This is a genomic window from Alcaligenes sp. NLF5-7 (genome assembly GCF_024266725.1).
In the GTDB taxonomy this organism is placed as follows: domain Bacteria; phylum Pseudomonadota; class Gammaproteobacteria; order Burkholderiales; family Burkholderiaceae_B; genus Alcaligenes; species Alcaligenes phenolicus.
Map to the genome: position 1 here is coordinate 921,709 of NZ_CP100755.1, position 114,868 is coordinate 1,036,576.

Here is a 114,868-nt window from a genome sequence, read left to right on the forward strand (position 1 = left end):
GCTGCTGCCTGCGGGCAAGGCTTGGCGTGGCATGCCGGTATAACGGCTGATCCAGATTGCCAGACAAAAGACCAGCAAGCCTTGTATCAACCACCAGCCTGGTCCCTGAAACATCAGGAACACTGCCAGCGGAACAACCGTCAGCCATTGTGACGGCCGTCTCAGCACGAAACGAAAGACCAGCTCTTCCACAATGGGTGCCCAGATAATAGCTTGCACCCAGGGAATACGCGTCGGGTCCAGACGATGCTGCGCACCACCCACACCCGCTACCGAGACTGCGATCGGCCCCAGCACCAGCGCATTGATCAGCCAAAGCATGCCCGCCCATTGCAGCAGACGCTTCCAGGGCAAGGGAGCAAACCAGTCCAGATACCAGCCATCACCCTGGACTCTGCCAGGCAAACGCCGGGCGCTGCGAGGGTGACGCAGAAAATAGAAGAAATCTTTAAGCTCGTCCCGGAAACGCATCTGGCTGCTTGGCGCTGGCTTCATGTATCAAGCCTTCTGGGGCGCGTAAAGCTGGCGGATCGCCTGCTCAAAGTCGCCACGCAGCAAAGCAGGCATCATGACGCGGCAACGGTTCATACCGTCCTCGATCTCGCGCAGCTCTTCATTGCGAGGGGTATGCAGTACAAAGTTCACCACTTGCTGGGCCAGGCCCAAGGTGCGAGGGTGACCAATGCCCAGGCGCAAGCGCCAGAAATCCGGTGTCCCAAAGGCGGACTGGATGTCGCGCAGGCCGTTATGCCCGGCGTGCCCACCGCCTTTTTTCATCTTCACCTGACCGGGCAGCAAATCCAGTTCGTCATGCAGGACCAGCACCTGTTCGGGCTTGAGCTTGTAGAAACGCATCAAGGCACCGGCGGCTTGCCCGGACTTGTTCATGAAGGTAATGGGTTTGGCGATGATGACGTTTTCACCTTCAAAACGCGCTTTGGCCACCCAGGAGAAAAAGGATTTTTCCAGGTTGAACGTTGCATGCAGATCATCAGCCAACTGGTCTGCCAACCAAAAGCCCGCATTGTGACGGGTGGTTTCGTACTCAGGGCCAGGATTACCCAGGCCAACAATCAAACGGATAGGCTCAGACATGAATGTTTTCGCAGAAAGCGCCTGCTCCGGCAAAGGCGCAGGCACAAATAACAAACCCCCGCCAGCATACGCTGACAGGGGTTGATTCGCCAAGCTGCAAGCCGACCGAAGCCGGCTGGCAATCTTGATTACTCGGCGCTTTCTTCTGTTGCTTCCGAAGCAGCAGCACCACCGCCAACTGGCAAGGCAGCAGCCAGCAGAGGGTTGGCTTCGTTACCAGCGTAAGTAACACCACGTGGCAGCTTGATGCTGTCCAGGTGCACGTTGGCGTTGGCAGTCATGCCGCTCAGGTCCACAGTGATGGACGCTGGCAGGTTAGCTGGCAAGCAGGTGATTTCCAGCTCAGTCAGGATGTGGCTGATAACTTGGCTGCTCAGCTTGACGGCTGGGGACACATCGCCACCTTCAAAGTTCAGAGGAACTTTGGTGGTGATGGCTTGCGAAGCCAGAACGCGCTGGAAATCAACGTGCAGAACTTGCTGCTTGTAGGGGTGCCACTGAACCGAGCGCAACAGCACTTTTTCAGCTTTACCGTCCAGTTCCATCGTCAGGATGGAAGCGTGGAAGGCTTCTTTGCGCAGGTTGTGGTAGGTCTCGTTGTGATCCAGAGCGATCACGACGGGTTGTTCGTCGCCACCGTAAACGATAGCTGGAACCTGGCCAGCGCGACGCAGGCGGCGGCTCGCACCCGTACCCTGTACATCACGCGAAGTAGCGGTGAATTTCATGTAGAACTCCAATTGCAGAACGCTGAATACGTACTGCGGAAAGTGGTAGCGAACTACCAAGTTGACGTGCGCCGCGACCAGCGCACGCTAAAAAACTTAATCAGTGAACAAGGAGCTGACGGACTCGGCGTTGGAGATACGCAAGATGGTCTCGCCCAACAGTGCTGCACAGGACAGCTGGCGAATCTTGCTGCATTCACGTGCCTTGGCGGACAAAGGAATGGTGTCCGTTACAACCAGCTCGTTCAATTGGGACTGCGTAATACGTTCGATAGCTTCGCCCGAGAGCACAGGGTGCGTACAGTAGGCGTAAACCGCCTTGGCACCGCGCTCTTTCAGAGCTTCAGCCGCTTTGCACAGCGTACCGGCCGTATCCACCATATCGTCCATCAGGATGCAGGTGCGTCCGTTGACATCACCAATGATGTTCATGACTTCGGAGACGTTGGCACGTGGGCGACGCTTGTCGATAATGGCCAGGTCCACTTCCAGTTGCTTGGCCAGTGCACGTGCGCGCACCACACCACCGATGTCAGGCGAGACAACCACCATATCCTGGTAGTTACAGCGCCAGATATCGCCCAGCAAAATGGGGGAAGCGTAGATATTGTCGACAGGGATATCGAAGAAACCCTGGATTTGGTCAGCGTGCAGATCCATCATCATGACGCGATCGACACCGACCACTTGCAACATATTGGCCACGACTTTGGCAGAGATCGACACACGCGCCGAACGGGGGCGTCGATCCTGGCGGGCGTAACCAAAGTAAGGGATGGCGGCGGTGATGCGACCGGCCGAAGCACGGCGCAAGGCATCGACCATCACCATGATTTCCATCAGATTGTCGTTGGTGGGAGCACAGGTGGGCTGCAGAACGAAAACATCGCGACCGCGCACGTTCTCGTTGATTTCAACCATGGCTTCCCCATCAGAGAAGCGACCCACCGTCATTTTCCCCAGCGACATATCAAGGTGGTTGACGACATCGACAGCAAGGCGAGGATTAGCCGTGCCGGTGAAGATCATGAATCGGTCTTGTGCCATGATGGGAGATAGATTTTGATGCAGGAAAAGCAAAGCTGTTGATCGAAACCCCTACAAGGAAACGACTCAACAGCTTTACATTATCGCAGGCTAGGCCTGAAAGGTGGCTGGGGAAGAAGGATTCGAACCTTCGCATGCTGGAATCAAAATCCAGTGCCTTAACCAGCTTGGCGATTCCCCAAATACTTACTTAATCCAGTCGCGTAGCGGATGATCTTGCAAACCTGAACAAACCCAAGTTTGTTCGACCAGCAATTTACCACTATTTGATTCTTCGCTACTAGAAAAATCTATTTTACTGCTATTTTGGTCAATTTCAAACTGACCTGTCTTGGCGCTTTGTTCGTCTCTGCACTCAACAAACAAACAAGAACCTGAGCCCGTCATTCTAGCATTCAATTTTAATCTTTGCAAGCCTTGTTTTAAACTTTTTAAACCAGGATAAAGACTGAATGCTACTGACTCCAGATTGTTTCTGCCAAAATAAGGATTGTCGTCCTTGGCTTGCCAGAATTTTTCTTGCCAATCAGTAAAGAACGTCATTGTGATGGGTTTTTCATCACGTGTCAAGCATTCGGAAGTAAATATTTCCCCCGTGGATATAGATTGCGGCGGACGGATGATGATGTAGTGTCGTGGCGGCATCTGAATGGCCTGCAACTGCTCACCCACCCCTTGGGCAAATGCGGCCTGTCCGAATACAAAAACCGGTACATCGGCGCCCAGGGGCAAGCCAATATCCATCAAGGCCTGACGGCTCAGGCCCAGGTTCCATAAACGATTCAGGGCAATCAAGGTGGTGGCCGCATCGCTGGAGCCACCGCCCATCCCCGCTCCCGAAGGGATGTTCTTGATACAAGAGATGTCTACGCCTTGCCGAGTGCCCGTCGCTTGTTGCAGGGCACGAGCCGCTTTGATCACCAGATCCTGCTCAGGCTCCACATCGCTCAAGGTACTGTGTGCCCGATGGATCTGCCCATCGCTACGTGGTACGAAGCTCAGGTAATCATTCAGGTCGACAAAACGAAAAGCAGTTTGCAAGAAATGGTAGCCGTCCTCACGACGACCCGTGACGTGCAAAAACAGATTGATCTTGGCCGGAGCCGGGACGTTGTAGAGCGCCATTACACAAACCTGCTCGGGACTTTACTGATCCACGACCAAGCGCACGCTGATGGAGCGGTTGGCTTCATGACGATTCAATTGCAGCAGGCGCGGGCCTTGTTCGTCGTAACGCGAGAGCGTCACACGCCAGCCGGACTGCTCGAAACTGCTTAGCTTTTGCTGGTCATCCCGGCGTTCGCTTTGAACCGGGGCACTACCCGTGAGGCCATGCAGCCAGTCACGCAAGCCTGCAACAGGAACAGGACTGCCCAAGACCTGTTCAACCAGGGCATCGGGATGGGAGGCCATTTCCTGACTACCATCTGTGCGTTCCAGAATGGCGCGCCCCGGTAACACCCAGACTCGCGCCAAGGTATTACCCAAAGGATTGCTCAAATCCAGCATCAGCTTTTGGCCGTCGTCGCGCCAGGAAAAGCCCCCCTGCACGGCTTCGACCTGCGAGCTGGAATGAGTCACGCTCAGCGCAAAACGGCCTGAACGAGACAAGGCGCTTGCCTCTTGCGACGCATCCGTAACGCTGCCAAGGTCAGATTTGGGCGGTGTCGCACAAGCACTGAGCAAAGCAACCAGGGCCAAAGCCCCTGCTCGGGTCCAAGCCCGCTGTTTCAAGATACTCACGGCAGGGGTACTCCCAGACGCTTGATGGTTTCTGTCAGAGTTCGGTTTTCGGGGTCTTTGCTCAGGCCAGCCCGAAAGACCAGCATGGCATCATCACGACGGCCTTTGACCCACAGCACTTCACCCAGGTGGGCGGCAACGTCCGCTTCAGGCAGACGCTCGTAGGAACGCTGCAAGTATTCCAGCGCGGCTTGCAGATCGCCAACACGGAACAGATACCAGCCCACGCTGTCCAGAATATAAGGATTGTCCGGCTCCAGCTCCATGGCTCGTTCCAGCAAATCCTGGGCCTCGTCCAGACGGCGATTCTGATCCGCATAGGTGTAGCCCAAGGCGTTATACGCATTGGCATGGTCCGGGCGCAGCTCAATAACACGACGCATCAAGGTTTCAAACTTGTCGTGCTTGGCGCGCTGCTCGTACAACATGGCCAGGTTGTATTTGATCTCGGCGCTATCAGGCAACTCACGGTCCGCCCGCTCCAGCACTTCCAGAGCCTGGTCCGTACGACCGCTGTCTTGGTAGATAGAGGAATACGTCAAAGCCACAACGACCTGCTCGCTCATGTCGCGTGGGCGAGAGTTCTCCAGGGTACGACGTGCTTGCGGCAGATTGCCTTGGCGGGCTTGCAGGACGGCTTTATGAATCTGGGCCTGGAAACGCAGCGCAGGCTCTTCAATCAAGTCCAGCTGGCGAATGGCTTCGTTCATATCGCCCTGAGCTTCAGCAATTTGCACCAAGGACAAGCGGGCTTCAGAAATACTGGCCAAAGCCGTGTTGACGGCGTCGTTCAAGGACTGGCGGCGCTGCTGCTGGACCGCAATGTATTGCTCCAGCAATTTACGGGCCTGGTCAAACTCCTGGGCACGAATATGAATTTCGGCCTGGGTGTAGAGCAGATCAAAATCTTCAGGATTGGCGCGTTGCAAGGCGCTGACGATGGATTGGGCTTCGTCGAACTGCTGGCGCTCTACCAGACGGTTGGCCAGCAGCAGTTGCAACTTGCGGCTATCCGGATTGGCTCGCACAAAGATACGTGCACTTTGCAAGGCAGCCGAAGGATCAATCTTGATACCGTATTCCAGCACGCGCTGCGCGGCGGCTTCGGAATGCGGGTCCAGCTTCAGGGCTTCCCGTGCTTCGCGCTCGGCCCGGCTCATGTCCCCGGCACTCCAGGCGGTATCCGCCAAGGCCAGACGGGCTATGGGCAAGGAGCGCACGGGTTGCTGCAAGGCCTTGTCCAGCACTTCCAGCGCCAAACGGCGATCCACCATCTTGCTGACCATGCTCATGGCTTGGACCACGGCCTGCTCTTTATCCTGGGCGCGAGAGATACGCAGCCACAAGGCATCGGCCAAGCCTTCGGTCTGACCGCTGGAGGCTTCCAGGGCCAGAGCCGTTGCTTTAGCTTCGGGATCATTCGGGGCCAGCAAGGCCCATTCTTTAGCGGCACGCAGCGCACGACCCAAATCACGGTCGGCCATGGCGTATTGAAAGGCGTTTTGAGCCAGGCGAGGATCGCTGGTGTCACGCGCCAAAGACAGGAAAGTCTGGCTGGCAACGTCGTATTCACCACGCGAAGCAGCCACTTCGGCAACCAGAATGCGATACAGAATGTCCGAAGTCAGGCTGACCAAAGGCAATTGCCCGCTGCGCAAACGAATCTTGTCAGCAGGCGGCTCCGCCTTGAGTATGGGAAGTGAGGGTTGGGCTTGCACCGAAACCGCTGCAAGCAACGACATCAGGCCCAGCTTTAGTGCTAAGGTCAGAGCATTCATCCAGAAAAACCCGTGCCCTGATACGCGCGACAAAACGCCCGATGGCACAATAAAGGAATCAGATTTGTTGATGGTATCACCCCCCCATGCCTGAACTGCCAGAAGTTGAAACAACTCGTCGCGGAATTGCGACGGTTATCCAGGGAAAAAATGTCCGACAATTCCTGGTTCACGAGCCCCGTCTGCGCTGGCCCGTGCCTGCCTCTTTGCCGCAATGGATTGAAGGCCAGGTCGTCCGGAATTGCACGCGTCGAGGCAAATACTTGTTGTTGCATTTTGAACAAGGTGTCCAGATCGTCCATTTAGGAATGTCCGGCTCCTTGCGTCGTGTGGATCTGGATGAAGAACGCCGCAAGCATGATCATGCGGAATGGATCTTTGATGAGGCCCGCTTCCTGCTGCACGACCCACGACGATTTGGTGCGATATTATGGCATGCCCATAGGGACGGCCCTCTGGAAAACCACCTTTTGCTACGTACTTTAGGCGTAGAGCCTTTCGACCCCCTGTTCACCCCCGAGTATCTGCACCGACATCTGCAAGGGCGGCGCGTCGCCATCAAACAGGCCCTGCTGGGCGGCAAGATTGTGGTGGGAGTCGGCAATATCTACGCTTCCGAATCCTTGTTCCTGGCCGGTATTCACCCCGAACTGCCCGCCGGTGAAGTTTCCTTGCATCGTTGCGAAAAACTGCACTCGGCCATCTTGAGCACCTTGCAATCCGCCCTGGACTCCGGGGGCAGCACCTTGCGCGATTACGTCAATGCAAGTGGTGAACCGGGCGCTTACTTCGACATTCACGCCAATGTGTATGAGCGTGCCGGCAAACCCTGCCCACGCTGCCAACAGCCTATCAAACGGATAGTCCAAGGCCAACGCGCGACCTATTACTGCTCGCGCTGCCAGCGCCGCTAAACCCTCCCCCTTTTTTCTGACAGCGTCTGATGCCGGTTCCGGCAGGCAGGCGCTCGTCTGCTTTTTTTCCAACTAAGCCTACCCTATTCAGGTATTCACCTATATCTAACTGATTCACCATAAACTAATCTGACACCATCCCTATCGACTGTGGAGTCATTTTCATGAGCAAGTCCTTCGCCTCGCATAACGACCTGGAAGACAAAGTCGTTGCCTTTGAAAAACTGTCCGACAACGCCTACGCCTATACGGCTGAAGGTGATCCCAACACGGGCATCATCATTGGTGACGAGGCCATTATGGTGATCGACACCCAGGCCACGCCTGTCATGGCTGAAGACGTGATCCGCCGCATCCGCGAAGTCAGCGACAAACCCATCAAGTATGTCTTGCTGTCGCACTACCACGCCGTACGGGTGCTGGGTGCCTCGGCCTACAACGCCCAGGAAATCCTGGCCAGCCGCGACACCTACGACCTGATCGTGGAACGTGGCGAGCAGGACAAAGCCAGCGAAATCGGCCGTTTCCCCCGCCTGTTCCGCAACGCCGAATCCATTCCTCCCGGCCTGACCTGGCCCACCATGACCTTTGAAGGTCATATGACGGTGGACCTGGGCAATCTGGAAGTACACCTGATGCAAGTGGGTCGTGGCCACACCAAGGGCGACACCATCGCCTGGCTACCCAAGCAGAAAATACTGTTCGCCGGTGACCTGGTGGAATACCAATCCACCCCGTACGCAGGCGACTGCTACTTTCGCGAATGGCCCCGCACACTGGACCGTCTGGGAGACTTCAAAGCTGAACAAATGGTTCCTGGCCGTGGCCCGGCACTGAAAAACGCCACCGAAGTGCGTCAGGCCCTGGCCGGCACGCGCGCGTTTTTGACAGACCTGTACTCCAGCGTGCAGCAAGGCGCGGCAGCCGGTAAAGATCTGAAGACCATTTACCGCGAAACCTACGATTTCATGAAGCCTCGCTACGCAGACTGGGTCATTTTTGATCACTGCATGCCCTTTGACGTGTCCCGTGCCTACGACGAAGTCAACGGCCACGAAGACCCACGCATCTGGACCGCCGAACGCGATCTGGAGATGTGGAAACAACTCGAAGGTCAGTAAGACGCAAGGCCAGGGAGAAAGAAAATGGGAGACATTAATTACCAGACCCTGGAGCTGACGCAAGCGCCCCCACCGGCTACCCATGCCCGCCACCCCGTTGTGGTGGTGGGTGCCGGCCCGGTGGGGCTGACCATGGCCCTGGATCTGGCGGCCAAAGGCCACCGGGTCGTGATTCTGGACGACGACACCACGCTGTCCAAAGGGTCACGGGCCATTTGCTTTGCCAAACGCACCCTGGATATCTGGGATCGATTGGGCGTGGGCTCGCGCATGATGGACAAAGGTGTGTCCTGGAATGTGGGCAAGGTTTTTTTCCGCAATCAGGAAGTCTGGAGCTTCAATTTGCGGCCCGAAGAAGGCCACCAGCGCCCCGCCTTTATCAATTTGCAGCAGTATTACTGCGAAGGTTATCTCTACGAAGCAGTCTGCGCTCAGCCCCTGATCGAACTGCGTTCCGGCCATAAAGTGCTGAACGTGGTGAATCAGGCAGAAGGCGTGCATCTGGATATAGAAACCCAGCAAGGCAATTACACCCTGGAAGCAGAATGGCTGCTGGCCTGCGACGGCTCGCGCTCGGCCATTCGCCGTGCTTTGGGTGAAAGCAGCAGCGGACGCGTATTCAAGGACCGTTTCCTGATTGCAGACGTGCGCATGCAAGCCGACTTCCCCGCCGAGCGCTGGTTCTGGTTTGACCCGCCCTTCCACCCCAATCAATCTGTCTTGCTGCACAGCCAGCCGGACAACGTCTGGCGTATCGACTTCCAATTGGGCTGGGATGCCGACCCGGTTGAAGCCGTCAAACCAGAAAACGTGCTGCCCCGCATTCGTGCCCTCCTGGGTGCCGACGCCCCCTTTGAGCTGGAATGGGTCAGCATTTACACCTTTGCTTGCGAGCGCATGCAGCGCTTTCGCCATGGCCGTATTCTGTTTGCTGGAGACTCGGCCCACCGTGTCTCGCCTTTTGGCGCACGCGGCGCCAACAGCGGTATCCAGGACGCCGACAACCTGGCCTGGAAGCTGAATCTGGTTCTGAATGCCCAGGCTCCCGACAGCCTGCTGGACAGCTACAGCCATGAACGTGAATTGGCTGCAGACGAGAACATTCGCCATTCCAGCCGTTCAACAGATTTCATCACGCCTAAAAGCGAAGTCAGCCGCCTGTTCCGTGATGCGGCCCTGATTCTGGCGCGTCGCCACGCCTTTGCCCGTGTACTGGTCAATAGCGGCCGCCTGTCCTTGCCCAGCGCCTACCCAGACAGCCCCTTGAATACGGCTGACACACACGAGTTCTCCGCCACGGCCACACCGCTAGGAGCCTGCGTCCCCGATGCACCTATAGAACAAAACGGTCAGCAAGGCTGGTGGCTGGGTCAATTGGGCAGCGGCTTCACCCTGCTGGAGTTTGGCGAAGGCCAGGCCAGCCAGTCTGAAGTGGTAGACGAACTGGTCGCCCAAGGTCTCTTGACCCGCCTGCGTGTCTGGCCTGCTGGCACCAGCGCTACCCAGGCCCAGAAAGAGATCATCGACAGCCAGGATATGCTGCGCCAGCGTTACGACGCCCAACCCGGTTCCTGCTATCTGATTCGCCCCGATCAACACCTGTGCGCCCGCTGGCGTCATCTGGATGGGCAAGCTGTCCAGGCAGCCTTGCACAAAGCCTGTGGCCATTTCCTGGAGAGTGCTTCATGTCTACACTGAATACCGATACCCCCCTGGAACGGGCTGACGATTTCTACCAAATGTTGATCGATGCCCACCAAGGCCTGAGCACAGCACAAAGTCATGCCATGAATGCCGCTTTGGTGCTGTTGCTGTGCAATCATGTCGGCTCGCTGGATGTGATCAAGCAAGCCTTGGACGCCGCCCGCCAGACCTGCCTGGAGCAGGCTGCCTGAATCTGGAGACCCCTAATGAGCTCTTTGAATTATCAGATTGGTTTTGGTAACGCTTTTACCACCGAGGCTCTGCCCGGTGCGCTGCCACTGGGACGCAACTCGCCGCAGCGCTGCCCTTACGGGCTGTATGCCGAGCAGTTGTCCGGCACGGCCTTTACCGCGCCACGCGCCGATAACCGCCGCTCCTGGCTGTACCGCATTCGCCCCAGCGCCAAGCAAGGAGCATTTACGGCATTTGAAGGCGCTCCCCACTGGAATGAAGACTATGGTCAAGGCCCGGCCAACCCCAATCGCCTGCGCTGGAGCCCGCTGAATCTGCCCAGCAAGCCGACCGATTTTCTGGCTGGTGTCCATACCTGGGCAGGCAATGGCAGCAGCGATTCGCAAAGCGGCGTTGCCATCCATCTGTACGCCATCAACCAGTCCATGGGTCGGCGCGTGTTCTACAACGCCGACGCCGAAATGATGTTCGTGCCTGAACAGGGCCGCCTGCGTCTGGTCAGCGAATTGGGCATCATGGAAATCGAGCCTTGCGAGATTGCCGTCATGCCGCGTGGCGTCCGCTTCAAGGTAGAGTTGCTGGACGATGTGGCCCGTGGCTACTTGCTGGAAAACTTCGGCGCTCCTCTGCGTTTGCCCGAACTGGGTCCGATCGGCTCCAACGGCCTGGCCAATGCCCGCGACTTCAAAACACCGGTAGCCTGGTACGAAGATGTCAGCGAGCCGCATGAGCTGGTCACCAAATTCACAGGCGGCTTCTGGGTTGCGCAACTGACGCACTCGCCCTTGGACGTCGTGGCCTGGCATGGCACGCACGCCCCCTATAAATACGATTTACGTGACTTCAATGTGATCGGCTCGATCAGCTACGATCACCCCGATCCCTGCATTTTCAGCGTATTGACCTCGCCCTCCGACACACCCGGCACGGCCAACCTGGACTTTGCTATTTTCCCGCCACGCATTCTGGCCATGGAAAACACCTTCCGCCCCCCTTGGTTCCACCGTAACTTCGCCAGCGAATTCATGGGCCTGATCCAAGGTGTGTACGATGCCAAGGCCGATGGCTTTGCACCCGGCGGCTCCAGCCTGCACAATTGCATGAGCCCGCATGGCCCCGATGCCAACACCTTTGACAAGGCCAGCAGTGCGGACTTGAGCAAGGCAGACTATCTGCGCGGTACCATGGCCTTTATGTTCGAGACCCGCAAAGTCATCCGCCCCTCGCCACAGGCCTTGCAAAGCGGCAGCCTGCAAGCCAATTACGATGCCGTCTGGGACGGACTGGAAAAACACTTCTCTACGGAACAAAAGGCATGACCCGACCTTATCTGAATGACACTCACGACCCCAAGCTGCAAAGCTGGGTGCCCGGCGCCAACGAGGCCGATAACGGTTTCCCCATCCAGAACCTGCCCTTTGCCGTGGCCCGTCGCCGTGACAGTCAGGAAGACTTCCGCGTCATGGTGGCTATCGGCCCTTACGCGCTGGACCTGGGCCTGCTGGCCTGCGATACCCCCTGGCACGGCAAAGCCGCCGACGCCCTGGCCGCTTGCGTCAAACCTGCACTGAACGGCCTGATGGCCTTGGGCCAGGAATACTGGAGCGCGCTGCGTACCGCCTTGTCACATGACTTGCGCCAAGGCTCCTCAGCCGAGTCGCGCCTGCGCCCCATGCTGATCGAGCGCAGCAAGCTGGAATACGCCCTGCCCGCCCAAATTGGGGACTACACCGATTTCTATATTTCCGTGCACCACGCAACGGCGGTGGGCAAACAGTTCCGCCCTGATGCGCCCTTGCTGCCCAACTACAAGTGGGTACCCATTGGCTACCACGGCCGTGCCTCCAGCATCGGTGTGTCCGGCCAGCAATTCCCACGACCCGTCGGCCAGACCCGCCCACCCGAAGGGCAAGAGCAGCCCAATTTTGGTCCTTGCCAACGCCTGGACTTCGAACTGGAAATGGGCATTCTGATTGGCAAAGGCAACGAAGCCGGTCGCCGTATCCCTATCGCTCAGGCAGACGAGCACGTTTTTGGCCTGTGCCTGTTCAATGACTGGTCGGCGCGCGATCTGCAAGCCTGGGAATACCAGCCTCTGGGCCCCTTCCTGGCCAAGAACTTTGCCTCGACGATCTCCCCCTGGGTAGTGACACTGGAAGCCCTGGCTCCCTTCCGTCGCCCCTTCAGCCGCCCCGAGTCTGATCCCCAGCCTCTGCCTTATTTGCAGGATCAGACCAACCAGGAAAGTGGCGTTCTGGACGTGGAACTGGAGGTGTACCTGAGCACCGAACAGTCTCGCCAGCAAAAGAAAGACCCCGCTTTGCTCTCGCGCAGCAACTTCAAGGAAGCGTATTGGACTGTGGCCCAATTGGTCGCCCATCACAGCGTCAACGGCTGCAATCTGCAAACTGGAGACCTGCTGGGCACCGGCACCTTGTCCGGCCCGGCCAAGGGTCAGGAAGGCTCCTTGCTGGAAATGAACCAGGGCGGCAAAAACCCCATCGACCTGCCTTGGGGCGAACAGCGTAAATTCCTGGAAGATCAGGACGAGATCATTTTGAAAGGCCTGTGCCGTCAAGATGGCTACCCGACCCTGTCTTTTGGTGAATGTGCCGGTCGAGTATTGCCTGCCGTGCCTTAAGTTCAAGGCACCAAAACCTGCGAAGGTCTGATTGGCAAGAGACGCTTGCTTGTGAACAACACCCCGCAGCCGCTACCTGGCTTCGGGGTGTTGTTACGTAAAACCTATAGAAACAGGCTCGCAAAAACAAAAAAGGGACTTGAATTCCCCTTTTGCAGATTCATAGAGCCACTAGGCAGGCAATTGCTTATGTCTGGCCCAAGACCAGAGGATATAAAACAGAACGCAGCCATACAGCCCCAGCACAGCGCCTGAAGCCAGCACCTGGCTAAGAAAATGGTAGCCCTGCATGATGCGTAGAAAGCCGAACAGCAAACCGGCGCTAATACCCAGCACAAAGCCCCCGGCGGCCAATTTTCGGCAGCCTGTCATGACGCCCACAAAGAACAGGGACAGGAGCACAAAGCCGGATGCGGCATGAGCACTGGGCAAGGCATTGCCTGCCTCAGCCCAGGAATGCGCCCAGAAGTAGGTGGGCATGGATTCTATACCGCCAAACATGGCCAGATTAAAGGGTCTTGGCATGGCGGTCAGATGTTTCAGGACGCCTACCATTAACGGGCCACTACCCATGAAGAAAGCCGCCCCCGCCCAAGCCAGTTGGCGGCGGGAACCCTTGGGCTGCCGCCAGGCCACGATCGTCCATACCACTGCGCCGCCAAAAGGAACGAACCACACCAGCCTGCGCCCGAACAAATCGACAAAAGGCTGCAATCGCCAGGAAAAATCCTGGACTTGTGGGTCATAGAAATAGGCACTGAGTGACAGGTCCGTTGCTGAACCCATCGTCACTGCCGCAACGATTCCCAAAACAGTAAAAAAAACGGCACTGGCAACGATATAAGGACGAAAAAACATCTACACACCAAGTAGCTTCAATCAGTCGGGCAATACTTTACCGGGGTTCATGATCCCCAAAGGATCCAGCGCCGTCTTGATCTGCTTCATCAAGGCCAGGGAAACCGGGTCTTTATAACGGGGCAGCAGTTGGCGCTTGAGCTGGCCTACGCCATGTTCGGCACTGATGGAGCCATGGAAACGGTGCACGCTGTCATGGACCAGCGCATAGATCTCGTCCTGACGCTTCAGCAGCTCTTCCTCCGTGAAGGCCGTGCCGCGCGCGACGTTGTAGTGCAGGTTGCCATCACCCAAGTGCCCGAATGTCACGTTTTCCAGACCCGGGAAGGCTTCTTGCAAAGCCTTGTCCGTCTCGTGCACGAACTGGGACATCACAGACACAGGGATGGACACATCATGCTTGATGCTTTTCCCATAGGCTTTCTCTGCCAGTGGAATGCTTTCACGCAAATGCCAGAGCGCCTTGCTTTGTGCGATGGTCTCGGCGATAACGGCGTCTTGCACCAGATCTTGCTCCAGAGCCTGACCGATCACGCTTTCAAAACGCTCGCGGGCATGCTCCAGGCTTTCGCTATCAGACAGCTCCAGCAAGGCATACCAGGCTGCTTTTTCAGCCGGGCCCTGGAAAGGCATACGTTGATCGGGATAGCAATGCAGCACGGCTTGCAGACAATTGCCTGCAATCAGCTCAAAGCCGGTCAAGGACGCCGCCAGACCCTGACGGGCCAATGCCAGCACCTGAACGGCATCTTCAATCGTATTCAATGCCAGCAAAGCGGTGCACGCTGCTACAGGCTGGGGATACAGCTTGATGGTCGCGGCGGTGATGATACCCAGGGTGCCTTCGCTACCAATAAACAGGTTGCGCAGGTCGTAACCGGTATTATCTTTGCGCAGCCCAAGCAGCCCATGCAGAATTTCACCTTGGGCAGTCACCACTTCCAGTCCCAGGGTCAGGTCGCGAGCATTGCCGTAACGCAAAACCTGCGTACCGCCTGCATTGGTGGCCAGATTGCCGCCAATCGTGCAGCTGCCTTCTGCGGCCAGACTCAAGGGGAACAGACGCTGATGATCGCGGGCGGCCTGCTGCACATTTTGCAAAATGCAGCCTGCTTCCACCACCATGGTGTCGTTGTCGGTATCCACGCTGCGAATCTTGTTCAGGCGCTCCAAAGACAGCACCAGCGCAGTGGCGCTGTTGTCCGGCGTTGCGCCCCCGCACAAACCGGTATTGCCGCCTTGAGGGACGATGGGCACGCGGTGCTGCGCGCATAGACGCACAACCTGGGCCACTTCTTCCGTCGTTGCAGGCCGGGCCACCGCCAAGGCAGTACCGGTATAGCGTCCACGCCAATCCTCCAGGTACTGCTGCATGGATTGTCCTGTCAGCACATGTTGCTGACCAATACGCTGTTCAAGTTCGTTCAGAAAAGTCATGACCCAAGCCACTCAAGAAAAACAATCAGGCGCTCTTGCTGTCGCGCTACAGCTCTTAATGGTAACTCACGAAAGCCGGTGGCATTCGCGCTAAACTTCTTTCTTTGTGTATTCGTTCAGGACGCGACAGTGACCCACATTCCCGCTCTACCGACCGCTGTATTCAAAGCCTACGATATTCGGGGCACCGTTCCCGAGCAACTGAATCCCGACTTCGCCTACCAATTAGGACTGGCCCTGGCGGCCTTGGCCCGTGAACAAAGCGTGCAAACCCTGGTAGTGGGTTACGACGGCCGCCACAGCAGCCCTGCTTTGTCTCGTGCCCTGCAACAAGGGATCCAGGCAGGCGGAATCAACACAGTCGATCTGGGCATGGTTCCTACTCCCGTCGTCTATTTTGCGGCCAATGTACTGGAAACCGGCTCGGGCGTAGCCATCACAGGTAGCCATAATCCGTCCAACTACAACGGCTTCAAGATGATGATGGCCGGCAAGACCTTGCACGGCCAGGATATCCAGGGCCTGATGAAACGCATGCAAGCCGGTATTGAGCCTGCGGCTCAAGCAGGCACCGGCGAGAAAAAGGACTTGCTGGACCAGTACGTCAGCACCATCGCCGAACGTGTCAAACTGGCCCGTCCCATGAAAATCGCCCTGGACTGCGGCAACGGCGTGGGGGGCGTCGTGGCTGCTCGCCTGTTCAAGGCCCTGGGTTGCGAAGTGGACATGCTGTTTGAGGATGTAGACGGCAGCTTCCCCAATCACCACCCGGACCCGGCCGAGCCGCACAACCTGCAAGACCTGATCACCCATGTTCAAAACACGGACTGCGAAGTGGGTCTGGCCTTTGACGGCGATGCCGACCGCCTGGGTGTGGTGACTCGAACGGGTCAGATCATCTGGCCTGATCGTCAGTTGATTCTGTACGCCCGCGATATTTTGCAGCGCGAACCTGGCTCCACGATTATTTTTGACGTGAAATGCAGCCGCCACGTCGCTCTGGAAATTGCCAAGGCCGGGGGTGAGCCCTTGATGTGGCAAACCGGCCATTCGCTGATCAAGGCCAAACTGGCCGAAACGGGTGCCCCTTTAGCGGGCGAAATGAGCGGCCACGTGTTCTTCAAGGAAGGCTGGTACGGCTTTGATGATGGCTTGTACACAGGCGCACGTCTGCTGGCGATTCTCTCGCGCGGTGACAACCCGACGGCAGAGTTGGAAGCCTTGCCGCAAGACCTGTCCACACCGGAACTGAAACTGCCGCTGGCCGAAGGCGAGCCTCATGCCTTGATCGCCCGCCTGCAAAAAGAAGGCCGTTTCCCCAGTTCCAATCAGCTCAACACGATTGATGGTGTACGTGCCGAGTACCCGGACGGCTTCGGTCTGGCTCGCGCCTCCAATACCACTCCAGTGATTGTGCTGCGTTTTGAGGCCCAGTCCCAAGAGGCGCTGGATCGGATCCAGGGAGAATTCCGGGCGGCACTGCTGGCTTTGAAGCCGGATGCAGCATTGCCTTTCTAAAGCCGTGGAAGTGCACTCATACCCAGATCCCTGCTCGCTGGTCTCTAGTCTCTAGTCTCTAGTCTCTAGTCTCTAGTCTCTAGTCTCTAGTCTCCAGCGCAGTATAAAAATGCCTCCACGCGGCAACTTTGGCTTGCTGCCCCCCAAGGGGGCACTTTTTACCGGGACGACTAGCCTTGGGGCAGCACAGCGATAAAAAAAGAGCTGCACTGCCTCTGAAACCTTGGATTCAACCCCAAGTCACAGCAAGCAGTTCAGCCCGTTTTTTATGCCTTGGCCCAGGACCAAGGCAGCCAAAGCCTTAACGGCTCAAATACTGATACAGATCCAGATGAGCCTCGCTGATACGGCCTATATCAAAAGCCTCTTCAGCCAAACGGCGGCTTTCCGCCCCCATGGCTTGCCGCTTGGCCGTATCTTCACCCAAGTCCATCACAGCCGCCGCCAAAGCCTGTGCATTACGTACTGGCACCAGCACGCCCGTTACTCCAGGTTCGATGGCATCACGGCAACCGGGTACATCCGTTGTAACCACCGCGCGCCCGCAGGCTGCGGCTTCTACCAAGGACTTAGGCAGGCCCTCACGGTAGGACGGCAGCACGGCAATGTGTGATTGAGCGTAAAGCTGCGCAATATCGCTACGTTCGCCCAGACACTCCACCACGCCCTGCTTTTGCCAGCTCTGCCACTCCTGATCGCTGATACTGGCCGGATTACCGGGGTCGGGACTGCCAGCCAGTACCCATGTAACCGGGCTACCTTGAGCAGCGCTGATGCGTGCAGCTTCAACAAACTCACGCACACCTTTATCTACCAGCAGGCGCGATACCATCAGGGCAACGGGCGGGCCTTCGGGCTCCGGCAAAGCCTGAAACTGATTCAAGTCCACGCCTGAGCCACGAATCAGGACGCACTGATCGCGTTTGACAACACGGTCTTCCAGCAAGACATCACGGTCATTGCTGTTCTGGAAAATCACGCGGCTATTCGGATGTCCCAAGGCAATGCGGTAAAGCTGCAGGGCAATCCAGCGCACCGGATCAAAGGACTTGTCGCGCTTGGTAAATACATAGCCCAGCCCGGATACAGCGGCCAGAAAACCAGGCACGCCGGCCAGTCGCGCTGCAATCCCTCCATACAGAACCGGCTTGATGGTGACCGCATGCACCAGCTCCGGACGCTCACGGCGAAACAAGCGCCATAGAGCCCAAATGGTGTGCAGCTCTTGCAATGGGTTGGTCCCGCTGCGTGTCATGGGCAAAGCATGGTGATGCAGGCCGTGACGCTCGATCTCGGCAACCGCCGGGCCGTCCATGGTGGCGACATGCACGTCATAACCCTCACGTTGAGCGGCTTGCGCCAAAGGCAAACGATGTGACAGGAAAAAAGCGGGGTTATTGACCACGAACATCAGCATGCGCGTTTTCTTGCTGGTTTCGTCCGTCAAGGCACTCAAGGCCTGACGGCTGCGCTTGCGCTTGGGGGGATACTGCGCCGTCAAGGTCTTCCAGGCCTGCGTGTAATTCTTGACCATGCCTTCCAGGGAGAACAGGCGGGCAACCCGTTCACGCGCATGCTCATGACGAGCCTGCCAGGAAGGCGCACCCAGTTCATCCACCGCGCTATTGATCGCGCCTGCCAAAGCTTCAGCATTGCTGGGGGGAACAATCCAGCCCTCATTACCGACGATCAAGGCAGCATCACCCACATCGGTGACCACATTGGACACCCCCGCAGCCATTGCTTCGCAGACCACGTTGGGAAAGCCTTCTGCCGAGCTGGACAAGACATGCACGTCCAGCGCATTCATCAGGCGAGGGACATCGCTGCGTCGTCCCATCAGGATGACGCTCTCGCGCAACTGATGCTGATCCAGCAAGCGCATCAAGGTTTCGTTATTACTGTCCATGCCATCGCCAATCAAAAGACAACGCAAGCCTGGATGACGGTGCAGGCTGCGAGCTAAGGCGGCCAGCAGATTGGGATGATCTTTAAGCGGATTCCAGCGGGCCACACTGCCAATGACAGGCGTATTCAGTGACAGGCCCAATTCTTCGCGCACTTCTTCACGTGCCTGCGGGTCAGGATGCCAACGGCTTAGATCGTAGCCATTGGGAATCACTTTCATGATGTCCGCACGATAACCCCACTGCTTGTGACGTCGGGCGGCATTTTCTGCGCAGGACACAATCAAATTGGGAATAAAACGTGACAGGCGGGCGCACAGCCAGGCCACCATACGAGCTTTCGGGCTGCCTTGATACAGATTCGCGCCCGAGTTACGAATACCCCAGGACACAGCCGGAATGCCGACCAGTCGCGCTGCGGCACCACCGATCAGATCGGAGTGATACATCCAGGTCTGCACCACATCGGGCTGCAAATCGCGCAGCAAACGCGTCAGCGATCGCAGACCTTTCAAAAAGCCCAGCGGCGAGTGCATGTGCAGGCAGTACAAAGGAATGTCTGCAGCCCGTAGTTGCGGCCCGAAAACATCTTCCTCGCCCAGAGAAATCACAATATGTTCGGTATCTTGACCGGGTGCTGTCACCAAGCGGAACAAGACGGTTTCTGCCCCACCCTGCCCCAGTCCCGCAATAATATGCACGACTCGCAAGGGCGGCGTTACTTTCTCCAGCTTGTCATCCACGGCGTCTGTGTCCTGATTGAACGACCTTGGCTGCATTGCACTCATGCTTTGGCTCCCTCTTCGATACCGCCACGGGCGGCCTGAAAGACCTGGTCCCAGTTAAGCAAAACCTGCTCTAGTTCATAACGCTGACGCACCGCTGCAGCGGCACGACGGCCCAAGACGCCCCGAAAGACGCCATCCCCCATCAGCTCGGCCAGGGCGGCAGTCAAGGCACCTTCATCCCCTACCGGCACCAGCAGGGCATCCTTGCCATCGGAACTGATTTCGCGCGGGCCGCTGGGGCAATCAACCGTCACGGCGGGCAGGCCCATGGCCATGGCTTCCAGCAACACGTTCGGAAAACCCTCTACTTCCGAAGTCATGACAAAGGCATGGGAGCGCGCCATTTCCTGCCAGGGCTCAGCGGTTTTGCCGGCCAGTTCGATACGGTCGCCCGCGCCGGACATGGCAATCTGCTGCACCAATTGGGCTCGCTGCGGGCCATCGCCCCAGATTTTCAATTTCCACTCCGGATGCTCGGCGGCCAGGCCTGCAAATACGCGGATCAAGACATCAAAACGTTTGGAGGGCACCAGACGCCCCATGGCCATCAAGGTGCAGTGACGGTTCTCCTCCACCCGCACCTCGCGCTGCACGGCATTCAAGGCCTGCGGCAAGGGGTTGGGAACCACCATGACCTGCTTCATGCCCGGCACCATGGCCTGGAACGCCGCCACACTGGCTCGGGTTTGCACAGTCACTACCTGCGCCTTGGGGTACAGACGGCGGCGCAGGCTTTGCAACAGCTTGCCTGCGCTGCTGCTAAAGGCCGGGTTGGTGCGTTCACCCACCACAATAGGGACGCCCATGCCGCCCAGCCCCAGCAACACATTGATATTCACATTGGTCAGAAAAGACACGATGACATCAGGCTGTTTTTCATGCACCAGCTTGCGCATGGCGCGCAGCTTGGCCAAGGGTTTGGGCAACCAGCTACGGCGCATGCGATGGGCCAGCCACACCAGTTCCACCTTGGAGTCAATAGGGTAAAAGGCGCTGCCTCCTCCACTATAAGTAGGCACCAGGGTGACCTGATCGCCCCGCAAACCCCAGGCATTGGCCAGGGTGGAAGCGACGCGCTCGGCGCCGCCTGCGTTCAGGGAGCTGACGAAAAACAGAATATTCACTGGGCCTCCGTGGGCTCATCGACCGGGTAGCTTGGGCCTGCTGGCACTAGGCAAAGCGCCATTTTAAGGCCGACGCAAGCACTGTTCCAACACTTGCTGCCATAGCGCCAGAACTCGGGCCGAGGAAAAACGATCGCGCACATCCGTGGCGCGGCGCGCCAATCGCTGGCGCTTGTCGTCGTTGGACATCAGGTCGGATAAATGGGCTGCCAGGGCTTCCACGTCTTCAATCGGGCGTACCAAGACGCCGTCAATATTGGCGCGGATAATCTCGCGCGGGCCGGTATCGCAATCAAAGGCAACAGCGGTCAAACCGCTGGCCATGGCTTCCAGCAGGCTGTTGGACAAGCCTTCCATGCGGGAGCTGAGTACATACAGATCTGACTGCTCGTACCAGTCCGCCATATTGCCGACGCGGCCGGGAAGCTGAATCCGCTCTTGCAGCTCCAACTCTTCAATTCGTGCTTCCAGAGGAGCACGCTGCTCACCTTCGCCCAGAATCACCAAGTCCCAGTCCGGGAAATAGTTGGACAACATGGCAAAGGATTCGATCAGGGTGTCAAACCCTTTAACCGGGTGCAGTCGCCCCACAGCCAGCAAACGTTTGCGGCCTTCTGGCAGTTCGGGCACCGGCACGACAGGCTCGGCACTATCCATAGGCCAGCGTACGGCATTAGGAATTACCTGAACCTGGCTGCCGGGCACATGCTCGCGCAACCAGTCTGCAGTACCAGCAGTCAGCGCGATCACGGCATGAGCTTGCGGATAGGTACGCAAACGGGCTTTTTGCCAGAAAGAGGACAAGGACTGAGAGGGCGGATGCGTATGCTCGGTAGCAATCACCTTGCAGGGCAAGCCCTTGGCGGCAGAAATGGCCAGTACCGAGGAAGTGGTCATCATGCCCAGAACCACATCGGGTTTGGTCTTGCGTATCAGGGATCGCACCCGGCTCACGCGCCGCCAGTTCTTCCACAAGGCATCCAGGCGGCCACGACTGCTGCCTGCCGTTCCCAGCACGTGGCGCTCTACGCCCTCTGCTACGGTATACGCGTCTTTGTCACGGCCGGCCTGCGTCACCAGAGACACTCGATAGCCGCGCGCCACCCAGGCTGCGCTTAAATCGACGGCGACACGTTCTGCCCCGCCCCCACCCAAAGAGTGGATAAGCAGCATGATATGAGGGCGAACTCCCGAATGACTGTGCACGTTTTCCTATTCCTGCGAACCAGATGCGAAGGCACTGGCTGGCCTCAAGGCCAAGATGAAATAACAAGTGAAAGAAGCCGCATACATCAGGCTGGTCGCCAGCATGATGCCCGACGGGCCCATGCGCGCCGCCAGAATCGGGTTCAGGGCCGCTTTCACCAAAAAATTGATCACGGCAATAATTGCCATGGATTTATAACGGTTCTGACTGGCCAATAGCTGCACCAGAATCAGCACCCCAAAATAAAAAGGTAGTTGCACCAGTCCCCAGCTAAAAACCTGGGCGACGGTGGCCGTATCCTGCGCGGTAAACGCGCCACGCTCAAACAGCAGTGCCACGCCCCAAGGAGCCAGCAGGACGCCGATGGCCGCCGCTACTCCACCAGCCGCCAACATCATGACCGACCATTTCAAGGCCATGGAACGAGCACGGGCGTTATCGCCCCGGCTTTGAATATCAGCCAGCACAGGCAAGGCAGCACGGCCTACAGAGGCCGCCCCCACACCTAGAACCAGGGCCAGCAAGCGCGTGGCATAACCCAAGGTCGCGTTGGCATTCGCGCCCAGATTGGCCGCCGTATATTGGTCGATAGGGCCGACAAAGCTCATGGCAACCTGCCCCACCAGCATGATGGTGGCGGCCTTGAGCAAATCTGGCCACTGTTCGGCACGCAAGCTGATCGTGGGACGAGCCCAGATCTGATCAGCCCGAGAAGCCAGAATCATCAGCCACACGGCCTGGATAGTCATGCCCAGCAAGGTGCCCCACAACAAGGGGCCAATGCCAGCATTGGCGCCTGCGGCCAGCACCCAGATCAGGATGACAAAGGCAGGAACACTTTCCAGCAAGGTGTTGATATGACGCTCATGCGCCCGCAAACGGGCGGCACTCAGGCCAATCATCAGGGTCAGAACCGCCGCTGGCGCAAAGGCAAACAGCAGTTCCTGGCTCATTTCATGGACTGCAGGGCTTAAACCCTGTCCCGTCCATTGCAGCACCCAGGGCCAGCTAATCCAGATCAATGCACCCAGCACGCAGCCCAGCACAATGCACCAGGCCTTGAGTTCACCCAGAAAACGGCTGCGCGCTGCCGGTTCCAGACGATGCAAGCGCACCAGAACGGGAATCAGCACAACGGACATGGAGCCAACGATTGTCACTGGCAGCCAATTGGCCATGACCATCGTGAACTGATAGGCATCGACTACATCGCTCACACCGTAGCGATAAGCCACCGCCATTTCTTTGAAAGCGCCCGCTGCCTTGCCCAGCAACAGAAAAAACGCCACCCGCATCGCCCCCAGGGCGATGCGACGGTGGTCGTCATGCAAACTAGACAGACGTGCTTTCAGGCTGGCCCAAATCAACTCAGAAACGCCACGTACCAGGGCATAGCTGTATTCAGGCCCTGCAAAATCGTGTGAGTCGGCTCGTAACCCAATTGGGTGCGAGCCTTAGTGATATCGGCTTGAGAGTGCAGCACATCGCCCGCGCGGAAGTCCGCATAGATGGGCTGTTTGGTGTAGTTCACACCATTTGCACTCAAGGTCTGCTTCAAGTGCTCGAACAGCTCGTTCAAACTGGTGCGAGCATTGACGGCCACGTTATAGACTTCGGCCACAGCAGGTTTTTGCTGCACGGCGGCCAGGATATTCATCTGAATAACGTTGTCGATAAAGCAGAAATCGCGGCTGGTTTGGCCATCCCCATTGATTTGCACATCCTGGTTCTGGATCATGGCCGATACCCATTTGGGGATCACCGCAGCGTAAGCACCATTGGGGTCCTGACGTTTGCCAAATACATTGAAGTAACGCAGGCCCACGCTGGAAAAGCCATAGGCACGGGCAAACACGTCCGCATACAGCTCGTTCACGAACTTGGTGACGGCGTAGGGAGACAGTGGACGACCAATCGTATCCTCCACCTTGGGCAAACCGGGATGGTCGCCATAGGTGGAACTGGAAGCCGCATAAACAAAGGCTTTAACCTGTTCGTCACGCGCAGCCACCATCACGTTCAAGGCGCCGTTCACGTTGACCTCATTGGAAGTCAGCGGATCGTTCAAGGAACGAGGCACCGACCCCAAAGCGGCCTGGTGCAGCACATAGTCCACGCCTTTAACAGCTTCGCGACAGGTATCCAGATTGCGGATATCGCCTTCAATAAAGCGAAAACGAGCCCAGCGCTCGGCACCAACCTGATCGCGCACTTCGTCCAGATTGTATTGATGGCCGGTTGCAAAGTTATCCAGACCTACCACCTGCTGATCCATTTTCAGCAGGGCTTCCAGCAGGTTGGAACCGATAAAGCCGGCACAACCCGTAACCAGCCAGGTTTTAGGCTGATTACGCAGTTGCTGGCTCGCCTGTTCAAATGCAGCGCTCATAATGCTTTCCAAAATTAAAGACGCAGATCGGATTGTTCGCGATCAAACACATACTTCAAGTCGTAGAGCACATGCTCGGGCTTGCCCCATTGGCGCACACCTTCCACACCCAGTTCCTTGAACTGCTTGTGGGCTACAGCCACGATCACCCCGTCGTACTCACCCGCTTTAGGAGTCTCGACCGGAGTAATACCGTATTCATGTTGCGCTTCTTTAGGGTCAACCCATGGATCGTATACATCTACGTGAACATCGTATTGCTTGAGTTCATGCACGATATCGACAATACGGGTGTTACGCAGGTCCGGGCAGTTTTCTTTAAAGGCCAGACCCAGCAACAAGACGCGCGAACCTTGCACCTGAATGCGGCGCTTGGTCATGGCTTTAACCAGTTGGGAGGCCACATAGCCGCCCATGGAGTCGTTCAGACGGCGGCCAGCCAGAATGATCTCGGGGTGGTAGCCAATGGCTTGCGCCTTGTGGGTCAGGTAGTACGGGTCCACGCCAATGCAGTGACCACCCACCAGACCAGGACGGAAAGGCAGGAAGTTCCACTTGGTGCCCGCCGCTTCCAGCACGTCCAGGGTATCGATGCCCAGACGGTTGAAGATCAGAGCCAATTCGTTGATCAGGGCGATATTCACGTCGCGCTGGGTGTTCTCAATCACCTTGGCCGCTTCTGCCACACGAATGGAGCTAGCCTTGAAGGTACCCACCACAATGATCTCGCGGTACAAGGCGTCGACCAATTCAGCGACTTCAGGGGTCGAGCCGGAAGTGACTTTCTTGATTGTGGAGACGCGGTGTTCCTTGTCGCCTGGATTGATACGCTCCGGACTGTACCCCGCGTAGAAATCTTCGTTAAAGCGCAGTCCCGACACTTGCTCCAGCACAGGCACACACACTTCTTCGGTCGCACCGGGGTAAACCGTGGACTCGTAAACCACGATGTCACCACGCTTGAGCACTTTACCGATGGTCTCGGAAGCGCGGACCAGAGGAGTCAGATCAGGCTGCTTGAATTCATCGATAGGCGTGGGCACCGTCACAATGAACACATTGGCCTGGGCCAGTTCATCGGCCTCGCAGGAGTAGCTCAAGCCACTGGCCTGGGCCAGTTCTTCGCTCTCGACCTCCAACGTGCGGTCTACCCCTTCCTTGAGTTCGGCGACACGACGCGCGTTAATGTCAAAACCAATAACGGAACGCTTTTTGCCAAACTCTACAGCCAAAGGCAAACCGACATATCCCAAGCCGATGACGGCCAGTTTCACATTCTCAAGTTGCAACTTCATTCTCCAGTTAGCGCTATGCGCAAGGAATAATCTCGAACGCCTGACAGTATCAGTCCCGATCTATCCGCCGCCGTACCGAGGGTAGCAGCAGCCAGGAAGGGCGACGCCACGAAACCAGACGGGAATAGAGCCAGATATAAACCAGTGAGAAGGCCAGCATGCTGGCACACAAAGCCCAAGTATTGTCCCACCAGATCGTGGCTGGTACCAAACCGATCAGGGCCAGTACCCACAGGTAAGGCGAGGTCATGGCATTACAAAACGCGGGCAAGGCTCCGCCACTGTCACGACTGAACGTGGAACGCACCAGACGACGGAACACCAGTTGATGCAGGTGCAGCGCGTCCGGCTGATCCACAGGCACACCGCGTTTGAAACGGCGACGCCAGATCGAAAACATGGTTTCAAAAACAGGGTAAAACAGCACGGCCAAGGCGTAAAACGGCGACACACTGGGGTTGCGCACCACCAGTTGCACAGCCAGTTCAGCCAGCATGAAGCCCAGGAAATATGCGCCCCCATCCCCCAGAAAGACCCGTCCAAAAGGAAAGTTCCATACCAGAAAGCCCAAGGTGGCCGAGGCCAGCGAGGCGGCAATCAGGAAAATCGGAATGTCCTGCACCTGCAAGGCCACCAGAGCCAGGGACAGCGCCATCAAGGTGGCGATCATGCCGGCCAGGCCATTCATACCGTCAATAATATTCAGGGCATGGGTACAGCCGCCTACCGCAATCATGGTAAAGAGCAGCGAAATGGGCCAGAAACCCAGAACCCAATCAGCCCAGCTCACCCCAACACGCGACACACCACCCAGCAACCACCAGGCAATCGCGGCCGACAGGAAAGCGGCCAGCAAGCGTTTCAGGGAACCTACGTCCTTGGTGATGTCCTCGACCAGGCCCGCCACAAATACCGGCATGGCAGCCAGAAACAAGACCGGCCACAGCCAGGTCAGTGTCATATTGCTGGGTCCAAGGACCAGCAAGCCAGCCAAACTGCCTGCCACCACGGCCAGACCACCCACACGCGGGGTAGGACGAGAATGGGACGCTTGGGGTTTACTAAGGTCGCTGTCCCCGGTCAGACGGCCATGCCAACGTTCGGAGGCCACGATCAGCCCGCCGACCATAAAAGCCACGACACAGATATACAACCAGGTAAGAGACTCCCCCATCTGAGGTAAAGACACCGCAAAACACCTGCTAGGTTAGGAACTACACATTATCAACCTGCCTTCCGGCTTGTGTCCGTGACCAGTCGCATTAAATGCAACAATTTCCGTCAAGTCCCGTATCACTTTCGTGTAGGCAGGAGTAGCTCGCTAATTTGCCCGAGCGCGAGCCCGAAAGCAAGTATTTTGCGGGATTGGGGCTCAGGAATCGGGTTGCGGCAACGGTTCTGTCGAGGCCAGCTGATTACCGCACTCGGTCAGGAGTCGCCGTAACCAGCGATGGCTGGGCGAATGCCGGTTACGTTCATGCCAGAGCTGATAAAAGCGCATGGGCGGAAACTCCAGCGGGGCCTCCAGAATCGCCAGGGGCAATAGTCGACAATAAAACTCGGCGAAATGACGCGAAGTCGTAAAAATCAGGTCTGTATTCTGTAGCAAATACGGTGCTGCCGAAAAGGACTGCACCGCCACGCTTTCATCACGCTGAATACGCAGAGTCGCCAAGGTCGTATCGATGACACCGCGCTGGTTGATGGAATACGGCATGGGCACCACATGGCGCGCCCGCACGTAATCATCCATGGTCAACCCCTTGCGAGCCAAGGGGTGCGTTGCCGCTACCAGGCAGACAATCTGATCTTCCAGCAGCACGGACAGGTGCATGCGATCGGGCGGTTCGGGCCAGTTCCCAATAACCATATCCAGGTCGCCTTCCGCCAAAGAACGCTCAAAATCAAAGCTGGCATCCAGAGAATGCAGATTCAAGCGTGCCCCCGGTGCCTCGCGACGCATGCGCTCGACCACTCCGCCAATAAAGACAGGCGCCAGATAATCTGGCGCTCCGATATGAAACTCACTGCGACTTACCTGAGGGTCGAAACTGTCGGGCGCATTAACCATACAGTCGATCTCGGCCAGGGCTCCTTTAGCGTGGGCCAGCAGGCCAATGGCGCGCTCGGTAGGCACCATGCCCCCTTTTTCGCGGACCAGCAAAGGATCGCCAATAATGTCACGCAAGCGTCGTAAGGCCGCACTGATAGCAGGCTGCGACTGGTTCATTTTGAACGCGGTACGCGAGACGCTGCGCTCGGTAACGAGTAAGCAAAATACCCTCAAGAGATAGGTATCAAGCGGGTTATCCCCACGTCGGGCGGCCATCTTATTCTCTCCTTCTTACGCTTTTTTCCAGCATGATAATGACATACATGCACAATACGAGATGGCATATATCATTTATACGCCTAATTCTATTTTATTTATAAACAGAAAACTTAAACTGGTCCCATATAAGAAAATCATAGCCCACAGGCGGTGGTTTATAAGGGTTTGAATAAATCAAACATACCGTGTAAACGCCCACCCACTACCCTTGATAAAACGGCCTCCAGGCCTGGTCCTGGAGCCGCCTCGGCTCGCACTATTTACGCTTAGATAATCGGACTGACACATGACTACTCAAACCCTTACCACCACACAGGCGCTCACCGAACTCTCCAGCCTGGATCAGAGCCAATTCGTGGAAAAGCTCGAAGGTATTTTTGAACATTCCCCCTGGGTCCCTGAGCGTAGCTGGAACCAGCGTCCCTTTGAAAGCGTGGATCAGTTGCACGCCTGCATGGTGCAAGTGGTCCAAGAAGCATCGCACGAAGAACAGAAGAACCTGATCTGTGCTCACCCCGAGCTGGCTGGTAAAGAAGCCGAGCAAGGGACCCTGACCACCGCATCGACAGGCGAACAACGTGGCGCCGGCCTGGATCAGTGTTCGGCCGAAGAGCTGGCCCGTCTGCGTGGCCTGAACGCCCAATACCGTGAGCGCTTCGGTTTTCCCTTCGTGATTGCCGTCAAGGGTTTGAGCCGTTACCAAATCATGGATACAGTAGAAGCTCGTCTGAACAACAGTGCTGAAACCGAGTTTCAAGCTTGTCTGACTGAAATCGGCAAGATTGCCCGTTTCCGTCTGGATGCGCTGCTGGGCTGATTTTGCTGCCTGCCGGGTCTTGTTGACCCATCCAGTTCACGGGGTAGCGCCAGCCTGCGGGCACGCTGCCCTTTGTTTCCTCTGACCCTTCGTGGCGCGGCTGCTTTCAGCCCCACGCGGGTCTGCCCTACCAAGGACCTCTGCCATGACAATCACATTGAAGTTGGAAACCCTGACAGCCGAAGCCTTCGCCCCCTTTGGTGATGTCATCGAGGCCTCCGACACGGTTCAGCACTTCACCATCAATGAAGGCAATACCGAGCGCTACCACGACCTGGCCAAGATCGAGCCGGGTGCAGACGGTCAGGCGATTGTGTCCATTTTCCGTGGTCAGCCACGCACCTTGCCCTTTACCGTGGAAATGATGGAACGCCACCCCAAAGGTAGCCAGGCCTTCATTCCGCAGTCCGGCCAACCGTATCTGGTGATTGTGGCCCCTGCTGGCCCGACTCCCAAGGCAAGCGATCTACGCCTGTTCCTGGCCCGTGGCGACCAGGGCGTGAACTACGCAACTGGCGTTTGGCACCACCCCTTGATGGCACTGAATCAAGTGGCCGACTTCATCGTGATTGACCGCAAAGGTCCCGGCGACAACTGCGATGTGATTCAGCTGGAAGAAAAAGCCATCATTGCTGAACTGGAAACCACAGCAGCGTGAGCCAGTCCTGTCCCATCACGCCGGACATAGCGGCCATTTACGCCCATCGTCCGGCCGATATTGATCCTGAGCACTGGCGCGCCCGTGTCAATCTGGCCGCCGCCTACCGGCTGGCGGCCCGCCAGGGCTGGGACGATATCATCTACACCCATATCTCCCTGCGCCTGCCCGGCCACGACGACACTTTCCTGATCAATCCCTTCGGTTTGCGCTTTGATGAAATCTGCGCTTCCAATCTGCTCTTGATTGATACCCAGGGCCAGGTTGTGGACGGCACAGGCCGTCGTGCCAACCCCAGCGGTTTTGCCATTCACGGAGCCGTTCACCGCGCCCGAGCGGATGCACACTGTGTCATCCACTTACATACAGATGCCTCGATTGCCGTCTCGGCTCTGTCCTGTGGACTGCTGCCTCTATCGCAACACGCCATGCGGTTCTGGCAGGATATTGGCTATCACGACTATGCCGGTCTGGCCTTCCCGCCCCAGGAGCAAGAGGCCCTGCTCAAGCAATTAGGCTCCTATCCCGCCCTGCTCTTGCGCAATCACGGTGCCCTGACCTGTGGCCGCACTGTTGCCGAAGCTTATGTCCTGATGGATGCCTTGGAGCGCGCCTGTCGCATTCAGCTCTCGGCCATGGCTGCCAGCCCGCAACTGCACCTGCCCCCGACGGATGTGCTGGATTTGACACATCGCCAGCTTTTACCCGGGGATGAGCCAGAGGGCTTGTTAGAATGGCCAGCCTTGCTGCGCAAGCTCTATCAGAGCGAGCCGGATTTTTGCCGCTAAGACCCTTTCCACCCCTACGGAGCTTTTATGCCTTCTATTAACGTACAACTATTCGACGGCCGTCCCGTGGAAATCAAGCGTGAGCTCGCCCAGGCCCTGACTAAAGAAGCCTGTCGCGTGCTTGGCTGTACCCCGGAGGCCGTCGATGTGGTCTTTACCGATGTCAAACGCGAGGACTGGGCCACGGCCGGCGTCCTGTGGTCGGACAAGTAAATCAGACCCATGAAAAAGCGGCCACAGGGCCGCTTTTTTTATATCTTTCAGCACCTTAACGGCTCTTCAAACGTAAATCAAACAGTAGTTTGGAGGCTATTAACATAGATTTTCAGGATGGACTAGGTGGGCAATACCCCTAGCGCTGAAAAATGCATGAAAAAAGCAGGAATCTGCTAGGGCGTGGCCTGAACACAGGCCCCATCTACAGGGCATATATCCTTTCCCCCCTGTCAGCATCAGCCTGCCATACGCTTTTACGTATTCTACTTATCAAGCCGTACTGCCTTCCAGTGATAGGGCCCATCCGATAACTTTATGCTTACGCGGCCCAGGCATCGGCTGCGCATAACGTATTAATAAGGAGACCCGGATGTCCGCCAACCCAGAAGTGTCCACACCTGCTGCTTGTGACGGTGTAGACGAACGCCTACCAACGGGGCGCCTGGCAACCCTTGGTTTGCAACACGTCATGGTGATGTACGCGGGCGCAGTTGCTGTCCCCCTGATCATTGGTGCGGCCTTGGGCCTGTCCAAGGAACAGATCGCATTCCTGATTAATGCCGACCTGCTGTGCTGTGGCCTGATCACCATCATCCAGGCTCGTGGCCTGGGTATGTTCGGCATCAAACTGCCCGTCATGATGGGCGTATCCTTTGCAGCGGTCAGCCCCATGATCGCCATTGGCCTGGATCCACAACTGGGCCTGCCCGGTATTTTTGGCGCCACCATCCTGGCCGGTATCTTCAGTATTCTGATTGCTCCGGTATTTAGCCGTCTGATGGGCCTGTTCCCCCCGGTCGTGACCGGCATCATCATTACCGTGATTGGCGTGACGCTGATGCGCGTGGGTCTGAACTGGATCGGCGGCGGCTCCCCTACTATTACTGACGCCGCCACCGGCCTGTCCATCCCCAACCCCGAATACGGCTCGCTGGAAAACCTGGGCATTGCCTTGATGGTGCTGACTGTGATCCTGCTGATCACCAAGTTTGCACGCGGTTTCCTGGCAAACGTGGCAGTGCTGATTGGCCTGCTGGTCGGTTTCTTTGTCTCTTTGGCCATGGGTCGCATCACCTTTGAAGGTCTGGATCAGACCAGCTGGTTTGCGGTGGTGACTCCATTCCACTTTGGCGTGCCTACTTTTAGCTGGGCCCTGCTGGGCGCAGCGGCAGTCCTGTCCCTGATCATGGTGGTGATCATGGTTGAGTCTCTGGGCATGTTCCTGGCATTGGGCTCCATCTGCGGCCGTCCTACCGACCGAGAAGCGCTGGTGCGCGGTCTGCGTACCGACGGTCTGGGTACCCTGGTGGGCGGCATCATGAACACCTTCCCGCACAGCTCGTTCTCGCAAAACGTGGGCCTGGTCAGCGTGACCGGCGTGCGCAGCCGCTGGGTATGTGTCATGGGTGGTGCCTTCCTGATCATGCTGGGCCTGTTCCCCAAAATGGCTTTCATTGTGGCCTCCATCCCCAACTACGTTCTGGGCGGTGCTGGCATTGTGATGTTCGGCATGGTGGCCGCTACCGGCATCAAGATCCTGATGTCGGCCAACCTGAACCGCAACCCTTACAACCCCTATATCGTGGCCATCAGCCTGGGCTTTGGCATGATTCCCCTGGTTGCCGAGCACCTGCTGGACAAGATGCCCCCTGCTCTGGCTCCCTTGCTGCATAGCGGAATCTTGCTGGCTGCCGTATCTGCCATCTTATTGAACCTGTTTTTCAACGGCATGGAAAAATACGCCGACCAAGGCCACACCGTTGAATCCACCGCTGCTACCCAGGCCCGCAAACAGGCCGCTGCTCAAAAAGCGACTGAAGACAGCGGCAATCACCTGGCCTCGCAAAACGGCTAAGCCCCTTTTTGAACAGCCGTCCTGCCTGAAATGGGCGGCTGTTCAAATTTCCGCAGTACCTTCATAAAAGTATCGACTGCCCATAATTAATCTAAGCAAGGTCAGTAACACCCACTCAAAGAAAACTAAGGCCGCAGGCCATAAGGGACATCAGATCCCAGGGACCTGCTTGTGCTCAAACAAAGAGGAGACACCATGAAAAAGCTACACCCTGCTCGCTGGGCATGCGCCCCGCTGGCCGCCGCCCTGCTGTCCAGCCCCGCCTTGGCAGCTGACTGGAGCGACACCTTTTTAGGCTACCGCTTCAGCACGCAGTACACCGAGCCGATGAACGATCGGACTATTCAGAAGCACATCCTGAGCCTGACACACGTCAACGGCTACAGCCTGGGCCAGAACTTCTTCAACCTGGATATCCTGCAGTCGGACCGCTACGATCCCTCCAACGGGAATGGCAGCAATGGCGCCACCGAGTTCTACGCCACCTATCGTCACCAGCTCTCCATGGGCAAGGTATTCGACAAGGATCTGAGCTTCGGCCCCGTAAAAGATGTGGCCATCACAGCGGGCTTTGACCTGAACACCAAAAACACCGCCTTTGCACCGCGCAAACGCCTGCTGGTACTGGGCCCAACCTTCAAATTCGATGTACCCCGAGGCTTTGTTGACCTGAGCCTGATGGTGGGTAAGGAGTGGAACCACTGCGGTCTGGGTGCTCCCGCCTGCCCGGACAGCCGCCGCTCTTTCGACACCCAGTTTTTAGCCAGCCTGAACTGGAATCTGCCCTTTGATGTGGGTTCAGTGCCTTTGAAGTTCCAGGGCTTTGCCAACTACGCCGGCCCCAAAGGTGATGACTACGCGGGCATCAGCACCAAGTCTGAAGTATTGGTCCGTACATCCCTGATGGCCGACGTGGGTAAAGTGGCCTTCGACAAGAAGAACACCTTGTGGGTGGGGATTGGCTACGAGTACTGGTACAACAAGTTCGGTAACCGCTACAAGGCAGACGGCAGCCTGAAACCCGGTATCAAAACCAGCGCTCCAACCGTACAGCTGGAATGGCATTTCTAAGTCGTACGCAGCAAAAAAACCGCTTTTCGAAGCGGTTTTTTCATTCCAAAGCGTAAAAATCCTAGAACTGCACCTCACCGTCCCAGTAACCCGGCGTGTTGTAGATGGCACGCAAATAATCAATAAAGCGCCGCACTTTGGCCGGCAGATAGCGCTGCTGCTGATACACCGCCTGAATGTCATAACTGGGAATCTCGAACTCGTTCAGCACCGTCACCAGCTCGCCCCGCTTGAGCTCTGGCTGAATTTCCCAGGTGGAGCGCCAACCTATCCCCCAGCCCTGCTTGACCCAGTTAAAAAGCAATTCACCGTCATTGCAATCCAGATCACCATCAACCCGTACCGCCAAAGGACGACCATCCCGCAAGAAGGTCCAACCGCGTTGCTGCCCACCCTGCAAATTGAACGCCAGGCAGTTATGACGAGCCAGATCTTCCGGTACGCGCGGCACCCCGTGACGCTCGAAATACTCGGGCGTACCACACACCACACGCCGGTTCGGATACAGACGTACCGCCACGTAGTTGGGGTCGGTGACCTCGCCAATGCGCAAGGCCATGTCATAACCTTCGCGCACCAGATCCACCACGCTGTCGGTGAAGTTGAAAGACAGCTTCAGCTCGGGGTAACGCTTCTTGAAGGACAAGGCATGCGGTGCCACATGACGGCGCCCAAAGGCAGCCGGAGCCGATACCACCAGGTGCCCGCGCACCACTTTACGCTGGGCGCTGATGCTGGCTTCAGCCTCTTCAAAGTCCTTCAGAATTTGTTTGCACTGCTCCAGAAACTGCTCGCCCAGATCAGTCAAAGTCAGCCCGCGCGTGGACCGGTGCATCAAACGCACCCCCAGTCTCTGCTCCAAGGCATCCAGGCGCCTACCCATCACCACCGGGGTAACGCCTTCGATCACGGACGCAGCCGCAAAACTGCCTTTTTCAGCGACCAGCGCAAAACTTCGAATTTCGGTATAACGGCTCATTCAATACTCCAAGTATCGATAGAAACAATCGTACCACCATTTCTAGGCAGGGCTATCACTCCTTATTATCGAGTTGTGAATTTCGTCAAACGATGATCTAGGAGATATCAATGGCTCGAATGAGAGCAGTGGACGCCGCCGCCGCGATTTTACGTAAAGAAGGCGTGAGCACCGTATTTGGCGTGCCTGGCGCCGCAATCAACCCCTTCTACTCCGCACTGCGTAAGGAAGGTGGCTTTGATCACATTCTCGCCCGCCACGTGGAAGGCGCTTCCCACATGGCCGAAGGTTTTACCCGTGCCAATCCCGGCAATATCGGCGTATGTATCGGTACTTCCGGCCCCGCTGGCACAGACATGATCACCGGCCTGTACTCCGCATCGGCTGACTCGATCCCAATTCTGTGCATTACCGGCCAGGCCCCTCGTGCCCGCCTGTACAAGGAAGACTTCCAGGCTGTGGACATTGAATCCATTGCCAAGCCCGTGACTAAGTGGGCCGTCACCGTGCGCGAACCCGATCTGATCCCGCGCGTGTTCCAGCAGGCTTTCCACATCATGCGCTCTGGCCGTCCTGGTCCTGTGCTGATCGATATGCCTATCGACGTGCAGATGGCCGAGATCGAATTTGATCTGGATACCTACTCCCCGCTGGAAGCCTACAAGCCTGCTGCCACCCGTGCCCAGGCTGAAAAAGCCATCGAACTGCTGAACGCTTCCGAGCGTCCGCTGATCGTATCCGGTGGCGGCGTCATCAACGCCAACGCATCCGAGCTGCTGCAGGAATTTGCCGAGCTGGTCAACGTACCCGTTATCCCGACTCTGATGGGCTGGGGTACTGTGGCCGACGATCACCCATTGATGGCTGGCATGGTTGGCCTGCAAACCTCGCACCGCTACGGCAACCAGACCTTGCTGGCATCGGACTTTGTATTCGGTATCGGTAACCGCTGGGCCAACCGCCACACCGGTTCCGTAGACGTCTACACCGAAGGCCGCAAGTTCGTGCACGTGGACATCGAGCCTACACAGATCGGCCGCGTATTTGGCCCTGATCTGGGCATTGCCTCGGACGCTGGCGCTGCATTGAAACTGTTCATTGAAGTCGCCAAGGAATACAAGGCTGCTGGCAAGCTGCGCGACCGCGCCGCCTGGGTAGCCGACTGCCAGAAGCGCAAGGCCACCTTGCAGCGCAAGACCAATTTCGACAACGTACCCCTGAAGCCTCAGCGCGTTTACGAAGAAATGAACCGCGCCTTTGGTCCTTCGACCACCTACGTCAGCACCATTGGTCTGTCGCAGATTGCTGCCGCCCAGTTCCTGCACGTGTACAAACCACGTCACTGGATCAACTGCGGTCAGGCAGGCCCATTGGGCTGGACCATTCCCGCCGCCCTGGGTGTGGTCGCCGCTGACCCAGGTCGTGAAGTGGTGGCCATTTCGGGCGACTACGACTTCCAGTTCATGATTGAAGAGCTGGCCGTAGGCGCACAATTCAAGCTGCCTTACCTGCACATTCTGGTCAACAACGCCTACCTGGGTCTGATCCGTCAGGCACAGCGCGGCTTCGAGATGGACTATTGTGTACAACTGGCCTTTGACAACATCAACGCCCCTGAAACCGAAGGTTATGGTGTGGATCACATCACCGTGGTGGAAGGTCTGGGTTGCAAGGCCATCCGCGTACACAAACCCGAAGACATCCAGCCCGCCATTGAACAGGCTCGCGCATGGATGAAAGAGTTCAGCGTGCCGGTTGTGATAGAACTGATCCTGGAGCGCGTCACCAACATTGCCATGGGTACCGAACTGCACAATGTGACGGAATTCGAGTCCCTGGCCGAAGCGGGTATTGACGCCCCCACCGCCATCTCGCTGATGGACTGATTGCTGATTTAAAAAACGGAGTAGCACTATGCCAAAATTTGCCGCCAACCTGACCATGCTGTTTAACGAGCACGACTTCCTGGATCGCTTCCAGGCAGCGGCCGAAGCTGGTTTCAAGGGAGTGGAGTACCTGTTCCCCTACGCCTACGACAAACAGCAGCTGGCTGACAAACTGCAACAACACGGTTTGACCCAAGTGTTGCACAACCTGCCTGCGGGCGACTGGGACGGCGGCGAGCGCGGCATTGCAATCCTGCCCGAGCGCGTGGGTGAATTCCAGGACGGCGTAGGCCGTGCCATTGAATACGCCACCGCGCTGGGCTGCAAGCAAGTCAACTGCCTGGCTGGCAAGCTGGCCGAAGGTGCAGACCGCGAACTGGCTCACAAGACCTTGGTCAGCAATCTGCAGTTTGCTGCCGCCAAGTTGAAAGACGCCGGCCTGCGCCTGCTGGTTGAACCCATCAATACCTTCGACATTCCAGGTTTCTACCTGAACCGTACCGAACAGGCCGCGGCGCTGTTGCAGGACGTGGGTTCGGACAATCTGTTCATCCAGTACGACGTCTACCACGCCCAGCGCATGGAAGGCGAGCTGGCTGCCACCATGAAAAAGCACCTGGACAAGATTGCACACATCCAGATCGCGGATAACCCAGGCCGCAACGAACCGGGCACAGGCGAGATCAACTACGCCTGGCTGTTCAAGTACATCGACAGCATTGGCTACCAGGGCTGGATCGGCGGCGAGTACAAGCCCGCCGGCGTGACCAAGGATGGCCTGGGCTGGATGACTGAACTGACTGAAGTCACTGCCTGATCGTCGAATACCTGCAGATAATTATTAGGAGATTACACAATGGCTAAAATCGGTTTTATTGGTTTGGGCATCATGGGCGCACCCATGGCCGTCAACCTGATCAAAGGTGGTCATGAGCTGTTTGCCTACACCCGTGGCGACTTCCCCAAAAGCGTGAAAGAAGCTGGCGCCACCGTTTGCGCCAACGGCACCGAAGTAACCCGTCAGGCTGACATCATCATCACGATGGTGCCCGACACCCCGCACGTGGAAGATGCGCTGTTTGGCGAAGACGGCATTGCCGCCGGTCTGACCGCTGGCAAGATCGTGGTGGACATGAGCTCCATCTCCCCCGTGGCCACGAAAGACTTTGCCGAGCGCATCGTCAAGCTGGGCTGCGAATACCTGGACGCTCCTGTGTCCGGTGGCGAAGTCGGTGCCAAGGCTGGCTCGCTGACCATCATGGTCGGCGGCAAGCAGGAGGCCTTCGACAAGGTCAAGCCCCTGTTTGAACTGATGGGCAAGAACATCACCCTGGTCGGCAGCTACGGCGACGGCCAGATCACCAAAGTGGCCAACCAGATCATCGTGGCCTTGACCATTGAAGCCGTGGGCGAAGCCCTGTTGCTGGCCTCCAAGGCCGGTGCCGATGCAGGCAAGGTTCGTGAAGCGCTGATGGGCGGTTTCGCAAACTCCCGTATTCTGGAAGTTCACGGTGAGCGCATGGTCAAGCGCACGTTTGATCCAGGCTTCCGCATCGAACTGCACCAGAAAGACTTGAACCTGGCCCTGACCACGGCACGTCAGCTGGGCGTGGCCCTGCCCAACACCGCAACGGCACAGGAACTGTTCAACACCTGCGCCGCCCACGGTGGCGCAGCACAAGACCACTCCGCCATGGTCCGTGCCCTGGAAATCATGGCCAACTACGAGATTGGTCAATAAGATCGGTTCAAGGATGCTCCTGTCCGGGCTGGTTTCTTCCATGCATCAAGCCACCACGGTCGGGGCATCCAGCAAGCGGGCTGCGGCCCGCTTTTTTTTACCGCCAAGCCCCCCAGACAGCACAATCTTTCTCGAAGGCTGCAAGTCAAAGCGGGGAGGTGAAGGCGTGTTGTAGCGCAGTAAGATGGTTTGTTGCCGTCACTCTGCATTAGGATTGACCCATGAAGATCGAGCCACAAGACTTACTCAGCAAAATGTTTCAAGCTGCCGTCAACGCGGCTCAGCCTGAACATTGCATCCCGCCTTATCTGCCCGATGCTCCCAAAGGCCGCACCATTGTGATCGGTGCTGGCAAAGCATCGGCAGCGATGGCCCAGGCACTGGAGCGTCACTGGGACAAAGGCCCCATCAGCGGTGTTGTCGTCACCCGCTATGGCTACGGCGTGCCTTGTGATCACATCAAGATTCTGGAGGCCTCTCACCCCGTGCCGGACCAGGCCGGTGAAGACGCGGCCCGCGAAATTTTGCGCACGGTCAGCGATCTGAACGAAGACGATCTGGTTATTTGCCTGATTTCCGGTGGCGGCTCGTCTCTGCTGCCTTTGGCCGGAGAAGGCATCACCCTGGCGGACAAGCAAGCCATCAACAAAGCGCTGCTCAAATCGGGCGCTTCAATTGGTGAGATGAACACGGTACGCCGCCACTTGTCTGCCATCAAAGGTGGCCGTCTGGCAGCGGCTTGTGCCCCCGCCCGCGTCCTGAACCTGCTGATTTCCGATGTTCCCGGCGACAAGCCCATGGACATCGCTTCTGGCCCCACGGTGGCAGATCCCACCACATGCGAGCAAGCGCTGGAAATCATTACCCGCTACGGCATCGAAATTCCTGCCGCAGCCCGCGCCCTGCTGGAGAGCGGCGATGGCGAAACCATCAAGCCTGACGATCCACGCCTGGCTCATGTCACCACCCATCTGGTCGCCACACCCCAACTGGCCCTGCTGGCTGCAGCTCGTGTCGCTGAAGCCCGTGGGGTGCGTCCCGTCTTGCTGGGCGACAGCATTGAAGGCGAAGCGCGCGATGTAGGCAAAGTCATGGCTGGTATTGCCCTGAGCGTTTCCCAGCATGGCCAGCCTGCCCAGGCCCCCTGCGTGCTGCTCTCGGGCGGAGAAACCACCGTGACCTTGCGCGGCCAGGGCCGTGGCGGTCGCAATGTGGAGTTTCTGTTGTCCACCGCCATTGCCTTGAACGGGGCACCCGGTATCTACGGTTTGGCCGGCGATACCGACGGTGTGGATGGCCAGGAAGAAATTGCCGGAGCCTTCTGCGGTCCGGACACTTTGGAGCGTGCCTGGCAACAAGGTATACGCCCAAGGGCCAGTCTGGACAATAATGATGGTCATGGCTTCTTTGAAGCCTTGGATGACGCTTTGGTTACGGGCCCTACCCTGACCAACGTCAACGATTTCCGTGCAATTCTGGTTTTAACCCCTAGCGATTAACGCTTTTCTTAAAGGACTGGACATGAGAGACACGAAAGTACTGACCCTGGCCGATGTTAAAAAAATTGCTGCTGCTGCCGAGCAAGAAGCGCTGAAGAACAACTGGGCTGTCAGCATCGCCATTTGCGATGCAGGCGGTCACGCGCTCTGGATGCAACGTATGGACGGCGCTCCCTTGATGAGCGCGCAGGTTGCTCCCGCCAAGGCACACACATGCGTGCTGGGCGGTGGCAAGCCCAGCAAGGTTTTTGAAGACATGGTCAACAATGGTCGCTTTGCCGCTCTGTCCATGCCCATCACGCCACTGGAAGGCGGCGAGCCGATTGTGGTGGACGGTCAAGTCATTGGTGCAGTCGGCGTGTCCGGCGTAAAGGCACCTGAAGACGCTCAGATCGCCCGCGCCGGTATCGCTGCTCTTTGAGCTATCGATCCCCCTAAGGACAACAACCCATGAAACGTCAACGTCATTCCCGCATTCTGGCTACCCTGGGTCCTGCCAGTTCTACGCCAGAACGCATTCGTGAACTGTTCGAGGCCGGCGCTGATGTGTTCCGCCTGAACTTCAGCCACGGCACACATGAAGACCATGCCGCGCGCTATCACACCATTCGTCAGATTGAACAGGAAACCGGTCGCAGTATCGGTATTCTGATGGACCTGCAAGGGCCCAAGCTGCGCGTTGGCAAAATGCAAGATGGCCGCGTGACATTGGAAACCGGCCAGAAATTCCGTCTGGATCTGGACCCCACTGAGGGGACCAGCCAGCGTGCCTACCTGCCTCACCCCGAAATCTTCGCTGCACTGGAAGATGGGACAGACCTGCTGCTCGATGACGGCAAGCTGCGTCTGCGTGTGGACAGCTTCGGTCCGGATTTTGCAGAAACCACGGTCATGGTCGGCGGCCCGCTGTCCGACCGCAAGGGCGTGAACGTACCCGGCGTGGTGCTGCCTATCTCGCCCTTGACCGAAAAAGACCTGATCGATCTGAAGTTTGGACTGGAATTGGGCGTGGATTGGGTTGCGCTGTCCTTTGTGCAACGTCCTGGCGACATCCGTGAAGCCCGCGAGCTGATCGGCGACAAGGCCTGGATCATGGCCAAGCTGGAAAAACCACAAGCGCTGGAACACCTGGAAGAAATTGTCCAGCTGTGTGATGGCGTGATGGTGGCACGTGGCGACCTGGGCGTGGAAGTCCCACCCCAGCGCGTGCCTGTGTTGCAGCGTCAAATCGTGCGTACTGCCCGTGCGGCAGGCCGTCCGGTGGTCGTCGCTACACAGATGCTGGAATCCATGATTACCTCGCCGGTGCCTACACGTGCTGAAGCTTCCGACGTGGCTACCGCCATCTATTCGGGTGCTGATGCCGTCATGCTGTCCGCCGAATCGGCCTCCGGCCAGTTTCCACTGGAAGCGGTGTCCATCATGGATAGCATCATCAAGGAAATCGAAAACGATCCTAGCTGGCGCACCATTCTGGAAGCCAACCACAGCACCGCTGAAGCCAGCACCGCAGACGCGATCTGCTGCGCCCTGCGTCGCGTGGCCAGCATTCTGGAACCGGCAACGAACGTGGCCTACACCACGACTGGCTTTAGCGCCTTGCGTGCCAGCCGTGAACGGCCCATCGCCCCTATCCTGGCACTGACACCCCGTGTGGAAACCGCACGCCGTCTGGCCTTGGCCTGGGGTGTCCATGCCGTGCCTTGCGAGGACGTCAGCGATCTGGGCGAGATGATCGACCACGCTACCGATATGGCAGCGCAACATGAGTTCGCCCAGGCGGGCGACACCATCGTGATGATTGCCGGTGTTCCTTTTGGCACCAGCGGTCGCACCAACCTGCTGCATGTGGCCACGGTTCCACAGAAGTAAGTTCGCTCAACCTTGGCGATAAAAAAAGCCTTGTCCATCCACAATGATGGGCAAGGCTTTTCCTATTCAGACTGTGCAGTATTTTTTTTCATGTGAAGCCAAAACAGCGACGGCGAGCCGCACGGGCATCAACAAGGCCAGAAGCCCCGTAAATGCTGGCCCTTCAAGACAGGACACTCACAAACAAAAGATACGAGCAAAAAAAAACCCGAGATCTAGAGATCTCGGGCAAATCCACCAAAGGAGGAGGGTGGAGGAGACAATCGTGGCAAGTTGGGCTACCAGATAAAGTATCGAGCCAGAAAGCTAAGGGTTATTACGCTTGTGCTTTTGCTTATTTCCCGCTTTCTTTTCAACATCCAATAACTAAAGTCTACCCACAAAAATGGTGCAATGCAAGATAAATGCTGTGGAAAACCCTTAGATGCCTATCTTGTCGCTTTAATGCATCAATTTCCTAGCGCAAATCTCATTCCAGGTATCTAGTCGTTAACCCTAAGCCACCAAACAAGCTCCAAACCTACAAAGAAAAACGGGTCAATTACTGACCCGTTTTGCTACTTGCATCCATGAAGGCTCGGCACTCATCAATAAGTGATTTGGCCCAGAGCTCCCTTTTACAGGCGATAAGCCGTCGTCGTCATGACTTTGGACATCATGCGCATCAAGGTTTTGACAGGTGGAGGCAAACCCACAGCCCCATGATTCTCGGCGGTACGACGATGCTCAATCTCGTCATCGCGCATTTTTTCTACGATCCGACGCGAGCGATTGTCTGTAGCAGGCAAGGACTCCAGATGGCTTTCCAGATGCTCTTCAACCTGGCGCTCTGTCTCGGCCATAAAACCAAGGTTATACGGCACCCCTGCCCGGCTGGCGAGCAAACCCAGCGCGAAGGAACCGGCATACCACAAGGGGTTGAACACGCTAGGGCGGCTATCCAGCTCGCGCAAACGGTCATCGCACCAGGACAGATGGTCCACCTCTTCCTGGGCAGCTTGCAGCAGTACCTCGGTAGCCTGGGGATCCTTGCACAGCATGGCCTGGCTGCGGTACAAGGCTTGGGCGCAAATCTCGCCCACATGGTTCACACGCATCAAGCCGGCAGCATGGCGGGCTTCGTCAGCCGTGATCTCGGACACTTCCTTGCCAGCGGGATTCGGGCGCGACGCGCGTGCCGAACGTCCCAATACTTCCAGGGCCCGATTCGTCTCGCTCAGAATCTGGTCAAAAAAGCTGTTGCGTCGGTACAGACGGGTATCGCTGTTGGAAACGGTATGGCTCATGAGGACACCTGCAAAACAAAATGGATGGGTATTATTGCCGCAAAAAGGCGATCACTGCCTTGCTCTCAGACAAGAGCCAAAGCAATGGCAGCACACAAGCCATGATAACCAGGCCTATGCCGGCAATCTCTTGGTCAGACTGTAGATAGAAATTACAGAGCCGAACCGGATTGTCGTAATACAGCAGACCAACAATAGCCATCATCCAACTGAAATTACCAAAGAAAAACAGACGAAACACCAGATGGGCGCGGCGCCAGGACTCCATGAACAACATGCCCATCAAGACCAGGCCGATATATTTGGCAGTGGCCATGGGAGGCGATACCAGCACATCGTCCAGTGCTTTGGGAACCATCCAGTAAGCCGCCGCAAAGCTGACCATGATCAAACCGGGCAAACCATATTCATTCAGGGCGTAATACGGGCGCAGCAAGGACTGCATGGCAGCCGAACGGCCAACCCCCTGGTAGCGCAAGGCCAGTTGCAAGCTAATGCCCGACAGGACCAACAAGGGAATATGCACCAGCATATGCAGACTCATGGAGGCGGTCAGAGGGCGATCCCAGAAGACTGCGGCAGCAAACAGCAAAGCTGCCACCAATGCCAGGGCACTACCAAAATAAGGACGTACTTTAGGGGATTCGACGACACGTTTTAAGGACATTACATCGCTCCCTTCTTGTCCAGATCCTCGAGGGCGCGCTTGGCATACGCCAGGGCCAACATAGGCTCACCGTAATCCACGATACGACCCAGGCGCGGCTCGGCACTGACAACGTGATAGGCTGCGTTGTGCTCGTACTCATCGAAAGGGGCGGGAATAACGACGATACCAAAATCATCCAGCACACGTTGACGCTGCTCGCCAGGCATCATGGTGACAAATTGCCAGACGTCCGGGTTGGCCTTCATGGTTTTGCTATAGCGGCGCAGGTGATCGGGTGAATCGGTGGGATCAAAACTGATGCTCAGCAAGCGGATACGGTCCTGCAGGCCCTCGTCCACAATCGCTTTTTGCAGTTGCTGATACTCCGAGCCCATCGCCAGACATAGCGTGACACAGCGGGTATAGATGAAATTGACGATGGTAATACGACCATCGTTTTGCAGCAGAGAGCTTAGCTGGGTACTGCCCCCGGCAGGGAGCAGTACTTCGACATCGGAGATCAAACGCGGCGAGGCGGCAACATCATTGCGACGGGCCGTCTCGGCTGTCAGGGCGGAGAACCCTTGCGTCAAATGGGCCAGTGCCCCAATACCCAGGGCGAAGACCAGGAGAATACTTATAAATAGTCTCATCGCTGGCCCATCATTTCAGTCTTACTCTTCCATGGGAGCCAGATCAGCGTCCCCATTCCAAGGATCGGTTTTATCAGCGGTTTTTTCACGTTCGGCTTTGACAAAGGCCACGTCCACAGGATCGGCGCTATTGCCACCCAATTCTGTACGCAGGTAATTAACAACGGCCGTCATTTCCTCGTCATTGAACTTCTCGCGGAACTCGGGCATCGCACCATTGTACTTATTACCCTTGACCGTGATCTCACCCGTAATACCGTGCAGCATGATCTGGACCAAAACTTCAGGCTTGCGCAGTACCCATTCGGAACCCACCAGCGGAGGGAACACGCCTGGAACACCGGCACCCGTTGCCTGGTGACAGGCGGCACATTGGGCTACGAACAGCTGCTGACCATCTACCGCGCCTTCTGGCAATTCGAAGTCGGCAACGATACGGTTGTCGCCCACGGTTGCGTCATGGCTCAGGTCACTGCTGAAAATATAGTAGATGCCCCACAGGAACAGACCTGCAATGATCAGCAGAACCACCCAAGGGATCGGTGCTGCGTTTTCTTCCGGATCGGAATGCTCACGCAGCTGTGCTTCATATTTACGATTGTCGCTCATTCTAATTCTCCGAGGCGCCCCGCCTTGCGGGGCGCGCTAGCTCAGCAATGCCTGTTTATTTGATAACGCTGGCTGGCGATACGGGATACGTACGATCCAGCGCCAACAGGTATTCAACCAGGTCCAGGGCCTCTTGCTTGGCCACAACCACCTTGCCTTCCGGTGCGAAATCACCTGGCAAGTTGACAACCTTGTCGCCTTCCTCTGCCTTGTCCTTGAGCTCGAACATGAAGGGGTAAGAAGGCATATTGCTGCCAGGGGTATAAGCACGAGGCTGATACAAGTGACCCAGGTGCCAGTCCACGCTAGGCTGACGAGCACCAATATTGAGCAGGTCAGGGCCGGTACGCATGGTGCCGAGCAGGTGAGGCGTGTCGTAGAAGTAGTCGCCTGCTACCGAGGCACGACCCCAGCCACGCTGGAAGTCAGGAGCCTGGTTCTGGCTACGTGGCTGCTGCGAGTGACAGTAGACACAGCCCATATCAATGTATTGCTGACGACCGCGCAGTTGCACTTCCGTGTAAGGCTTCAGGCCTGGAGAAGGCTCCACCCTTTTAACTTGCAGGTAAGGGACAACGACCAGAGCCGATGTGGCCAGGGCGAGCGTCACCATGGCGCCGCCCAATAGTTTGTATTCGCTTTCCATGACTAAATCATGCCTCCACTACATTGCGAGTTGCCGAGCGCTGGTGAAACAGGGCTGGACCAATACGACGGCTGCCATAGCGCAAAGCCATTGCCACAAAGTGGAAGGCAAACACAAGGTGACCCAGAGTCATCAAACCACCACCAATCGAGCGCGACTTCAGGTAAGGCATCGTGACAAACACCGATTCCATGAAGGCTTTGGCAGGATCAAGCATGGCCAGACCTTGCAGCCAACCGCCAATACTCAGACCAATAGCGTAGATGGAGAAACCAATCACAACCAGCCAGAAGTGCAGGGAGATCAGTTTGGGGTAAGGCCATTCCCAGGACATCACGCGTGGCATCACGTAGTAGATGGCACCGAACATCACGATGGTAAAGAAGCCGTACAAGCCGATATGGGCGTGGGCAACCGTGAAGTGCGTGAAGTGGGTAATCGTGTTGATGCTGCGCAGCGCTTCAAAAGAACCTTGAATGGAGCTGACGGTGTACATCATGCCGCCCAGCACGATAAAGCGCAGGGTAGGCGAGTGAATCAGGGTACGGAAGTGACCCTTCATGGTGTAGTGCTGGTTGATCGAGAAAGCCAGCACGGGGATGATCATCATCATGCTTTGGACGATGGACAGGGTAACCATCCACTGCGGCACAGGACCGCCAACCAGGTGGTGACCACCAACCTGACCGTAGAAAAATGCCAGACCCCAGAAACCCACCAGAGACAGGTTGTAGGAGCTGATAGGCTGACCGATGATCTTGGGCAGGAAGTAGTACACCGAAGCCAGAGCCATCGGGGTGTAGAACAGACCCAGCACGTTGTGGCCAAACCACCAGTTCATGGTTGCTTGTTCAACACCCACGTGCACGGCAGGCAGGTTACCGACCAGGAACAGGATGGGGAACCAGAACAGGGCTGCGCCCATGTACCACACCGACACATACAGGTGGTGAGCACGACGGTTTTGCAAGGTGAAGACCAAAGGCAAGGCTGCCAGAGCACCACCGATAACCATCAGGATATCAACCTGCCAAGGCATTTCCAGCCATTCCATACCGTCGGTGATACCCATCGCGATACATGTCAGGCCGATAGCCAGGCCAATGTTCCACAAGATCCCGCCCGTGATGGCATAACGCGCACCGATCAGGGGAGTCTTGAGCAAACGAGGCAGCATCCACATGGCAACGCCGAACGCGGCCATTGGAGCCCAGCCGTAAGCCACACCGTTCAGGTGCAACGTACGCATGCGACCAAAGGTCATCCAGGCGTGTTGCGTCAGAAATTCGGGATCGTGCAGCTTGATCGAGCTGATCAAGCCTGCCGTCGAGGCAAAGAGCAGCCAGAAGACCGAACAGGCCAGCAAAATGAAAGTGACCTTGGCGGAGGAGCGGTCGGCTTCCACGCGTTCTGCCAATTCAAGGCTCAGCGCCTGACGATCTTCAGCCGAAATTGCCTTGCGGCCCATTTCTTCTTGAAGTGCCTGACGTTGTTCAGGGGTGGCGGAGGGGTCATCTACCTGCCCGATTTCGCCTTTGGAGAAGATCTCTCGCGAAGCAGCGGGACTGTGGTCAAAGAAGTTACGGCGTAACGACCAGATGAAAACAAAGAGTCCTGTAACGGACAATATGAAAGCTAGTAGCAGTATTGAAACGGTATTCACAATGATCCAGGCCTGGTTAATGTGAAGCTGCCAAGCAGCTCGGCGGCACCTTGACGCGTCGCAGATCAAAAGAGCATGGACGCAAAAAATCTGCGACTGCCTAGGTCGCGAGAGCCGTCATGTTAAAACACCCGCTTGTGACGTCCGAATAAAGCCCCCATTGAAAGCAAGGTTTATTGAGACAGAACAAATACGAGCACGACATTTTTTGGTATACGGGCGACAGCCATTATAGGCGAGGGTAAACCCCTGTGACATATCTGTTTCAAAATGCCGTGTACCGCACAGCAGTTTATCCTAGGACAAACAACAAAACCAGTCTAAATCTTACAAAGAGCATGGTTCTGCTCTGATTTGTCCATATGGAATTTCTTATACGGGTGCCACATCCGCCACCATCAGATGCCCTGAGAAGTGACAAGGCTCACATCCGGGCTTCACATTTCAATTAGCAATAAAGCTGCAAAAATCCGCGTCAAATCACGCTAAACCTGGTTTCCATCCAGGCGCGACACAGCCCTCATCAAAAAGTACAATCACCGCTATCAATCTACTGACGAGTCTTGGCTCGCACTGCAAACAAAGGAATTCATATGGAATGCACAATCGACTGGGGCGGCAAAGACGGAATGTTGTTCGTTGCCCGTACAGGCAGTGGTCATGTGACGGCCATGGACGGTGCACCCGAAGGTGGCGGCAATAACCTGGCTCCACGCCCCATGGAAATGCTGCTGACCGGCGCCGGTGGCTGCGCAGCCTACGACGTGGTGCTGATCCTCAAGCGTGGTCGGCACGCCATTACCGGCTGCCAGGTCAAGCTGACCGCCGAACGCGCCGACACCGACCCCAAAGTCTTTACCAAGATTCACTTCACTTTTGTGGTCACTGGCAAGGATCTGCCCCAGGCCGCCGTTGAGCGTGCCGTACAACTGTCGCACGACAAGTACTGCTCCGCTTCGGCCATGCTGGGCAAAACAGCCGAGATCACCTATTCCGTCGACATTCAGCAAGCCTGAGGCCACCATGTCCCTGTATCCCTACGAAGACCTGCTGCGCCTGGTCTACACCCAAGGCACTCCCAAAGGGGACCGCACCGGCACCGGCACGAACTCGGTATTTGGTCACCAAATGCGCTTCGATCTGTCGCAGGGTTTCCCGCTGATCACCACCAAGAAACTGCATACCCGCAGCATCTTTATTGAGTTGCTGTGGTTTTTGCGTGGTGAGTCCAATGTGCGCTGGCTGCAAGAGCGCGGCGTATCCATCTGGGACGAATGGGCCGACAAGGACGGCAATCTGGGCCCGGTCTATGGTGTGCAATGGCGTTCCTGGCCCACTCCCGATGGCCGTCATATCGACCAGATCAGTCAGTTGGTGGAACAGATCCGCAAAAACCCCGACTCACGCCGCCTGATTGTTTCGGCCTGGAACGTAGCGGATGTGGGCCAGATGGCCCTGCCCCCATGCCACGCCCTGTTCCAGTTTTATGTGGCAGACGGCAAGCTGTCCTGCCAGCTCTACCAGCGCAGTGCCGATATTTTCCTGGGCGTGCCCTTCAATATCGCCAGCTACGCCTTGCTGACTCACATGATGGCGCAGCAATGTGATCTGGAAGTGGGTGATTTCATCTGGACTGGTGGTGACTGTCACCTGTACTCCAACCACTTCGAACAAGCAGAGCTACAGCTCTCGCGCGAGCCTCGCCCCTACCCCAAGCTGACGATCAAGCGCAAACCCGCCAGTCTGTTTGATTACGAGTACGAAGACTTCGAAATCACCGACTACGATCCTCATCCCCACATCAAGGCGCCGGTTGCCGTATGAGTTCCACTCCTTTCATTCGCCTGGTCGTTGCCTATGCGGCCAATCGCTGCATTGGCAAGGACAATGACCTGCCCTGGCGCCTGCCTTCCGATTTGCAGCACTTCAAACGCGTAACCATGGGTTTGCCCATCATCATGGGCCGTAAAACCTGGGAGTCTCTGGGCCGCCCCTTGCCCGGCCGCCCGAATCTGGTGATCAGCCGCAATGCGGTTTACCAGGCAGAAGGTGCGCAGGTATTCAGCAATCTGGAGGATGCCCTGGCAGCCTGCCCCGGCTTTGAAACCGCTTGTGTGATTGGTGGCGAACAGCTTTTCCGTCTGGCCTTGCCTGTGGCGCAAGAACTGATTGCGACCGAGATCAAGGCTGATGTGGACGGGGATACTTTCTTTCCGGAACTGCCCGCCGGGGAGTGGCAAGAAGTGGAGCGCCTGCCTCAGCCTGAGGAAAACGGTTTCACTTACGACTACGTGACGTACCGCCGCCGTAGTTAAGAAAACCGGCTACTTGGCCCAAGCTATCCGTCTCACTGCACGCTTAACCGCGTATGCTCGAAACCAAATAAAAAGCCTGAATCCGATGACACGGATTCAGGCCTTTTTTGCGATCAGTCCGCCAAAATCAGGCAAGACCAAGGCGTATTCCTGCTAACTCAATATCTGAACTTACTCAGCCACCGCGGCATAGGCAGGGCCATCCAGCAAACCTTGCAGATCAGCCGGATTGTCAGCCTTGAGCTTGAAAATCCAGGTATCAAATGGAGCTTCATTGATCAGATGCGGTGCATCGGACAAGGCCTGGTTGAACTCCACCAGCTCGCCCGCCACAGGCGCGTAAATGTCGGAGGCGGCCTTCACCGACTCCACCACACCCGCTGTAGCACCCGCAGCCAGACGCGTCCCTGGGGTGAAGTCACCCACAAACACCAGGTCGCCCAACTGATCTTGAGCAAAGTCGGTAATGCCAACCAGCACAACACCGTCTTCATCTTTGGCCCACTCGTGGCTTACTACGTACTTTCTATCTCCTGGCAGCTGCATATCGCCTCCCTGACTGACCAGCCAACAATTCCGATGATTTCAGAAACGGCAGCAGACCATGCCCACTGCCCTTCCTGCTCGCATACTTAACCCTGCTCTGCCTGTGTCTTCAAGGCGCGTGCACACGCTGCTGCCGACGCCCAGGCCCATTGGAAGTTATACCCGCCCAGCCAGCCGGTGACATCGACCGCTTCACCGATGAAGTACAGACCAGGTACTTTACGCGCTTCCATGCTCTTCTGATTGAGCTCGCGTGTATCCACGCCACCGCTCATCACTTCCGCCTTTTTATAGCCTGCGGTGCCACTAGGTTTCAACTCCCAGCCATTAATCACCTGTCCCACCGTGCGCAACACGCGATCCGGCAGATCAGCCAGACGTTGCTGTCCCACGCCTTTGGGCAACAAGTCCGAGGTATCCAGCCATTGTTCGACCAGACGGCGCGGCCACAAGGTCGACAAGACAGTGACCAGTTGCTGACGGTTACCCGCCTTCAGATCCAATAATTGTTGCGCGATGTCCTGACCGGGAGCCAAGTCCACACTAATGCTCTCGCCCGACTGCCAGTAGCTGGAGATCTGCAAGATACCCGGCCCGGACAAGCCACGGTGCGTAAACAGCAGATCTTCCAGAAAGGCCTGACGTTGCTTGCCCTGCCCTGTGCTGACCTCCACCTCCAAAGCCATGCCGCTCAAAGCAGAAAATGGCTTCCAATCCCGACCGTCAAAGGTCAAAGGGACTAGAGCGGGGTGCGGCTCAATCACTTTCAAGCCGAAGTGACGTGCCACGCGCAAGGCATAGTCCGTGGAACCCAGCTGCGGAATCGCCATGCCGCCCGTGGCAATCACCACTTGCAAGGCATTCAAATCCCCCTGACCGGTGCGCAGCACAAAGCCGTCCTCGGTACGGCCAATGGACTGCACCGAACAGGGCATGCGCCAGGACACCTGCCCTTTCAAACACTCCTGACGCAGCATCTGGATGATGGACTCGCTGGAGTCATCACAGAACAACTGGCCTTTGTGCTTTTCATGAAAGCCGATGCGGTACTCCCGCACCAGCTCCAGAAAATCCTGAGGGGTATAGCCCGCCAAGGCCGAACGGCAAAAATGCGGATTCTTGGACAGAAAATTCTCGGGCGAGGTGCCCGTATTGGTGAAGTTGCAGCGCCCTCCACCGGAAATACGGATTTTCTCGGCCAGCTTTTCAGCGTGATCAATCAGTACCACTCGCAGGCCGCGCTGGCCTGCGATACTGGCAGCCATCATACCGGCCGCACCTGCGCCGATGACGGCAACATCAAAAAAAGGGATCACGCGGGTTTACTCGTTGGTTTCAGACTCAAGCACACAATCTACGTAGTAGCGTGGCAGTCCATCAGGGCCGATATCCTGCGCCAGTCCATGCACATAGGTCTCAAAGCCAGGGAAGCGGGCATTGAACTCGCGTGCAAATTGCAGGTACTCCACAATGCGCGAGTTAAAGCGTTCGCCAGGAATCAGCAAGGGAATACCGGGAGGGTAAGGCGTCAGCAAGACACCCGTCACACGGCCTTCCAGTTCGTCAATGCCAACGCGCTCGATATCGCCGTGCGCCATCTTGGCATAGGCATCCGAAGGCTTCAAAGCGGGAACCATGTCGCTCAGGTACACCTCGGTCGTCAGGCGAGCCAGATCGTACTTGCGATAGGCCTGGTGAATCTGCTGACACAGGTCACGCAAACCCATGCGCTCGTAGGTAGGCTGAGTCTTGCAGAAGTCCGGCAAAATGCGCCACATGGGCTGATTGCGGTCGTAATCGTCCTTGAACTGCTGCAAGGCGGTCAACAAGGTATTCCAACGGCCCTTGGTGATGCCAATAGTGAACAGAATAAAGAAGGAGTACAGGCCGGTTTTCTCGACTACCACGCCGTGCTCGGCCAGATACTTGGAGACCAGAGCGGCAGGAATACCCTGTTCAGCAAAGGTGCCGGAAATATCCAGGCCAGGAGTCACTACCGTGGCTTTGACCGGGTCCAGCATGTTGAAGTTGGTCGACAACTTGCCAAAGCCGTGCCACTCCGCATCGGAGCGCAGAATCCAGTCGTCGCGCTCGCCTATGCCTTCTTCAGGCAGATTATCCGGGCCCCAAACCTTGAACCACCAGTCGTTCTCGCCGTATTCCTTGGACACCTTGCGCATGGCGCGACGAAAGTCCATGGCCTCGCAAATGCTTTCCTCGACCAGTGCGGTGCCGCCGGGCGGCTCCATCATGGCCGCCGCCACATCACAGGACGCAATAATCGCGTACTGCGGGCTGGTGCTGGTGTGCATCAGGTAGGCTTCATTGAACACGTTGCGGTCCAAGGGGCGGTTCTCCGCATCCTGCACCGTAATCTGGGACGCTTGCGACAAGCCAGCCAGCATTTTATGCGTGGAGTGCGTGGCGTAGATCATGGTGTCTTTGGTGCGCGGACGGTCCGCACCAATGGCGTGCATGTCGTGATAGAAATCGTGGAACGCCGCATGCGGCAACCAGGCTTCATCAAAGTGCAGCGTGGGGATCTTGGAGTCCAGGGTTTCCTTGATCATTTCCACGTTGTAGATCACACCGTCATAGGTGCTTTGCGTCAGCGTCAGAATACGGGGCTTCTTGTTCTTGGCCTTGCTGGCAAAGGGGTTGGCCTCGATCTTGCGCGCAATGTTTTCCGGCAGGAACTCGTCTTGCGGAATCGGGCCAATAATGCCCAGGTGGTTGCGCGTGGGGCGCAGAAACACCGGGATAGCGCCCGTCATGGTAATGGCGTGCAGAATCGACTTGTGGCAATTACGGTCCACAACCACCACATCGTTATTGGCCACATTGGCGTGCCAGACGATCTTGTTGGACGTGGACGTTCCGTTCGTCACGAAAAAACAGTGGTCGGCATGGAAGATACGGGCAGCATTGCGCTCGGCCTCGGCCACCGGGCCGGTGTGGTCCAACAGTTGGCCCAATTCATCGACCGCATTACAGACGTCGGCACGCAGCATGTTTTCACCAAAAAACTGGTGAAACATCTGGCCAACCGGGCTTTTCAGAAAGGCTACGCCTCCCGAGTGCCCTGGGCAGTGCCATGAATAGGAACCGTCAGAAGCGTACTTGACCAGCTCGCGGAAAAACGGCGGTGCCAGACTTTCCAGGTAGGAGCGGGCTTCACGGATGATGTGACGCGCCACGAACTCGGGCGTGTCCTCGAACATGTGAATGAAGCCGTGCAGCTCGCGCAAAATATCGTTGGGGATATGCTGCGAGGTGCGTGTCTCGCCGTACAAATAGATGGGGATGTCCTCGTTGCGGAACCGCAGCTCGCCAATAAAGGAGCGCAGGTTCTTGATCGCATTGGCGACATCCTCCGGGGAGTCCACATCGAATTCCTCATCATCAATCGACAAAATGAAGGCGCTCGCGCGGCTTTGCTGTTGCGCAAAAGAACTAAGGTCACCATAGCTGGTGACCCCGAGAACCTCTACGCCTTCGGCCTCTATCGCCGAGGCCAGGGCTCGAATGCCCAGGCCCGACGTATTTTCGGAACGGTAGTCTTCGTCGATGATGACGATGGGAAAACGAAACTTCATCCAGAACTCCTAGGTACGAGGCAGGGTAACGCCTAGCTGACCTTGATATTTGCCGCCGCGGTCGCGGTACGACACTTCGCACACTTCATCGCTTTCAAAGAACAACATCTGTGCACACCCTTCACCGGCGTAAATCTTGGCTGGCAGCGGGGTGGTATTGGAAAACTCCAGGGTGACGTGGCCTTCCCACTCGGGTTCCAGCGGAGTCACGTTCACGATGATGCCGCAACGGGCATAAGTACTTTTGCCCAGACACATGGTCAACACACTGCGAGGAATACGGAAGTACTCAACCGTGCGGGCCAGCGCGAAAGAATTGGGCGGAATAATGCACACATCACCGACAAAATCCACAAAGGATTTTTCATCGAAAGCCTTGGGGTCCACGATGGTCGAGTTGATGTTGGTGAAAATCTTGAATTCGTTGGCACAACGCACATCGTAGCCATAGCTGCTGGTGCCGTAGCTGACGATACGTTGTCCGTCTACATTGCGCACTTGGCCTGGCTCGAAAGGCTCGATCATGCCCTGGGCAGCAGCCCGCCGAATCCAACGGTCGCTTTTGATACTCATAAGAAATTAGCCGCCTTAAATCAGTAACCGGTTATTTTATCGTTTAGATACACACACAAGCCAATTGCGGCGCAAATATGTCATTTGCGCCACAATTCTCTGCCCGCTTTGCGCCGGGCAAGCCCGCATCAATCCTTCGAGAACCAGCGGTAAATCAGGGCCAGACCGTTTACCGTACCGGCGCTGACCTCAGCCGTCAGGCCTCGTGCCAGGCGGTAGCTGGCTCGACCCACCGTTCCGGTATCGGCCATGGCCTGCTCCAGGCTAACGGAAATATCCGCCGTCAGTGCCTTGGTGATCGCAATAAACTTGCGCTCTTCGTTGCTGGTGCCGCTGTTCAGGGATTTGACCACACTTTCCACCGGCAAAATGCTACCGGCACTGCCCAGGTCGCCCGAGCGCATCGCCACTTCATCAATCCCGAACTTGCGGTAGAAGGGCTCGCCATCGCCCAGGAAGGACGTCCCCACACTGAGCAGCAAGGCCATGTCACCACCAGAATCATCCGGCCCGTGGCCCAGCAGGAGCCAGGACAGTTTTTCAACTTCGCTGACTTCCGGGTAGGACACCAAATCGATTCTGGGCTTGCGAGCCGTACCGGCTACCTTAACACCTGCCTCTACAGCCTGACCGGTACGCAAGGCTTCGATGTCCAGAATAGGCGAGGTAATGTCACCCTGGAAGGTCACGGTTCCGCGCTTGAGCAGCAACTTCTGACCATAGAGCTCAATTCGCCCGCCACGAGTGCGCAAGGCACCCATGCCGGTCAACTTGCCGCCAATCATGGTGACCCTCAGGCTGCCAACCAGACCGGAGTTCACGCCGTAACCCGTCAGGTAAAAACGCGGCCCCAGATCCACATCAATTTCCATGCTCATGTCGGTTGCAGCCTGGGAAGGCTCGGAAACCGGCTCGTCGCCTGCCCGCACAATCACCACATCGCTATCAACAGTGGGAATACCACCCAACATGTCCAGGTTGAACCAACCCGCATCAGCAACAACCTTGCCGGTAATGGCAATACGCGGCAGTTCCATGTCCAGATTGATATTGCCGGACATCATGGCGTAACGATCGGAGCGCTGCAGAATCGGGAAGCGGAAAATATCCACGTCAAAGGCCCCTTGCTGAGTGCTCAGGTTCCACTGCCCCGACACAGTCAGCTTGCCATCCTTGGCGTCCGGGCTCTCTTTCAGCCAGGTTGCGGTACGCCATTCCTGCGGCTCTACTCGTGGGCGAGCCGGGAACGTCAAGGACTCCAGGCGGAAAATGTCACCATCGAAACGGGCATCCAACTGACCGTCAATTAGACGGATGCCGTCATCCAGACGTGTGAAACGCAACTCGCGGCCCCTTACCGTGCCACGACTGGTCCAGGCCCATTTCGCACCCACATCAATATTCACGTCTGCATTCAAGCGACCGCCCAGCTCCATGGCATCGCCCAGGAACAGGCGCGTCCAGCTCAAGTCATCAATATTGGCTTGTATGCTGACCGTTTTGCGATCGTTCTCATTCAAGGCCAGCCCGTGAAGAGGAGTCTGGGCCTTGGCTGTGACGTAACCCATTTCCTTGGTACGCACATCCATCTGAGCATCCAGACGGCTGGTCGTGGCCGAGGTAGGTTTCGCATTGATGACGATACTCAGATCTTCCAGCCCCAGGGACATGGGCGGCTCAGCAAAAACCTGTACATCCCCCGCCACGCGGTCGACGCGCACCTGGCCGGACAAGGCGCCATTAAATTTCAGGTCCCAGCGCGCTTTGATATCAATTTCGGGCGGCTGAGTTTTCTTGTTCTTGGCAATCTTGACACCACCCTTGGCCTTGTCAGCGTTCTCTTCTACGCCAACTTTGCGCAGCAAGCGCGCGATGCGAGGCTCGGACAGGACCAGGTCCAACAACTCACCACGGCTGGCCCATTGTCCAGGCTGGTAAGTGGATTCCTGATGACGCAGATTGATCCAGGGTTCGCCATCAACTGTGGTGCTCAAGGTACCGGCACCAACTCGCACTGACCAGGGAGCCAAAGGCTCGGGTGCCTTGGGAGCGTTTGCTGTTTTATCGGCTGCGTTTTCGGGAACGCCAGCCTGTGCCTTCGCTTGCTCTGCTGCCGATGAAGCAGACGGAGCAGCATTGGCCGCAGCAGCAGACTTAGTATCGGGGTTGTCCTTCGTTTCCGGATTTATACCGGCTTGAGCCGCTCCTTCTTCCTTGGCGGCCCCCTGGCCTGCTGCACCACCTTCAACCTTGGATTGGTCCTTGGCCTCTGCTGTGGCAACTTGAACAGGAGGCTCCGGCGCCCGCAGAGCATCGGTAAAACGCACAGGCAGTGCCGACTGCAAACGCACGATCAAACCGGCATGGTCGGCCACCAAACGGTTTATCTTGCCATCCCAATACGCGGCCTTGCCCTGATCGGCAAAATGCCAGCCACCTTCCAGTGCCAGATCGGCCTCGGCCATGCCTTGGCCCAACTGCCCCTTGGCCTTGCCGCCCAAGTCGTACTGCCCCTTCAACTGCAGGGTGTGATGAGCGATATCGCCACGCAACTGCCCTTCTGCCGACGCCTTGCCCAGCTCCAGGCCAGGCCACAGTTGCTCGGCACGAGGCATCTTCGCCAGCAAATCCAGCTCGGCCTTGCCAGACATGCCAAAACCACCTTTCAACTGAACCTGGTTATCCCCGATCTTCATATCGGTGAGCACATCCGAAACCGACAGCAAACGCCACCAATCCGCTTGGCCCGGCTGAGCCGGAGCCGACGCTTTTGCCTTGATCTGCCCGATAGCGGCCTGCTTGTTCCAGCGACTACCCTGCAAAAGCTGCACATCCACATCCGCGGAGAGCAATTGTTCTTTATCCGCCAAGACCACATCGAACTGGCCTTGGGTATTAATCAGGGCGTCGGGCAGCACATCGCCCAACAAGGCATGCAGATCCAGCTTGTCGCTGCGGAACTGACCTTTGAAATGATCCTGAACGTGCACACCTTCCTGCGTGGCATCCCAGGCGAAGTCTGCATCCAGCGAGGACTCGTCTGGCAGTTTCACCGCCACCTTGGCCTGACGCACTGGCACGGAATCCAGCGGGCTCAATTCTGCGCTGGCGTCCAGGCTATAGCCCTGGCCCTGACCGTTAAGCAGCAAGGTGGCTTGTTCCAGAGAGCCATTCAAGGTGATTTGAGCGTTGACCACACAATCGGGCAAAGGCTCGGGCTCAGGAACAGCAACTGGTTCCTGGATACGTTCTTCATCGACAAGACCCGTACTACCCTCGGGCTCGGAGCTGATGACTCCGGCGACACCATGGGCGTCTACGGGCTGATCGACTGGCGGGCTGGCAGGAGTTGCATGACTCGGGGCGCTGGCCTCAGCTTGACCTTGCTGTGTTATTGCAGCCTTGGCACTGGTCTTGGCCGTTTCAACCGTGGCTGTTTTTTTGGACCGATCGACTACTGCCTTCTCGGCAGGTTTGCCGGATTTCGACGGCTCTGCATAAGCAGGCAAATACTGTTTCGCACAAATAGGCGAATCGGCCGTCAAACCGCGAGCAATGATTTGAATATCGGCTCGTGCCGGGTAAGGCGCTTGTAGTCCCGCCAACTCCACCTCACCCTGAAAGCCGGCGCGGATGGACTCATTAGCCACCATCAAATCGTACAGTCGAAGCTGCGCGCTGTCGGAATCCAACGCCAGTGCCGAAGACAAATCCGCAATCGCGACCGGCAAGGGCGTGCCATCCTGCGTTAACAAGAACTGCCCCAAAGCCAGCTTGTCCACGGCAATGCTGATAGGCAGCTCGGGCATTGTGAAGGGCTCGTCGGACTTGGGCTCGTCCGAGGAGGTCAAGGCCACATCCACTTTCTGAGCACTAAGCTCTACCACGTGCAGGCGGCGTTCCCACAGTTCTTTCCAGTTGGCCTGCAAGCGCAAACGCTCGATATCCACATGGGTGTCCGGCAGGCCAAGCACCAGGTGGTCGATACTCAAGCCATCCCAGATGGTTCCGCGCACACCTTGGGCGCTGCCCTGCGCATAGGGCAAAGCCGTGCGCAAGGCCCAGCTTGTACCGGCCTGACTGGCCAGCACCCAATACACAAAGCCGCAAACAAGCAGCAGGGCAATCACCACAAAGGGAATTCCCCACAAAGCGAAATATCGGAACCAGCGCCGAACCCAAGCCATTAAAATGCGATTCCCAAAGAAAAGCTCAAACGTATGCGTTTGTCTCGCTGACCATAGGCCAGATCAAGATTGAAAGGGCCAGCAGGGGTGCGCACCACCGCACCCAAACCGTAGCCCCAGGCTAAATCCATATCACCAAAGCTGGGCGCAGCGTCACCCACGTCAACAAAAGCTCGCATGCCATACATACTGGTGAAAAAGTGCGTGTATTCCACGCTGGCTACGGCCATGGCTGGCGCGCCCACCACGGCGTCGCCTTGTCGAAGCCCAATGCTTTGATATTTGTAGCCACGGACACTGCGAGCGCCCCCGGTGCGATAACCGAAGTCAGGCGGTGTGCGGTCCGTCATGCGCCAAACCTTACCGATTTCACCCCGCAGGGACAAAATATCCCGCTCCCCAACTGGCCACCACTGCTGCAATCGCAAATTACTGCGGTAAAAGGTCTCGCCCTTGTCCAGCGTGACACCGGCGCCCACGCCAAAATCAATCAGATTGCCTTCGCGCGGATCGTACTTCTTGTCTACGTCCCGACGCAGCCATTGCCAGGTTGCAATGGCAGAAGGTGTTTCACGGGTGGGCAGACCGGAAATCTTGGTTTTGTCCCAGGCGCCCAGTAAGCCCCATTCGGTTTCATATTCCACGCGGCTATTGCCCGCTGCCTGTCGCTCCTGGCGCAGCTTCCAGCCCAGGGCCGCCCGCTCCGTGTCCAAACCTTCAATGTCCGAGCGATCGTACAAGACACCAAAACTGTTCTTGTAGCCGCTAATGGTGGGCGGCAAGTGAATGTCATAAAAGGCCCGCTGACGTTTTTTATCCACGCCAATACCGGCCTCGGTCCAGATCGGCAGGCCAAACACAATATTCTTTCGATACAAGGCCTCAACACGCGCGCCGTGGTCACTGTCAAAACCCAAGGAGCCGGTGAACTGCCTGGATGGCGCTTCTGTAACCCGTACACGTACAGGCAGTTCTACATCACCATCTGGAAGCTCTTTCTTTTTGCCGGCTTGTTCATCCAGGGTGACAAAGGCACCCCGGAAAAAAGTGGTGGCAGCCAAAGATTGCTGCCACTCGTCCAGCTTGTCCTGATCGTAAGGATCACCGGGGGTATAGCGCACATAGCGGTCTACCAGAGACTGGGGAACTCGCTTCAGGCCAGTGGTTTCCAGCGGCCCCATGCGAACCCTCGGCCCGCTATCCACTTTCAGGGAAAGGTCGGCCACGCCTTCATCGGCCAATACGGTTGCCCGCGTGTCTATGTAACGAGCGTAGTAAAAGTCCTGGCGCTGTACACTTTCCAGCAGATCCGACTTGGCGGAGGACCAGACCGAATTCAAAAAGGGATCGTCCACTTTCAAAGGAAAGCTGGCTTTGATCCCTTCCAGACGCACCTGATATTCCGGCTCCTGAATCTTGCCTTTGAAGTCCAGGGCAATGTCTCGTACGCGCGTGATTTCGCCCGGCTGAATAATGATGTCCCAATATTCACCGCTGGAATCCTCACCCACCTCCAGCGTGACCACAGAGTCAAAATAACCCTGAGTCTGCAAGGCGGAGACGGTCGCATCGTGAGCCCGGCGCCGCAGACGCGAGACCTCTCCCAAGTCCTGGTCTTCCGCCAAACGTGTAATGGCACTGACCGCGCGCTGAATTTCTTTCAGCGCCTGGGGGGGCACGCCCCCCGGATCAATAATGACATCGGGAACGGAAGACTGAGCCCATACTGCAGGGCTCAGGACTATCGAAAACAACAGGCAAAAGCCGGATTTGCGCATACGTACTCAAAGAGGACGAGGAACAACCTTGGGGCGCTGCCCCGACGTGTCTGGAGGAAGTTGCGACAAGTTAGCCGAAACGCGATTGGCAATCTCGTGATACAGGCGGGCCTCGGGACTGTCTGCGCTGGCAATCACCGTCGGGGTACCGGAGTCGGTCTGAGCCCGAATGCTCATTGCCAACGGCAAGGCACCCAGCCAAGGCACGTTGAACTGGCTGGCCATATCGCGACCACCATGCTGACCGAAGACCGGGTCAGCATGACCACAGTTCGAGCAGATATGGACCGACATGTTTTCCACAATACCCAGAACAGGCACATTCACCTTCTGGAACATGTTCAAGCCACGCTTGGCATCGATCAGCGCCAGATCCTGAGGAGTGGTCACAATCACTGCACCCGTCAAAGGCACTTTCTGCGACAAGGTCAAGGCGATATCGCCAGTGCCGGGAGGCATATCGATAATCAGGTAGTCCAGATCATCCCAACGCGTTTGTGTAAGCAGCTGTGTCAGCGCCTGGGTTGCCATCGGGCCGCGCCAGATTGCGGGAGCGTCTTCGTCCAGCAGGAAACCAATCGAGTTGGCTTGCAAACCGTGACCAATCAGCGGCTCCATCATCTTGCCGTCTGCACTGCGTGGGCGCTCGTGCAGGCCCAGCATGGTGGGCACGCTAGGGCCATAAATATCCGCATCCAGCAAACCAACACGCGCACCTTGCATATGCAAGGCCAAAGCCAGGTTCACCGACGTTGTACTTTTACCCACACCGCCCTTGCCCGAGGACACCGCAATAATGTTGCGGATATTGGGCATGGGTCGCAACCCTTCCTGCACAGCATGCACGCCAATGCGGGGATTCAAATGCAGCTTGGACAGGGTGGCACCCACGCCTGTCAAGGCTTGCTCGATACGTTCGCGCAGCTGTCCCTGAATGTCATAAGCCGTATAGGGCAGGTGCAAAGTCAGCTCAACCTGGTTCTGGTCAATGCTCAGCTCGCATCGACCCGCATCGACCGATAACTTCTTTAACGTGTTGGGATCGGTCACACTCGCCAGGGCTTGCAACACGCGCTCGGAACTCACTGTCATTTATCCAAAACCTTGATATAAAGAAACATCACCATACCTTTAAACCAGAAAATTAGCGGTTCAAGAGGAATTTTTTTACACTTATGATGTCATACTAACCCTATGAACACATTTAACCAGATTATCCGCACAGCCCTCTTTGTCTTGCTGACAATTTTCGGTGCAATCATGGCGTTTATCTTCATGGTTTCTACCGCTATTGCGATCGGCATTTTATACATTGTGGCGCGTATTAGTGGCCGTCCTTTCGGCGTCAAAGCCTATTGGGACCAGCGCCGCCGCCCTGCCGCTGCCAGCAAACAGTCGACCACACCACGTTCGCGTGATGTCACCGACATCGAGATGCGCGAGATTCCTTAACAGTTCTTGACTGTTCGCCAAGCCTTTGGCGAGCAGCAACGCTGATTAGGCACTGCCCCCGAACACCCTGAGTCGTCAAAGGCTCAGGGTGTGTGCATTTGTATCATTCGCAATTGCCGATCAGCACTTTGCCCGTGGACATTCCTCGGTCTGGCGCAGCACAAGTGTGCAATAGACCGTAGAATCCTTGTTCCCTTTCTCTTTTATTTTGTTAAGTCATGTCACGAACGATATTTGTTACGACCGCCCTGCCGTATGCCAACGGCTCGTTTCACATCGGCCACATCATGGAATATATCCAGGCCGACATCTGGGTTCGGTCCATGCGAATGTCGGGACATACTGTGCATTTTGTGTGTGCGGACGACGCCCATGGCGCGCCCATCATGCTCAAGGCAGAAAGCGCTGGCATTACCCCCGCTCAGTTGGTAGACAAGATCGCGGCCGAGCGCCCCACCTACCTGAACGGCTTTAACGTCAAATTCGACCATTGGCACCGTACGGACTCGCCAGACAACGTCGAACTGGCCCAGGATATCTACCGCACGCTGAAAAGCGCCGGCTTTATTGACACCCGCACCATCGAACAGTTCTACGATCCGGTCAAAGGCATGTTCCTGCCCGATCGTTACATCAAGGGCGAGTGCCCCAAGTGTCACGCCAAGGACCAGTACGGCGACAGCTGCGAAGTCTGTAGCGCGGTTTACGCTCCTACCGAACTGATCGAGCCCTACTCCACCCTGACCAATGCACGTCCGGTGTTAAAGACCTCGGAGCACTTTTTCTTCCGTCTGTCCGACCCGCGCTGCGTAGCCTTCCTGCAAGAGTGGACCACGGGCAAGAACGCCCAGGGCAAGCCACGTCTGCAATCGGAAGTGCTGGGCAAGACCCGCGAATGGCTGGGTACAGGCGAAGGCGCAGAGGCCTCTCTGAACGACTGGGATATTTCCCGCGACGAACCCTACTACGGCATCCCGATTCCGGACGCTCCCGGCAAATATTTCTACGTCTGGCTGGACGCCCCTGTTGGCTATCTGGCCTCCTTGAAAGCCTACTGCGCCAAGGCCGGTCTGGACTTTGATGCCTTGCTGGATCCGGAAGGCAGCACCGAGCAGGTCCACTTCATCGGCAAGGACATCGTGTACTTCCACGCCCTGTTCTGGCCTGCCATGCTGAAGTTCTCCGGCCGTAAAGTGCCTGACGCCTTGAACGTGCACGGTTTCATCACGGTTAGCGGCGAGAAAATGTCCAAGAGCCGTGGCACCGGCATTTCGCCTCTGCGCTACCTGGAGCTGGGCATGGATGCAGAGTGGATGCGCTATTACATGGCCGCCAAGCTGAACTCGCACGTCGAAGACATGGATTTCAATCCTGACGACTTCATTGCCCGCGTCAACAGCGACCTGATTGGCAAGTACGTCAACATCGCCAGCCGTGCCGCCAACTTCATCAGCAAGCATTTTGATGGCAAGCTGGCATACCAGGGCGACACTTCCGAACTGCAAAACCAGCTCAAGGAAGTCGCCGAGAAAGTCCGCACCGACTTGGAAAGCCGCGAGTATGGTCGTGCCGTGCGCCAGATCATGGCTCAGGCCGACATCATCAACCAGGCTTTTGATACCGCCCAACCTTGGGTCATGGCCAAAGGCATTGCGACCGCCGAGCAAGCTCAGAAAGATGCGCTGCAAGATATTTGCTCGCGCACCCTGGCTGGCTTCAAGGGCTTATCCGTCATGCTGACCGCCATCTTGCCCACCCTGACCCATCGCGTGGCCCACGAACTGTTTGGTCTGGACCGCGACTTTGTCTGGGACGACGTGGCTGCCTTGCCTGATCACATCGCTCCCTTCAAGCATCTGATGCAGCGAGTAGACAGCGCCATGGTGGACGAGCTGCTGGCTCCGCCACCCGCCCCCGTCGTGTTGCCCGGTGGTGAAGCCATTGCCGAAACCATCGACATCAAGGACTTCATCAAGGTGGACCTGCGCATTGCCAAAATCGTCAGTTGCGAAGCCGTAGAAGGTTCGGACAAGCTGCTGCGTCTGAGCCTGGACGCTGGCGAAGGCCGCTTGCGCCAAGTGTTCTCCGGCATCAAGTCGGCTTACCAGCCCGAAGATCTGATCGGCAAGCTGACGGTACTGGTCGCTAACCTGGCTCCTCGCAAGATGCGTTTCGGCGTATCCGAGGGCATGGTGCTGGCGGCCAGCCATGCGGATGATGCGGTGGATCAAGGCATCTATATTCTGGAACCATTCCCCGGTGCCCAGCCCGGTATGCGCATCAATTAAGACGCATTCCTGATACGCAAAAGAGCCTCGCCGAAAAAGCGAGGCTTTTTTGTCTACATCTACCAAAGAACAGGCTCAAAACAGTCTGCCAAGCCCCTTTCAGCGCCCCGTAACCCCGGAAAGCCGATACACTCTTTATCTTGAAACTGCTGTATTGATGCACAGTCTGCTGCTTTGAATGCAAGGACCTCTTGGCATGGAAAACATCCCCCCTACTGAACTGGATCGGCACCTTGGTGCACAGCGCTCCACCTGGGTCAGTGTCATCGTCAATATCAGTTTGAGCGTGCTGCAAATTGTGGTGGGTCTGTTTGCTCATTCGCAGGCCCTGATTGCTGACGCCATCCACTCCCTGTCCGACCTGCTGTCGGACTTTGTAGTGCTGATCGCCAACCGCCATAGCCGTCGAGGTCCGGACGCAGATCACCCTTACGGACATTTGCGCTACGAAACGGCGGCCACCCTGGCCATTGGCGGCCTCTTGCTGGCCGTCGGACTGGGCATGCTATGGAATGCCGTGTCTTCCTTGCGCGACCCCAGCAGCATCGAAGCAGTACACCCGATTGCCCTGGCCATTGCCTTCATCGCGCTCTGTAGTAAAGAACTCCTGTTTCGCTACATGTTGCGTGTCGCGAAGCGCTTGCGCTCGACCATGCTGGTTGCCAATGCCTGGCACGCGCGCTCCGACGCAGCCTCCTCGCTGGTCGTCAGCGTCGGGGTGATGGCCAACCTGGCAGGTCTGCCCTTGGGCGACCCCTTGGCCGCCAGTATTGTGGGTTTGATGATTCTGCGCATGGGCTGGAAGTTTTCTATTGGCGCATTTCACGACCTGACCGATAAAGCGGTCGATCAGGAAACGGAAGAGCGCATTGCCAAGCTCTTGCGCGAGACCCCCGGTGTGGAAGGCATACACCAGCTAAGAACCCGCAAGCTGGGTGACATGATCTGGGTAGAAGTGGATCTGGAAATGGACGGCACCCTGACTATTGCACAAGGTCATGCCATTGCCGTGGCCGCACGGGACCGTGTAATGGCCGAAGAGCCCGTGCTGGATGTCATGACGCACTTTGATCCGGTCACACCCAAGCGCTAAACCCTGTCTAAGCTCTACGAGCCTCGCCAGCCCAACAGCAGGCTATCCAGGACGGCGGGCGCTCTCGGGTGCCAGCATCTCTACCAGTACACGGGACAAGGCCGTCACCATCTCATTGGCATGAGGCCGATGCAAAATCGCCAGTTCAAAAGCATCGATACGGGGCAGACCTTGTGCTTGGCCCAATTCAACATGGTCATCGCGCACCGCACGCCGCGGCAGCAAGCTGATCCCCATCCCGTCTGCCACCGCCCCCTGAATACCGCTCAAGCTGGAACTGGTAAAGCTGATACGCCAACGACGTCCCAAGGACTCGACAGCACTGATGATTTCCTCTCGATACACACCCCGACGCGGGAAGGTCACCAAGGGGATGGGGTCCAGATGAAAGACCGGATCAGTCGCACTATCCACCCAGGCCGTCTGCTCGGGTAGACAAGCCACCGCTTCACGGGCATTGTGACGCTGCTTGACCAGCACCAGATCCAGCTCACCCTGATCGTAAGCGGCCAGCAGGTCGCTGCTCAGGCCGCTACTGACTTCCAGACGCATCTGCGGGAAGCGACGGTTGAAGCCCGCCAAGGCCCGCATGGTCTGTCCATTGGTAAAGTCCTCAGGCACGCCCAGACGCACGGAAATAGTCACCAGAGAACCGGATAGGGCTTCAGACAGCTGATGATTCAAAGCCAGCATCTGGCGGGCGTAACCCAACAGGGTCTGCCCCGCTTCAGTCGTGCTGACGCCCCGGCTGGCCCGGTCCAGCAGACGCAGCCCGGCCAGTTCCTCCAGGCGCCGCACTTTCTGGCTGATCGTGGACTGTGTGGAATGCAAACGCGTTGCGGCCGCCGTGAAGCTGCCGCAATCGACTACCGTCAACAAGGCCCGCAGCAGGTCCAGGTCGTACAAGGGCCGGTTCAGGCTGGGACTGCTTGATAGTTGATGATCCATATGCTCAAACCCTTTCTGAAATCCGCCAGGGTAATCCACCCCGCCGCCCGTTTATTCAAAAAACAAATACTAGAGATTTATACATTTAATTTGTAAATATCACCAGCAGTCGTTAAGGTGTATTGGTCCCGCGCATTACAACGACATCCCGCCTGTGCCTTTTGCCAGCCGCCGGGATTGCGCCGTGCCGTTCGACAGATTTTTCCTTACTGAATTTCAATGGGAATCAACATGTCCAAAGTCAATTACTACGCCCCTCCAGGTGGCCATCCTCCTCAGACTCAGTTGCTGACGGACCGCGCCATGTTCACCGAGGCCTATGCCGTGCTGCCCAAAGGCGTGCTGCAAGACATCGTGACCAGCTTCCTGCCCGGTTGGGAAAATACCCGTCTGTGGGTATTGGCACGTCCTCTGTCCGGCTTTGCCGAGACCTTCTCCCAATACATCATGGAAGTAGGCCCACAGGGTGGCAGCAACAATCCTGAGTCCGACCCCGAAGCCGAAGGCGTGATTTTTGTCGTCAAGGGCCAGCTGGAACTGGTTCTGGAAGGCACCAAGCACATCATGGAAGAAGGCGGCTATGCCTTTATTCCTCCTTCCACCAACTGGACCTTGCACAACCGCACGGGCGAGCTGGCCAACTTCCACTGGATTCGCAAGCGCTACCAGCGTGTGGAAGGCCTGGATGCCCCTGAAGCCTTTGTGACCAACGAAAAAGACGTGAAACCTGGCGTCATGCCTGGCACCGAAGGCCGTTGGAGCACCACCCGTTTCACCGACATGTCCGACCTGCGTCACGACATGCACGTGAACATCGTGAACTTTGAACCCGGTGGCGTGATCCCCTTCGCTGAAACGCACGTGATGGAACACGGTCTGTACGTTCTGGAAGGTAAGGCGGTGTACCGTCTGAACCAGGACTGGGTTGAAGTGGAAGCCGGTGACTTCATGTGGCTGCGCGCTTTCTGCCCGCAGGCTTGCTACGCAGGCGGACCAGGCCGTTTCCGCTACTTGCTGTACAAAGACGTAAACCGTCATGCCAATCTGACACTTGGCGGCACTCGCTAATAGGGTCTGAAACAGAACAGCCGCTGCCCGTCAGCGGCTGTTTTGCATTACAAACACGCCAAACCGGAACGCGTCCCCCTGATGCCGACTGTGCCCGCAGGGGTCCCACACGGCACAGATAGAGACTCTGGTTTCAAGGCTCATTCCAACCTTGCTTCTCTACAGGAGAAAAACATGAACGATAAACACTATCTGCTGCGCTCCATCCAGATCGCCGAAGAGAATGTCGCCCGCGGCGGCCAGCCCTTTGGCGCAGTGCTGGTGCGCGATGGCCAAGTTCTGGCCGAAGGGGTTAATGAGACCTACATTGCCCATGACCCCACCGCGCACGCTGAGATCCAGGCGCTGCGTACTGCCAGCCAGAACGTGAAAAGCAGCAGCCATGCAGGCAGCACCATGTATGCCAGTGGCATCCCCTGCCCCATGTGCATGGCCGCCATGATCGCCTCGGGCGTGGAGCGCGTGGTGTATTGCGCCGACGATGAGGAAGGCGAGCCCTTTGGCTGGTCTACCGAATCCTTCTACAAAAAAATGCAGCAGGACTTTGGCAAGCAGGGCGTGAAAATGGAGCACCTGCCCTTGCCGGAAAAACGCAAAGTGTATGAAGCCTGGCAAGCCCGATTTGGAAACGGCTCCAAGCAGGACTAAAACAAAGGCCATTCAAAACCCTGCCATCAAGCAGGGTTTTGCGTATTTACATAGACAGACAAGTCAGAAAAGTTTATAAAACAGAGCAGTTATAGTAACGATTCTCATTTATTGAATCCCAAAGGAAATACATGATTGCGTCCCGCCCAGCCTCTTTAAAAATGATTGTTGCCTCCGTAATGGGCGCTTTGCTGCTCAGTGCATGCCAGACTGCACCGCAATCGCAACAAGCGGGCCAAACATCGTCCTTGAATGCGACTGCGCCTCAGGCACAGGTCACTTTCCGTCAGGACACCATTAATGGTGCCTACGAAATTCTGGCCGCCAAGGACAGCAAGCAGTTGTTTGTTGCTGCTACTCCTTTGTTTGAAGACCGTGCTGCTGGCTTCCTGCACGTTCTGGACCAGGACACGCTGCGTGAATCGCAACTGATCCAATTGCCGCGCCGTGCCTTTGCACTGGGCCTGAACCAGAAAACTCACACTCTGTACGTGGGCAACACCCTGGACGGCTCGCTGCTGGCAATCAACAGCCTGAATGGCACCGTCAAGCAACTGATCCAACTGGGTCAAAAAGAAGACAAGGGCGGCTGGGAACACACCCGTAAAGTCGTTATTGACGAGCAAGACAACCGCATCTTCGTGACCAATCCCTCCGAAGGAGGCCGCGTATGGATTGTGGATGGCGCCGACGGTCGTATCCTGCACAATATCGATAACGTGGGCTTGTGGCCTGCTGGCGCTGCCTACGATGCCAACACCAAGCGTCTGTTCGTGGGCCACGGCGGCAAGGATGAAATTGCCGTCATCAACCCGGCCACCGGCGCTATCGAACAGCGCTTCACCACTGGCGATGCAAAAAGCGATAAACGTGAAGATTCCCGCCACTTCTTCGTGAACATCGCCCTGAGCGCGGATGGCAAGAAACTGTTTGGTGCTGACGCCAATACCGGCAAGATCTACCAATTCGACACCAGCTCCGGCAAAGTGGAAAACACGGCTGAAGTGGGTCTGGGGCTGCTGGATATCGTGTACAACGACGCTCGCAAAGAGCTGATCGCCACCAACCGTGGCGTGGATCGTGAAACACCAGCCGGTACCGGTTCGGTCACCATTCTGGATGCCAACACCCTGGCTGTTAAACACCGTATCAGCGCCCCTGTGCACCCCAACAGCGTCACGCTGAGCGCTGACGGCCAGACCGCTTTTGTCACTATCAAAATCCCTCATGGCGACAAGAGCCCGCACTACCTGAAAGGTGCCAAGGACAGCGTTCTGCGTCTGAACCTGAATCAGCTCTAAGCCCCTGGCTTAAAGCCTGGTCCCAAGCCGAGACTACCGCAAGGTAGCTCGGCTTTTTTTGTACCTGCCACTTTGGTCTGCCAGGCGGCCTGCCCCTCATCTGTGCCTTGGCCGCAGGATAGTTTTGTCCGCTGTTCAAGCCCTAAGCCAAGGCCCGCCATCGCTGGCTCTTGGGCGTTTCAACGCTGTTTTAGCAATGCGGTCTGGAAACAAGCAGCAAAGCGGATTGCTGCAACCGGCCACTTGCTCAATAGAATCAATTAGTGGCCTAGCAAGACGCCTCTTGTCTCCCGGCCCCACACTCCCTTTCCCGCCTCCAGCTGTGCCACAGATTGGCATTTCTGGAGCGTTTTCCATTGAAGACAAGTCATGGTTCAGCTGAACGCGTATCACCAGCCTATTGGCCCCTCGCTCCCTCATTGGCAGGCCCGCCCGCAGCCAGCACGCTGCGTTCTGCACGGCAAATACTGCCGTCTGGAAGCCGTGAACCCGGAACAACATGGCGACAGCCTGTACGAGGCCTACAGCAACGCCAGCGATGGCCGCGACTGGACCTATTTGTCTGTAGGCCCCTTTAACAACCGCGCACAGTTCGACCAGCACCTGCAAACCATCAGCCAGGCCAGCAATGCCGTGCATTACGCCGTCGTCGAACAAACCACGGGTCGCGCATTGGGGACCTTGTCCCTGATGCGGATCGACCCACAAAACGGCTGCATTGAAGTGGGCTTTGTAGCCTGGTCGCCCGCTCTGAAACAAACCCGTATGGCCACCGAAGCCCACTACCTGTTGATGGCTTATGCAATTGATGGACTGGGCTACCGTCGCTACGAATGGAAGTGCGACACACACAATGCCCCCTCCCAAGCCGCTGCACGACGATTGGGCTTTCGTTATGAAGGTATCTTCCGTCAGGCGATTGTGTACAAGGGCCGCTCGCGCGATACAGCCTGGTTCTCCATTACCGACCAGGACTGGCCAGCCCTGAAAGCGAATTTCCAGGCCTGGCTGGCACCTGAAAACTTTGACGATCAAGGTCGTCAGAAACATCGTTTGGGGCAGCAAACAACTGTCGCTCCAGCCGGTCCCGGGGCCCGCCGCTTAAAGCAAATGCTGGCCCTGCAAACCGAGCTGAATCAGCTGATTGATCCGAACTGGCGAGTGGCCAAGCAGGACTACTACCGGGCGATCTGGGTGGAATGTGCGGAGCTGGCCGATTACCTGGACTGGAAGTGGTGGCAGCATAGCGAGCGCAATCTGCCGCAACTCCAACTGGAGCTGATCGACATCCTGCATTTTGGTCTGTGCGATGTACTGCGTGCCAACGATGCGCTGCGCGAGCAAGAAGCCGCCACCGCACTGGATCAGCTCCAGCACGCATCAGCCACCGCCAGCGACTCTACGGCCATCATGACGGCTCTGGAACGCTTTACCTTGCGCGTTCTGGAGACACGCCAGTTCGATTTCAGCGGCTTTGCCCAACTGGCTGCTCTTTGTGGTCTGACACTGGACACGCTCTACCACTCCTACGCGGGCAAGAATGCCCTGAACCGCTTGCGCCAACTGCGCGGCTATCAGCACGGCCACTATCACAAGCAGTGGGGCGGGCAGCAGGACAACGAGCATCTGGCACAGCTGCAATTGCGTCTGCCCACCGAGCATGACCATTACCCCGAAATGATCCTGCATGCCCTGCAAGAAAGCTACGACACGTTTTTTTCGGGAGCCTCCCAGGTCCGGAACGGAGCCTGCGTACCGCCTCCCCTTTCTTCACGTTGACAAAGGACTGTCCATGTACCTCGATTGCGATTGTTCCATCAATGTCTTTCTGGACTCGCCTAAACCGGACTCCAATCCCGTGGAAAGCAATGACACGCGACATCCACCCGACCCCCGGCCACAGCCGCATAAGGTGCAACATCCCTGGTCCCGCTCGCGACGCCGCGAGCGCTCCCGCTGGCGCCAGGGTTAAGCAGCCCCAGCGCTTGTCTAACGGCCCGGCACCACTGCCGGGCTCGTCTCCTTGATAAGGCTCCAAGCAAATGGAATAGGAGCTATGAGCCAGCGCGCATAGCTCCTCTTGATGTAAATCAAGACAATGAATCCCATCGTCGGCACAAGGATCGACGAGGCCTACCAAAGGAGACAAGCACATGGATACCCCACTCAGAGACAAATCCTATTTTGATGAACGCGCCACCAAAGAGATGGCCACTCATCTACAGCAAGTGCAACGCGACACCCGCGAAACCATGGCATTTGCCTGCCGCATCCTGGCCATGACCGAGCAGGAAGCTGGTTTGGCCGGCCAGATCAGCGTCCGTTCCGAGCGCCCCGGTGCGTATTGGACCTTGCGCTTTGGTCTGGGTTTTGACGAAGCCACCCCCGAAGACTTTATTGAAGTTGACCGCGACTTGAATACCCTTAGCGGCGAAGGCATGGCCAACCCGGCCACCCGCTTTCACCTGTGGGTCTACGAAGCTCGCCCCGACGTCAATTCCATCATCCATACACACTCGCCCTGGGCCACGGTATTGGCCACCGCCCGCCAGCCCTTGGTGATTTCGCAAATGGACATGACGCCTCTGCACAATGACTGTGCATTTTTGGGCGAATGGCCTGGAGTGCCCATTGCCGATCAGGAAGGCGTCATCATCTCCAAAGCCCTGGGTGACAAGCGTGCCATTATTCTGGCCCACCACGGTTATCTGACCGCAGGTAAAAGCTGCCAGGAAGCCACTTACCTGTCGGTGTATCTGGAACGCGCTGCACGTCTGCAAGTGCGTGCACAAGCGGCCTTTGGCCCACTTACCCCTGTGGACGATACCTTGGCGGCCGAAGCGCACGACTATCTGCTCAAGCCCTCCATTGTTAACGCTACCTTTGACTACTGGTCCCGTCAGACCCAAGGCATTGCGCCCTTAACTAAAACTCGCTGACACCCGCAACCAATACCCCGCTTCCACCAGGAGGTCGCCATGACGATGCCTAACAATGGACAGGCGCGTTCGTCGCGCCAGTACGTTACCGCTGGCTTGGCCAGCATGATGGGAACCACTATAGAGTGGTATGACTTTTTCCTGTACGGCACCGCTGCCGCACTGATTTTCAACAAGATCTTTTTCCCCGCCTTCGACCCGATTACGGGCACGCTGGCGGCCTTTGCCACCTACTCTGTGGGCTTTTTCGCCCGTCCTTTAGGAGGATTTGTTTTCGGCCATTTTGGCGACAAGCTGGGCCGCAAATCCATGCTACTGATCACGCTCTTTCTAATGGGAATCCCCACCATCCTGATCGGCCTGATTCCCTCTTATGAAAGCATTGGCTACTGGGCCGCTGTGCTGCTGGTACTGATGCGCTTTCTGCAAGGTATCGCAGTAGGCGGAGAATGGGGCGGAGCCGTGTTGATGGCGGTTGAACATGCCCCGGAAGGCAAAAAGGGCTTTTTTGGCAGCTTGCCGCAAACAGGGGTGGCCCCCGGCCTGATCCTGTCTTCCCTGGCTATGGGAGCCGTCGCCAGCTTGCCAGAGGAAGACATGCTGTCCTGGGGTTGGCGCCTGCCCTTTCTGGCCAGCGTCGCCCTGCTGCTGGTGGGTTGGTGGATACGCGCCAAAGTGGCCGAATCCCCCGACTTCGAGCAAATGAGCAAAAAGGGCAAACAGGTTCCGATTCCTGCTCTGGAAGTTCTGCGTCATTACCCACGCGAAGTCCTGCTGGTCGTGGGAGGCCGTCTGGCAGAAGTGACCTGGTTCTACACCGTGGTGACCTTTGCCCTGGCTTACGCCACCACCACCTTGGGAGTAGAGCGCAGCGTCATGCTGGATGCCACCGTCTGGGGTGCCTTCGCGGCCTTGTTCACCATGCCCCTGTTTGGCGTATTGGGCGACCGAATCGGCTTCAAATGGGTCTTTATGGCAGGCACGATCTGCATGCTGGCATTCTCCTCCACCTTCTTTTCCATGCTGGGCAGCCTGGATTCCAGGACCATCACCCTGGCTTTGGTGATTGCGATTGGGCTGGTGTATGCCGCGCTGTATGGCCCGCAAGGTGGCCTGTTTTCCACGCAATTTCCACCTGAAGTGCGGTACAGCGGCATCTCCATTGCCGTGCAGGTATCCGGTGCCATCGGTGGCGGCCTGGCTCCCTTGGTGGCGACCTCCCTGCTGGCCTATGGCGACGGTCAACCCGACTACATCGTCTGGTACCTGAGCGCGCTGGGTCTGATTGCTTTTGCCAGTACCTGGTTCATGCATGGGCCGACGCACTTCTCTCTTCCCGCCCTATCCAGCCGAAAGGTACGCACATGAACGCAGCCGGTATTCACTACTACTTCTGGATGAATTCGGACTGGGCCTACCTGGGAGCCGACAGACTGGAAGCGATTGCTCGCAAGCATGGCATCCCTATCCACTACAAACCCGTGGACTTGCCGCAAGTCTATGCACGTACAGGCGGTGTCCTGCTGGGACAGCGCTCACCAGAACGTCAGGCTTATCGCATTGCAGAGCTTAAACGCTGGTGTCGCAAATTGGGCATACAGGTAAATCCCACACCGCGCTTCATGTGCCCAGACGCCACGCTGGCCTCCACCCTGGTGATTGCTATCAATCAGGCTGGTATGCCGGTGCTGGATCTGTACAAAGCCATTTTGCGGGCACAATGGTGCGAGGAGCAGAACATTGCTGACCCCACGCAACTGGCTCGAATCCTGCAAGCACAGCAGCTGGATGCAGACTACTGGCTGAAACAGGCACCGCTGATGCAGGCGCAGTATCAAGCCCACACCGAAGAGGCCATTAAAGCCGGTGTCTTCGGTTCGCCCTCCTATGTGTATCAGGGCGAACTGTTCTGGGGTCAGGACAGGCTGGACATGCTGGACGAAGCCATCGCCCTGCATCCTGCGCCAGCTTGAAGCACAACCCCGACACCAAGCCTGACTGTTTTTAAAACAAGGGCGGGGCAAGGTTTATCTACCTTGCCCCGCTCTACTTGTTTACAGCTTGGTTCGCAGGCTCAAACCCTGCCCCCAAGCCATCAAAATGATTCAAACGGTCTATACCGAAATCGCTCTAATAGCCCTAACAGTCATCAACGGCGAGCATCCGTACTTGGTCAAAATCTAACAAAAAAGCGGCGAATAAACGCCTCGCTACGGGCTGCGCTTGCTGCTTGAACAAATCGTCACCCAAAGAGCCTCACAATCTTCCCCGGACGACCTCATCCAGATGCACACTAGTGCGGGCAAAACCGCGGCTGGCCTGCCTGAACATAGTCCTTTATTCAGAGGTAAAAGCCGTAGAATCACGCCTTTTCCTGCCAGGAAAATTCACCGATACGCCAGCGTAGCATTCCTGAAATTGGACTTTTGGGTCCGCCTTAAGGCCCGAGTTTCGGGCTTTCGGCATGCCGCCTGCCAAAAATGAAATGCAATGAGCAATTTTGAAAATTTACTTTTTCCATTGATACAGAATGTTATGTCTGCCGTACGAATCATATCGATAGATTTTATCTATTCATTGAGTCTGTATTCTGAGGAAATTGGCTACTTGAGCAATGCCAGTAAAGGTAGCCGTCTTCGTCAGAAGAAGGGCGCGGGGCTTTATATTGAACAAATACGCCACTATAAAGTATCAGCCAGATCAAAAAATCAGGATTCTGCTGATCTCCAATAACACTAGACAGCACGAACAACTTCTTCAAGCCCTGCTGGCTGGTGCTTTTCGGGTTTCTGTTGCTGCGGACGGAGTGCAAGGATATACCAAGGCCCAATTAACGCTACCCGAACTTATCCTGATGGATAAGCAATTGACGGGGATAGACGCCTTGTCCTTGACCCATATGTTGCAAGGATTAAAAGCCACGGCCCAAATCCCCATCATCGTTCTGGATTCACGCATGGATGGCAGCAGCGATGAATGCGTCACTTTTCTAAAGGCTGGTGCGGTTGATTACATTGGCAATCCGTATGCGGTCGATGAAGTAAAAGAACGTATCAACGTGCCCTTGCGCTGCCCCAAGCAGATGGCGCCTGCACTTGTGCCGGGCAAGATGCCAAGCCAGCGGCCCAGCACGACAGCCGAAACCAGCATGCTGATCCATGCCATTCAGAAAACCATTGATGCCAATCTGGGTGCGCCGCCCAGTCAAAAAGAACTGTGCGATATGTTCAAGATTTCGCGTCGAAAAATCATGAATATATTTCAGCGTAATTTTGGCTTAAGTGTAAGTAGCTATATCCGATTGCAGCGTATGTATCGGGCCGAGTATTTGCTGAAGACTACGGCCTTGAAAATTGATGTGATTGCGACCGATTTAGGATTTTCCAGCCCGGCCAATTTCTCTACCGCATTCAAAACGTATGCGGGAGTGTCTCCCGGAAAATTCCGCCAGGCTATGGAGAAGAACAAACCCTATACAGAAAACACACCATGTATTCGCTCCATGGGCCCACCTGTTTTCTCATCTGGGTGGTGTCCGCCGTAAATGGCAACAGGAAAAGAACAAGGTCCACAGGAGACTCGAGCCAGACTCACATAAAAATAAAACTGTTGAACGAAACAATGCCAGGAAGGTGATAAAGGAACCCGCCCTTCACACCTCCACCTTGGCCAGATACAGAAAAAGATGGCTGCACGCCACACAAATCCGGTTTCAGAGGGTCTGCACTTGCCGCCAGGGGGCAAGGTGATAAAATCGTGGCTACTTGAATAGTTCAATTCAAAACAGATCCGGGACGACCTGGATCTGCCTTTTCAGTACAGGGACGGCCCTACCTCTTTGGCGGAGCATCCACGATGGCCCACCCTGCATCACCCTCAACTCAACTCATTACTCCCATCACCTGGCTGCGTCTGCTCGGTTCCTGGTCCATTGTTGTCCTGTTCATGATTTTCGGCGGGCAATGGCTGGGAGACTCCCTGAACGGCACCACGGCGGCCATCGTCTTTCTGGTGCTGTTCGTGACTATCCTGACGGCCTCGTTTGGTGTGGTCCGTGAAGCCGACCACCTGGCCCACCAACTGGGCGAGCCCTACGGTACCCTGATCCTGACCCTGTCCATTGTGCTGATCGAAGTTATCCTGATTGCCTCGGTACTGCTGGGGCCGGGCGACTTTCCCACCATAGGTCGGGACTCGATCTACGCCGTGATGATGATCATCCTGAACCTGATCACCGGCCTGTGTCTGATTGCCGGCGCAGCGCGCAATGGCGATCAGGAGTTCAATCGCCAAGGCACCAATACCTACTTGTCCATGATCGTCTTGCTGACCAGTGTGGGCCTGATTCTGCCCAACTACACCAGCAATGCGGGCGAGTTCAGCACCACCCAGGCCATTGGCATTTCGGTTCTGACGGGCCTGGTCTATGCCATCTTTCTGTATCTGCAAATGGGCAGTCACCGCCATGACTATGTGCAGCCCAATCAGGCGATTCAAAGCACTGAAGATACGACACCCACATCGCGTGATCCCCAGGCGACTCGCGCGATGCTGATACGCAGTCTGGTGCTGATCGCCCTGATCCTGCCTATCGTCCTGTTGGCACACCATCTGGCCATTGTGACGGACTACGGTATCGCCGCCTCGGGCGCCCCCGTTGCCGTCGGCGGTGTACTGATCGCAATTATCGTATTCACCCCGGAGTCCATCACTGCGATCAAGGCGGCCATGAACAATGAAATGCAGCGCGCCATCAATCTGTGTCTGGGTGCCTTCGTCTCTACCGTGGGGCTGACTGTGCCAGTGGTGCTGATGATTGGTCTGATCACCGGCAAGCAAGTGATCATGGGCATCAGCAATATGGAAATCGTGTTGTTTCTGATCACGGCACTGCTCAGTATCTTGAGCTTTAGCGGCAAGCGAACCTCACCCATTCAAGGCTATATGCATCTGATGGTTTTCGCCGTGTTCGGGCTGCTGCTGTTTTATCCCTGAGAAGAACAAGGCAAACAGAGCCAAACCGGCTTTGTTTGCACCTATCCAACGGGACAGACAAGCATAGCGGGCCTTCGTGGCCCAAGCGCCTGTCACTCAAGGTCCATGATTTACTGACAGAAACCGAGCTGCTCAGGATCGATCCGGTTCCGAACGAACACACTTGTACTCGAACTCGTTCATACCATCGGCAAAGTCCACGTGTTCCCAACCCAAGCGTGTAAAAAAGCGGCAGGCACGCTGGTTTTCGGGGAACACAAAAGCCACCCATTTACGACATGGGGGATGGCCTGGCCAAGCCAATACCGCTTCCAGCATGGCTCCGGCCTGACCATTGCCGCGTAATGGCGGCGCAACGGCAATGTCGGTAATTGCATGTGGCAGATTTCGCCCGTCTCCCCAGGCACACCCAATCAAACCAATGGGCTGACCGTTCTGCTCGGCAACCAGCTGGACGCCATCGCTTTGGTTCAACACGTGCTCCAGCCACTCCTGATCCAGTGGCCCCAACTCGCGGTTCAAGTCCTCGTCCTGGAACCATTGCTGTATCCAGTCCCAGTCCGTCGCACGAATTCTTCTGATTTCCATCGCTACCCCGTTTTGAGTTGTCCGCTGCAGCTTGGAGCAGCCCCAGACAAAAACGTTCGAGACCAGCCTCATTCCAAGGCGGAATGACGCAACAAATTTTCCAGCCAATCCGCAAACACCTGAAAACGGCGCGACAAGTGTTGGCGATGCAAATACAGCAAGGACATGGGCATGGGAGCGGCACGGTGATCCGGCAGCACCTCCACCAATTCACCTGATTGCAAATGCGCCTGCACATCGTAAGCAGGGATCTGAATTAGCCCCAAGCCGGACAGACAGCAGGCGATATAGGCCTCGGCATTATTCACCGTCACACGACCTGGCAGATCCAGCACCTGACGCTTGTCCTGCTCCATCCACTCCCAAGGAGCCACACGCTCGCTGGTAGGCGAGGCATAACGGACCACTTGGTGGTTCTCCAGATCCGTTGGCGTCTGGGGCATGCCATAACGGGCAAGATAAGCGGGGCTGGCTACATTGATCAAGGGCAAGCTGCCCATTTTTCTGGCGATCAGGCCCGAATCACTTAATGGTCCCACGCGCAGCACACAATCCACCTGCTCCTCAATCAGATTCACCTCGCGGTCCGTCACGCCCAGATGCACATGGACATGCGGATAGCGCTCCAGAAACTCCGGCAGCGCAGGTGCCACAATCAGGCGGCCTACCCGCCCCGGCACATCCACCTTGATCGTGCCACTAGGCCCCACACTGGCTTGGCGAAACAGGTTTTCGGTTTCCTGCACATCAGCAATCACGCGCAGACAGCGCTCGTAAAACGCCGCACCATCTTGCGTGACTGTGACTTTGCGCGTGGTGCGATTCAACAGGCGAGCGCCCACTCGCCCTTCCAGCTCCTGAATGGCGGCCGACACCGAAGAGCGCGGCATACCCAAGGTATCCGCCGCGCGGGTGAAATTGGCACACTCCACGACCCTCGTAAAGATGCGAAACAGGTCAATGCGGTCCATAGCTTTCTCCCGATAAGCAGCAGCAAAACACGGGCAGAACTGCTAGACCCGGTTGACTCAAGCGGCGGTGCGTATTGTTCGCTTTTTCAGACAAATGATGTCAGAACTAGATGATTTAAACAATTTCAGCGACTTATATCATGAAAAAACGAAAAGGCTTGCAGCCCGCAGCCCACACTAGCAAGGAGTCATCATGGCAAAGCACAGCATCAAAGGTAAAACCGTTCTGATTGCAGGCGGGGCAAAGAATCTGGGCGGCCTGATCGCCCGCGACCTGGCAGAGCAAGGAGCGAGCGCCATTGCCATTCACTACAACAGCGACAGCTCCCAAGCGGATGCCGAAGCCACCGTCAAAGCCATCCAGGCAACTGGTGCACAAGCCGTCGTCTTCCAGGCCGACTTGCGTTCGGCTAGTGCCATGGAAAAACTGTTTAGCGATACCGTCGCCGCAATTGGCCGCCCTGATATCGCCATCAACACGGTGGGCAAAGTACTGAAAAAGCCACTGACCGAAGTGAGTGAAGCCGAGTACGAGGAGATGAGCGACATCAACTCCAAAACTGCTTTTTTCTTCCTGAAAGAAGCCGGCAAACACGTACAGGACAATGGTAAAGTCTGCACCCTGGTCACGTCCCTGCTGGGTGCCTTCACCCCCTTTTACGCCGCGTATGCCGGCACCAAAGCACCGGTAGAACACTACACCCGCGCCGCCGCCAAAGAATATGGCGCACGCGGTATTTCCGTCACGGCGGTTGGCCCTGGTCCTATGGATACGCCCTTCTTCTATCCAGCCGAGGGGGAGGATGCCGTGGCCTATCACAAGACCGCGGCTGCCCTGTCCCCCTACTCCAAGACCGGGCTGACGGACATTGAAGATGTCGTGCCCTTTATCCGTCATCTGGTGAGTGACGGCTGGTGGATTACCGGCCAGACCATTCTGATCAACGGTGGTTACACCACCAAGTAAGAAGGCAAGCCAGTGTCTGAGCCTGCAAGATCACTGCTTCAGGCTTGAGCACTGGCTTTTCTCAACACCTGCGCATGGATGTCCAAAAGGCATCCACAAGTGGGAATGCCAGCCAGAACGTAACCGCGTTCAAGCTCGAGATTCCTGATACGGGTTCTCGAAAATCTCTTCTACGGTCTGCCCGAACACGGCACTGATCTTGAAGGCCAGATCCAGAGATGGCGCATGTTTGCCCGTTTCCAGCGCATTCACCGCCTGCCGGGACACACCCAAGCGCTCTGCCAAATCTGCCTGCGTCCAATTCGCCTCGGCCCGCAATACACGCAATCGGTTTTTCATTTAATCGCTAGTCCGGACAAAGGGTGAAACCAGAGCGAACACCGCCCAAAAGAAGGGGTAAATCAGCCAGGCAGGAATATGGGGCGCAGCGGCGTAGGTTTCCCCAAAGCCCCAGGCTGTCCACAAGGTCAAGGTTGCGCCTGAGGCCAGCACAAAACACTTGGCCACGATCACCCGCACGAACTCATCGCTTTGCGCTATCAAGCGCAAGGTGGCCCAGACTTGTCCGGCCACAGGCAAGGCGACGGCTATGGCAATCAGCCAACCAACAGGCCGACCGAGCAGGCTGTCGAACAGCCCCAGAATGGTCAAGGCATTGACCAGGATATACACGCCCATAAAGAGCAAAGTGCGAATCAGATAGCTGCGACCTGGTGACGGCGCAGAGGGGGAATTACTGTTGGCAAGCATGGTTAAGCACCTGAATGTAAAGTAAACCTGACTTTATAGAAGTCAAAACTACTTGTCAATAAGTAATGTTTACTTTACATTTTTGAATATAGAGCCAGTCAACCAGCAAGCATTCCGATTGGCTGGCTGGTCTATTTGGGCCTACACGTTCTGACCATAAAAACGAGATTTGCAGCTACCACCTGCGCGCGTTGCTACCCCCAACACGCAGCCTGGATATAAAGCCACTTGAACAAGCAAAGTTCAAGACCTGCCCGTGTAGCCTAGCGTCGACGGAGATTGCCCAAACCGCGCCTGAAATAGACGGCTGAAATGAGAGAGGTCCTTGAAGCCACAGGCCATGGCCACTTCGGTCACCCGTTTAGGTTTCCCGCCCTCCAGCAAACGGTAGCTATGGATCAAACGCTGCTCCCACAGCCATTGCATGGGGGTTGTCGCCTCAAAAGCAAAGAGTCGGTACAAAGTGCGAGTCGCCATAGACGAAGCACGGGCAATCTGGTCCACATCCAGCGTATCATCATGCAAATGTGCACGCATATAAGCCTGAACCTGCTCCAGCCGCCGCTCCTGACGAGTGCCCCGAGAAAGCGCAGGAGCGTCAGACTCGAATACCGCGGAGAAGATATCCAGCACAGAAGCCGTCACACGCTGATCCATACCGTCCGCTGCCGCCTCCCCCATACCAAGCAGTTGCTTGACCAAGGCGCCAGCCATCGGCCCCAGACGCGAGTTGGCTGCAATACGACGCGCTGCCAGATTGCCCACCGAGGGCAAGCGCGATGCCAATAAGGGGCGGGGAATCATGACCATGGCCGCGTGAGCCAAAGAGCCCAGCTCCAGATCAAAAGGCCGAGATTGATCCTGAAGTACCAGATCCCCTGTTCCCAGGCTGACGTAGCGTCCGTCCTGGCTCAGTTGAATATGACCATCCAGCATGAGCCACAGCATGAAACAGTCGCGCTGATCTTTACGGATATCGGCCTGCCGTCTGCTCACCCGTATCGCCTCCCCCTGAGGGGTGGCAGACCAGATGCTGCTCAGGCCCAAACCACCAAAACTAGTGAGGGTGACCCGCGCCTGAAACTGGGGCCGGGCAATCTGGCTGCACTCGGTCTGTGAAAACTGCCTGCAAGTGACCTCGTGCCAGTGCTCAAAGCTGTCTCCGGGCTTGACCGCTATGATCGCTGTCATAGGTTCAGTCTCCATAATCGGGGCTATCTGCACCGATGGATTAATCGTTTTTCAACAAGATTACGTCCATTACCCAAAGACAGACAAGCCCTGACAATACCAAGCCTCAGCTCCCTGCCCGTGTACTGTCCAGGATGGCAGGCACAGTCAAAAAAAACGTAAAACTGGCAGTGGCAGCCAAGCCAGAACTGCGCCACCCTCCTACTCTACAAGCGTCTATGACACCGGCAGCGGCAATACCAAATACACAGTCGCCCGGCCGTGAGCAAACCAAAGGAGAATGAAATGGCTATTCAAATTGATCAAATCAACCCCAGCAGCACGGCGGTCATTGTGATCGACATGCAGAACGACTTCATCGCACCCGGCGCCCCACTGGAAACACCCATGGGCATGGAGTTGATGCCCCGCCTGCAAAAACTGCTGGGCCACGCTCGCCAAACTGGCATGGAAGTGATCTTCACCGCCCACGCCCACCGCCGCAACGGCTGCGATATGGGCCTGTTCGGAGAGATTTACCCTCCGATTCAAAACCAGGTGGGGCTGGTAGATGAGACAGCGGGCGTTGATATCTACCCCGAAGTAGCCCCACAGGGGGATGAAGTCGTCATCAAGAAGCACAGGTACAGCGCGTTCTTTGGCACCGACCTGGACATCATCTTGCGTACTCGGAAGATCGACACCGTTGTCATCACCGGCGTGACCACCGAAAACTGCTGCCACGCTACGGCTCGCGATGCCATGTTCCATGGCTACAAAGTGGCCTTTATCTCTGATGCCACAGGCACCTACAACTACCCGGATATGGGCTTTGGGGCGATTCCGGCTGAAGAAGTACACCGCGTCACCTTGGGGGTGCTGGCAGTATCCACCGCGCATGTCATGACGACGGATGAGCTGATTCACAAATCCAGACAATAATCACGAACCGGACCAGAACCCGCATGCATTGAGCCTCCAGCTCATCAGGCAGCACCACAGGTCTTGTGAACCGCCCCACTTGTGAGGATCGCTTCTCAAGACCTGTGGTTATTTTTCTTGTGCCACAACAAGTTGCGCCAGCCGCTGAATGGAGAGCGGCGCACAGCCTTCCGCATCATTGCTGATTGTCACATACGCCGCCTGCCCCGCCCCCGTGATCCCGCGAATCGTGCGGGCCAGCACCGTGCGAGTATGCACGTCCTCGCTGACAATGGCATCGAAGGGGGTATGCTTTTTTTGAGCATCGGCATAGCCGTAAGCACCAAACTCCCGGTTCAAGTTCCAGCGACACACCAAGGGTCCCGGCCACAAGGCGCGCAAGACGGGCAGTTGCTCTTCAATCGGCGGCATCTTGCCATGCAGCCCCAGACAAAATGTCGCGCCATTGGCCTTGAGCGTATCGACAAAATGTTGAGTCAACAGCTCTGGATCTCTTACCTCTACCGCAAGTACCACCTGTGAGCCTTGCGGCAAAGCCTCACGCGCCGCTGCCAGCATCTGCCCCAACTTGTCGAACAACTCTGCCGGACGATTCAACCAGCCCCAGGACAGAGGGCTTAACTGGAAGACCAAGACGCCCAACTTGGCACGCAAGCCCTCGACTGCAGGCTGCACGAACTGCTCTACAGCCAGACGAATATCCAGAAAGTCCGGATTAGATTTGCGTACCTTGCCCTGCTCATCACGAACTTGGGCATCCGTAATCATGGAAGGACATTTCACAACGAAGCGGAAATCTTCATCAACCTGAGCGGCATAGGCGGAATACTGCGTGACCGTCAAAGGACGCCAGAAGGTGCGATCCACACAGACTGTGCGCATCAAGGGATGCTGGTGATAGGCCTCCAGGCCGTGTTTGGACAAGATGCTCGACTCGTACTCGCCATCCCAGATCAAGCCTTCCCAACCGGGGTAGGACCAGGTGGAGACACCGAAACGCAAGGTTTCAGGAAGCTGGGTGGCCAGATCACTTAGCTCCAGCGCGGAAGCAGCAAGGCTGACTTTGGTGATTTTGCGTCGGGAAGGAGCAGCGGGCTTTGAGGCGGGTGGCTGAGGAATGGCATCGCCGAAAAGATCTTCTTGCATGCTGGGTATAGTGCCATGGGAATGAAGTTAAGCAAATGCCGGCTCAAAATCCACCAGATCCGTACTTTGCATGCCTAGCCCTTTGGCGACGCTACGGCAACGACTAACAGCCTGAACAATCTCCGCCCAGATTGCTTCTGCTTCCTTCACCGTTAACCTGAAGTATGGTGCCCCACAACATGCGCACTGGAACCTGGAACCCAGGCGCACCTCCAGGTCTGAGCGCTTGGCAGATCGTGTCGTCATCAGAAACCTTCCAACTTGTCAGGATTCACAGAGGCCGAATCATCTTGCGACTTGGCCCCCGAGGTTTGATCCGCTTTGATACGTCGTGGCCGCCTGACGCGCTGGGGCAACTGCTCACGCAGCAAGTCCATCCCCAAGGCATCATTTTCCATGGTCATTACTTTAGTCACATCATTCAAGCGTCCCAACACATGCAAAGCGCTTAAAAAAGTATGCAAGGCAGTACCGGCATTACCATCCTCCATGCGCCGGACTGTGCTCAACGACGTACCAATACGCTGGGCCAAATCCTCTTGGCTTAATCGTCGCGCACGGCGAGCCGCAGAGATATCCCGCCCCAGCCGCAGCAAGGCACGGTCTACAGGACGGGAGATGACACTACGAGGAGCATTTTTATTCTCTGAATCAGTCATATTTTTATCCATTCATATATGAACAAATATAAATCATAAGAACTCAAATATGAACAATAAGGACGCAGTATATGCTTTCAGTGAAACTCTCCATACCCAAGTGGGTACAGGTGCTTGATCACACGCCAAGAAGCGGCACAGCGCTACAAGACACCTGTACAAGCAAATGGCCAATATGCTCATCACGCGACAGTGCGGTGAACAGCCGATAAAAGTATTGGGGGAGATATCAGAACTGGAGCGGGCGATGGGAACAAGTCCAATCAACCAACCCATTGATTAATAACGGGTTTTTCCTGTTAGCTCCACAGGAAATGACCATATATTGTACCAGCGGCGCACGCTAGTCACCGCGCGGCGTCCATCGGTGTCTGCCCGCGACCAACAACAGCCGACAAGGATCGCTCAGGCCCCGCCCTCGTCAGGTGTCGGGGCGTTCAAGCGTTTCACTCGACTGATGAACCGCTTCAACGGCTCGGAGGGCTCGCCCCCACGGCGCACCAGGTAGGTCGAGAGCATCGGTGGCGTGCCCGCTAGCGGCCGTGTCGCAATGTCCGGCCGGTTCAGCGCCTCCACCTGCGAGGCAATCGCAAAGCCGATCCCGTATCCTGCCCCAACCAGCGTGAGCATCACGCCCAAGCTGGTGACATGATCGACCACCTTCAGCGGCAGCGCCGCACCATCGAGCACCGCCTGGATCTGGTCGTGGCAGCCCGAGGCTGCGTCCGGGTGGCACAACACCACCGGAAACTTCAGCGCGTCGGCGAGCTTGACCTCCTTGTGGACCAACAGCGGGTGGCGCGCCGACACGATCACCGAAAGTGGATCGGTCCACACCGGTTCGGCCACTAGGCCGCCATTGACCGAACCCGACAACGCGAAGCCCACGTCCAGTAGATCGGTGTGCAGGCCCTTGAGCTGCTGCGATAACGGAAGCTCGAAGATGCGAATTTCCAGTTCCGGCTCTTCCTCGCGGTTGCGAGCGAGCAACGCGGCGATCCTGGGCTGGGCCAGGCTGTCGCAGATCGCGATGCGAAGGTAGCTCTGGTACCCCTGCGCGGCGCCCTTGGTAGCCTGGATCGCCTGGTCCAGCGTAGCGAGAACGCGCCGGCACTCCACCAGCAGCACTTGGCCGGCCCAGGTCAGGCGCGTCTGCCGGCTACTGCGGTCGAATAGCGCCACACCCAGCCCTTGTTCGAGATCGCGCATCGCGCGCGACAGTGGCGACTGATCGATGCCCAGCCGATCGGCTGCGCGCGCCAGGTGCAGTTCCTCGGCCACTGCCACGAAGTAGCGCAGCAATCTCAGTTCCATTGCGTGCTCCTTGTTCGTCTTGTTCTGGTTCGGCCGATCCGACCCGCCGGATTCAAATCGATGCCCGCTACTGTTCTCTTGGTCGCCTCCTACCAAAGCTCGATACCTGGCTCCTCTCGTCAGCCTACCCGTTCGTGAATGAACAGCGTCACGGCCCACCAACGACCGGCCGGTTCAATAACTTCGAAAGTGCGCCCACCCCGCCTCCGTTGATCGCATGGCTATATCCCATCTGCTCAACGATTTTGCAGGCACGTTGGGAGCGCGCGCCCGAGCGGCAATACAGGATCAAAGGCTGGGTCCGAGTGGGCACAGCGATCGCAACGTCTAAGTGGATACGGTCAAGCGGTAGCCACAGCGCTCCTTCGATGTGCCCTGCAGCGAACTCCCCGGCGGAGCGGACGTCAACCAAGACGGCGCCGGCCGACAGCATTTCGGCGGCCGATTTACCCGCCGATCGACCAAAACGGGAACAAGAAGCCCCAAGAATCTTCGCTAACCAACTCATGCGATCAATTTCCAGTGTCAGTTCAAAGGTGACGCAGCAAGTTCGCCATCGGCTACTTGCAAAGCAGCCTCATCCAGGCGGCCGATCAGCGCGGCCAGTCGCAGCCGGTCCATCAACAGACCGATGCGAGCTTGCGCAAGCGCAAGGCTGGATGTGGCGGATTCGTTTTCGGCATTGAGAAGGTCCAGCGTGGTGCGCTGGCCGACCTCGCGTCCCAGGCGCGTGGCGTCGAGCCTTGCCAGGCTGGCACTGAGCGCCTGTTCCAGCGCCCTGACACGTTCGGCGCCAACGCTCAGCCCCAGCCAGGCCAAGCGCACCTGCTGCGCGACTTGCTCTCGCGTGCGCTCTACCTCGGCTGCGGCCTTTTCCGCCAGTCGCAGCGCCTCTTCTTCCTTGGCGCTGCGGTATCCGCCGGTGAAAAGCGGCATCGAGAACTGGATGCCGATCATCCAGTTCGTGCCCGTGTTGCTGGCCGACCCGAAATCGCCACTGCCGCTCAGTCGATCACGTCCCACCTGGGCAACTAGATCGACGGAGGCGGACGAACTCCGGCCGTACTTCGTCGCCTCTTGCCTCGCGACATCGGCTGCCAGCAACTGGGTGCGAATTTCAGGGTTGCGCGACTGCGCCTCATCCAGCCAGAACTCCAGCGGCTGGAGCGATGACGTCTGGCCTGCGCTGGGGCCAGGAAGACGGGCCGCCAGAGAACCGGGAGGCAATCCCGTGGTGTTCGCCAGCAGGTTGCGCTTGACCAGCACGTCGCTCTCGGCCGCCAGTACCTGCGCGCGAAGTGCTGCCAGGCGTGCGCCTGCCTCATGGGTATCGGTAATGGGGACGTCCCCGAGCTTGAAGCGGTCTTGCGCTTCGACCGCCGCCTTCTCGACGGCATCGAGTTGCTGTCTATGCACGCGCACGGTTTCCTCGGCAAGGGCGAGATCGAGATAGCGCTCCACCGTGCGGAGCATCAGCGTCTGTCCTGCTGCCTGCCATTGAAGGTCTGCCAGGTCGGCTGAGGTGGAAAGCTGCTGCTGCTCGGCGCGCCGCTTCGGGTTGTAGAGCGGCTGCGTCGCTGCCACGGCCCAGCGCGAGGCGGTGCCGTTGGTCACGGAGGTGCTGAAGCCTACGCCAGTGGATTGCCCGAACGCTGGGGCGCTGAATTGCGCACCTCGCGTTTCGGATTCGTTCGTGGCTACCCCCACCGAGCCGACCACGCCGACAGTCGGTCGCCACAGCGCCGCGGCCTGGTCACGGCGCGGCTGGGCTGCCGCATGGGCAGCCCGGGCAACGGCGTACTCCTTGTCGCTTTGCGTCGCCGCTCGCCAAGCCTCGATGAGCCCGGCGGCCATCGCCACTTGCGTCTGGCAATACAGGGGCGCAGCCAGCAACGAGATCCACAAAGCCTTTGACATGCGCTTCTTCATGGAATTCATCCCTTCTGCGTGAGGTCTTTGCGGACCCAGCGCACCAAGTCGCCTGCGACCATCGCCCCCGAGTGGCGCGCCAGCTCCTTGCCGGCGCGATACAGGATGAGCGTTGGGACGCTGCGAATGGCGCTGACCGCCACGGCCTGCGGATTGGCATCGATATCGAGCTTGGCGAAACGGACCTCGGGGAGCTTCGCAGCCGCATCGTCGAAATGCGGTGCCATCATCTTGCAGGGGCCGCACCAACTGGCCCAGAAGTCCACCAGCACCGGCGGATCGGTGCGCGTGATGTAGCGCTCGAAGGTCGCATCGCTCAGCGATGCGGGCTTGGCCGCCATCAGTTCAGCGCCGCAACGACCACAGACCGGCTCGCCGGACGGGCGTTCGTCGGGGACGCGATTGATCGTCCCGCAGGCGGGGCAGCCGACATGCATGATCAGGCTCCCTGGCGCATGCCGAGCTTGCGCAGAATGGATTCCATCAGGCACCACTTGGTCAGCCCGCTTTGCAGCAGGTTCACCCCGACGAAGGCGGTGAAGGCCAGCCACCATTGATTGACGAAGATCGGGCTGCCAGGGATGCCCAGGGCCAGTGACAGCAGGATGAAGGTGCCTGCGATGACGCGAACGAGTTGCCAGGAAGTCATGGAGTTTCTCCTTGAGTGGACAGGGTTGCGGGGGTCGACGTGACGGTTTCATCGGGCTCTTCGCGGCCCACGATCGCGTCCAGCCGGTTCCGGTACGCGATGAAGTAGAGGATCGGAATTACGACCAGCGTCAGCACGGTTGAGACGAAAATGCCAAAGATCAGCGAGATCGCCAGGCCGTTGAAGATCGGGTCGTCGAGGATGAAGAAGGCGCCCAACATGGCAGCCAGCCCGGTCAGCACGATGGGCTGCGCGCGCGTGATGGCGGAGCGCACGATGGCCTGCTTGAACTCCACGCCCTCGCGCACCTGCAGGTTGATGAAGTCCACCAGCAGGATGGAGTTGCGCACGATGATGCCGGCGAGCGCGATCATTCCGATCATGCTGGTGGCGGTGTACTGCGCGCCCAGCACGGCGTGGCCCGGCATCACGCCGATGATGGTCAAGGGGATCGGAGCCATGATGATCAACGGTGTTAGGTAGGACCCGAACTGCGCCACCACCAGCAGGTAGATCAGCACGAGGCCAACGCCATAGGCCAGGCCCATGTCGCGGAATGTTTCGTAGGTCACCTGCCACTCGCCATCCCACTTCAGCGCGTAGTCGCGGTAAGCGTCATCAGGCTGGCGGATGAAATACTCCTGCAGCGTCCCGCCGCCGGGCGTGGCGATCTTGGTGAGTTCCCCACGCATCTGGAACATGCCGTAGAGCGGGCTGTCGAGCGCGCCGGCCATGTCGGCCACGACGAAGTTCACCGGCAACAGATCCTTGTGATAGATCGGCTGCTCGCTCACCTGGTCACTCAGGGTGACGAGTTCCCGGATAGGCACCGGCTTCCCATCGGCGCTGCGCACTGTGAGCTGCAGCAGGGCGTTCAGGTCGCCGTGCTGCTCGGGCGGCAATTGCAGCACCGCGGCCGCCGGGTACTTGGTCTCGTCATGCAGAAAGGCCGTGGCCTCGCCGGCCAGTCCGGCGCGCAGCGTGGTGACGATGGCCTGCTGCGGCACGCCGAGCATGGAGGCCTTCTGCCGGTCCACCAGCAGGATCGTCTTCGGTGCCGCAGCGATGCTGCTGTCGTCCACGTCCACCACGCCGGGCGTGCGCTCGAACACGGCGCGCACGGCCTTGGCGACCTGATGCCGACCGGCCGCATCCGGGCCATAGATCTCCGCCACGATGGGAGAGAGCACCGGCGGGCCCGGCGGCACCTCGACCACCTTGACGTTGGCGCCGAAGCGCTCCCCGATTTTCTGCAGTTCGGGTCGCACGCGGGTTGCGATGGCATGGCTCTGGTCCTTGCGCGCGGTCTTGTCCACCAGATTGACCTGCAGGTCGCCGACGTTGCCGCCGGCACGCAAATAGTATTGGCGCACCAGGCCATTGAAGTTGATCGGCGCCGCGGTACCGGCATAGGCCTGGTAGTCGGTGACTTCGGGCACTGTCGCCAGGTAGCTGCCCAGCTCGTGCAGGACTGCGGCCGTCTGCTCCACCGGCGTGCCGGCGGGCATATCAACGATGACCTGGAACTCCGACTTGTTGTCGAAGGGCAGCATCTTCAGCAGCACCAAGCCGGTGGCCGGCAGCGCCAGCGACGCCGCGATGAGCAGCGCGACCCCCAGGCCCAGCAGGCTGCGGTTGCGCGAGCCACGCCGCTCGTCCAGCAGTGGGCGGAAGATCCGCTCAAAGACCGGCGCGATCTTCGCGGCCAGGCCGGAGTGGGTCGCCGTGTGCGGCCCGCCGTCGCCATGCGCAGCAGCCGGTACCGCCTTCATCCACAGCCGAGCCAGCCAGGGCGTGACGACGAAGGCGATGGCCAGGGACAACAGCATGCCCATGCTGGCATTGATCGGGATCGGGCTCATGTACGGGCCCATCAAGCCCGTCACGAAGGCCATGGGCAGCAGCGCGGCGATCACGGTCAGCGTCGCCAGGATGGTCGGCCCCCCCACTTCGTCCACGGCACCCGGGATGATCGCCGCCAGCGACTTGCCGGGGTAGAGCTGCTGGTGCCGATGGATGTTCTCGACCACGACGATGGCGTCGTCCACCAGGATGCCGATCGAGAAGATCAGCGCGAACAGCGATACGCGGTTGAGCGTGAAACCCCAGGCCCAGGACGCGAATAAGGTCACCGTCAGCGTCAGCACCACCGCGCTGCCGACGATGGCCGCCTCGCGCCGGCCGAGCGCGAAGAAAACCAGCGCCACCACCGACGCGGTGGCGAACAGCAGCTTCTTCATCAGCGTCTGCGCCTTGTCGTTGGCGGAGGCGCCGTAGTTGCGCGTTTCCGCCACCTGAACGTCGCCAGGGATGACGGTGTTGCGCAAACCTTCCACCCGCTTCATCACGGCGTTGGCCACGTCGATGGCGTTCTCACCCGCCTTCTTCGTCACCGCGACCGTGACCGCCGGATACTCGGCCGGCGCGGCGCCGTCCTTGCCGGCAACGCCATGCCAGACATAACGGCTGGGCGGAAGCGGACCATCGCGCACCTGCGCCACGTCCCGCAGGAAGACCGGCTTGCCGGCCCGCACGCCGACCACCAGATCGGCCACCTCGTCGGCGTGGCGCAGGAAAGGCCCGGACTCGATGGCCACCGAACGGTTGCCTGCGATCAGCTCACCCACCGGAAGCCCCAGATTGGCCGACAGCAGCGCTTGGCGCAACTCCGGCACCGTGACACCGACACCGCTCATGCGCACCGGATCGATCTGCACCATTACCGCCCGGCCCGGGCCACCGATCGTGGTCACCTCGCGGGTGCCGGGCACACGCTTGAGGTCCGCCTCGACACTGTGCGCGACACGCTCCAGGTCGAATGCGCCGGTCGACGCGTTCTCGCTGAACAGCGTCAAGGTGACGATTGGCACATCATCGATGCCCTTGGGCTTGATGATCGGTTCGAGCACACCGAGCCCCTTGGGCAGCCAGTCGGCGTTCGAGTTCACCGTGTCGTACAGCCGCACCAGCGCTTCGGTGCGGGTCACGCCGACCTTGAACTGGACGGTGAGCACGGCCAAACCTGGGCGCGACACCGACATCACATGCTCGACGTCCAGGATCTGGCTCAGCACCTGCTCTGCCGGCACGGCCACCATCTGTTCCACGTCGCGCACGGCAGCCCCCGGGAAGGGGATCAGCACATTCGCCATCGTGACGTTGATCTGCGGCTCCTCTTCGCGTGGGGTCACGCCCACGGCGAACAGGCCGAGCAACAGCGCGAGCAGTGCCAGCAGTGGCGTGATCTGCGCCCGCTGGAAAAAGGCGGCGATGCGGCCCGAAACGCCCATGGCAGGCGCGCCGGTAGTGGTGGATTGTGTTTTCGTCATGACCGGCCTCAACGCACGCGCGCGGCGGATTGCGGATCGGTCACGACCTGCTCACCGGGCATCAGTCCGGACAGGATCTCGACGCGGCCATCGGTGGCCCGCCCGAGGCGGACTTGGCGCAGCACGGGCTTGCCCTGCGGATTCAGTACATACAGGCCGGTGAGTTCGGCACGGCGCACGACGGCTTCCATCGGCACGGACAGGAGAGCGCCTGGCGCTGTGCCGGGGGCATCGCTGCGTGCCAGCGGCAGCCACAGCCGCGCGAACATGCCGGGCGCGACGGTAGTGCTCACGCCACCAGGCAGTTCGGCACGCAACTGCACGGTGTGCGTCGCTGCATCGACGGTGGGCAGCAGTTGGCCATTTCCAGGGACCACCCATGCACTCGCCGACGGCAGGCCGGGCAGTTCGATGCGCAGCTTCGGATCGGCCGGCATGCGCGCCGCCACCGACTGCGGCACAGCCGCCGTGACGCGCAGAGCCGTCGGGTCATACAGGGTCAGCAGAGGCCGGCCAGGCATGGCCATGTCGCCCAGGGATACCGGCACTTCGGAGACCACACCCGCGAAGGGTGCGCGCACGACGTGGTAGCCGCTCTGCGTGCGCGACGCACTGGCCTGCGCGAGCAGCGCATTGGCCTGGGCTTGGGCCGACTTGTAAGCCGACTCGGCGCGCTCCATGGCCGCCTGGCTGATGTAGTTCTTCTGGAACAGCCGCTGCTGACGCTCAAAGTCCTTCGTGGCCAGATCCAGGGATGACCGTGCTGCCTGCACCTGGGCATCGCTGGCGGCGGCATTCTGCTCAGCCGCCCGGGCGTCGATGCGCAGCAGCACCTGGCCCGCTTTCACACGATCGCCCACCTTGACATCCAACTGGATGACCGCACCGGGCACCTGCGCCGCGATCACCGTCTGGCGAACAGCTTCGACGACGCCATCGAAGGCCGAAGTCGTCGTGCCCGCAGCGGCCACCGCCGCGGTGGCCTTCAACGGCTGGGGCGGCGTCTGGGCGGAGGCAGTCAGGCTCGCCATCAAGGCGACAGCCGCGAAGCAAAGGGTGTAGCTGGTGTGGCGCATGGAAGGCACTTTCTGGTAGGGAGCGCTGTCAGGCATGAGTGTGAAGAACTTTAATTCATTATTTGCGCACATAGTTAAATAGTCAAGTACCATGTTGCTCACAGACCAGCAGATCATCAAGATCCGAGGCATCATGTCTACTCATCTACCTTTGGCATGCTCAACACATATGGAAGACCTTCCCGACGAGGCGCTGGAAGAGGTGGCGGCGTACTTCCAGGCGCTGTCCGAGCCAACGCGCCTGCAGATCCTCAACCTGCTGCGCAAGCAGGAGCGCAGCGTGGGCGAACTCGCCCAGTTGTGCGGTTACAGCTCGGCCAACATCTCGCGGCATCTGACGCTGCTGACCCAGCACGGTCTGGTGGCACGCGAAAGCCGCGGAAACAGCGCCATCTACAGCATTGCGGACAAGTCCGTTTATTCCTTGTGCGATCTGGTCTGCGGAAACATCGCCAAGCAGTTCGAGCGCAAGGCGAAGGCGCAGGCTGCGTTCACCGTAGCTCCGCCCAAGCGGACCAAAGCGCACTGAGCGGCACCTGCCATCGTTGATCGCAGTCCCGTCTTCGCGAGTGGACGGCGAGGACTGCCCCAGCGTCGGCCTCATGCAGGCCGCATCCTGCTTGCCACCATACTTCAACAGGTTGAGATGGCCTTGGCGCTTGGCAGGTTGTGCTGCCGCCACCCAGTCGGGCTTGCGCTCCCAGGCTCGCGGCTCACCCTTCGCTGTCCACTCGCTGGATCGTTGCTTCTTGATAGGCGACAACAATGACCTCATTACTTTTATTTCAACGTATTCTAATTTAGCATGAACTAATATATGATGGTCACTTCGACGCACAACCTTCAACTGAAGAGGTCATCATGCAAGACACCAACTCGGCGCCCGTCGCCTTCCCCCGCCTCAACGAGCCTGCCCCGGACTTCAAGGCCAAGACCACCCACGGCGAGCGCAGCCTGGCGGACTACAAGGGCAAGTGGCTGATCCTGTTCTCGCACCCGGCTGACTTCACGCCGGTCTGCACCACCGAGTTCATCGGCTTTCAGAAGGCTGCCGACACGTTCCGCGGCATGAACTGCGAACTGATCGGCCTGTCCATCGACAGCCTGTACTCGCACCTGGCCTGGACGCAGAACATCCAGGAGAAGTTCGGCGTCGAGATCAGCTTCCCGATCATCGAGGACATCAAGATGGACGTGGCCCGTGCCTATGGCATGGTGCACCCGGGCGCAGCCGACACGCAGGCCGTGCGCGCGACGTTCTTCATCGATCCGAACGGCATCCTGCGCGCCATGGTGTATTACCCCATGAGCAACGGCCGCTCGATCGACGAGTTCGTGCGCCTGCTCACGGCCATGCAAACGAGCGACGCCAACCAGGTCGCGACCCCCGAGGGGTGGACGCCGGGATGCGATGTGATCGTTCCCCCACCCAAGAGCCCCGACGCCATCAAGCAGCGTATGGGCGAAGGCTACAAGACCACGGACTGGTACTTCTCGACGAAGAGCCTTTAAGTCCGGCGTTGCGACCGAAAGGCCGCAGCCCCGCGCCGTGGGATCTGGGCTACTGGAGGACTGGGCGCGTCATCTGCGCTCTCGCGTCGAACAGCCGTCCAGCCTGCGGCCGGTGTCCGGTTCAGCCTGTGCCGCGCAAGCGCTTTGGCGCACCGGCCACCGGACCAGCCCTCAGCCCCTATGCGGTTGCATCGTCAGCCGCGCACCAGGAGCCCGACATGAGCGACCTTGCCCTTCCTCCTTCCAGCGCCATGGATCCTGAGCGCCGCGCATGGCTGATCGCCACGACTGCGGCCGGCGGTGTTGCGGCCGCGGCGACCGCCATCCCCTTCGTCTCTAGTTTTGCGCCCAGTGAACGGGCAAGAGCAGCGGGCGCGGCGGTCGAAGTCGACCTGGCGGACATCCCGCCCGGCGGATTGAAGACGGTCGAATGGCGGGGCAAGCCCGTATGGATCATGCGACGCACGCCGGAAATGATCGCCGCACTCAGCGGGCAGGACGACAAGCTCGCCGACCCCAACTCCAGCAAGGATGCCTTGCCGGAAGCCCTGCGCAATCCCGGCCGCTCCGAGCGACAAGACCTATTCGTTGCCATCGGGATCTGCACCCATCTCGGGTGTTCTCCCAGCGCGGTGGCTGCGGGCACTTCCAACCCGAGCGTTGGCGAAGACTGGCATGGGGGGTTCTTCTGTCCCTGCCACGGCTCGACCTTCGACCTCGCCGGTCGGGTGTTCAAGAACAAGCCGGCACCCACCAATCTCGAAATCCCGCCGCACCGTTTCCTGAGCGACGCACGTGTCGTAATCGGCGACGAGTCGGCCTGAGAGGGAATCCAACCGTGTCGCAATCCATTTCCCTGTCCGGCGCGAGGTTCACCGCGTTGCCCCCGGTGCCTGCTGATCTTGCAGGGGACGCCTCGAACGCACTGCCATGACGACCGTGCAGAATCCCCGACACATCGTGGTCCTGGGTGCTGGCTTTGCCGGCCTGTCGACGATCCGCGAACTGCGGCGTCGTGATCCCGCGGCGCAGATCACGCTGGTTGCACCGCGCCCGGAACTGCACTACCTTCCGGGCATCATCTGGATCCCGAGCGGCTTGCGCCGCCGCGAGGATCTGATCGTGCCGTTGGACGGCTTTCTGCAGCGCCAGCGCGTGCGCTTTGTCTCGGCCGAAGTCACCGGCCTCGCCGATGATGGCCGCACCGTGCAGACAAGCACCGGCGATGTCGTCAACGACGGCCTGGTTCTCGCCACCGGCGGGCGCTTCATCAAGAAGCTGCCCGGCATCGAGCATGCCATCACACCCTGCGAAGGCATCTCTGCGGCAGAACGCATCCGCGATCGACTGCGCGAAATGACCGGCGGCACGATCGCCGTCGGCTTCGCGGGAAATCCGAATGAACCCAGTGCGGTGCGCGGCGGCCCGATGTTCGAGTTCCTGTTCGGCATCGACGAGCAGCTCAAACGGGAAGGCCGGCGCCAGCACTTCGATCTCGTCTTCTTCAATCCGTCCTCCGAGCCCGGCAACCGTCTCGGCATGAAGACCGTGAAGCACCTGCTCCGGGAAATGGAACGGCGCGGCATCCGGACCCACCTGGGCCACAAGCTGGTGCGATTCGAGGCCAACCGGGTTGTGACGGAAGGCGGATCGTTCGCGGCAGACCTGATCCTTTTCATGCCCGGCATGACTGGTAACGCTTGGTTTGATGCAACGACGCTCCCCCGGTCCCCGGGCGGCCTGGTACAGGTCGACGCGCATTGCCGGGTGCCTGGCTTCGAGCGCGTGGTCGTGGTCGGCGACTCAGGCAGCTTCCCCGGCCCGGACTGGATGCCCAAGCAGGCCCATATGGCGGACCTGCAGGCCAAGGCCGCGGCGACCAACCTGATCGCCGACCTGGACGGCCGCCCATCGAGCGAGACCTTCCGCGTCGAGCTGATCTGCATCGTGGATGCGATCGATCATGGAACCCTGGTCTGGCGCACCCCGCAACGCAATGTGCTGCTGCCTTCGACCCGTTTTTTCCATTGGGCCAAGCGTGGCTTCGAGTGGAACTATCTCAGGCAGTACCGATGAGCCCCCAGTCCAGCCACTATGCACACCAACCGCTGGCGATGGCCAAGAGAGGTATCGCCCGCCGGCGGGTCCCGCTGCTCCTGCTCGCAGTGGCCATTGGAGGCGCCTCCATCCCGCTGCTGGCCGCGCCCTTGGCTCCAGGAAGTCTCTTGCCACCCCTGAGCGTTACGGACCAGCACGAGCGCCAAGTGAGCATCGAGGCGACCACTCGTTTTGTGGTTTTTGCGGCCGACAAGACGGCGAGCGACATCGTGAGCGATGCGTTGCGTCTGCACCCGTCCGTTTTTGCTGAGCGTCGACTCGTCTACATCGCGGACATCAGCGGCATGCCTGCGATGGTGACCCGCATGTTCGCGCTTCCCAAGTTGCGCGATTTTCCCTTCCAGGTCGGCTTAGTCCAGAACTCCGAGGTCACGGGTCATCTGCCCCGAAAGCCTAAGGAGGTCACGCTGATTTCGCTGGAGGACCAGCGTGTCCAAACCATCGAATACCTGCCTGATGCAGCATCGCTGCGTCGCAGCCTGGGTATCGCACCCCCTTGATGGGGTGCCCGTTCCCGTTTCATCCAACCAAGGAGCCTTCCCATGAAAAAGTCCATAGCACTCGCACTCGCGCTCGTCTGCACAGCAGCGGCCGCCCAGGCAGAAGAACTGTTCGTGTCAATCCACTCGGCCAGTCCCATGGCGCAGGGTGCCGGCTTGGTGCTGGCAGGCCAAGCGCTGGAACAGAAGGCAGCAGTGCGCGTGTTGCTGTGCGACGCAGCCGGCGACATCGCCTTGACCGGCCAGGAAGGCGCCAAGGCTCAACCAACTCTCAAGCCCCGCAACGTCACGCCGCAGCAGATGCTGCAAGGACTCATCAAAGGCGGCGCGAAGGTAGAAGTCTGCGCGCTTTATCTGCCCAACACCGGCAAGCAGCCGACCGACCTGTTGGCTGGCGTCACGGCAGCCAAACCGGCAGATGTGGCGGCCCATCTGCTCAAGCCCGGCGTGAAGACATTGGCGTTCTGACCTGCAGGCGGTTCACAACCAAGGGGACCGCCCAGGCCGTTGCGGCGTTTGCAGCCCCTGGTCGTATCGACCAGGGCGTCGGCATCGTCGAGGTCGCCAACTTTCAGGGCCCGTGGTCTGTCAGCAGCCAGCCTTTAACGTCCGCTGCTGCGGAGACTCCAGGGTCGCACGGCCTTTTATCACCGGGGCATCACAATCGCCTATATCCCTTTATGCACTGATCACGAAGTACACCGCAATCGTGAGCGCGACAAACGCGAGAATGAAGTTGAGCCAGATGCCCAGGGTGGTCCAGTAACCGGCGGGGATCTCCTGCTTGCCCAACCCGCGCAGGACTCGACGAAACTGTAGCGCAGAGACGACGGCCACGCCCGCGCCGAGCATCAACAACACGACCCCCAGCCACAACGAGAATCCCCGCTGGGCATCGGAGATCGGCTGGTTGCTGATCATGCGCAGAAACAGCCCGAAGCGCTCGACGACGAAGCCGAAGCCCATCAGCGCTATGGCGGTGCGTTGCCAGGCGAGCAAGGTTCGTTCGGCGGCGAACAACACACGAGGGTCATCAAGGTAGGACATGCCGCATGCTTCCGTTCAAGGCTTGCGCGCAACAAGTCCCACAAGCGCCGAGCGTCCTGCGTGGCGCGCCCCTTCGTGCAACTCGGCTTCGTACTCGACCAAGTCGACAATCTGCAACGAGGCGAATGCGCGGCGGAGCAGGTCTGCGGTGTAGAGGTGCGACAGCGCCCCTGGGCCACCCGTCTTGTACTCCAACTGCTTGGGCGTATAGCCCTGAAGGACCACCAGGCCTCCCGGTTTCAGCGCTCGCATGATATTGGCGAAGAGCCGTTCGCGCATCTCGGGATCAGCGAACTGGACGAACACCGCGACGACGACGTCGTAGGCATCCACGGCCCACGGCCACTCATCGCAGCCAGCGACATGGTAGGCCACAGACACCTCTGCTTCGTCAGCCAGCCTGCGGGCCTTGGCCACGCCCGCCTGTGCCACATCGAAAGCCTCGACCTGCAGGCCCTGGCGAGCGAGCCAGACACTGTTGCGCCCTTCGCCGTCGGCCACGCACAGGACGCGGCTGCCGGGCGCGAACAGCTCTGCCTGAGCGCGCAGGTATTCATTGGGTTCGCGACCAAACACATAGTCTTCGCCGGAAAATCGCTCGTTCCATGTTCTGGCGGCGGCGATGGATTCAGAGGTCACGGAATACTCCTGTCGAAGAAGGTGTGGGGCTCGGAAACACGCGACACACGGTTCCCAGGCAAGATTGCGCAAGGAGTCGGCAACGCGGCCCTGCCGTGGTCCTCCCAGGCGAGGCTTGGGGCATTGAGCGCGCTTTGCGCCATCTCTTCAATGCCGGACGGCATCGCCCAGCAGGCTTTCTCCCGTCTCACCGCGTTCGACGTCACTCCAGCAGATGGCGCCAAGTGCTCGCTGCGTGCAGCCAGGGAGCCGGCTTTGTGCAGGCGAGCGCTGGCGTTGACCAAACGCCCATTCGCCTGAGCATACCGGCGCACTCCCGCCGGCAATGCATCCTGGATGCGTTCAGGGCTGCTTGGACTTCAAAGGGCAGGTGCTGAAGCCCAGTAGCGGATACAGAGGGCAGAAGCTCACCAATCCGGTCAGCAAGGGCACAACCCCCAGCCAGCCCCACCACCCCACGGTTCCCGTGGCAGCCAAGGCAATCAAGACGATGCCGACCACGATGCGCAGGATCCTATCGATACCACCAACGTTGGATTTCATGTGCAATCTCCTTCTTCAACAAAAAACTAACTCTGCGTAGCCCTCGGCCTCGGGGCCGCGCGACGGCAGCGGCTGCGCCTACCGCAGCCCCCGGCACCGCAGCGACTTCGACCGGCGGTCAGGGACAAAACATGGCCTTGAGGGTCGCCATCAGCTTTTCGACATCGGGGTTGTCGATGCGGTAGCACAAAGTCTGGGATTCACGGCGGAACGTCACCAGTCCCTCCTCGCGCATCTTCGCCAAATGCTGCGACAGCGCTGACTGGCTCAGCGCCACGTGCTCCAACAGCGCACCTACGGTCAGCTCCCCGTGCTCGATCAGCAGACACAGCACCAACATCCGGTGCTCGTTGCCGATGGCGCGCAACATCGCCGCCGCCTTGGCCGCGCCTTCCTGGATGAATCGCTGGTCTTTCTTGCTCAGTGCCACGGGTGTCCTCGACTTCAAGTCCTCTAATTTAGTGGATTCTAATATATAATGAACTCAAGATGTGCTCTTTACAAGGAGTCAGCATGCAGCCTCAAGCCCATATCCAAGCCTTCTTCGACGAACCGACCAACACGGTGACCTATCTGGTGTCGGATCCGGCAACGCGGCAAGCTGCGGTGATCGACCCTGTTCTGGACTACGACCATCGCAGCGGCAAGGCCTCCACGGCATCCGCAGACCGCGTGCTGGAAGCCGCGCACAGTGGCGACCTGACCGTCGCCTACGTACTGGAAACCCATGCCCACGCCGACCATCTGAGCGCGGCCCCCTACATCCGGCAGCGTACTGGCGCCCAGGTCGCCATCGGTGAGCACATCCGCGACGTGCAGACCATCTTCCGCCCGGTCTTCAACCTCGACGATGTGTCGGGCGACGGCAGCGAGTTCGATCGCCTTCTCCAAGACGGAGAAACCCTCAGGATCGGCGAACTCACGGTGGAAGTCCTGCACACACCGGGCCATACCCCCGCTTGCGTTTCCTACCGCATCGGGGATGCGGTCTTCGTGGGTGACACGTTGTTCATGCCCGACTATGGCACGGCGCGCGCCGACTTCCCCGGAGGCAGCGCGCGGACCTTGTTTCGCTCCATACAGCGGTTGCTCGCTCTCCCGGCAGAGACACGGATATTCCTGTGCCACGACTACAAGGCGCCAGGGCGGGACAGCTATGCGTGGGAGACCACGGTCGCCGAGGAGAGAGCGCGCAACGTCCACGTGCGAGAAGGGATCGAAGAGGATGCGTTCGTCGCGATGCGCCAACAGCGCGACGCCACCCTGGCGGCACCCACACTGCTGCTGCCGTCGATCCAGGTCAACATCCGGGCTGGCCAACTCCCCCGCGCCGAATCCAACGGTGTGCACTACCTCAAGATCCCCATCCGGATGGCCGCATGAACTCCGCGATGGGCGACACAGCGCCAAGCAAGGTCCGCTGAGCCATGGCACCGTCGGACAGGACGCTCACAACCAGGTCTCGGCCGACGCCGGACTTGCGGCTCGATGCGGCCTGCCTGGTCCATGCGGTCAGCCCGCTGCTGTGGCTGCCGCAGGCGGCGTTGCTCGCGCTGGGCGTGTCACGCCTGCACAGTGGCGCGGGGCTGAACGGCGTCTTATGGCCCGCCGCGGGCATCGTGCTGGCAGGCATGCTGCGAGCTTGGCTGGAGGCCTGGAGCGCTGGGCGCATGTTCGATACGGCCCGCGAGCACCTCAGCCACTGGCGCGACCGCTCCATCGCGGCGATGGCGGCGCGTTCTCCGCTGGACCGCGCTCGCGTGCACGCCGGTGCCGCGGCGAGTGCACTGGCAGAACAGGCCGAAGCGATGCTGCCATGGCAGACGCGCTACCGCGGCGCCGCCTGGCGCGTGCGCATCATGCCGGTGCTGATTCTGCTGCCCGTTGCCTGGTACTCCTGGGCCGCCACAGCCGTGCTCGTGCTGGCGGCGCCGCTGATCCCCATGTTCATGGTGATCGTGGGCTGGCGGGCCAGAGCCGCCAGCGAGGCCCAGTGGCTGCAGATGGGCAGCATGAATGCATTCCTGCTCGATCGCCTGCGTGGCTTGCCGACGCTGCGCGCATTGGGCAGCGTCGATGCCACGGCGCGCCGCCTGCGAGCCAGCGCCGAGGATCTGCGCCAGCGCACCATGCACGTGCTGCGCATCGCATTCCTGTCTTCGGCGGTGCTGGAGTTGTTCGCGGCGCTGGGTGTCGCGATGGTGGCCGCCTACGTCGGGTTCCATCTGCTGGGTCACCTGGATTTCGGTGCCTGGGGTCGGCGTCTCAGCCTTGCGCAAGGCTTGTTCGTCCTGTTGCTGGCCCCCGCCTTTTTCGAGCCCTTGAGGGAATTGGCCTCGGTCTGGCATGACCGGGCTGCTGGCATGGCGGCAATGGATGCCCTGGACCGGCTCAACGCCGACGGGTTGCCGTTGCCGGGCGAGGCATCACCGGATCAGGCGACGCAGGGGGCTTCGGCCGTACTACGGCAAGAAGATGGCACGCCAGTTCGTCCGCCACGTGTCAAGGTCCAAGACCTTGCGTTCGCGTTTCCTGGCGAGACACCCGTTTTCCAGGACTTTGCGCTGGATGTTAAGCCCGGTGAGCATGTCGCCCTGGTGGGCGGCAGTGGAACCGGAAAGACCGTCCTGATGTCGCTGCTGGCCGGATTGCTGCCCCCTTCGGAGGGCCGCATCGAAATCGGCGGCATCGCGTTGACCGCCGAAACGGCGCGCAGGTTGCGCGACCGCATGGCCTGGATGGGGCAGCGACCGCACGTGTTTTCAGGGTCGGTCCAGCACAACGTCGCCCTCGGGCGAACGGGCGTGGGGAGCATGCAAGTGCACCGGGCAATCCAATGGGCGCAGCTCGACCAGGTGGCTCAGGCCCACCCCGGAACCTCACTCGGGGAAGGCGGCACGGGCCTGTCGGGAGGCGAAGCCGCGCGTCTGGCGCTTGCCCGCCTGGCCGCCGCACCGCGTGCCGATCTGCTGCTGGCGGACGAGCCGACCGCTCATCTGGACACCGAAACCGCCGAACAGGTCATCGAATCCCTCGTGGCCCTGGCCCAGGGGCGTACCCTGATCGTGGCCACCCACGATCCGGTGCTCGCCGCACGCATGGACCGCGTGGTGCACCTTACCGCCCCTGTCGATGCCGCGCAGCCCGTCCCGGGAGGATGGCATGGCGCGTAGAGCCGCCGCCGCACCGGCCCTGCTGCCCGCGCTGCGGGCCATGCTCGCCGGGTCTTCTCGTCGCATGGCCTTGGGCGCCGCGCTGGCGGCGCTGACCGTCCTCATGGGCATGGGCCTGCTGGGCCTGTCGGGCTGGTTCATCGCCGCCACAGCGATCGCCGGATTGCAAGTGGCCAGCGCCCTGGTGTTCGACGTCTTCGCACCATCGGCCGGCATCCGCCTGCTGGCGCTGGGGCGCACCGCTACGCGCTACGGCGAGCGGCTCATCACGCACGATGCCACGCTCGCCGCGCTGACACAGCTACGCGAGCGCCTGTTCCGGGGTTGGGCGGGCGCGGGGAACATCCGGGATCTCTTGCGCCGACCGGCCCGGGCGCTGTTCCGCCTGACCAGCGACCTCGACGCCCTGGAATCCCTCTATCTTCGCCTGCTGGTGCCGGCCAGCGCGGCGCTGGGTGCCGCAATCCTCGGCACCGTGGTGCTCGGCGCCATGGCCCCTTGGCTCGGCATCGCGCTGGGGGCGTGGATGCTGGCCGTCGGCGCCGCCGTGGCTGCTGGACTGTTCCTTCGCTCGCGTCTGCCCGCCGTGCGCCGCGCGCTGATCACCGAGCGCCTTCGCGCGCAGGCCGTCGACCTCGTGTCCGGCCAGACCGAACTGGTCATGGCCGGCCGCCTGGCGAGCCATCGCGACGCACTGCAGCGCACAGACCGTCGTCTGGCGCGTGCAGACCGGCATCTGCACCGCCTGGACGTGGCGGCTGGCGCGATCTATGGCGTGGCCGGCAGTCTCACCTTGGCCCTCGTGCTCCTCGGCGTTGGCGTGCTGGTCGACCAAGGCCGGCTCGGAACCGCTGGCGCAACGCTGGCCCTCTTGATCGCGCTGAGCGCGATGGAGCCGTTCGCCGCGCTCAGGCGAGGCGCGCTGGAGGCCGGGCGCACGTGGCTGGCGGCGCGACGGCTGTCACCGTATTGCGGCATGTCCCAACAGGCTCAACAAGCATCCCTGCCTGCCGAGGCTCCCGAGCCGGGCTATGCGATCAGTCTGAGGCAGGTGTCTGCGCGCTACCCCGACAGCCCCGTGGACGCGCTGCAGTCGTTTTCTTTGACATTGGCACCCGGAGAGCGGGTCGCCGTGGTCGGACCGAGCGGTGCGGGCAAGTCGACGCTGATGGCCTTGGCCGCTGGCGAGCTGGCACCGCGGCAGGGAACCATCCGGACACTGCCCTATGCGTGGCTGAGCCAGCGCACCGATCTGTTCCAGGACAGCCTGCGCGACAACCTGCTGCTGGCCGACGCCGATGCCGACGACGACGCCCTCTGGCGCGCGCTCGGGTCGGCAGGGCTCGCCTCCGAGGTACGAGCCCTGCACGCCGGGCTGGACACCCGGCTCGGAGAAGGTGGGCTGGGGCTGTCAGGCGGACAAGCACGCCGCCTGGCGCTCGCGCGATTGCTGCTTCAACCCCACCCTTTGTGGCTGCTCGATGAGCCCACCGAAGGGCTGGATGCCATCACGGCCGCCGACGTGCTGGCGCGGCTCCATGCGCTGGGCACGGGGCGGGCGTGGCTGATGGCCACGCACCTGCGGCGCGAGGCCGCGCTCGCCGACCGCCTGCTGGTACTGCGCGGCGGCCGGATCGACGCCGAATTTCCGCGTGGCAGCGCCGGCTTCGAAACGACGTTGGCCGCCTTGCGCCCCGACTGATCTTTCAAGCACACATGATTTCACATCGATAGAGGAAACCGCCATGGACTTTGACATCGTCAGCCTGTCGCGATTGCAGTTCGCGATCACGGCGCTCTACCACTTTCTTTTCGTACCGCTGACGCTGGGCCTGTCCATAGTGATCGCCATCATGGAAACGGTCTACGTGATGACGGGCCGGACCATCTGGCGCGACATGACCAAGTTTTGGGGCGTGCTGTTCGGCATCAACTTCGCCATGGGCGTGGCCACCGGCATCGTGATGGAGTTCCAGTTCGGCATGAACTGGAGCTACTACAGCCACTACGTGGGCGACATCTTCGGAGCGCCGCTCGCCTTGGAGGGGCTGATGGCCTTCTTCCTGGAAGCGACCTTCGTCGGTCTGTTCTTCTTCGGCTGGGACCGCCTTTCCAAAGTCGGGCATCTGGTGGTCACCTGGTGTGTGGCGCTGGGATCGAACTTCTCGGCGCTGTGGATACTGATCGCCAACGGCTGGATGCAGAACCCGGTCGGCGCCCAGTTCAATCCGCAGACCATGCGCATGGAGATGACGGACTTCTTCGCCGTGCTGACCAACCCGGTGGCGCAGGCCAAGTTCGTGCACACCGTCTCGGCCGGCTATGTGACAGCCGCCATCTTCGTGCTCGGGATTTCGGCCTGGTACGTTCTCAAGGGGCGCCACCTGCAGCTTGCCAAGCGTTCCATGACGGTCGCGGCATCGTTCGGCCTCGCCTCCGCGCTGTCGGTTGTGGTGCTGGGCGACGAGAGCGGCTACCTGTCCACCGAGCACCAGAAGATGAAGCTGGCCGCCATCGAAGCGATGTGGAAGACCGAGCCCGCGCCGGCCGCGTTCACCGCCTTCGGCTTTCCCGATCAGGCGGCGCGCGAGACACACTATGCGGTGCACATCCCCTGGGCCATGGGACTGATCGGCACACGTTCGCTGACCACCGAGATTCCCGGCATCGACGAGCTGGTCGCGCGTGCCGAGACGCACATCCGGGATGGCATCGTGGCATACGACGCCCTGCAGCAGATCCGCGCCGTGAAGGGTGGCGCGGACGTCCCCCCGCAGGTGCAGGCCGCTTTCGAGGAGCATGGGCATACGCTGGGCTACGCGCTGCTGCTCAAACGCTACGTGGACGACCCCCGCCAGGCCACGCCGCAACAGATATCCCAGGCTGCATGGGACACCGTTCCACGGGTGGCGCCGCTGTTCTGGGCGTTCCGGCTGATGGTCGGCCTGGGCTTCTTCTTCATCCTGCTGACCGCCGTGTTCTTCTGGTTGTCGGCGCGGCGCAAACTGGATGCGCACCGATGGCTGCTCAAGGTCGCCGTGTGGTCCATCCCCTTGCCCTGGATCGCCGCTGAACTCGGCTGGATCGTGGCCGAAGTGGGGCGTCAGCCCTGGGTCATCGAAGGCGTTCTGCCGACGGCCGTGGCCGTCTCGAACTTGGGCGCATCGACCGTGCTGCTGACGATCGCTGGCTTCGTCGCGATCTACACCGTCCTGCTCGTCATCGAGATGAAGCTGATGCTCAAGGCGATCCGCAAAGGCCCCGATGACCATGCGCTGGCCCGCGTCGAAGGTCGGCCCGCCGCTTCGGCCGACCTGGCGCCTGCGCAGTAACACCCCAAGGAGAAACGAACATGATTCTGCACGAACTGATCTCCTACGATGTCCTGCGCCTGATCTGGTGGGCGTTGCTGGGGGTGCTGCTGATCGGCTTTGCCCTCACCGATGGTTTCGATCTGGGCACCGGAACGCTGCTGCCTTTCGTGGCGCGCAGCGACGTCGAGCGCCGTGTCGTCATCAACACCATCGGCCCGGTCTGGGAAGGCAACCAGGTCTGGCTGATCCTCGGCGGGGGGGCCATCTTCGCGGCCTGGCCGCAGCTCTACGCGGTGTCGTTCTCGGGCTTCTACCTGGCGATGTTCGCGATCCTCGTCGCGCTGATCCTGCGGCCGGTGGCCTTCAAGTTCCGCAGCAAGCGCGAGGAACCTGCATGGCGCAGCCGATGGGACTGGGCCTTGTTCGTAGGCGGCTTCGTGCCCGCACTGATCTTCGGCGTGGCGATGGGCAACGTGCTGCAGGGCGTGCCGTTTCGCATCGAGGACGACATGCAGATCTTCTACGACGGCTCGTTCTTCGGGCTGCTCAACCCTTATGCCTTGCTCGCCGGCCTGGTTTCGGTCGCGATGCTGGTTATGCACGGCGCCGCCTGGCTGCAGCTCAAGACGTCGGGCACCGTGGCCGAACGCGCGCGCCGTTTCGGGATCGTGGCGGCGCTTCTCACAACGGTGCTGTATGCCGTGGCGGGCGTGCTGCTGGCCTACTTCGTGACGGGGTATGCCATCACCGGCAGCATCGACACGTCTGGCGCTTCGAACCCTCTGCTCAAGAACGCCGTGCCGCAGGGCGGCGCGTGGTTCGCCAACTACGCCACCCATCCCGCACTGTGGGTGGTGCCGGCGCTGGGTCTGGCCGGGCCGGTGATCGCGGCGCTCTGTCTGGCCATGCGCCGGCCGCTGGCTGCGCTGCTCGCCGGCGGCGTCGGCATCGCGGGCATCGTCGCCAGCGTGGGCGTGTCCATGTTCCCCTTCATCCTGCCCTCGTCGGTCAACCCGTCGGCGAGCCTGACTGTGTGGGACTCGTCGTCGAGTCACCTGACGCTATTCATCATGCTCGTTTCAACGGTCATCTTCATGCCCATCATCCTGGCGTACACCAGTTGGGTGTTCTCGGTCCTGCGCGGCAAGGTCGACCCCGAGGCCATCCAGGACGGCAAGGGCCATGCGTACTGACGCACGCACACCATCATTCATAGGACATTGACCATGTGGTATTTCGCCTGGATTCTCGGCTTGCCCCTGGCAGCCGCCTTCGCCGTTCTCAATGCAATGTGGTTCGAGTTGATGGAGGACGAAGCGGTCCGGCGCGACCGCCTCGATCCCAAGGAGCCCTGAATCAGACTGCGCGCCCCATCACGACGCGAGCCCATGACAAGTTCCATCATGGCGACATCGACAGGTGCAGCCAACACCGCCGATGCCCAACGCAATGTGTGGTTGTTGGTAGCTGCCCAATCGCTGGGCGGCGCCGCGCCACCCATCATCATTTCGCTGGGCGGCATCGTCGGGCAGATGCTTGCCAGCGATCCCATGCTGGCAACGCTGCCCGTCAGCCTCTATCAACTGGGGCTGGCGCTGTCCACCATTCCCGCAGCGATGCTCATGCGCCGCCTGGGCCGCCGCGTGGCCTATGTACTGGGCGCGCTGCTGGGCAGCATCTCCGGGCTGATCGCCACCTTCGGGGTCGTCCAAGGCGACTTCGCCACCTTCTGCGTGGGCACCGCCATGGCTGGCTTCTACGGCGCCTGCGTGCAGAGCTACCGCTTCGCCGCTACCGATGCGGTCGAACCGTCGAAGCGGGCTAAGGCCATCTCGCGCATCATGGTGGGTGGCCTGGTTGCCGCCGTCATCGGCCCGCAGGTCGTCATCTGGACGCGCGATGCGTGGCCGACGGCGCCGTTCGCCGGCAGCTTCCTCGGGCAGGCCGGACTAGCCCTGCTGGCCTTGCCGCTCCTGTGGATGCTGCGCGCAGCGCCACCTCAGTCGGCAGTGGTCGAAGGCACCGCACGGCCGCTTGGCACCATTGCCCGCAGCCCTGGCTTTGTCGTGGCGGTCACTGCGGGCATCGTCTCGTATGGCCTGATGGCCTTCATCATGACCGCTGCCCCGATGGCCATGGTCGGATGCGGCCACACGGTCGGCGAAGCCGCACTGGGCATCCAGTGGCACGTGCTGGCCATGTTTGCCCCGAGCTTCTTCACCGGCCACTTGATCGCCCGCTTCGGCAAGATCGCCATCACGGCGCTGGGTCTGGTGTTGATCGCCGCCTCTGGCCTGCTGGCATTGGCCGGGCTGGAGCTGTTGCACTTCTGGGGCTCGCTGATCCTGCTAGGCGTAGGCTGGAACTTCGGCTTCATCGGCGCCACGGCCATGGTGACCGACACCTACACGCCCGCAGAGCGAGCAAAGGTGCAGGCGCTCAATGACTTCCTGGTGTTCGGCACCGTGGCAGTGGCGTCGTTCGGCTCGGGGCGCCTGCTGAACACTTCGGGATGGGAAACCATCAACACCCTGATGCTGCCGCTCATCGCCGTTGTACTGGTGATGCTGGGCTGGCTGACGTTGCACCGCCGTCGCGCCACAGCCTCGGCGACCGTCACACAATAAGGCGGCTGTGCAAAGGCAACCACTGGCATGGGGGAGATGTTGTCCTCAACCAAACCGCCTGGACTCTGATCGTCCATGACCCGCGCCTCGCACCCCACGCAGCATGCCCAGCGCGTGTTGCTGCATAACGAAGTCCATGCACGCCCGCCCGAAGCCCTGGTGGCGCCGCTGGCGATCACGCACATCGTGATGTTGACCGACGCGATGGGCCGTGATGCGAGCCGCGCACACTTGGCCACGTTTCTGCGCGACCATCACCAAGCTCCGCCAGATGCGGACACCACCCACTTGCGCGTAGACCTAGGGGCGTTCCGCATCCGTTGGGAATTGCACACAGAGTTCGTCTCTTGGACCTTCACGGTCATACCGGCTGGCGATGCCTTGTCCAAGGATGGGCGCGCCCCAATGACGGCGTTGGATGCCGTTCCGCGTGACTGGCTCGCCGCGCTGCCCGGCGAATGCCTGTGTGCCTTGCATCTGTGGGTGGCTGGCAAGCGGGATGGGAATGCCGATCCAGCGCTATGCAGTTGGTTGCGCGAGGAATCGCTCGTCGCTTCCGTCGTCGCGAATGACCAAGGTGAGGTCTATACCGACTTTGCCATCCATGCCGATGGCTTCTCGCGCATGCTGCTCGTGGCCGAGGCACTTTCGCCCCAGCGCCTGGGTCGGATCGTCCAGCAGTTGCTGGAAATCGAAACGTACCGTATGGCTGCTCTGCTTGGCCTGCCCGCTGCGCGTGATGCCAGTGCAACCCTGGTCAGTGCCGAGCTTGAACTGGCGGAGTTGGCCCAAGCCATCCGTGTCTCCAACCGCGATGCCGAGCCTGTGCTGCTTGACCGCCTGACGCGGCTGGCGGGCCAGGTCGAGGGCCAGTACGCCGCCACCCATTCGCGCTTCTCGGCCAGCAGCGCGTACTTCGAACTGGTGGACCGGCGGATACAGGACATCGGCGAATCCCGGCTCGGTGGCCTACAGACGATAGGTGAGTTCATGGAGCGGCGGCTGAGCCCTGCGCGCAGCACCTGCGCCTGGGCTGCACGGCGGCAGAACGCACTGTCCGAGCGTGTTTCACGCATGAGCAACCTGCTGCGCACGCGTGTAGAAATTGAGCAGCAGCAGAACAACCAGGCCCTGCTGGCCGCGATGAACCGTCGAGGGGACTTGCAGCTCAGGCTCCAATCCACGGTGGAGGGATTGTCGGTAGCGGCCATCACCTACTACATCGTCGGTCTCGTGAGCTACCTGGCGAAGGGAGCGCAGAAGCTCGGTTGGGGCTTCTCCCCCGAGAGCACGGCTGCGGTGGCGATTCCACTGGTGGCCGCAAGCGTATGGTGGTCATTGCGGCGCTTGCACCACCGGATGTTCGACGAAGTGCGTTGAATGCCCCCCAAATGCGCCTTTGACGCATGCCAACCGTGGCCGCGGCCCTTGCTGCCTCAAGCCAGGCTGTGAGGTGCCAATTCGGCGATGGCTTGATAGTGGGTGAGGTAGACCCGTCCACTGAGGTGCTTCAGAAACGGTGTACCGGAGAGCTTGTCCATCACTGGACCCTTCACCTCCGAAAGGTGAAGCTGGATGCCGGCCTCGTTCAGCCGCGCCTCGATTGCTTCCAGACTTTCGAGCGCGCTGGCGTCGATGTCGTTGATGGCCGAGCATTGAAGCACCACGTGTTGGAGTTCGGGGCAATCCGCAACAGCCTCATTGATGCGGTCCTCCAGATAGCGTGCGTTGGCAAAGTACAAGCTTTCGTCGACGCGCAGCCCCAGCACCTGCGGGCTCGTGAGCACGGAATGGCGAAGCACGTTGCGAAAGTGCTCCGTCCCGGGCACAAGCCCGACGACAGCCACGTGCGGCCGGCTGCTGCGGTACAGATGCAGCATCAGCGCTAGGCCTACCCCGGCGATCAGGCCAGTCTCCACGCCCGCCAGCAGGGTCGTGACCAGCGTGGCCCCCACCACGGTGAAGTCGAAGCGTGAGTATTGCCAGGTGCGCTTGAGCATGCCCAGATCGACCAGCGAGAGCACCGCCACCACGATCGTGGCTGCCAGGGTGGCCTGTGGCAGGTGGTGCAGCAGCGGCGTGAGCAGCAAGGTCGCAACGGCAATGCCGATGGCGGTGTAGATCCCGGCCGCCGGCGTCTGCGCGCCGGCGTCGAAATTGACCACGGAACGCGAAAAGCCACCCGTTACCGGCAAACCACCCGTGAAGGCCGCTGCCACATTGCTCGCTCCCAGCGCGACCAGTTCCTGATCCGGTTCGACACGTTGGCGCCGTTTGGCCGCGAGCGTCTGCCCCACCGAGATGGATTCAACGAAGCCGACCACGCTGAGCAACAGCGCTGGCACGGCCAGTTCCGTCCACAGGGCCGGGTTCCACGTGGGAGGCGTGAACGGGGGAAGTCCCTGTGGCACCACCCCTACCACACGCACGCCTTGCGCGGCCAAGTCCCAGGCCCAGACTGCGGCTGTGGTCGCCGCGATTGCTGCCACGGGTCCCGCCTTGGCGAGGGCATCTGCCCAGCGCTGCCCGATGCCGATGCGGCGCAGCCATGGCTTGAGCCCGCTGCGCGACCACCACAGGAACAAGAGCGCCGACAGCCCCAGCGCCACGGTAGGGCCATTGGTCTGGGGCAGACCTCGCCATAGCGCGGGAAGCAGTTCCGGCAGGGTATCGCCCGATGCCGCAATCCCCAGCACGTGCTTGGCCTGGCTCAAGGCGATCAGCACGCCGGACGCCGAGATGAAGCCGGATATGACCGGGTGACTGAGGTAGTTCGCCAACCAGCCAAGCCGCAGCACGCCCATGAGGGTCAGCATCAGGCCAGACAGCAAAGCCAGCACAAGCGCGGCGACCCAATAGTCGGCGGAGCCCGCCGCCGCAACCTGTCCGATGGCTGCGGCGGTCATCAACGACGTCACCGCTGCAGGCCCGACAGCCAGCGTGCGGCTGCTGCCGAACACCGCATAGGCAAGCAGGGGAAGCATGCTTGCATAGAGGCCTGCCTGCGGTGGCAGGCCAGCCAGCATGGCGTAGGCCAGGCTCTGGGGAATCAGCATCAGCGTGACGATGCCAGCCGCAAGCATGTCCGCGGACCATTGGCCTCGGTCGTAGGTTTTCCCCCAGGACAAGACCGGCAGCCACCGCATGGCTGCAGAGGGCCGTCGGGATGTGGAAGTGCCCTTCATCGGTGGGCCTCGAAAGCCAACGAGAACGGCACGCGGGAGGGTCCATCAGAAACCATCACATTCACGGGGATACCTCTGTAATGTTTTATGAATTTACATATTATAATTTCTTCATTCGTTCCACAGAGAGAACCAAGATGCCATCGTTCAACAAGAGCGATCTGAAAGCGCCCGAGCAACTGCGTGAGCACGCTGGCGAAGCGTGCGCCTTGCTCAAGGTTCTTGCCAACGAAGACCGCTTGATGCTGCTGTGCCAGATCGCATCCGCTCGCCACAACGTGGGCGAGCTGGAAGCCATCACCTGCATTCGCCAGCCCACCTTGTCGCAGCAGTTGGCCGTGCTGCGTCAGGAGGGGCTGGTCGAAACCGAGAAGGAGGGGAAGTACGTCTACTACCGGCTGGCCAACGACAACGTCGTGCGCGTCATGCGCATCCTCTGGGACATCTACTGCGCCCCGAAGTGAACGGGGTACGAGACCATGAAACACCACAAAAACCATATCGAACGAGACAACGCGCTTGTCCAACCACTCAATCGACGCCGGGCTTTGCTGACGCTCGGAGCGGCCGGCGCCGCAGGCATCGCGCTCACGCCGGGCATCGCCAGCGCGGCGAACAAGGTCAAGACCACGGCTCGCATCGTCATCGCAGGCGCTGGGGCCGCGGGCCTGGCAGCAGCATCGCGTCTCTCAGAAGCACTGGACGGCGCAAAGATCACGCTGATCGACGCGCGCAAGGAGCACTTCTACCAACCGGGTTTCACGCTGGTGGGCTCAGGCATCAAGCCGGCGGGCTACGTTGTCTCCACCACCGCTGAGTACGTGCCCGCGGGCGTCGAGCTGGTGCAGGAACGCGTAGCCGAGTTCGATCCGGAGGGAAAGAAGGTCGTCACGGAAAGCGGCAAGGTCCATGCCTACGACTTTCTCATCGTCGCCACCGGCATGAAGCTGGAGTACGGCCTGATCGAAGGCATGGACGAAAAACTGATCGGCAAGGATGGCATCGGCAGCATCTATCACAGCCCAGCAGGGGCCCAGGCCACCTGGCAAGCCATGTCGGCATTCGCGGACAAGGGCGGGCGGGGCGTCTTCTTGCGTCCCGGCACCGAGATGAAGTGCGCGGGCGCGCCGCTGAAGTACACCTTCATCACGGACGACTACCTGAGCCGGCGCGGCCAGCGCAGCAAGGCAGAGGTCGTCTACAACTCGAACAACAAGGCGCTGTTCAGCGTACCCATCGTCTCGGAGAAGGTGCGCATGCTGTTCCAGGAGCGCGGCATCCAGGTGAACTACGAGCGAGTTCTCAAGGCCATCGATCCGGGCAAGCGCATCGCCACCTTCAACACGCCGACGGGAACCGAAGAACAGGGTTTCGACTTCATCCACGTCATTCCCCCCATGCGTGCGCCCGAGCCCATCCGCAACAGCCCGCTGCCCTGGCAAACCGGCGCGTGGGCCGCCGAAGGCTGGCTGGAGGTCGACAAGGGCACGCTGCGTCATGTGCGCTACCGTAACGTTTTCGGCGTCGGTGACATCGCCGGGGTGCCCAAGGGCAAGACCGCAGCGAGCGTGAAATGGCAGGTCCCCGTCGCGGTCGACCATATCGTTGCCGAGATCGCGGGCAAGACCTCGGACGCGCTCTACACAGGCTACACCTCGTGCCCACTGATCACGCGATTGGGCCGCGCCATGCTGGTGGAGTTCGACTACCAGAACAACCTGGTGTCATCCTTCCCCGGCGTGATCGCGCCGCTGGAGGAACTGTGGATCAGTTGGGTCATGGAGACCATGGCGCTCAAGCCCACCTACATCAGCATGCTGCGCGGCCGCGCCTAAGGAGACACCGCCATGAAAGAACTCGATCCCTTCATCCTGCTGGCTGTTTTCCAGGAAATGCTCGGCCCCTTGCTGTGGATTCTCCTGGCCGTCGTCGTCCTGGGTCTGGTCGCCTTCGTTGCCCTGCTGGTGCGCGAGAAAGGCCTCGTGTCACGCCGCCTGGTGCGTTCGGAGGCGCTGGGCATCGTCGGGGGGGCACTGGCTTTGGTCCTGATGGCCAAGGTGTCGTCCTCAGGCTTCACCGATGCCGCTGGTCCCGCCGACTGGTTCTTGATTGCTCTGGTGTTCGGTGCCGGCCTGGTCGGATCGACCATATTGGCCTACACCATCGCTGGCTGGTGGCCTGCTCGGCGGCAGCCGGCCGGCACCGCAAACGCCCATTGAGCCAGGGAAACTTCCATGACGACGACCAGCTACAAGAACGTGACGAAGCAGATCACCTCCAACCTGGCACCGCTGCGTGCCAGCGTTCCACAGGTCATGAAGAGCTTCACGGAAATGGGCAAAGCCGCCATCGCCGATGGGGCGTTGGACGCCAAGACCAAAGAGTTGATTGCACTGGCGATTGGCGTCGCCACACGCTGCGACGGTTGCATCGGCTTTCATGCCAAGGCCTTGGCCCGTCTGGGGGCGACGAAAGCCGAAGTGCACGAGACCCTGGGCGTGGCGGTCTATATGGGGGGCGGCCCCTCTGCGATGTACGCAGCCAACGCCGTGGCCGCCTTCGACGAGTTCATGGCCGAAACGCCTTCCAACTCGTTGCCGGTAGAGCGATAGGGCGCTTCCATGCGGCACTTGGCCAGCTACATCGCAGCTATCCGCCAACGCCGCAGCCTGACCTGCATCGAGAGCATGACGCGTGAGGCGTCGAGCTGGCAGGAGGATGGGTTCGACGTAACCCGGGAGACCATCACTTATCGGTTCACCGATGGCGCCATGATCTTCTGCACGACCGAGCAGGACTCGGTGCCGGTGGATGTCGATATCTGCCCGGAATGCTGGATCACCTACGAGGTCGTTTCAGACGGGCATTCCGACGAGCGGATCACGCCTGCGCGAATGACTTTCAACTCGACCTGTCGCGAAGCCTTCTGGCTCAAGTACCACGCGCCGTCGTCCAACGACCTGGCCATTTCTGCGTCGAACCCTTGGGCTGCCGAGACCTGCTGCCACGTCGCAGACACAACGAAGGAGAACCCCTAGCATGCCCTCGTCCATCACCACCGACGTTGCCATCATCGGAGCTGGCACTGCCGGTCTCACGGCTTTCAGCGAATTGCGTCGCCTCGGCCTGTCCGCCGTTCTGATCGACCATGGCCCTTTGGGCACGACCTGCGCCCGGGTGGGCTGCATGCCTTCCAAGGCAGCACTGCATGCCGGCCACCAGTGGGCCAACCTGCGCGCGCTGCTGAAAGAGGCCGCCGCACCTGCGGGCTCGGCCACTCCTGACGACTTGTGGAGCCACGCCCGCAGGACGCGCGACCTGCTCGCTGGTAACACCGCCAAGCGCACCCGCGAGGTCGCAGGAGATCGGCTTCTCACGGGAACGGCGCGTTTCACCGGTCCCAACACCGTGGACGTCAACGGCCAGCCCATTCACGCTCGGGCGTTCATCGTCGCCACCGGCTCCCGGCCGGTGGTTCCGCAGGCTCTTGCGGCGCTGGGCGATCGGCTGCTCACCACGGATAGTCTGTTCGACCTGGACACCCTTCCCAGGAGCGTCGGAATGTTGGGACTGGGCGCCATCGGGCTGGAAATGGGGTTGGCGCTGTCGCGGCTCGGGGTTCGACTGGTCGCCGGTGACATGAAGGCCTTGCCCGCAGGCATCACCGACCCCAAAATCGGTGCGCGTGCCATCGAGCACTTCAGCGGCGAGATCACCATGTGGCTGGGGCGGCCCGTCGAAGCCACTGCCCGGCAGCAATCAATCGAGCTGCGCAGCGGCGACGCCGTCGAACAAGTGGACGTCGTTCTGGCCGCACTGGGTCGCCGTCCCAATGTCGAAGGTCTGGATCTGCAACTGGCAGGCGTGCCGCTTGATGCACGCGGACAGCCGGTCCTGCATGCCAAGACCCTGCGTGCCGGCTCGTCCCTCGTGTTTCTCGCCGGTGATGTGAGTGCCATTCGGCCGCTGATGCATGAGGCCGTCGATGAAGGACTGATCGCAGCGCGTGCCGCTGCGCAATCGCTTGGTGGCTCCCCCCTTGCCGAACTCCCGCCACGCCGCACGCCGCTGGCGATCGTGTTCAGCGACCCCGACATCGCGACGGTCGGTCAAGCCTACGACACGCTGAATCTCGACCAGACCGTCATCGGCTCCGCGCAAGGCGACGCCAATGGTCGATCGCGCGTGATGGGTGCCGAAGGCAACCTCGTTCGCCTGTATGTGGACCGCGGCAATGGGCGCCTGCTAGGTGCCGGCCTGCTCGCCACGCGCGGGGAACATCTGGCC

108 protein-coding genes, 1 tRNA gene and 1 pseudogene (2 of these 110 running past the window's edge) are annotated in these 114,868 nt (G+C 58.9%); 57 read left to right on the top strand and 53 right to left on the bottom strand.

Annotated features, from left to right (window positions below; genetic code table 11):
• The 8 genes from MID00_RS04335 to MID00_RS04370 all read right to left on the bottom strand — a co-directional run.
• Positions 1-495, bottom strand: partial view of a CPBP family glutamic-type intramembrane protease gene (locus MID00_RS04335; protein WP_009461082.1) — the 5' portion only. 327 nt of this gene lie to the left of the window's left edge; the window shows 495 of its 822 coding nt (coding positions 1-495); the start codon lies at positions 493-495; its stop codon lies off the left edge, out of view.
• 3 nt (positions 496-498) lie between these two features.
• Positions 499-1,095, bottom strand: a complete 597-nt coding sequence (gene pth, locus MID00_RS04340) for an aminoacyl-tRNA hydrolase (RefSeq protein WP_254499757.1) — start codon at positions 1,093-1,095, stop codon at positions 499-501.
• A 128-nt stretch (positions 1,096-1,223) separates the two neighbouring features.
• Entirely contained in the window at positions 1,224-1,823 is a 600-nt protein-coding gene (locus MID00_RS04345; RefSeq protein ID WP_009461084.1) for a 50S ribosomal protein L25/general stress protein Ctc, read from the bottom strand.
• A 96-nt stretch (positions 1,824-1,919) separates the two neighbouring features.
• A complete protein-coding gene (locus MID00_RS04350) occupies positions 1,920-2,870 on the bottom strand; it encodes a ribose-phosphate pyrophosphokinase (protein WP_009461085.1) in 951 nt (316 codons plus the stop codon).
• A 104-nt stretch (positions 2,871-2,974) separates the two neighbouring features.
• Positions 2,975-3,051: transfer RNA gene (locus tag MID00_RS04355), tRNA-Gln, on the bottom strand.
• Positions 3,052-3,056: 5 nt separating this feature from the next.
• Complete coding sequence (gene ispE, locus MID00_RS04360; protein WP_254499758.1) at positions 3,057-3,995, bottom strand: 4-(cytidine 5'-diphospho)-2-C-methyl-D-erythritol kinase; 939 nt, start codon at positions 3,993-3,995, stop codon at positions 3,057-3,059.
• A gap of 21 nt (positions 3,996-4,016) precedes the next feature.
• On the bottom strand, positions 4,017-4,613 hold the full coding sequence (lolB, locus tag MID00_RS04365) for a lipoprotein insertase outer membrane protein LolB (RefSeq protein ID WP_254499759.1): 597 nt from the start codon (positions 4,611-4,613) through the stop codon (positions 4,017-4,019).
• Positions 4,610-6,355 carry a tetratricopeptide repeat protein gene (locus MID00_RS04370; protein ID WP_230940630.1) on the bottom strand — a complete coding sequence of 582 codons (1,746 nt, stop codon included), beginning with the start codon at positions 6,353-6,355 and terminating at the stop codon, positions 4,610-4,612. The genes lolB and MID00_RS04370 overlap by 4 nt, the downstream gene beginning before the upstream one ends.
• A 122-nt stretch (positions 6,356-6,477) precedes the next feature.
• Here MID00_RS04370 and mutM point away from each other — a divergent pair, with 122 nt between their 5' ends.
• From mutM to fahA, 6 genes are all read left to right on the top strand, one after another.
• The gene (gene mutM / locus MID00_RS04375) at positions 6,478-7,305 is read left to right on the top strand and encodes a bifunctional DNA-formamidopyrimidine glycosylase/DNA-(apurinic or apyrimidinic site) lyase (RefSeq protein ID WP_009461089.1); all 828 of its coding nucleotides are present in this window, start codon (positions 6,478-6,480) and stop codon (positions 7,303-7,305) included.
• A 164-nt stretch (positions 7,306-7,469) separates the two neighbouring features.
• Positions 7,470-8,426, top strand: coding sequence for an MBL fold metallo-hydrolase (locus MID00_RS04380; RefSeq protein WP_009461090.1), 957 nt, complete (start codon positions 7,470-7,472; stop codon positions 8,424-8,426).
• A 24-nt stretch (positions 8,427-8,450) separates the two neighbouring features.
• On the top strand, positions 8,451-10,124 hold the full coding sequence (locus MID00_RS04385; protein ID WP_009461091.1) for an FAD-dependent oxidoreductase: 1,674 nt from the start codon (positions 8,451-8,453) through the stop codon (positions 10,122-10,124).
• The gene (locus MID00_RS04390) at positions 10,112-10,321 is read left to right on the top strand and encodes a DUF2783 domain-containing protein (protein ID WP_009461092.1); all 210 of its coding nucleotides are present in this window, start codon (positions 10,112-10,114) and stop codon (positions 10,319-10,321) included. The genes MID00_RS04385 and MID00_RS04390 overlap by 13 nt, the downstream gene beginning before the upstream one ends.
• 15 nt (positions 10,322-10,336) lie before the next feature.
• A complete protein-coding gene (gene hmgA / locus MID00_RS04395; protein WP_254499760.1) occupies positions 10,337-11,641 on the top strand; it encodes a homogentisate 1,2-dioxygenase in 1,305 nt (434 codons plus the stop codon).
• Complete coding sequence (fahA, locus tag MID00_RS04400; protein WP_254499761.1) at positions 11,638-12,963, top strand: fumarylacetoacetase; 1,326 nt, start codon at positions 11,638-11,640, stop codon at positions 12,961-12,963. The genes hmgA and fahA overlap by 4 nt, the downstream gene beginning before the upstream one ends.
• 171 nt (positions 12,964-13,134) lie before the next feature.
• Here fahA and MID00_RS04405 read toward each other — a convergent pair whose 3' ends face one another.
• On the bottom strand, positions 13,135-13,749 hold the full coding sequence (locus MID00_RS04405) for a phosphatase PAP2 family protein (RefSeq protein ID WP_235332480.1): 615 nt from the start codon (positions 13,747-13,749) through the stop codon (positions 13,135-13,137).
• 93 nt (positions 13,750-13,842) lie between these two features.
• A complete protein-coding gene (locus MID00_RS04410) occupies positions 13,843-15,258 on the bottom strand; it encodes an FAD-binding oxidoreductase (protein WP_009461095.1) in 1,416 nt (471 codons plus the stop codon).
• A gap of 129 nt (positions 15,259-15,387) precedes the next feature.
• On the opposite strand from MID00_RS04410, the gene MID00_RS04415 reads away from it, so the two are divergent.
• On the top strand, positions 15,388-16,776 hold the full coding sequence (locus tag MID00_RS04415; protein WP_254499762.1) for a phosphomannomutase/phosphoglucomutase: 1,389 nt from the start codon (positions 15,388-15,390) through the stop codon (positions 16,774-16,776).
• Positions 16,777-17,077: 301 nt separating this feature from the next.
• Here MID00_RS04415 and MID00_RS20665 read toward each other — a convergent pair whose 3' ends face one another.
• The 9 genes and pseudogenes from MID00_RS20665 to MID00_RS04455 all read right to left on the bottom strand — a co-directional run bounded on the left by MID00_RS20665 (position 17,078) and on the right by MID00_RS04455 (position 27,815).
• Positions 17,078-18,193, bottom strand: a complete 1,116-nt coding sequence (locus MID00_RS20665) for a glycosyltransferase family 4 protein (RefSeq protein ID WP_368044564.1) — start codon at positions 18,191-18,193, stop codon at positions 17,078-17,080.
• A gap of 255 nt (positions 18,194-18,448) precedes the next feature.
• Positions 18,449-19,471, bottom strand: a pseudogene (locus tag MID00_RS20670) (glycosyltransferase); the annotation flags it as partial.
• Entirely contained in the window at positions 19,468-20,595 is a 1,128-nt protein-coding gene (locus MID00_RS04425) for a glycosyltransferase family 4 protein (protein WP_254499764.1), read from the bottom strand. The gene MID00_RS04425 and the pseudogene MID00_RS20670, both read right to left, overlap by 4 nt.
• Before the next feature lie 63 nt (positions 20,596-20,658).
• Complete coding sequence (locus MID00_RS04430) at positions 20,659-21,768, bottom strand: glycosyltransferase family 4 protein (RefSeq protein WP_009461099.1); 1,110 nt, start codon at positions 21,766-21,768, stop codon at positions 20,659-20,661.
• Between the two features lie 39 nt (positions 21,769-21,807).
• On the bottom strand, positions 21,808-23,169 hold the full coding sequence (gene murJ / locus MID00_RS04435) for a murein biosynthesis integral membrane protein MurJ (RefSeq protein ID WP_083054172.1): 1,362 nt from the start codon (positions 23,167-23,169) through the stop codon (positions 21,808-21,810).
• Entirely contained in the window at positions 23,166-24,191 is a 1,026-nt protein-coding gene (locus tag MID00_RS04440) for an SDR family oxidoreductase (RefSeq protein ID WP_022983250.1), read from the bottom strand. Before MID00_RS04440 ends, murJ begins: the two co-directional genes overlap by 4 nt.
• Positions 24,192-24,205: 14 nt before the next feature.
• Positions 24,206-25,480 (bottom strand): Vi polysaccharide biosynthesis UDP-N-acetylglucosamine C-6 dehydrogenase TviB, encoded by a 1,275-nt coding sequence (gene tviB, locus MID00_RS04445; RefSeq protein WP_026485039.1) that lies wholly within the window; start codon positions 25,478-25,480, stop codon positions 24,206-24,208.
• A 55-nt stretch (positions 25,481-25,535) separates the two neighbouring features.
• Positions 25,536-26,660, bottom strand: coding sequence for a glycosyltransferase (locus tag MID00_RS04450; RefSeq protein WP_009461102.1), 1,125 nt, complete (start codon positions 26,658-26,660; stop codon positions 25,536-25,538).
• Between the two features lie 198 nt (positions 26,661-26,858).
• Positions 26,859-27,815, bottom strand: coding sequence for a LysR family transcriptional regulator (locus MID00_RS04455; protein ID WP_009461103.1), 957 nt, complete (start codon positions 27,813-27,815; stop codon positions 26,859-26,861).
• Between the two features lie 289 nt (positions 27,816-28,104).
• Here MID00_RS04455 and uraD point away from each other — a divergent pair, with 289 nt between their 5' ends.
• From uraD to MID00_RS04485, 6 genes are all read left to right on the top strand, one after another.
• Positions 28,105-28,635 (top strand): 2-oxo-4-hydroxy-4-carboxy-5-ureidoimidazoline decarboxylase, encoded by a 531-nt coding sequence (gene uraD / locus MID00_RS04460; protein ID WP_009461104.1) that lies wholly within the window; start codon positions 28,105-28,107, stop codon positions 28,633-28,635.
• A 145-nt stretch (positions 28,636-28,780) separates the two neighbouring features.
• Positions 28,781-29,293 (top strand): ureidoglycolate lyase, encoded by a 513-nt coding sequence (locus MID00_RS04465; RefSeq protein WP_009461105.1) that lies wholly within the window; start codon positions 28,781-28,783, stop codon positions 29,291-29,293.
• Entirely contained in the window at positions 29,290-30,081 is a 792-nt protein-coding gene (locus MID00_RS04470; protein WP_022983252.1) for a class II aldolase/adducin family protein, read from the top strand. Before MID00_RS04465 ends, MID00_RS04470 begins: the two co-directional genes overlap by 4 nt.
• Before the next feature lie 27 nt (positions 30,082-30,108).
• Positions 30,109-30,294, top strand: coding sequence for a 4-oxalocrotonate tautomerase (locus MID00_RS04475; RefSeq protein ID WP_009461108.1), 186 nt, complete (start codon positions 30,109-30,111; stop codon positions 30,292-30,294).
• A 373-nt stretch (positions 30,295-30,667) separates the two neighbouring features.
• Positions 30,668-32,152: a nucleobase:cation symporter-2 family protein gene (locus MID00_RS04480; protein ID WP_083054174.1), complete on the top strand. Its 1,485-nt coding sequence runs from the start codon at positions 30,668-30,670 to the stop codon at positions 32,150-32,152.
• Between the two features lie 195 nt (positions 32,153-32,347).
• Positions 32,348-33,223: an outer membrane protein OmpK gene (locus MID00_RS04485; RefSeq protein WP_009461111.1), complete on the top strand. Its 876-nt coding sequence runs from the start codon at positions 32,348-32,350 to the stop codon at positions 33,221-33,223.
• 61 nt (positions 33,224-33,284) lie between these two features.
• Here the strand turns inward: MID00_RS04485 and MID00_RS04490 are convergent, their stop codons facing one another.
• Positions 33,285-34,202: a LysR family transcriptional regulator gene (locus MID00_RS04490; protein WP_026485032.1), complete on the bottom strand. Its 918-nt coding sequence runs from the start codon at positions 34,200-34,202 to the stop codon at positions 33,285-33,287.
• A 110-nt stretch (positions 34,203-34,312) separates the two neighbouring features.
• Between MID00_RS04490 and gcl the strand changes: the two genes are divergently transcribed.
• The 6 genes from gcl (at position 34,313) to pyk (ending at position 41,200) form a co-directional block, all read left to right on the top strand.
• Positions 34,313-36,088, top strand: coding sequence for a glyoxylate carboligase (gene gcl / locus MID00_RS04495; protein WP_035271252.1), 1,776 nt, complete (start codon positions 34,313-34,315; stop codon positions 36,086-36,088).
• Positions 36,089-36,116: 28 nt separating this feature from the next.
• A complete protein-coding gene (gene hyi / locus MID00_RS04500) occupies positions 36,117-36,905 on the top strand; it encodes a hydroxypyruvate isomerase (protein ID WP_026485030.1) in 789 nt (262 codons plus the stop codon).
• A gap of 39 nt (positions 36,906-36,944) precedes the next feature.
• Entirely contained in the window at positions 36,945-37,829 is an 885-nt protein-coding gene (locus MID00_RS04505; protein WP_254499765.1) for a 2-hydroxy-3-oxopropionate reductase, read from the top strand.
• A gap of 221 nt (positions 37,830-38,050) precedes the next feature.
• Entirely contained in the window at positions 38,051-39,328 is a 1,278-nt protein-coding gene (locus MID00_RS04510; protein WP_035271254.1) for a glycerate kinase, read from the top strand.
• A 22-nt stretch (positions 39,329-39,350) separates the two neighbouring features.
• The gene (locus tag MID00_RS04515) at positions 39,351-39,749 is read left to right on the top strand and encodes a heme-binding protein (RefSeq protein WP_009461115.1); all 399 of its coding nucleotides are present in this window, start codon (positions 39,351-39,353) and stop codon (positions 39,747-39,749) included.
• Between the two features lie 29 nt (positions 39,750-39,778).
• Positions 39,779-41,200, top strand: coding sequence for a pyruvate kinase (gene pyk / locus MID00_RS04520; protein WP_254499766.1), 1,422 nt, complete (start codon positions 39,779-39,781; stop codon positions 41,198-41,200).
• Between the two features lie 617 nt (positions 41,201-41,817).
• On the opposite strand, the gene coq7 is transcribed toward pyk, so the two are convergent.
• Genes coq7 through MID00_RS04550 form a run of 6 tightly spaced genes read right to left on the bottom strand, consistent with a single transcriptional unit; the run spans position 41,818 to position 46,706 of the window.
• On the bottom strand, positions 41,818-42,486 hold the full coding sequence (coq7, locus tag MID00_RS04525) for a 2-polyprenyl-3-methyl-6-methoxy-1,4-benzoquinone monooxygenase (protein WP_009461117.1): 669 nt from the start codon (positions 42,484-42,486) through the stop codon (positions 41,818-41,820).
• 31 nt (positions 42,487-42,517) lie between these two features.
• Positions 42,518-43,153: a hypothetical protein gene (locus MID00_RS04530; RefSeq protein WP_254499767.1), complete on the bottom strand. Its 636-nt coding sequence runs from the start codon at positions 43,151-43,153 to the stop codon at positions 42,518-42,520.
• Positions 43,153-43,788 (bottom strand): SCO family protein, encoded by a 636-nt coding sequence (locus MID00_RS04535; protein ID WP_009461119.1) that lies wholly within the window; start codon positions 43,786-43,788, stop codon positions 43,153-43,155. The genes MID00_RS04530 and MID00_RS04535 overlap by 1 nt, the downstream gene beginning before the upstream one ends.
• Positions 43,789-43,809: 21 nt before the next feature.
• Positions 43,810-44,397 carry a cytochrome c gene (locus MID00_RS04540; protein WP_009461120.1) on the bottom strand — a complete coding sequence of 196 codons (588 nt, stop codon included), beginning with the start codon at positions 44,395-44,397 and terminating at the stop codon, positions 43,810-43,812.
• 55 nt (positions 44,398-44,452) lie between these two features.
• Positions 44,453-45,043 carry a cbb3-type cytochrome c oxidase subunit II gene (locus MID00_RS04545; protein WP_009461121.1) on the bottom strand — a complete coding sequence of 197 codons (591 nt, stop codon included), beginning with the start codon at positions 45,041-45,043 and terminating at the stop codon, positions 44,453-44,455.
• Positions 45,044-45,050: 7 nt separating this feature from the next.
• Complete coding sequence (locus MID00_RS04550; protein WP_031232725.1) at positions 45,051-46,706, bottom strand: cbb3-type cytochrome c oxidase subunit I; 1,656 nt, start codon at positions 46,704-46,706, stop codon at positions 45,051-45,053.
• A gap of 593 nt (positions 46,707-47,299) precedes the next feature.
• Between MID00_RS04550 and MID00_RS04555 the strand changes: the two genes are divergently transcribed.
• The 3 genes from MID00_RS04555 to MID00_RS04565 are packed head-to-tail and all read left to right on the top strand — an operon-like array spanning position 47,300 to position 49,021.
• Positions 47,300-47,722 (top strand): OsmC family protein, encoded by a 423-nt coding sequence (locus MID00_RS04555; RefSeq protein ID WP_009461122.1) that lies wholly within the window; start codon positions 47,300-47,302, stop codon positions 47,720-47,722.
• Between the two features lie 7 nt (positions 47,723-47,729).
• Positions 47,730-48,530, top strand: coding sequence for a thymidylate synthase (locus tag MID00_RS04560; RefSeq protein ID WP_009461123.1), 801 nt, complete (start codon positions 47,730-47,732; stop codon positions 48,528-48,530).
• Positions 48,527-49,021, top strand: a complete 495-nt coding sequence (locus tag MID00_RS04565) for a dihydrofolate reductase (RefSeq protein ID WP_009461124.1) — start codon at positions 48,527-48,529, stop codon at positions 49,019-49,021. Before MID00_RS04560 ends, MID00_RS04565 begins: the two co-directional genes overlap by 4 nt.
• Positions 49,022-49,192: 171 nt before the next feature.
• On the opposite strand, the gene gcvH is transcribed toward MID00_RS04565, so the two are convergent.
• The 7 genes from gcvH to apbC form a co-directional block, all read right to left on the bottom strand.
• Positions 49,193-49,567 carry a glycine cleavage system protein GcvH gene (gene gcvH / locus MID00_RS04570; RefSeq protein WP_021446974.1) on the bottom strand — a complete coding sequence of 125 codons (375 nt, stop codon included), beginning with the start codon at positions 49,565-49,567 and terminating at the stop codon, positions 49,193-49,195.
• Between the two features lie 86 nt (positions 49,568-49,653).
• Entirely contained in the window at positions 49,654-50,883 is a 1,230-nt protein-coding gene (locus tag MID00_RS04575; RefSeq protein WP_009461126.1) for an NAD(P)/FAD-dependent oxidoreductase, read from the bottom strand.
• A 6-nt stretch (positions 50,884-50,889) separates the two neighbouring features.
• Complete coding sequence (locus tag MID00_RS04580; RefSeq protein ID WP_009461127.1) at positions 50,890-53,163, bottom strand: arginine/lysine/ornithine decarboxylase; 2,274 nt, start codon at positions 53,161-53,163, stop codon at positions 50,890-50,892.
• A gap of 9 nt (positions 53,164-53,172) precedes the next feature.
• Positions 53,173-53,736, bottom strand: coding sequence for a dCTP deaminase (dcd, locus tag MID00_RS04585; protein WP_009461128.1), 564 nt, complete (start codon positions 53,734-53,736; stop codon positions 53,173-53,175).
• Positions 53,737-53,864: 128 nt separating this feature from the next.
• The gene (locus tag MID00_RS04590) at positions 53,865-57,923 is read right to left on the bottom strand and encodes a translocation/assembly module TamB domain-containing protein (RefSeq protein ID WP_254499768.1); all 4,059 of its coding nucleotides are present in this window, start codon (positions 57,921-57,923) and stop codon (positions 53,865-53,867) included.
• Positions 57,923-59,701: an autotransporter assembly complex family protein gene (locus tag MID00_RS04595; protein ID WP_254499769.1), complete on the bottom strand. Its 1,779-nt coding sequence runs from the start codon at positions 59,699-59,701 to the stop codon at positions 57,923-57,925. Before MID00_RS04595 ends, MID00_RS04590 begins: the two co-directional genes overlap by 1 nt.
• A 6-nt stretch (positions 59,702-59,707) precedes the next feature.
• Positions 59,708-60,793, bottom strand: coding sequence for an iron-sulfur cluster carrier protein ApbC (gene apbC / locus MID00_RS04600; protein WP_009461131.1), 1,086 nt, complete (start codon positions 60,791-60,793; stop codon positions 59,708-59,710).
• Between the two features lie 102 nt (positions 60,794-60,895).
• Between apbC and MID00_RS04605 the strand changes: the two genes are divergently transcribed.
• From MID00_RS04605 to MID00_RS04615, 3 genes are all read left to right on the top strand, one after another.
• Positions 60,896-61,153 (top strand): hypothetical protein, encoded by a 258-nt coding sequence (locus tag MID00_RS04605; RefSeq protein ID WP_009461132.1) that lies wholly within the window; start codon positions 60,896-60,898, stop codon positions 61,151-61,153.
• A 218-nt stretch (positions 61,154-61,371) separates the two neighbouring features.
• Complete coding sequence (gene metG, locus MID00_RS04610) at positions 61,372-63,441, top strand: methionine--tRNA ligase (RefSeq protein WP_250756693.1); 2,070 nt, start codon at positions 61,372-61,374, stop codon at positions 63,439-63,441.
• Positions 63,442-63,637: 196 nt separating this feature from the next.
• The gene (locus MID00_RS04615; protein ID WP_009461133.1) at positions 63,638-64,534 is read left to right on the top strand and encodes a cation diffusion facilitator family transporter; all 897 of its coding nucleotides are present in this window, start codon (positions 63,638-63,640) and stop codon (positions 64,532-64,534) included.
• Positions 64,535-64,576: 42 nt separating this feature from the next.
• On the opposite strand, the gene MID00_RS04620 is transcribed toward MID00_RS04615, so the two are convergent.
• Complete coding sequence (locus MID00_RS04620; protein WP_254499770.1) at positions 64,577-65,482, bottom strand: LysR substrate-binding domain-containing protein; 906 nt, start codon at positions 65,480-65,482, stop codon at positions 64,577-64,579.
• A gap of 231 nt (positions 65,483-65,713) precedes the next feature.
• On the opposite strand from MID00_RS04620, the gene MID00_RS04625 reads away from it, so the two are divergent.
• From MID00_RS04625 to MID00_RS04670, 10 genes are all read left to right on the top strand, one after another.
• Complete coding sequence (locus MID00_RS04625; protein ID WP_009461134.1) at positions 65,714-66,550, top strand: bifunctional allantoicase/(S)-ureidoglycine aminohydrolase; 837 nt, start codon at positions 65,714-65,716, stop codon at positions 66,548-66,550.
• Positions 66,551-66,724: 174 nt separating this feature from the next.
• Positions 66,725-67,198: a nucleoside deaminase gene (locus MID00_RS04630; protein ID WP_042482892.1), complete on the top strand. Its 474-nt coding sequence runs from the start codon at positions 66,725-66,727 to the stop codon at positions 67,196-67,198.
• 131 nt (positions 67,199-67,329) lie between these two features.
• Positions 67,330-68,499: a YncE family protein gene (locus tag MID00_RS04635; RefSeq protein WP_254499771.1), complete on the top strand. Its 1,170-nt coding sequence runs from the start codon at positions 67,330-67,332 to the stop codon at positions 68,497-68,499.
• Positions 68,500-68,868: 369 nt separating this feature from the next.
• Complete coding sequence (locus MID00_RS04640) at positions 68,869-70,278, top strand: GNAT family N-acetyltransferase (RefSeq protein ID WP_254499772.1); 1,410 nt, start codon at positions 68,869-68,871, stop codon at positions 70,276-70,278.
• Between the two features lie 13 nt (positions 70,279-70,291).
• The gene (locus tag MID00_RS04645) at positions 70,292-70,471 is read left to right on the top strand and encodes a hypothetical protein (RefSeq protein WP_137430725.1); all 180 of its coding nucleotides are present in this window, start codon (positions 70,292-70,294) and stop codon (positions 70,469-70,471) included.
• Positions 70,472-70,652: 181 nt separating this feature from the next.
• Positions 70,653-71,438 (top strand): aldolase, encoded by a 786-nt coding sequence (locus tag MID00_RS04650; RefSeq protein ID WP_026485007.1) that lies wholly within the window; start codon positions 70,653-70,655, stop codon positions 71,436-71,438.
• Between the two features lie 39 nt (positions 71,439-71,477).
• Positions 71,478-72,806 (top strand): MFS transporter, encoded by a 1,329-nt coding sequence (locus MID00_RS04655; RefSeq protein ID WP_009461140.1) that lies wholly within the window; start codon positions 71,478-71,480, stop codon positions 72,804-72,806.
• Positions 72,803-73,411 carry a 2-hydroxychromene-2-carboxylate isomerase gene (locus MID00_RS04660; protein ID WP_009461141.1) on the top strand — a complete coding sequence of 203 codons (609 nt, stop codon included), beginning with the start codon at positions 72,803-72,805 and terminating at the stop codon, positions 73,409-73,411. Before MID00_RS04655 ends, MID00_RS04660 begins: the two co-directional genes overlap by 4 nt.
• Before the next feature lie 692 nt (positions 73,412-74,103).
• Entirely contained in the window at positions 74,104-74,982 is an 879-nt protein-coding gene (locus tag MID00_RS04665) for a DNA-binding response regulator (protein WP_009461142.1), read from the top strand.
• Between the two features lie 311 nt (positions 74,983-75,293).
• A complete protein-coding gene (locus MID00_RS04670) occupies positions 75,294-76,433 on the top strand; it encodes a calcium:proton antiporter (RefSeq protein WP_009461143.1) in 1,140 nt (379 codons plus the stop codon).
• A 132-nt stretch (positions 76,434-76,565) separates the two neighbouring features.
• Here MID00_RS04670 and MID00_RS04675 read toward each other — a convergent pair whose 3' ends face one another.
• Entirely contained in the window at positions 76,566-77,021 is a 456-nt protein-coding gene (locus MID00_RS04675; protein ID WP_009461144.1) for a GNAT family N-acetyltransferase, read from the bottom strand.
• Between the two features lie 68 nt (positions 77,022-77,089).
• Positions 77,090-77,992 carry a LysR family transcriptional regulator gene (locus MID00_RS04680; protein ID WP_060186258.1) on the bottom strand — a complete coding sequence of 301 codons (903 nt, stop codon included), beginning with the start codon at positions 77,990-77,992 and terminating at the stop codon, positions 77,090-77,092.
• Between the two features lie 193 nt (positions 77,993-78,185).
• On the opposite strand from MID00_RS04680, the gene MID00_RS04685 reads away from it, so the two are divergent.
• Positions 78,186-78,959 (top strand): SDR family oxidoreductase, encoded by a 774-nt coding sequence (locus MID00_RS04685; RefSeq protein WP_254499773.1) that lies wholly within the window; start codon positions 78,186-78,188, stop codon positions 78,957-78,959.
• Positions 78,960-79,088: 129 nt separating this feature from the next.
• On the opposite strand, the gene MID00_RS04690 is transcribed toward MID00_RS04685, so the two are convergent.
• The 3 genes from MID00_RS04690 to MID00_RS04700 form a co-directional block, all read right to left on the bottom strand.
• The gene (locus MID00_RS04690) at positions 79,089-79,298 is read right to left on the bottom strand and encodes a helix-turn-helix transcriptional regulator (protein WP_254499774.1); all 210 of its coding nucleotides are present in this window, start codon (positions 79,296-79,298) and stop codon (positions 79,089-79,091) included.
• Positions 79,299-79,709 (bottom strand): hypothetical protein, encoded by a 411-nt coding sequence (locus tag MID00_RS04695; RefSeq protein ID WP_254499775.1) that lies wholly within the window; start codon positions 79,707-79,709, stop codon positions 79,299-79,301.
• A gap of 243 nt (positions 79,710-79,952) precedes the next feature.
• Positions 79,953-80,900, bottom strand: a complete 948-nt coding sequence (locus MID00_RS04700; RefSeq protein ID WP_021446983.1) for a helix-turn-helix domain-containing protein — start codon at positions 80,898-80,900, stop codon at positions 79,953-79,955.
• A 285-nt stretch (positions 80,901-81,185) separates the two neighbouring features.
• Here MID00_RS04700 and MID00_RS04705 point away from each other — a divergent pair, with 285 nt between their 5' ends.
• Positions 81,186-81,821, top strand: coding sequence for a cysteine hydrolase family protein (locus MID00_RS04705; RefSeq protein WP_009461152.1), 636 nt, complete (start codon positions 81,186-81,188; stop codon positions 81,819-81,821).
• 108 nt (positions 81,822-81,929) lie between these two features.
• Here the strand turns inward: MID00_RS04705 and MID00_RS04710 are convergent, their stop codons facing one another.
• The 9 genes from MID00_RS04710 to MID00_RS04750 all read right to left on the bottom strand — a co-directional run bounded on the left by MID00_RS04710 (position 81,930) and on the right by MID00_RS04750 (position 91,923).
• Complete coding sequence (locus MID00_RS04710; protein WP_254499776.1) at positions 81,930-82,967, bottom strand: DUF72 domain-containing protein; 1,038 nt, start codon at positions 82,965-82,967, stop codon at positions 81,930-81,932.
• A 245-nt stretch (positions 82,968-83,212) separates the two neighbouring features.
• Positions 83,213-83,626 (bottom strand): helix-turn-helix transcriptional regulator, encoded by a 414-nt coding sequence (locus MID00_RS04715; RefSeq protein ID WP_009461154.1) that lies wholly within the window; start codon positions 83,624-83,626, stop codon positions 83,213-83,215.
• A gap of 405 nt (positions 83,627-84,031) precedes the next feature.
• Positions 84,032-84,940, bottom strand: a complete 909-nt coding sequence (locus MID00_RS04720) for a LysR family transcriptional regulator (protein ID WP_020226663.1) — start codon at positions 84,938-84,940, stop codon at positions 84,032-84,034.
• Between the two features lie 148 nt (positions 84,941-85,088).
• Positions 85,089-85,448, bottom strand: coding sequence for a rhodanese-like domain-containing protein (locus MID00_RS04725; RefSeq protein WP_254499777.1), 360 nt, complete (start codon positions 85,446-85,448; stop codon positions 85,089-85,091).
• Between the two features lie 17 nt (positions 85,449-85,465).
• Positions 85,466-86,878 (bottom strand): TolC family protein, encoded by a 1,413-nt coding sequence (locus tag MID00_RS04730; RefSeq protein ID WP_254499778.1) that lies wholly within the window; start codon positions 86,876-86,878, stop codon positions 85,466-85,468.
• The gene (gene trxA / locus MID00_RS04735) at positions 86,875-87,306 is read right to left on the bottom strand and encodes a thioredoxin (RefSeq protein ID WP_254499779.1); all 432 of its coding nucleotides are present in this window, start codon (positions 87,304-87,306) and stop codon (positions 86,875-86,877) included. Before trxA ends, MID00_RS04730 begins: the two co-directional genes overlap by 4 nt.
• Before the next feature lie 2 nt (positions 87,307-87,308).
• Positions 87,309-87,518, bottom strand: coding sequence for a DUF2892 domain-containing protein (locus tag MID00_RS04740; RefSeq protein WP_009521513.1), 210 nt, complete (start codon positions 87,516-87,518; stop codon positions 87,309-87,311).
• Positions 87,515-90,847, bottom strand: coding sequence for an efflux RND transporter permease subunit (locus MID00_RS04745; RefSeq protein ID WP_254499780.1), 3,333 nt, complete (start codon positions 90,845-90,847; stop codon positions 87,515-87,517). The genes MID00_RS04740 and MID00_RS04745 overlap by 4 nt, the downstream gene beginning before the upstream one ends.
• A gap of 8 nt (positions 90,848-90,855) precedes the next feature.
• Complete coding sequence (locus MID00_RS04750; protein ID WP_254499781.1) at positions 90,856-91,923, bottom strand: efflux RND transporter periplasmic adaptor subunit; 1,068 nt, start codon at positions 91,921-91,923, stop codon at positions 90,856-90,858.
• 169 nt (positions 91,924-92,092) lie between these two features.
• Between MID00_RS04750 and MID00_RS04755 the strand changes: the two genes are divergently transcribed.
• The 6 genes from MID00_RS04755 (at position 92,093) to MID00_RS04780 (ending at position 96,521) form a co-directional block, all read left to right on the top strand.
• On the top strand, positions 92,093-92,452 hold the full coding sequence (locus MID00_RS04755; RefSeq protein ID WP_009521516.1) for a metalloregulator ArsR/SmtB family transcription factor: 360 nt from the start codon (positions 92,093-92,095) through the stop codon (positions 92,450-92,452).
• A gap of 332 nt (positions 92,453-92,784) precedes the next feature.
• Positions 92,785-93,435 carry a peroxiredoxin gene (locus MID00_RS04760; RefSeq protein WP_254499782.1) on the top strand — a complete coding sequence of 217 codons (651 nt, stop codon included), beginning with the start codon at positions 92,785-92,787 and terminating at the stop codon, positions 93,433-93,435.
• A 218-nt stretch (positions 93,436-93,653) separates the two neighbouring features.
• Complete coding sequence (petA, locus tag MID00_RS04765) at positions 93,654-94,259, top strand: ubiquinol-cytochrome c reductase iron-sulfur subunit (protein WP_009521518.1); 606 nt, start codon at positions 93,654-93,656, stop codon at positions 94,257-94,259.
• A gap of 106 nt (positions 94,260-94,365) precedes the next feature.
• A complete protein-coding gene (locus MID00_RS04770; protein ID WP_009521519.1) occupies positions 94,366-95,511 on the top strand; it encodes an NAD(P)/FAD-dependent oxidoreductase in 1,146 nt (381 codons plus the stop codon).
• On the top strand, positions 95,508-96,053 hold the full coding sequence (locus tag MID00_RS04775) for a hypothetical protein (protein WP_009521520.1): 546 nt from the start codon (positions 95,508-95,510) through the stop codon (positions 96,051-96,053). Before MID00_RS04770 ends, MID00_RS04775 begins: the two co-directional genes overlap by 4 nt.
• Positions 96,054-96,095: 42 nt before the next feature.
• Entirely contained in the window at positions 96,096-96,521 is a 426-nt protein-coding gene (locus MID00_RS04780) for a hypothetical protein (protein WP_009521521.1), read from the top strand.
• Between the two features lie 210 nt (positions 96,522-96,731).
• Here the strand turns inward: MID00_RS04780 and MID00_RS04785 are convergent, their stop codons facing one another.
• From MID00_RS04785 to MID00_RS04800, 4 genes are all read right to left on the bottom strand, one after another.
• On the bottom strand, positions 96,732-97,100 hold the full coding sequence (locus MID00_RS04785) for a YidH family protein (RefSeq protein WP_009521522.1): 369 nt from the start codon (positions 97,098-97,100) through the stop codon (positions 96,732-96,734).
• Positions 97,101-97,115: 15 nt separating this feature from the next.
• Complete coding sequence (locus tag MID00_RS04790) at positions 97,116-97,739, bottom strand: class I SAM-dependent methyltransferase (RefSeq protein ID WP_254499783.1); 624 nt, start codon at positions 97,737-97,739, stop codon at positions 97,116-97,118.
• Between the two features lie 342 nt (positions 97,740-98,081).
• Positions 98,082-98,282: a DUF2892 domain-containing protein gene (locus MID00_RS04795; protein WP_009521524.1), complete on the bottom strand. Its 201-nt coding sequence runs from the start codon at positions 98,280-98,282 to the stop codon at positions 98,082-98,084.
• Between the two features lie 118 nt (positions 98,283-98,400).
• Positions 98,401-98,712, bottom strand: coding sequence for a helix-turn-helix transcriptional regulator (locus MID00_RS04800; protein ID WP_009521525.1), 312 nt, complete (start codon positions 98,710-98,712; stop codon positions 98,401-98,403).
• 83 nt (positions 98,713-98,795) lie between these two features.
• On the opposite strand from MID00_RS04800, the gene MID00_RS04805 reads away from it, so the two are divergent.
• The 8 genes from MID00_RS04805 (at position 98,796) to MID00_RS04840 (ending at position 108,776) form a co-directional block, all read left to right on the top strand.
• Complete coding sequence (locus tag MID00_RS04805; protein WP_254499784.1) at positions 98,796-99,665, top strand: MBL fold metallo-hydrolase; 870 nt, start codon at positions 98,796-98,798, stop codon at positions 99,663-99,665.
• Positions 99,666-99,709: 44 nt separating this feature from the next.
• Positions 99,710-101,455 (top strand): thiol reductant ABC exporter subunit CydD, encoded by a 1,746-nt coding sequence (cydD, locus tag MID00_RS04810; protein ID WP_254499785.1) that lies wholly within the window; start codon positions 99,710-99,712, stop codon positions 101,453-101,455.
• A gap of 40 nt (positions 101,456-101,495) precedes the next feature.
• A complete protein-coding gene (cydC, locus tag MID00_RS04815; RefSeq protein WP_138750433.1) occupies positions 101,496-103,157 on the top strand; it encodes a thiol reductant ABC exporter subunit CydC in 1,662 nt (553 codons plus the stop codon).
• A gap of 43 nt (positions 103,158-103,200) precedes the next feature.
• On the top strand, positions 103,201-104,787 hold the full coding sequence (locus tag MID00_RS04820) for a cytochrome ubiquinol oxidase subunit I (RefSeq protein WP_009521529.1): 1,587 nt from the start codon (positions 103,201-103,203) through the stop codon (positions 104,785-104,787).
• A 20-nt stretch (positions 104,788-104,807) separates the two neighbouring features.
• Positions 104,808-105,962 carry a cytochrome d ubiquinol oxidase subunit II gene (gene cydB, locus MID00_RS04825; protein ID WP_009521530.1) on the top strand — a complete coding sequence of 385 codons (1,155 nt, stop codon included), beginning with the start codon at positions 104,808-104,810 and terminating at the stop codon, positions 105,960-105,962.
• A 33-nt stretch (positions 105,963-105,995) separates the two neighbouring features.
• Positions 105,996-106,124: a cytochrome bd-I oxidase subunit CydX gene (gene cydX, locus MID00_RS04830; RefSeq protein ID WP_009521531.1), complete on the top strand. Its 129-nt coding sequence runs from the start codon at positions 105,996-105,998 to the stop codon at positions 106,122-106,124.
• A 33-nt stretch (positions 106,125-106,157) separates the two neighbouring features.
• Positions 106,158-107,396, top strand: coding sequence for an MFS transporter (locus MID00_RS04835; RefSeq protein ID WP_254499786.1), 1,239 nt, complete (start codon positions 106,158-106,160; stop codon positions 107,394-107,396).
• Between the two features lie 75 nt (positions 107,397-107,471).
• Positions 107,472-108,776: a DUF3422 family protein gene (locus MID00_RS04840; protein WP_254499787.1), complete on the top strand. Its 1,305-nt coding sequence runs from the start codon at positions 107,472-107,474 to the stop codon at positions 108,774-108,776.
• A 56-nt stretch (positions 108,777-108,832) separates the two neighbouring features.
• Here MID00_RS04840 and MID00_RS04845 read toward each other — a convergent pair whose 3' ends face one another.
• A complete protein-coding gene (locus MID00_RS04845; RefSeq protein ID WP_254499788.1) occupies positions 108,833-110,479 on the bottom strand; it encodes a SulP family inorganic anion transporter in 1,647 nt (548 codons plus the stop codon).
• Positions 110,480-110,718: 239 nt separating this feature from the next.
• Here MID00_RS04845 and MID00_RS04850 point away from each other — a divergent pair, with 239 nt between their 5' ends.
• The 6 genes in view from MID00_RS04850 to MID00_RS04875 are tightly spaced (at most 15 nt apart) and all read left to right on the top strand, a layout consistent with a single transcriptional unit that may run on beyond the window.
• Positions 110,719-111,045 (top strand): metalloregulator ArsR/SmtB family transcription factor, encoded by a 327-nt coding sequence (locus MID00_RS04850; RefSeq protein WP_254499789.1) that lies wholly within the window; start codon positions 110,719-110,721, stop codon positions 111,043-111,045.
• Between the two features lie 15 nt (positions 111,046-111,060).
• Positions 111,061-112,416: an FAD/NAD(P)-binding oxidoreductase gene (locus MID00_RS04855; RefSeq protein WP_254499790.1), complete on the top strand. Its 1,356-nt coding sequence runs from the start codon at positions 111,061-111,063 to the stop codon at positions 112,414-112,416.
• Between the two features lie 12 nt (positions 112,417-112,428).
• On the top strand, positions 112,429-112,800 hold the full coding sequence (locus tag MID00_RS04860; RefSeq protein WP_009521537.1) for a DUF5368 domain-containing protein: 372 nt from the start codon (positions 112,429-112,431) through the stop codon (positions 112,798-112,800).
• A gap of 15 nt (positions 112,801-112,815) precedes the next feature.
• On the top strand, positions 112,816-113,193 hold the full coding sequence (locus MID00_RS04865) for a carboxymuconolactone decarboxylase family protein (protein ID WP_180157874.1): 378 nt from the start codon (positions 112,816-112,818) through the stop codon (positions 113,191-113,193).
• 9 nt (positions 113,194-113,202) lie between these two features.
• Positions 113,203-113,619 carry a hypothetical protein gene (locus MID00_RS04870; RefSeq protein WP_180157876.1) on the top strand — a complete coding sequence of 139 codons (417 nt, stop codon included), beginning with the start codon at positions 113,203-113,205 and terminating at the stop codon, positions 113,617-113,619.
• A gap of 1 nt (position 113,620) precedes the next feature.
• Positions 113,621-114,868, top strand: the 5' portion of a protein-coding gene (locus MID00_RS04875; protein WP_254499791.1) for a dihydrolipoyl dehydrogenase. The gene runs 138 nt beyond the window's last position; only the first 1,248 of its 1,386 coding nucleotides appear in the window; its start codon is at positions 113,621-113,623; the stop codon falls past the right edge of the window.

Excerpts from the sequence above, each read along its gene's own strand:
- MID00_RS04605 (WP_009461132.1), top strand. The coding sequence starts at position 60,896 with ATGAACACATTTAACCAGATTATCCGCACAGCCCTCTTTGTCTTGCTG.
- MID00_RS04345 (WP_009461084.1), bottom strand. The coding sequence starts at position 1,823 with ATGAAATTCACCGCTACTTCGCGTGATGTACAGGGTACGGGTGCGAGC.
- MID00_RS04590 (WP_254499768.1), bottom strand. The coding sequence starts at position 57,923 with ATGGCTTGGGTTCGGCGCTGGTTCCGATATTTCGCTTTGTGGGGAATT.
- MID00_RS04845 (WP_254499788.1), bottom strand. The coding sequence starts at position 110,479 with ATGCTTGCGGCTGGCATCGTCACGCTGATGCTGATTCCCCAGAGCCTG.
- MID00_RS04580 (WP_009461127.1), bottom strand. The coding sequence starts at position 53,163 with ATGAAGTTTCGTTTTCCCATCGTCATCATCGACGAAGACTACCGTTCC.
- MID00_RS04565 (WP_009461124.1), top strand. The coding sequence starts at position 48,527 with ATGAGTTCCACTCCTTTCATTCGCCTGGTCGTTGCCTATGCGGCCAAT.
- MID00_RS04625 (WP_009461134.1), top strand. The coding sequence starts at position 65,714 with ATGTCCAAAGTCAATTACTACGCCCCTCCAGGTGGCCATCCTCCTCAG.
- MID00_RS04715 (WP_009461154.1), bottom strand. The coding sequence starts at position 83,626 with ATGACTGATTCAGAGAATAAAAATGCTCCTCGTAGTGTCATCTCCCGT.
- MID00_RS04760 (WP_254499782.1), top strand. The coding sequence starts at position 92,785 with ATGCAAGACACCAACTCGGCGCCCGTCGCCTTCCCCCGCCTCAACGAG.
- coq7 (WP_009461117.1), bottom strand. The coding sequence starts at position 42,486 with ATGAGCCATACCGTTTCCAACAGCGATACCCGTCTGTACCGACGCAAC.
- MID00_RS04410 (WP_009461095.1), bottom strand. The coding sequence starts at position 15,258 with ATGACTTTTCTGAACGAACTTGAACAGCGTATTGGTCAGCAACATGTG.
- MID00_RS04405 (WP_235332480.1), bottom strand. The coding sequence starts at position 13,749 with ATGGGTTCAGCAACGGACCTGTCACTCAGTGCCTATTTCTATGACCCA.
- MID00_RS04820 (WP_009521529.1), top strand. The coding sequence starts at position 103,201 with ATGGACTTTGACATCGTCAGCCTGTCGCGATTGCAGTTCGCGATCACG.
- MID00_RS04640 (WP_254499772.1), top strand. The coding sequence starts at position 68,869 with ATGGTTCAGCTGAACGCGTATCACCAGCCTATTGGCCCCTCGCTCCCT.
- MID00_RS04700 (WP_021446983.1), bottom strand. The coding sequence starts at position 80,900 with ATGACAGCGATCATAGCGGTCAAGCCCGGAGACAGCTTTGAGCACTGG.
- MID00_RS04835 (WP_254499786.1), top strand. The coding sequence starts at position 106,158 with ATGACAAGTTCCATCATGGCGACATCGACAGGTGCAGCCAACACCGCC.
- MID00_RS20665 (WP_368044564.1), bottom strand. The coding sequence starts at position 18,193 with ATGCTGATGTTCGTGGTCAATAACCCCGCTTTTTTCCTGTCACATCGT.
- MID00_RS04535 (WP_009461119.1), bottom strand. The coding sequence starts at position 43,788 with ATGAGACTATTTATAAGTATTCTCCTGGTCTTCGCCCTGGGTATTGGG.
- MID00_RS04855 (WP_254499790.1), top strand. The coding sequence starts at position 111,061 with ATGAAACACCACAAAAACCATATCGAACGAGACAACGCGCTTGTCCAA.
- MID00_RS04770 (WP_009521519.1), top strand. The coding sequence starts at position 94,366 with ATGACGACCGTGCAGAATCCCCGACACATCGTGGTCCTGGGTGCTGGC.
- MID00_RS04710 (WP_254499776.1), bottom strand. The coding sequence starts at position 82,967 with ATGCAAGAAGATCTTTTCGGCGATGCCATTCCTCAGCCACCCGCCTCA.
- metG (WP_250756693.1), top strand. The coding sequence starts at position 61,372 with ATGTCACGAACGATATTTGTTACGACCGCCCTGCCGTATGCCAACGGC.
- hmgA (WP_254499760.1), top strand. The coding sequence starts at position 10,337 with ATGAGCTCTTTGAATTATCAGATTGGTTTTGGTAACGCTTTTACCACC.
- MID00_RS04490 (WP_026485032.1), bottom strand. The coding sequence starts at position 34,202 with ATGAGCCGTTATACCGAAATTCGAAGTTTTGCGCTGGTCGCTGAAAAA.
- cydC (WP_138750433.1), top strand. The coding sequence starts at position 101,496 with ATGCTCGCCGGGTCTTCTCGTCGCATGGCCTTGGGCGCCGCGCTGGCG.
- MID00_RS04750 (WP_254499781.1), bottom strand. The coding sequence starts at position 91,923 with ATGCGCCACACCAGCTACACCCTTTGCTTCGCGGCTGTCGCCTTGATG.
- MID00_RS04850 (WP_254499789.1), top strand. The coding sequence starts at position 110,719 with ATGCCATCGTTCAACAAGAGCGATCTGAAAGCGCCCGAGCAACTGCGT.
- uraD (WP_009461104.1), top strand. The coding sequence starts at position 28,105 with ATGACTACTCAAACCCTTACCACCACACAGGCGCTCACCGAACTCTCC.
- MID00_RS04430 (WP_009461099.1), bottom strand. The coding sequence starts at position 21,768 with ATGCTGCTTATCCACTCTTTGGGTGGGGGCGGGGCAGAACGTGTCGCC.
- MID00_RS04485 (WP_009461111.1), top strand. The coding sequence starts at position 32,348 with ATGAAAAAGCTACACCCTGCTCGCTGGGCATGCGCCCCGCTGGCCGCC.
- MID00_RS04690 (WP_254499774.1), bottom strand. The coding sequence starts at position 79,298 with ATGAAAAACCGATTGCGTGTATTGCGGGCCGAGGCGAATTGGACGCAG.
- MID00_RS04795 (WP_009521524.1), bottom strand. The coding sequence starts at position 98,282 with ATGAAATCCAACGTTGGTGGTATCGATAGGATCCTGCGCATCGTGGTC.
- MID00_RS04860 (WP_009521537.1), top strand. The coding sequence starts at position 112,429 with ATGAAAGAACTCGATCCCTTCATCCTGCTGGCTGTTTTCCAGGAAATG.
- MID00_RS04720 (WP_020226663.1), bottom strand. The coding sequence starts at position 84,940 with ATGGAACTGAGATTGCTGCGCTACTTCGTGGCAGTGGCCGAGGAACTG.
- MID00_RS04680 (WP_060186258.1), bottom strand. The coding sequence starts at position 77,992 with ATGGACCGCATTGACCTGTTTCGCATCTTTACGAGGGTCGTGGAGTGT.
- MID00_RS04350 (WP_009461085.1), bottom strand. The coding sequence starts at position 2,870 with ATGGCACAAGACCGATTCATGATCTTCACCGGCACGGCTAATCCTCGC.
- MID00_RS04755 (WP_009521516.1), top strand. The coding sequence starts at position 92,093 with ATGGAAGACCTTCCCGACGAGGCGCTGGAAGAGGTGGCGGCGTACTTC.
- MID00_RS04390 (WP_009461092.1), top strand. The coding sequence starts at position 10,112 with ATGTCTACACTGAATACCGATACCCCCCTGGAACGGGCTGACGATTTC.
- MID00_RS04555 (WP_009461122.1), top strand. The coding sequence starts at position 47,300 with ATGGAATGCACAATCGACTGGGGCGGCAAAGACGGAATGTTGTTCGTT.
- cydX (WP_009521531.1), top strand. The coding sequence starts at position 105,996 with ATGTGGTATTTCGCCTGGATTCTCGGCTTGCCCCTGGCAGCCGCCTTC.
- MID00_RS04840 (WP_254499787.1), top strand. The coding sequence starts at position 107,472 with ATGACCCGCGCCTCGCACCCCACGCAGCATGCCCAGCGCGTGTTGCTG.
- MID00_RS04780 (WP_009521521.1), top strand. The coding sequence starts at position 96,096 with ATGAAAAAGTCCATAGCACTCGCACTCGCGCTCGTCTGCACAGCAGCG.
- MID00_RS04725 (WP_254499777.1), bottom strand. The coding sequence starts at position 85,448 with ATGAGTTGGTTAGCGAAGATTCTTGGGGCTTCTTGTTCCCGTTTTGGT.
- pth (WP_254499757.1), bottom strand. The coding sequence starts at position 1,095 with ATGTCTGAGCCTATCCGTTTGATTGTTGGCCTGGGTAATCCTGGCCCT.
- MID00_RS04865 (WP_180157874.1), top strand. The coding sequence starts at position 112,816 with ATGACGACGACCAGCTACAAGAACGTGACGAAGCAGATCACCTCCAAC.
- pyk (WP_254499766.1), top strand. The coding sequence starts at position 39,779 with ATGAAACGTCAACGTCATTCCCGCATTCTGGCTACCCTGGGTCCTGCC.
- fahA (WP_254499761.1), top strand. The coding sequence starts at position 11,638 with ATGACCCGACCTTATCTGAATGACACTCACGACCCCAAGCTGCAAAGC.
- MID00_RS04510 (WP_035271254.1), top strand. The coding sequence starts at position 38,051 with ATGAAGATCGAGCCACAAGACTTACTCAGCAAAATGTTTCAAGCTGCC.
- MID00_RS04450 (WP_009461102.1), bottom strand. The coding sequence starts at position 26,660 with ATGGGGGAGTCTCTTACCTGGTTGTATATCTGTGTCGTGGCTTTTATG.
- cydD (WP_254499785.1), top strand. The coding sequence starts at position 99,710 with ATGGCACCGTCGGACAGGACGCTCACAACCAGGTCTCGGCCGACGCCG.
- MID00_RS04540 (WP_009461120.1), bottom strand. The coding sequence starts at position 44,397 with ATGAGCGACAATCGTAAATATGAAGCACAGCTGCGTGAGCATTCCGAT.
- MID00_RS04655 (WP_009461140.1), top strand. The coding sequence starts at position 71,478 with ATGACGATGCCTAACAATGGACAGGCGCGTTCGTCGCGCCAGTACGTT.
- petA (WP_009521518.1), top strand. The coding sequence starts at position 93,654 with ATGAGCGACCTTGCCCTTCCTCCTTCCAGCGCCATGGATCCTGAGCGC.
- MID00_RS04465 (WP_009461105.1), top strand. The coding sequence starts at position 28,781 with ATGACAATCACATTGAAGTTGGAAACCCTGACAGCCGAAGCCTTCGCC.
- dcd (WP_009461128.1), bottom strand. The coding sequence starts at position 53,736 with ATGAGTATCAAAAGCGACCGTTGGATTCGGCGGGCTGCTGCCCAGGGC.
- MID00_RS04530 (WP_254499767.1), bottom strand. The coding sequence starts at position 43,153 with ATGTCCTTAAAACGTGTCGTCGAATCCCCTAAAGTACGTCCTTATTTT.
- cydB (WP_009521530.1), top strand. The coding sequence starts at position 104,808 with ATGATTCTGCACGAACTGATCTCCTACGATGTCCTGCGCCTGATCTGG.
- MID00_RS04645 (WP_137430725.1), top strand. The coding sequence starts at position 70,292 with ATGTACCTCGATTGCGATTGTTCCATCAATGTCTTTCTGGACTCGCCT.
- MID00_RS04650 (WP_026485007.1), top strand. The coding sequence starts at position 70,653 with ATGGATACCCCACTCAGAGACAAATCCTATTTTGATGAACGCGCCACC.
- MID00_RS04560 (WP_009461123.1), top strand. The coding sequence starts at position 47,730 with ATGTCCCTGTATCCCTACGAAGACCTGCTGCGCCTGGTCTACACCCAA.
- MID00_RS04455 (WP_009461103.1), bottom strand. The coding sequence starts at position 27,815 with ATGGCCGCCCGACGTGGGGATAACCCGCTTGATACCTATCTCTTGAGG.
- MID00_RS04380 (WP_009461090.1), top strand. The coding sequence starts at position 7,470 with ATGAGCAAGTCCTTCGCCTCGCATAACGACCTGGAAGACAAAGTCGTT.
- MID00_RS04505 (WP_254499765.1), top strand. The coding sequence starts at position 36,945 with ATGGCTAAAATCGGTTTTATTGGTTTGGGCATCATGGGCGCACCCATG.
- MID00_RS04705 (WP_009461152.1), top strand. The coding sequence starts at position 81,186 with ATGGCTATTCAAATTGATCAAATCAACCCCAGCAGCACGGCGGTCATT.
- MID00_RS04475 (WP_009461108.1), top strand. The coding sequence starts at position 30,109 with ATGCCTTCTATTAACGTACAACTATTCGACGGCCGTCCCGTGGAAATC.
- MID00_RS04660 (WP_009461141.1), top strand. The coding sequence starts at position 72,803 with ATGAACGCAGCCGGTATTCACTACTACTTCTGGATGAATTCGGACTGG.
- mutM (WP_009461089.1), top strand. The coding sequence starts at position 6,478 with ATGCCTGAACTGCCAGAAGTTGAAACAACTCGTCGCGGAATTGCGACG.
- MID00_RS04440 (WP_022983250.1), bottom strand. The coding sequence starts at position 24,191 with ATGAGCGCTGCATTTGAACAGGCGAGCCAGCAACTGCGTAATCAGCCT.
- MID00_RS04695 (WP_254499775.1), bottom strand. The coding sequence starts at position 79,709 with ATGCTTGCCAACAGTAATTCCCCCTCTGCGCCGTCACCAGGTCGCAGC.
- MID00_RS04595 (WP_254499769.1), bottom strand. The coding sequence starts at position 59,701 with ATGCGCAAATCCGGCTTTTGCCTGTTGTTTTCGATAGTCCTGAGCCCT.
- MID00_RS04370 (WP_230940630.1), bottom strand. The coding sequence starts at position 6,355 with ATGTCGTTGCTTGCAGCGGTTTCGGTGCAAGCCCAACCCTCACTTCCC.
- MID00_RS04515 (WP_009461115.1), top strand. The coding sequence starts at position 39,351 with ATGAGAGACACGAAAGTACTGACCCTGGCCGATGTTAAAAAAATTGCT.
- MID00_RS04620 (WP_254499770.1), bottom strand. The coding sequence starts at position 65,482 with ATGGATCATCAACTATCAAGCAGTCCCAGCCTGAACCGGCCCTTGTAC.
- gcl (WP_035271252.1), top strand. The coding sequence starts at position 34,313 with ATGGCTCGAATGAGAGCAGTGGACGCCGCCGCCGCGATTTTACGTAAA.
- MID00_RS04545 (WP_009461121.1), bottom strand. The coding sequence starts at position 45,043 with ATGGAAAGCGAATACAAACTATTGGGCGGCGCCATGGTGACGCTCGCC.
- MID00_RS04630 (WP_042482892.1), top strand. The coding sequence starts at position 66,725 with ATGAACGATAAACACTATCTGCTGCGCTCCATCCAGATCGCCGAAGAG.
- MID00_RS04775 (WP_009521520.1), top strand. The coding sequence starts at position 95,508 with ATGAGCCCCCAGTCCAGCCACTATGCACACCAACCGCTGGCGATGGCC.
- MID00_RS04740 (WP_009521513.1), bottom strand. The coding sequence starts at position 87,518 with ATGACTTCCTGGCAACTCGTTCGCGTCATCGCAGGCACCTTCATCCTG.
- MID00_RS04670 (WP_009461143.1), top strand. The coding sequence starts at position 75,294 with ATGGCCCACCCTGCATCACCCTCAACTCAACTCATTACTCCCATCACC.
- MID00_RS04745 (WP_254499780.1), bottom strand. The coding sequence starts at position 90,847 with ATGACGAAAACACAATCCACCACTACCGGCGCGCCTGCCATGGGCGTT.
- apbC (WP_009461131.1), bottom strand. The coding sequence starts at position 60,793 with ATGACAGTGAGTTCCGAGCGCGTGTTGCAAGCCCTGGCGAGTGTGACC.
- MID00_RS04480 (WP_083054174.1), top strand. The coding sequence starts at position 30,668 with ATGTCCGCCAACCCAGAAGTGTCCACACCTGCTGCTTGTGACGGTGTA.
- MID00_RS04785 (WP_009521522.1), bottom strand. The coding sequence starts at position 97,100 with ATGTCCTACCTTGATGACCCTCGTGTGTTGTTCGCCGCCGAACGAACC.
- MID00_RS04685 (WP_254499773.1), top strand. The coding sequence starts at position 78,186 with ATGGCAAAGCACAGCATCAAAGGTAAAACCGTTCTGATTGCAGGCGGG.
- ispE (WP_254499758.1), bottom strand. The coding sequence starts at position 3,995 with ATGGCGCTCTACAACGTCCCGGCTCCGGCCAAGATCAATCTGTTTTTG.
- MID00_RS04730 (WP_254499778.1), bottom strand. The coding sequence starts at position 86,878 with ATGAATTCCATGAAGAAGCGCATGTCAAAGGCTTTGTGGATCTCGTTG.
- MID00_RS04635 (WP_254499771.1), top strand. The coding sequence starts at position 67,330 with ATGATTGCGTCCCGCCCAGCCTCTTTAAAAATGATTGTTGCCTCCGTA.
- MID00_RS04675 (WP_009461144.1), bottom strand. The coding sequence starts at position 77,021 with ATGGAAATCAGAAGAATTCGTGCGACGGACTGGGACTGGATACAGCAA.
- trxA (WP_254499779.1), bottom strand. The coding sequence starts at position 87,306 with ATGCATGTCGGCTGCCCCGCCTGCGGGACGATCAATCGCGTCCCCGAC.
- MID00_RS04870 (WP_180157876.1), top strand. The coding sequence starts at position 113,203 with ATGCGGCACTTGGCCAGCTACATCGCAGCTATCCGCCAACGCCGCAGC.
- MID00_RS04615 (WP_009461133.1), top strand. The coding sequence starts at position 63,638 with ATGGAAAACATCCCCCCTACTGAACTGGATCGGCACCTTGGTGCACAG.
- gcvH (WP_021446974.1), bottom strand. The coding sequence starts at position 49,567 with ATGCAGCTGCCAGGAGATAGAAAGTACGTAGTAAGCCACGAGTGGGCC.
- hyi (WP_026485030.1), top strand. The coding sequence starts at position 36,117 with ATGCCAAAATTTGCCGCCAACCTGACCATGCTGTTTAACGAGCACGAC.
- MID00_RS04805 (WP_254499784.1), top strand. The coding sequence starts at position 98,796 with ATGCAGCCTCAAGCCCATATCCAAGCCTTCTTCGACGAACCGACCAAC.
- MID00_RS04385 (WP_009461091.1), top strand. The coding sequence starts at position 8,451 with ATGGGAGACATTAATTACCAGACCCTGGAGCTGACGCAAGCGCCCCCA.